The following is a 115,343-nucleotide window of genomic DNA, read 5'->3' as shown; positions in this document are numbered from 1 at the left end:
ATCGCAAATGGACAGGTTAAAAAAGTCATCGCCTCGCATATCGGCACCAACCCGGAAACCGGCAAAAAAATGATGGCCGGCGAGCTGGAGGTGCAATTGGTTCCACAAGGCACGCTGGCGGAACAAATCCGCGCCGGCGGCGCCGGCCTGGGCGGTTTTCTCACCCAAACAGGCGTGGGCACGATCGTGGCGGAGCATAAACACACCTTGGTTATCGAGGGTGAAACATGGCTGGTGGAGCGCCCGTTGCGGGCCGATTTAGCCATACTGCTGGCCAGTGGCGCCGACGTTATCGGCAATCTCGTTTACGACCTGACCGCCCGCAATTTCAACCCCATTATGGCGCTGGCCGCCGATGTCGTGGTGGCCGAAACGGCAAGTGTTGAATCCGCCGGCCATATCGCACCGGAGCATGTCGTCACGCCGGGGGCCCTGGTGGACTATTTGTTTATGGAGGCCGACTGATGAACGCAAAAGAACGTATCGCCCGCCGCGTGGCGCTGGAGCTGCATGACGGCGACATCGTCAACCTGGGCATTGGCTTGCCGACCCGGGTCGCCGATTATCTGGCTGATGATATTCAGGTGACATTCCAGTCGGAGAATGGGTTTCTGGGTCTCGGCCCGCTTGGCGACAGCCATGCGGCATTGGTGAATGCGGGAGGTCAGCCCTGTGGCATGGTGCCTGGCGCGGCAATGTTCGATAGCTGTTTTTCCTTCGCGCTCATTCGCGGCGGCCACGTCGATGTCTGCGTACTCGGCGGCCTGCAAGTTGATGAACAAGGCAATCTCGCCAACTGGGTAGTCCCGGGGAAAAGCGTCCCCGGCATGGGCGGCGCGATGGACCTGGTCGCCGGATCCAAAAAGGTCATTATCGCCATGGAGCATCGCGCGAAAAACGGTGAGCCTAAGCTATTGCACCGCTGTAGCTACCCTTTGACCGCCGTGGGCAAAGTCAGCAAAGTCATTACCGAATATGCCGTATTCAGTTTCATTAACGGTGAAATGCGCCTGGACGAAATCGATGAAACCCTCACCTTGGATGAGCTTCGCTCCTGGACCGAAGCGGATTTTCACCTCTCTGACAGCCTGCGCGCAATGCCAACACCGGAGGCCCGGCAATGAAAGATTCCGTTGTTATCGTTAGCGCGAAACGCACGCCGATCGGCAAATTCGCCGGCAGTTTATCGGAACTTCCGGCCGTGATGCTTGGCGCCGCCAGCGTGCGGGGGAATTTGTGTGATCTGCCCGATGAGATCGCTATTGACGAGGTGATTCTCGGTAATGTTTTACAGGCCGGCATGGGACAAAACCCGGCGCACCAGGTCACGCGCCATGCCGGTATGGCGCTGTCGGTCTCGTCCCTGACCGTTAATAAAGTGTGCGGTTCCGGGCTCAAAAGCGTTGTGCTCGGCGCGCAATCCATTCTCAGCGGCGATAACCGGGCCTGTATCGTCGGCGGAATGGAAAACATGAGCGCCGCCCCTTATGTGCTTCCCCGCGCCCGGCAAGGCTATCGCATGGGCAATGGCGAATTGATCGATGTCCTGATCAACGATGGGCTCTGGTGCGCTTTCAACCACTACCCTATGGGGATCACCGCGGAAAATATCGCTAAACGCTATCGGTTAAGCCGTGAAGAACAAGATCAGGTGGCGCTGGTATCGCAACAGAAAGCCGTTGCCGCCATCAAGGCCGGTTATTTCCGCGAGGAAATTGTCCCGATAACGTTGCAGAATAAAAAAGAAACGCGCTTATTCGACACGGACGAATTCCCCCGTGCAGACACGACCCAACAGTCATTGGCGAAACTGCGCCCGGCTTTCGATAGCGCGGGTACGGTAACGGCGGGCAACGCTTCCGGGATCAACGATGCCGCCGCGACACTGGTTTTGATGTCGGAAAGCGCGGCGCGCCAACAAGGGATTATGCCGCTGGCGCGGGTCAAAAGCTGGGCATCCGCCGGCGTGGACGCCAGTATGATGGGTCTGGGGCCCATTCCGGCAACCCGGATGGCGCTGGCGAAAGCCGGTATGTCGGTTGCGGATATAGACTTAATCGAAGCCAATGAGGCGTTTGCCGCCCAATATATTGCGGTCGCCCGCGAGTTGGATTTTCCACAGGAGAGGGTCAACGTGAATGGCGGGGCCATCGCCCTGGGACATCCCATCGGCGCAAGCGGCGCGCGCATTCTGGTGACGCTGGTTCATGCGCTGCGGCAACGGCGCAAAACCACGGGCCTGGCCACGTTGTGTATCGGCGGCGGCCAGGGTATCGCCATGATAATCGAGCGGTGTTGACACCCGGGGCGCCCCGCCGCGCCCGGCATGACGGAGGGCCGGGCGCGGGCGTCGGTTGATGACCGCCGCCGCGCGCATCCACATCGGCATGGACTTTGACATCAATGGGGATTTGCCTTGTGAACGCACCCAGCCGCACAGGGCAACACCCTCCATGGAAAACACTTCTTTCATCAATATTCACTAAACGAATTTTTCAAACGATTTTCGCTTGAATTTGTTTATGGCTTACCTTGACACCCGACAGTCTCAATCTTCAACGAGAACGAAACCACTTTGACAAGTCGCTCGGAACGCAATGGCCGACGCGCGCCTCTCACGACCACGTTGTTCCGGCGTTTTCACCGGCGTGATTAGGCGATATCCCGCCGACGCCCATTGACGAAACCGCGCCGCTTCACGTAAAACCCGGCGCGCCGCCGGGTCAGGCAGTGTTTTAGTGACGGAAAAACCGGCTCATGGTTATTTTATGCGCGAACTTGAACTATTTTCCGCCGTAAAGGCGAATGCGGGTTTGGATTTCAGTACCCCGCTGAACAAAATTTTGGCCAGCCAACGGTATGTGATGGGTACGGAGATGCTCTCTTTTGAAACCGAGTTCGCCAACTATCTTGGCGTCGGCCATTGTATTAGCGTCGCCAACGGGTCGGACGCATTGGAACTTGCCCTCAGGGGTCTGGCGGTGAAGGCGGGAGATCGCGTGGTCACGGCGGCCAACGCGGGATTTTATGCCAGCGGCGCGATTCATGCCGTGGGCGCCAGGCCGGTTTATATCGATGTCGATCCCACGACGCTAACCCTTTGCCCGAACGCACTGGCGGCGGTGCTTGATTCGCCGGTGGCCGCCATCGTCGTGACGCATCTCTATGGCCAGCTTGCCGATATCGAGGCCATTGTCCGTTTGGCGTCGCTGGCGGGTATACCGGTTCTCGAGGACTGCGCGCAAGCGCACGGCGCACGGCGCAACGGCAGACTGGCGGGCAGCTTTGGCGCCGTCGGCTGTTTTAGCTTTTACCCCACCAAAAATCTCGGCGCGTTGGGCGATGGCGGCGCGGTGGTCACCCATAGCCACGAAATGGCGGCGCGCATGCGCCAATTGCGGCAGTATGGCTGGGGGCGAAAATATCAGGTCACCCTGCCCGGCGGACGCAACAGCCGAATGGACGAGATACAAGCGGCGGTTTTACGCGTTAAGTTACCCTATCTGGACCGGTGGAATGCCCAACGGCGTTCGATCGCCAAACGCTATAACGCGGCGTTCGGCAGGTTTAATGTCCGTCTGCCATGTTCCACCGCAGCGGACTATGTCGCACATCTTTATGTCATCCGGCTGGCGGACCGGCAACAATTTATCCATGCCCTCAGGCGCAATGCGATCAAAACCGATATCCATTATCCGATACCCGATCATCGCCAGGCGGCCTATGCCGCCAAGCTGCCCTATCCGCTGACCGTTACCGAGCAGGCCTGTGAAACCGTGGTTTCCCTTCCGTGCTATCCCGGACTGACCCGCGATGAAATCGATCGCGTGATCGCCTCGGCCACAGCGTATTTCCAGCAGGAGGACCGCGTGTGCTGACGCTTGTCATCCCCGTCTATCGCAACGAAAGCAATCTTGCCGATTTGCTGGCGTCGCTCAATGACATGCGCCACCAGTTGGGAGAGGCGCTGGAGGTGGTTTTCGTGGTGGACGGCAGCCCCGACCGTTGCTATGAACAACTGCATGACCTGCTGCCAAAACAGTCTTTCCGGTCGACGCTGGTGCTGCTGTCGAAAAACTTCGGCTCGTTTATGGCCATCAGGGCGGGCCTGCATTATGGCAGCGGCGATCGTTTCGCGGTTATGGCCGCGGATTTACAGGAGCCGCCGGAACTGGTTCTGGCTATGAATCGGATTTTATTGCAGCAACATACCGATGTCGTCGTCGGTACGCGCGAAAACCGCCGTGATCCCTGGTTAAGCCGCCTGACCGCGAAACTCTTCTGGGGCCTGTACCGTCGTTACGTCATACCGGAAATGCCTGCCGGCGGCGTGGATGTTTTCGCCTGCAACCGGACATTCCGCGACACGCTGCTCGCCTTGGAAGAGCGCCACAGTTCGCTCATCGCCCAGATCTTCTGGCTTGGATATCGCCGCCAGGTCGTGACCTATTCCCGACGGGCCCGGCGTCATGGGCATTCCGCCTGGACATTGAGCAAGAAGGTCAACTATATGATGGACAGCATCTTTTCCTTCACCGACCTGCCCATCAAACTGTTGATAGGGGTCGGCGCGCTGGGCGCCGCCCTGGCCGCGGTATTGGGTATCCTGACCTTGTTCGTGAAATTTTCCGGCGCCGCCCCCATACCCGGCTATGCCATGATGATGTTGACCATCACATTTTTAGGTTGCCTGATCCTCCTGGGTCTCGGCACTGTCGGCTCTTATGCCTGGCGGACTTACGAAAACACCAAGCATCGGCCTCTCGCCATCCCGATGCGGGTAGACGTGTTTGGAGGCGGGGATGGTTAACAGCGACAACGTCTTTATCCATCCCTTGGCGATATGCGAGTCGAAAGCCATAGGCGCAAACACGCGTATCTGGGCGTTCGCCCATGTCTTGCCAGGCGCGAGCCTGGGCGGTGACTGTAATGTCTGCGATCATGTGTTTATTGAAAATGACGTGCGGATAGGGCATAGGGTGACCTTAAAGTGCGGCGTACAGGTATGGGACGGCATTCGTATCGAAGACGATGTCTTTGTCGGCCCCAATGTGACCTTTACCAATGATCCTTTCCCGCGCAGCAAAGCCTATCCGCCAACCTTCGCCCGGACGGTGATCCGCAAAGGCGCTTCATTGGGCGCCAACAGCACCATACTGCCTGGGCTGACAATCGGCGCCAACGCCATGATAGGCGCGGGCGCCGTGGTCACGCGCTCCATCCCGGCCAACGCCATCGTGGCCGGCAACCCCGCCAAGATTATCGGCTATGCCGACGCCCTGCCCCTTTGCCAGAATGGGGACCACGCCAGGGACAAGACGCCGGCGCGATTAAACACCTTGGTAAAAGACGTCACCGTGCATACCATGAACAACTTTACCGATATCCGCGGCAGTTTGTCCGTCGGTGATTTTGCCAGCGTGATTCCTTTTACACCGTTACGCTATTTCCTGGTCTATGGCGTTCCCACCGAACAAATCCGCGGGGAACACGCGCACCGCGTTTGCCATCAGTTCCTTGTCGCGGTTAAGGGGTCGGTGCATGTCGTGGCCGATGATGGAAGACATCGTCAGGAATTTATTCTGGATACCCCCGTCCAGGGGGTTTATCTACCGGCGATGACCTGGGGCATTCAATACCGCTACTCATCCGATGCCATTTTGATGGTATTTGCCTCCCATCGTTACGACGCGGCGGACTATATTCGCGACTATGACGAATTTAAGGCACTGACCGACAACCGCTATATCGGGCAACCGTGATATTGACGCGACTCGCATGGCGCAAGGGGGATTTTATCCGCTTCCTGCTGTCAGGGGGCCTGAATACCGCCCTGACCTATGCTATTTACCTGTTGCTGCTTAACGTTTGCGGCTACACCGCAGGATATACCGTCGCCTACGTGGCGGGGATAGTATTTGCCTATATCATGAACCGTTGTTACGTTTTCAAACATCATCGCGGATTGAAATCCATTATCTGGCTGCCCTTGGTTTATTTTTTCCAGTATTCGGCAAGCATCGCCATTGTCTGGTGCTGGGTTGAAATACTGGATTTCTCCACGCGTTCAGCCCCGCTGGTGGCGATTGCCATCACGCTGCCCATGACATACGGCCTTTCAAGGCGGCTTTTTCGACCAAGGGATATCACGTAACCGCACCGAGAACATATCGGCACGACAGTAGGGATAATCTGACATGGAAAAGATATCTAGCGTATTGGATAGAATTGACCTGTATTTAGCCGCAAGGGTGGCGCAGGCTCGTCATGAGGGCTTTAGACTGCGTGAGCTGGGGGTGTTGATATTTATTGGCGCCGTGTGCTATGGGTATTTTTTGACCACGTTCTCCTTATCAATCGATAATGAGGCCGCCGCCCTGCGGCACCATCCCGAAATATGGGTCGGTCAGGGAAGATGGTTCACTTTTCTGGTTGAGAAATATCTATTACAGCAACCCTCAGTCCCGTTTGCCCCTTATGTCATTCTCATCGTTGCCTTCGCGGTTTCCTATGCTGCGCTGCTGCGCGCCCATGGGTATCGCGAGAGTTGGCGCACATATCTTTGCTATCCGGTTTTCTGCGCCTTTCCCACCTGGTGGGCAATCGGGACATTTTACGCCAACATCCCCGCATTAGCCCTAGGCCTGATGCTTATCAGCCTGGGGGCATATCTGTATTTTGGCGAAGGATATTCCGGGAACATAACCGTCCACCATTCCATTGTCAAAAACAGTGTGATTATCGGCATGCTTTCATGTGCCATTGCCGCTTATCAATCCTTGATCCTGATGTTTGCCGCTTATGCGTGCGGTATTTTATTGACCCGGCGTTTGCATACCGACGGGAGGATGGACACCGCCCCCCTTAAAACACTGGCGATGGCTATTTGCCGATTGGCATGCCTGATTATATTATCCCTGGTTTTATATGAAGCCAGTAATAAATTGACGCAAAAGTTCATCATGACCGACAGCGGTTATATTGCTAAAGCCTTTTTCAATTATACCCGAACGCTTAAAGAGCCTGTAACCGTGCTGTTGGCCATATTACGCGAACAGGCGGCTATCTACGGCGGCGCGACACAACGTTATGGCGCGGCGTTGACCATCAATGGCCTGATCATCGCCCTGGCCAGCCTGGCGATATTACGGACCCGCATCGCCGCCTCATGGGTGAATTTCATATTATGGCTCGGCGTGCTCTTCTCGCCGTTCGCTCTGCATCTGGTCACCGGAGGCGAGCCGTTACCGATGCGCACCCTGATTCCCATCGCCTACGTAAGTTGGTTGTCATGTATCATCCTGCTTTCCGCCCGGCGGACCACATCCCTGTTGGCCGGCGTTATGCTCATCGGCTGGCTGCAAATCAAAATTATCGGCGTGACGTCGCAATACATCGCGTCGGCCACCCTCGTCCAGGCGCATGATCGAATACTGGCGGCGGATATTTATAGCAGGATCGGGGAATTAACGGCTGATTTCAACCCGGACGCGCCGCTGAAAATGGACTTTTACGGCCGTAAACACTTCAGTACGGTTTATGCCAACGCCTGGCAAGGGACTATGCAGGGTTCGTTTTTTTCCTGGAGCGAGGACAGTATCGATCGGATCACGAATTTTATGAAAGTGATGGGTTACCCCAATATCGTGATACCCAGCGCTGCCGAAAGGAAGTCCCTGAGTCTTGTGTTTGATAAAATGCCGGTCTACCCCGCCGCCGGCTCGGTCAAAAAAGAAGGCGATATCTATCTTATCCGGCTGAGCGCGGCGCCGGATCCTGTCCATGGGCCATGTCTTGTTGCCCCGATGCCATAACCCCCTATCCTTCCGCCGACTTGCGCCGTTGCAACAACCGTATCCGGCCCATGGCCTCCTGATCGCCGAGCGCCTGGCGATACATGGCGGCCAAGTCGGCTTTTAGCAAAGTTCGGGCGTCGCCGTTAAGGTAGATCATGTGTCCGGACGGATAATAAGTTACCGTCAGGTTTTGGCGAATCGACGCCGAGAGTAGCGGCATGGCCCGCAGGTCCAATTCCGTCTGGTAAAATGGCGTCACGAAGTCGTAATAGCCATTGGCCGACAGCACGCGTAAATCACTATTCAGGCTCATGACGGCGGCCAGGTCTCCCGCGGTATAGAGGACGGCATTGCCTTTGCCGTCAACGCCTTTCTCCGCGCCGGTGGGATCGATATGGTGGAAATCCCAGTACTGAAACGCCTGTTCGTTCAAATCAGTGAACGCGGACGTGGAGGTGTATTTCAACTGGTCATTGAGATAGCTGTTCCACATCGCGGTGTAAGCGCCGTTCACCGCCGTCATGGTGGGATCATTGCCCCCCGAGTTTGGATCGATATCGGCGGCGATACCGGTATTGACCGCGGTGACCCGACCGTCATAGGAGCCTAAGGCCAGCCCCTGCGCCTGTAACAGGGTCACCAGAAACAGCGGATTGCCGCGGCTGTTGACGGCGCCCACATCCAGGCCCCAGCCTGTCAAGGTTTTGCCATCAATGCCGGTCAAGCCGCTGAGTTTCGCCAAGAGCGCGTCGTCCACCTTCGGAAAAGCGGCCAGCGCGGCGGCGTAATCCCCGCTGGCGAACACCGTCGCCTGTTGCGCGACGGCGGCCGGATCCGCCGGCCTGGGCTTGCTCGTGAGCGTGTTATGATACCAGGCATCGCAAGCGCAAGTGGGTAGCAGTCCCACGGGGTCGCCGGCTTTGGCGTAATCCAGGATCGAGGATTGCAGGGTGATGCCGTTGAGATCAATGCCGTCTTCGTGCAAGACATAAGCCAGCACCGCGCTGCGCGCGGTGCCATAGGACTCGCCGAATAAAAACTTGGGCGAATTCCAGCGATCATTGGCGGTCAGATAGCGTTTGATAAACTGGGATAAAGAACGGGCATCCTGATCGACCCCCCAGAAATCACGGTTACGGCGCGGCGCAATGGCCGCCGAATAGCCGGTGCCCACCGGATTGATAAACACCAGATCGCTTACATCCAGCAAACTGTCGCTGTTATCTTCCAGTTGGTAGGGGGCGGGCGGCGTAAAGTCGGGCATGGCCGTTTTGATGCGTTTCGGCGCAAACGATCCCAATAAAACATAAACCGAAGACGACCCCGGGCCGCCATTATAAAAAAACGTAACCGGACGCGCCTGCGGCTGCCCATCATCCAGGGTAAAGGCAACATAGAATATTTTTGCCGCCGGTTTGGAACTGCTCGGGTCCACCGCGACCAGGTGACCGGCGGTGGCGGTATAAGGCAGGGTTTTACCGTCCAGCGTCAGGGTATGGTGCGTAATGGCGGCATTCTCGCCGCTATCGGCCACCCCGTCGTCCGGACCGTTGCCATAGGCCAGCCCATCGAAAAAAGGCCGATCATCCGGCACGGTCGCGGTAGCCTTGCCGCCGGCGTCGCGGCGGCCTTTATCACTGGGATCTTCTTTCTTTTCCGTCATAGCGTTTCCTCACCTCTTCTGGCCAAGACGCGCCGCGACTTTTGCGCCATCGGGCGACCCCAGGCCGGTGCAGGCGTCCCATCCGGACGCCGCAACGAAATCCCCATTATCGCCCCGCGTGATATCGCGGCAGACGCCGGCGGGATAAAGCCGGGGTTGCACATAGCCCAGGGGTTGACCCGCGGCGGCGTTAATCCGGGCAATAAGCCCGGCCCATAGCGGCGCCACCGCGCTGGTGCCCCCCACCACGGTATGTTGCCCCCGCACCAGAACCTGGTAGCCGGTTTGCGGATCGGCATTACCCGCCACATCGGGCACGCCCCGGTGGGTCAAAGGGGTTTTTTTACCGCCGGCGCGAGCCGCCGCAAGGGATTTTTGCCAGTCCGGCAAGGGAAAATGGCGACTAATCCCGCCCCCGCCCGCCCCACCCTGCCCGCCATCGTTCCAGACGGTCTCGGCCTTGATGACGTTATCGGCGGCCAGCAGGCGGGTACCGCCGCAAGCCAGGGCATAAGGGCTGGAGGCGGGGAAATCCACATGATCGCCGCCGTCGCCGACGCCATCGCCCGAGCCGCTGTCGCCGGACGCCACGCACACTGTTACGCCAAGGGCGGCGGCCGACTGCAAGGCATCATCGAAGGCATCAAGGGATTGCGCCGTCCAGCTGGATTCCGGGCCGCCCCAACTGACGGACACCACCGAGGGCCGATTGACCCTGTCATGAATGGCGCTATTGATGGCGTCGATAAATCCCTGGTCGCTGTTGCCGGCAAAATACACCGCCAGCGTGGCGTGCGGAGCAAGAGCGCCGATAATTTCGATATCCAGCATCACTTCGCCGTCCGCGCTGTCCGTGCCACCGGACGGACTGTTTTTGCCGCCGTCCACCGACACAGTCTTAAGGGAGGGTGTCGGCAAGCCCAGTGACGAAAAGTAGGCCTGCAAATCACTTTCGTCGTAGCCCCCGCCCAGCTCAATGATCGCCACGCATTGCCCTTCGCCGTCCCCGGCGGGGAAATCATACAGCGCCGCCAGGACCAACGGCGTATAGGACACGGATTCGGGGGCTTGGGCCGCAGGTCGGATGGGCGGTCGGAAACGGAAATGGGTCCGGGCCTGCGGCCGGTTATCCAGGCCCAATACCGCGGTAACGATCCCTTGTAGCTCCGCCGGTAGGTGGATAGCCCCGGTACGGCCGCGAAAATTTCCGGCCGCGTGAGTGTATCGCTGCAAACGAATACCGAAGGCATCGTTAAACTGACGTGCCGTCCCGGACAACACCACGGTACGGGTTACCGGATCGTCTTTTATCATCTGGAGCTGATAGCGCCGGGCGAAGCCGCGCACTTTTTCCCTATCCTCCGGGGAGGCGCTAAAACGTCTGGCGTACTCCTCGCGGCTCAAATACGCCGAATTCGACGGGGCATTGACGTGATCTCGGCATAAACCAACAAGATGCCGTTTAAATTCAGCCGCGTCAGGCCGGCGGATAATGAGACTGATGTCGAACCGTTCGTTATCCTCCAACGGTCCGGCGCAATGGGAGCCGGCGAGGGCTGTTCTCTCGCTGCCGGCTAAAGGATGTTTGCGCTGCGTCATATTCATGACTCCATTGCCAGGTGTAGGTGCCTTACAAACCCGTCATACCTCACAGCGCCTCTTCATCAACGGCGTCCGCCCGCTGACCGTCGCGAGGCAACGCGCGCGGTTTCGGGTAGGGACGTGTCAAACAACGCGCTTTATTCTCACGTTAGAACCTGGGTGGCTTCAATTCCAGGACGATTAATCTTAAATGTCGGATAACAGGGTCCGGCGCGATGATGAGCGACGCCGGCCCGGGATGGAAAGGGCCGGACGGCGGCCTGCTAGCTTGGCGCCGCATAACAGAGTATTCTCGTCTACTGGCTCGGGCGGGGCGGCGCTTTCCCCCCACTAACATGAGAGAAGTGACGATAATGATTGATCTTGACGCCTATTTGCAGCGTATCGACTGGCAAGGTACCGTCCGGACCGACCTTGACACCCTGACGGGGCTATTAGGGGCGCATATGCGGGCCATCCCCTTCGAGAACCTTGATGTGTTGCTCGGCCGGCGGATTGACCTCGGTCTGGCCAGCCTGCAACAGAAATTGGTCCAGGCGCGACGCGGCGGATATTGCTTTGAGCACGTCACCTTGTTTGCCGCGGCAATGGGCCAGATCGGGTTCCGGGTGTCCTGCCATCTGGCGCGGGTGGTGCTCGCGGCGCCGAAAACCGAGTCATCCCGCACGCATATGTTCGCCCTTGTTCACCTCCCGGAAGGACGCTTTGTCGCCGATCCCGGCTTTGGCGGCCCCGCATCGGTTATCCCCCTTCCCCTTATCGAAACCGAACAGCGATCAGCCCATAACAACGGCGACCACTGGTTCGCGCGTGAACAACAAGACTGGATTTTGCGTACCCGGAGCGACGGAATGGAAAGGGATCTTTGGGTATCGGAACTCGCCACTGACTACCCCATAGATTTTGAGCTGTCTAATTATTTTGTCGCAACGCACGATTCATCTATTTTCAAAACCAATATCATGCTGAACCTTTTTACCGAGAAGGGCCGTATTTCCGTAATAAACCGAGACGTGACCTTATGGGACGGCGAAGAGCGCAGTACCTGGCGGTTAGCCGACTATCCTGAACTGCGCCGGCTACTGCTTGACCGGTTTACTATCGCTTTACCGGCGGACGCCCTTTTGGATGCGCCCGCATTCGTTATTGCCTAAGCGAATATCCACCGCCGATAACACGGCGGCATGGAAAAGAAACAATGTGGCCTATGGCGCGTTTATTTCCGTATTTTTTTAAGGGTTATATCCTCGTCAAGATTAAACTGATTGCTTTTCCCTTTTGTAATGATAACTGCTATTGTCTTTTGACTTTGATATACTCTGCTCATTCACGTTGTCTCCATTAACCGCCGATGCCGATCCCAGTCATCATATTAGCGAATGCAGCCAACAAAGAGGCAACTTGAAGTATGGGGTATATATGAATCGATTCTGTATAAGAATAGGTTTCCATAATCCCTCGGCCCTGACATTTATTCGGCTACGGGAGCTTATGGCAAAAAACCATTTCACTTTACAGCGTCCTGGGGACGGGAGATTCCGCTGCTGGATTGATTACGAATATCATTGTGACAATACCTGTTGCGGCGAGGTCTGCCTATTGGCATACAATATTGCCGCCAGCGCCGGAAAAATACCCCTGGTATTAGTAGAGGAAAAAGCCCGCAATAACTGACTGTCTATTTGCCGCCATCCCACCGGCGAAATAGCCTTTATGCGTACCGCCCCACGCTATTTCACGTTATAGACTCTACATACTTCGAGTTGCATCGCGCGCCCGGCAAAGAGGCAGTACAGGTTCCAACGTGCTCGGGCGGGGGCCTTATTGCGTGTCTTTGCCCTGTCGGCGCAGCAGAAAAACAAAATAAGGCGCGCCGATAAACGTCGCCAGCAGACCCGCCGGGATCTGATTGGGGAACATCACGATTCGGCCGCACCAATCGGCCGCCAACATCAAGGCGGCGCCAATGATCGCCGCCGCGGCCAACTGCGGCATTGCGCGCCGGAAACCCAGCATGCGCGCCATATGGGGAGCCATTAGCCCAACGAAACTCAACGGCCCCACCGTCAAGGTGGCGCCGGCGGTCAGCACCGCCGCCAGCAGCAAAATGATCAGGCGGGACAGCGCCGGCGGCACGCCCAGCGAACGAACGGCGTCCAGGCCCAATGGCAACACGTTCAGCCAGCGGCGGCAAAGCGGCGTCAGCAGCAGTAATAACAGGGCGAGAACGGCGCCGGCCACCGCTTGCGGCGCCGACACGCCATACGTTGAGCCGGAAATCCAGTCCAGCAGGTCGCCGAGCCGCGGATCGCCGCTGGCCAGCAACAGCGAAATCACCGCGGAAAACAGCGTGCCCAGCGCAATGCCCGCCAACAGCAGACGCTGAGTGGAGAAATGCCGGCGTCCGCTTGCCGCTAGAATAGCGGCAAGGGTCGCCGCGGCTCCGACGCTCCCCGCCAGCAACTTTTCGCCGAATCCCTCGGCGGGCAGGAAAAACAGCGACAGTATGACCGCCGATGCCGCGCCGGCGCTGATCCCGAGCACCTCAGGGCTGCCCATGACATTGGCGGTCAGTTTTTGGGTCAGGGTGCCGGCGGCGGCCAGCATCAGACCGGCGCTAAGCGCCGCCAACGCGCGCGGCCAGCGCCAGGGCAACAGGCGCCCTATTTCCCCGCCCGCCCAGTTTACCCCATGGCCGTCGCGGCCGATCAGTAACGCTGCCGCCAGACCGCACAACAACAGCGCCACGCCGGCCGCGATCCACCATCCCGGCCGGCGGCGCTCGGCGCGCGCCTCGCCATGTTCCCCGGAGCCCGGCGGCGAGGCATGGCGCAAACGGGGCAGCAGCCAAAGCAAAAGCGGCGCGCCAAGCAGCGCGGTGGCGGCGCCGGTAGGCACGTCCCGCCACGCCCGCGCCAGCAGCACCATAGCCTGATCGGTAAGCCACAGCAGTAAGGCGCCCGCCAGCGGCGCCAACAACAAACGCTGGGATAAGCGGCGGGCGCCAAGCCACTTCGCCAGTTGCGGCGCGAACAGACCAATGAAACCCACCACGCCCACCGCATTGACCACCATGGCGCTCAATGTGATTGCCAGCGCCAGCGCCGCAAGCCGGGCGGCGGATAATCCCAGGCCGAGCTGACGCGCGACATTGTCGTCGACGCCCAACAGCGTCAACGGCCGGTTTAGCAATAACGCCAGTATTAACCCCAGGCCGAGACGCGGCAGCAAAAACTGAACCGATTGCCAATCCTGCTGATTCAATGCCCCGCTGCTCCATAAAAACACATCTTGTAAATCCTGATAATGAAACAGCGCCAGCAAGCTGTTGATGGCGCTGCAATACAGGCTGAATACCAATCCCGCCAAAATCAGGGTTACTGGCGACAACCGCTTTCCCCACGCGGTGCCGAATACCAGCGCGCCAACGGTCAATGCGCCCAGCAAGGCCGCCCATTGTTGCGCCGCCGCGCCGCCGGGAAGCCACCCCAGACCCGCTAAAACCACCCCCAGTTGCGCGCCGCTGGAAACACCCAGGGTGGCCGGTTCCGCCAGGGGATTACGCAAGACCTGCTGAAACAAGACACCGGCCAGCGCCAGGCCGGCGCCGGCCAGTAATGAAACGGCCAGGCGCGGCAATACGCTGTAATGAAACAGAACCTGTCGGATATCCGCGGCATCGGGCCGCACGATCGCCTCAGGCCAGAAACGCCAGGGCAGCGCCTGCCGGGCATTAATGACACTGAGCGTCAGGGCGGCTAAGAACATCAGTGCCGGCAGTGCGGCGGATAAAAAAAACGATCGTTTCAACATGGTGTCGCCATTCGCCCGAGAAGGTGATCGCCGGCCGGGTATCCCCGCGTTCGAACGAATGCGCCGGGGGTAAACGAACCGGTGGACGCGGGCTTTACCATTGGCTCTCCAGGGATTGCAGCATACGGCAAAATCGCAAAGCGGTCAGGGTGGCGCCAAAAAGCCAGATAGCGGGCACGGTGCGCAAACTATCCCGGCGGACAAACGGAATCGCCCGCCATAGCGGCGTTGCGGCCAGACGCGCCCTGACGGCGCCATCGCCGTGATCCAGGCATATGGCCCGCGCCGGCGGCAGCGACGCCAGACGCTCAATACCCACTTGCGCCGTGCCCCAAAAGCTGCTTTCCCCCTGCCAGGCATTATCAATATCAAGTTGCCGCATGACCCCGCCAAACAGACTATTGCCGCCAAGCACCACCGCATGGCGGTCGTCAAGCAACGTGAACACCAGCAACGGTTGTCGCCGATAGGAACCCAATCGCGCGCGGGCCTCCACCAGCCGGCGATCGAAATCGGCCAGATGCGCCCGGGCCGCCGCCACCTCCCCCAGACGTTCCGCCAGGGCCAACAGCCCGGCACGCACCGTTTGCAAGGGCTGACCGCGCCCATCGGTAAAATTGAACGCCATGGCGGGGGCGATGGCATGGAGTTGCGCGGCGCGCGGACCGTACCCCTGAGAGTACAGGAGCAGATCCGGATTCAGCGCGGCGATATACTCCAGGTTGGGTTCGGTGCGCAGACCGACGTCGAGAACCCCGGCCGGTAGCGCCGGCTTTCGCACCCATTGTCGGTAGCCATGGGTGTCGGCCACCGCCAGCGGCGTCACATTCAGCGCAAACAGCAATTCCAGTGGTAGCCATTCCAGGGCGATAATACGCGTAGCGACAGGCGGGGCGGCGTGGACCCGTCCGCCGGACAGCCATGGCGCCAACATCAGCGCGGTCAGCAGGCGACGCCGACTCGCATCCATGGCGGACATGCGGTCCGCCATTAACGGATCCGCCCCGATAGCAGGCCATTTTGCCCGTGTGGCGCGCCGGACGGCGCCAACGCCCCCTTCGCCCATCCGATACCGTACTGTCTCGACATCAATTGCCACCCTCAGAATGTATAGGTCAAACTGACGGAATAATTGCGGGGCTCGCCATAGACGGCATAATCGCTAAGCCAGGCATAATAGGCGCGATCGAACAGGTTGTTGATATTGGCCTGCACCGCTACCTGCTTGTTGATCTGGTAGCGGGCAAACAGATTGGCCAGCGGGTAGCTGCCCTGGTAAACGCGGTGGGTCTCGCCGTCCGGCCCCGTCGCATCCTGGAACGTGCGATTTTGCCAGTTGACACCGCCGCCCACGGTCAACGCCGGCAGCATCGGCACACGATAGCGGGTAAACAGTTTCAACGAGGTTTGCGGCATATTGCTGTTCAGGCGGCTTCCGGTATTATCTTTCGCCACATAGCGCGTCGCGCCGAAGGTCATTTGCAGGTTTTCCGTCACCGCGCCGTTGAGTTCGAATTCCACGCCCTTGCTGACCGTGCCTTGCGCGGCATAATAGGCCTGTTCGCTGGTATTATTGACAAAATTGTCGCCATCGGCCTGCGCGACATTGTCTTCTTCAATGCGGAACACCGAGAAGGACGTCGTCAGCCGGCCGTTCAGCCAGTCTGATTTCAGACCGGCTTCATAGTCCTTACCCGTGACCGGCGCAAGATAACGTCCGTTGCGATCGCGATTGGTCTGCGGCTGAAAAATGGAGGTATAGCTGGCGAAAGCCGACCAGGCGTCGTTAATGTCATAAACCAGACCGCCATAAGGCGCAATGCGATCTTTACTCACATTGCCGCTGCTGCCCACCGTACTCCACTGCGTGTAACGCGCGCCGAGGATAAGCGCCAAGGGATCGGCCAGCGAAAAACGGACAGCGCCATAAGCCGATTTTTGCCGCACCACATCATCGTTATCCAGATACCAGTCGCCCCAGTCCGGTTCGGCGACATCGCCATTCCAGCCGTTGAAACTGCCCATCTGCTCGGTATCCATTTCACCGTCCGCGCTGTAATAGACATTGTGTTGCCGGCTATAGCTCACGCCGGCCACCAGTTCGTGCCGACGGCCCAACAGCTCAAAAGGCCCGCTGGCGTAGGTATCCACCGAATCCAGTTTGCGCGTGCCCCTATCGAGGCTGCCGAAGCCGGAGATGCCTTCGCCGGTTATCGCGTCGGGAAAGTCCTCAATATAAAGCAGCTTGTCATCGAATTTTTCTTCCGCATGGGTGCCGTTCACCCGCAACGTCCAGCCATTGTCGAAATCATGCTTGATATTGGCGAAGACCTTGCGTGAATCAAGATTATAGTGTGTCCAGTTTGCCGATACGCTGGTACTGCGATCAAAATGGGTGCGCGTGCCGTCGCTATACCAGGTGGGTAAGCCCCCCCAGGTGGGGTTGGCGGTATGACTTTCCTGATAATCGTAGCCCAGGGATAGCGTGGTGTGGTCGGTAATATCGGCGTCCACAACCCCGTAGAGGAACTTTTTGTCTTTATGGTAGCGATCCAGCCAGCCGTCCTTGTCCTGGTAGCCGGCGATAATGCGGCCGCGCACGGTCCCCGATGCGTTTAACGGGCCGGCAAGATCCGCCACGTAACGCTGGTTGTTCCAACTGCCATAGCTGGCGCTGAGGTTGCCGGTGAATTCCCGACTGTCGGCATGCTTGCGCACCATATTCACCGCCGCCGCCGGATTACCGGCGCCGGTCATCAGGCCCGTGGCGCCGCGCACCACTTCGATCCGGTCATAAATGGCCGTATCTTCGCCGGCATCGCCAAAATTCCAGGTATCACTCACCGAAGTGGGAATACCATCATACAGATAATTATTGATGTAAAAACCACGGGAGTAATACGCGGCGCGCTCGCTGTCGATGATTTCCGTCTCGATGCCGGTGGTGTTATCCAATACCTCGCCCACCGTTTGCAGGTTTTGATCCAGCATGCGCTGCTTGGTGATAATACTCACCGACTGCGGCACATCGCGCGGCGTGAGCAGCATCTTTGTGCCGGCGCGCGTGGTTTTGGCGCTATAGTCCTGTTGCCCGTCGGTTGCGGCGTCGGTCTTGGCTTTAACGATAATCTGTTGTTGCGCGGCCCCCTTCGGGGATGCGGCGACAACCGTAGCCGGGTTGTTCTGTTGCCTGTCCGCGGCGGCTACGGCGTCATCGCCACCGCTATCGGCGGCTTGCGCCGGCGCCGGGCTAAGCAAAATAGGCGTCGCCAACGCCAGCAGGGAAAGGTGAAACAGCGTCTGATATCCGGCGTGTGTTCGCACGTGCCGTTTTTTGTGCCATCCAAACCAATAAGAAGCCATGAAGTCATCCCAAGAGAAGTTCTATAAATAACAATGAGAATTCAAATGAGAATCATTTTGTTTATAGTTCAAAAATGTTCTAGCAAAAAAATGTAATGATTTATAATTTATAGTGTTTTCATCAGGTTATTCGTATTGCATACGGAAGGCTGACCTCGCCACCCTTCCAGGATGGCGCATTAGGTAATCAGGACTGTCCGCCAGCCAGCGCTTCATAACCGGCTTGTGGGGCGGTATCGGCATCCGGTTGCGACATGCGCGCCAGCCTGGGCGCGAACACAATCATCAGCACCGCGATGACCGCGGTCACCAGACCGATTTGCAGGAAAACGTGGCTGTAAACCGCCAGGGAAACCTTGGGGTCGGCGACATCGCCGGGCACCGCCGTCAACCCGGCGACATTACCGGCAATCACCGCCGCCGCGGCCGTGGTCAGGAACCAGGCGCCCATAATGAATCCCATCAGGCGCTGGGGCACCAGTTGCGCCACCATCGCCAGGCCAAGACCGGAAATCATCAGCTCGCCGATACTTTGCAAGGCGTAGCTTATCACCAGCCATTTAATCGCGACGATGCCCTGTTGCGAGGCGAATTTCGCCCCCAAGGGCAGTACCAGAAAGGCCAGGGAACACAGCACCATGCCAATGGCGAACTTATGCGGCATGGGCAGTTTATCGCCCATCACGTTATACACCGCCGCCAATAACGGACTGGCCAGCATGATCCACATCGGATTAAGGGACTGGAACTGCTCCGGCTGAAAAGTATAACCGAGCACCACATGCCCGACATTATGAATGGCGAAGAAATTCAGCGACGTGGGCATCTGGCTGTAGAGGACGAAAAACACCACCGCCTCGATCATCAGCAGCAACGCCACAATCATCCGGCGGCGCGCGCTACCGGTCAGACGCAACGTCTCGCGGGCGAACACGAACAGGATGCAAAGGGAAACAGCCAGCAATGTCCAGCGCGCCACTGGCTGGTGATGCAACAGCCAGGCGGAGGCCGAGATCAGTAAAGCGACACCCGCCAGCACCATTGCCAGACATCCCAGCCGGATCGGCTTTCCGTCGGCCTGTGAGCCGTGGCCGCGTACCCAGTGCCGGAAAAAGAAAAAGTTGACCAGCGTCAGCAGCATACCGGCCACCGACAGCGAGAACGCCACATTCCAGCCAAAGCGATCCGCCAGATACGGCGTGGCGAGCTGCGACATAAACGATCCGATATTGATGGCCATGTAATACATGGTAAAAGCGCCATCCAATTTCGGGTCGCCCTTTTGATACAACGTGGATAGCAGCGACGAGGGATTGGCTTTGAACAAGCCGCTGCCGACCGCCACACAGGCCATGCCCACATACACCGCCGCGGTGTGCTGGCCGGACCCGGCGATAACGGCATAGCCGGCGGCCAGCACCAGCGCGCCCAGCACGATCACCCGCTTGGTGCCCAAAATCTTGTCGCCAAGCCAGCCGCCGATGGCGACAAAACCATAGACCAGCGCCGTAAATGACGAAAACAGGGTAATGGATTCCCGTTCCGACATGCCCAGCATATGAACTAAGTATACCGGCAGGATGGCCTGTAAACCGTAAAAGCCAAACCTTTCCCACAGTTCGATGGAGAAAATCAAATAGAACGATTTAGGCTGTCTGAACGCATTCAAACCCGCCTTTTCCGATGTGTTGTTTGCTATGGACACGAAAACCTCTTTTCTGTCGGATCATTTTCCCATGGGGAAATGACCGCCTTGATGCTGGAAAGCATTCTTGTAATGAGGGGGAAGAGCATTTCAGGCTAGGGAACCGAACGCGCGTTCGGGAAATTAGGCGCTGTAACATATTCCATATGAAATAATTATAATGGAATAAAAACCGCCATGTCCTGCGTTTTTTAAGACATTTCCGCTCGATAAAACAGCAAAAGCCTGTTTTTGATCGGTTATATTTCTAAAAATTAACATTTTCACCTGTTTTATAACGGGAAGGTAACGTTATGCCTGGCAAAACCAGGCCCTACCCGCCGCCGCCGTGTTCAGAGCCAGTGAACAGGGAAAGGCCAAATCGCGTTCATTGGACAAACGGACAAAAAAATTCTGTTGCATACCTAATGACTTTTGCCTTTTTCGACGTTACTCTTGCGCCGTGATTGCGAACCGGATCGCGCCAAAGAATCGCGGCCGGCTGCAGTAACTCAGTCATAGCGCTGGCGTCTAGCCGCACAGGACGTCTTCCAAGAGGTAGAAATCGCATGTACAGATCCGTCACAGCACAACCCCGTCGAATTCAAGAAGATCCTTCCGCCGCCACCCCGAACTGGCGCTTTTATACCAATCGCCAAGGCCAATGGGGCTGGTGCCAGGCCGAGCACAGCGGTTATATCGTTAGATGCTCAACCCGTTTTTTCCAGTTTCGTCGCGACTGCATCCACGACGCCGAGCAGCACGGTTATTAAATGCCCGGTCGCCGTCCGGGCAAACGACGGCGGCCGGGCTCCCATTGGCGCCGACAATGAATCAAGAGAGACCTGAGAGATAAGCGTAACTTATCCCTGACGGTGTTCAGGCCATGTGTCCACATCGGTTTGACGCCAGGGTATTCTCCGCCGGCGGGCTTTTTGTTTCTCTTTGCGCCGCTTCCTGGCGCATCGGCGCACTGTTTGCGTGCAAATTGCCGCTCACTCCCGTGCTTTTCATGCGCGACAAATCCTGCTGTTTTATATTTTCCCGAAAAAATAATAGCTTAAATCCTGGCATGGTTTTTGGATCATAAAATGGAATATGGTATACGATATATTGTTATAAATATGTTAATTTAACTATCGACTACCAAAACCGCCGAATACAGCGGAATCGAGGGGGAAGTATGACTGGAAAATTTAAAAAGCAGTTAACCCTGACAGATCTCACCTTTATCGGGTTAGGGGCAATTTTCGGATCCGGCTGGTTGTTCGCCGCAAGCCATGTATCATCCATTGCCGGGCCGGCGGGCATTATCTCATGGGTGATCGGCGGCGTCGCCGTGCTACTGCTCGGCATCGTATTCTGCGAGCTGGGCGCCGCCCTGCCCCGCGCTGGCGGCGTTATCAGTTATCCGGTAATTTCGCACGGCCCGCTACTAGGATATCTGATGGGATTCATCACGGTTATCGCCTTCACGAGCCTGGTGGCGATCGAGGTGGTGGCCGCCAGACAATATGCGGCGGCGTGGTTTCCCGCCCTGACCCAACCGGGCAACGGCAGCCCCACCATTATCGGCTGGCTGTTCCAGTTCGTGGTGCTGTGCGGTTTTTTTTACATCAACTACAACAGCGTCAAGACCTTCGCTAAAACCAATAATGTCATCAGCATGTTCAAATTCGTCGTACCGCTGCTGGTCATTATAACCCTTTACCGCTTTTTCAAACCCGCCAACCTGACATCGGCGGGATTCGCCCCCTTTGGCATGACCGGCGTGGAAATGGCGGTTTCCGCCGGCGGCGTGATTTTCGCCTATCTGGGTCTGACGCCCATCATCTCGGTGGCCAGCGAAGTCAAAAATCCCCAGCGCACCATCCCCATCGCCATGATCTTGTCCGTGCTGCTTTCGGCGTTGATCTATGTGCTGCTGCAACTGGCCTTCGTCGGCAGTATCCCCACTGAGACGCTGGCCCAGGGATGGCAAGGCATCAGCCATACCTTCAGCCTGCCGTATCGCGATATCGCCCTCACACTCGGTATTGTCTGGCTGGGCTATCTGGTGGTTGCCGATGCCATTATTTCACCCTCCGGTTGCGGCAATATCTATATGAACGCCACGCCGCGCATCGTGTACGCCTGGGCCAAGTCAGGCACATTATTCAACATATTCACCCGAATCGACGAACAATCCGGCATTCCGCGCCCCGCCCTGTGGCTGAGTTTTCTGCTGTCGGTGTTCTGGACGCTCCCCTTCCCCTCCTGGGAGGCATTGATCAATGTGGTATCCGCCGCCCTGGTGCTCAGCTACGCGCTGGCCCCGATTTCGGTGGCGGCGTTACGTCGAAACTGTCCGGAATTGCGGCGCCCCTTCAAGGTCACCGGCTTTGCCGTCATCGGGCCGCTATCCTTCATTATCGCCTCGCTCATCGTCTACTGGTCCGGGTGGAGCACCATTTCCTGGTTGCTGGGCCTGCAAATCCTGATGTTCGTGATTTACATCCTGTGCGGCCGTTTCGCTCCGACACAGCAGATCCCCCTGGTGCAACAGATAACGTCTTCCGCCTGGCTTATCGGCTACTACCTGGTCATGTTGCTGCTGTCCTGGGCGGGCGATTTCGGCGGCAAAGGCTATCTGGCGCGTCCAGCCGATACCGTGGTCGTGGCGGTGGCCGCCATCGTGATTTATTACTGGGGAGCGGCGACGGGGACGCCGCGCGCGCTTATTGATTTCGCCGGCGAAGACGACTTTTTACCAGAGCAGTATGCCCAAACGCAGCCAATCATGGTGAAAAATTCGTAACTTGCCGGTTATACAACGTTAGCAGAGGAATGGAAAATGGTGGAAAAAGTCAACTGGACCGGCGTATTCCCCGCCGTCACCACGCAATTTAACACCGACTTATCGGTCAATCTCGAAGCCACCCATAGCGTTATCGCCAACCTGGTGAGGGATGGCGTGTCCGGACTGGTGGTTTGCGGCAGTGTGGGTGAAAACACCTCCCTTAGCGCCGAGGAAAAAATCGCCGTGGCCGAGGTCGCCAAAGATGCGGCGGCCGGGCGGGTGCCGGTTATTTGCGGCGTCGCCGAATTTACCAGCCGCAATGCGGCGCAGGTGGCCCTGGGCGCGCAACGGGTGGGCGTCGATGGCATCATGCTGATGCCCGCCTTGGTGTATTCGTCCAAACCTTATGAAACCGAGCAGCATTTCCGCAGTGTGGCGCAAAGCGTCAGTCTGCCGGTGATGGTGTATAACAACCCGCCGATTTACAAAAACGATGTCACGCCGGACATTCTTATTTCCCTGGCCGATTGCGAGAATATCCTGTGTTTTAAAGACAGTTCCGGGGATACCCGCCGCTTTATCGATGTGAGAAACCGGGTGGGCGATCGGTTTACCTTGTTCGCCGGCCTGGACGATGTGGTGCTGGAAAGCATTGCCGTCGGCGCCGAGGGCTGGATTTCCGGTATGTCGAATGTTTTCCCCAAAGAGGGAGAAACCCTTTTCCGTCTGTGCAAGGCCGGACGTTTCGCCGACGCCATGCCGCTCTATGAATGGCTGATGCCAATCCTGCATCTTGATGCCCGTCCCGATTTGGTACAATGCATTAAGCTATGCGAAGAGATCGCCGGCCGCGGTTCGGCACTGACGCGACCGCCGCGCCTACCCCTTAAGGGGGATGAACGCGAGCATGTCCAAACCCTGATGAAAAATGCTCTGGCTACGCGCCCGACGCTGCCGGATGTCGGCCTTTGACGCTGCTTTCCCCGCCACGCGGGGGTCGGTCGAAGGCGTACCTTGTATCAAAGGAATCACCACAATGGAAAACCTGATCATTCCTGATCTTAGTAAGGCGCCTTCGACGTCGGATGTCATTACGCAATATTTGCGTAAAGCCATTCTTAACGAATATTTTTCGATGGACGAACCCATCCGCCAGGATGACATCGCCAAGAAATTCAATGTCAGCAAAATTCCCGTCAGGGAGGCGTTGAAAAAGCTCGAGTCGGAAGGATTGGTGATTTTCATCAAGAATCGCGGCGCGGTGGTGACCCGTATGACCGATAACGAACTCGCCCAACTCTTTGAAATGCGGATCCTGTTGGAACAGCGCCTGCTGGAGCTGGCCATTCCCAATATGGGCGAACAGGACTTTGCCGCCATTGAGCAAGCCTACCGGAATTATATCGCCGATCAGGACATCCTCAATTGGTCTTATCTCAACTGGCGGTTTCACGCGACATTATATCAGCCGGCCAACCGGCCGCTTATTCTGGACGCCGTGAGTTCCATTAATCAAAAGCTGGAACGGTATCTTCGTATGCAGATCAGTCTGTCCGACGGGAAACCCCGCGCCGATCGGGAACACGCCGAGATTATGCGGCTGTGCCGTCGCGGCGATGTGACCGCGGCGGTGGATTTGCTCAAAGCGCATATCTACGGCGTTTGCCAGTCATTACTGGATAATCTGAACGGCAAATAACGCTTTTTAAGGAGAGTGTTGATGCGCAAAATTTCCATTATCGACTCTCATACCGGCGGGGAACCCACCCGTCTTGTCACGGCCGGTTTTCCCGATCTGGGCCGCGGGCCGATCACCGCGCGCAAAGAGATCCTGGCCGCACGCTATGACGGCTATCGCCGGACCTGTATTCTCGAACCCAGGGGCGGCGATGTCCTGGTGGGCGCGCTGCTGTGCGAACCGGTGGACCCCGGGGCCTGCGCCGGCGTCATCTTCTTTAATAATGCCGGTTATCTGGGGATGTGCGGACACGGCACGATCGGACTGGTCCGCTCGCTCGCCTGGATGGGGCGCATTTCCGCCGGCAGGCACAAAATTGAAACGCCGGTGGGCGACGTGTATGCCACCTTGCATGATGATTTGTCGGTCAGCGTTGAAAATGTGCCCGCCTGGCGTTACCGGCGACAGGTCACGGTGGCGAGCGGCAGGCTTGGACTCGTGACCGGCGATATCGCCTGGGGCGGCAACTGGTTTTTTCTGATAAGCGACCACGGCCTGTCGGTCGTCGGCGATAATATTCCGGCATTGACCGCATACGCCCTGGACGTCAGGCGCGCTTTGCAGGAGCAAGGTATCAGCGGCGAAGACGGCGCGCCTATCGACCACATCGAATTATTCGGCCCGCATCCCAGCGCCGACAGCCGCAGCTTTGTGCTCTGTCCGGGCGGCGCCTATGACCGCTCGCCCTGCGGCACCGGCACCAGCGCCAAATTGGCTTGCCTGGCGGCGGACGGCAGGCTGGCCCCCGGCCAGGTCTGGCGGCAAGCCAGCATTATCGACAGCGTTTTTGAGGGGTACTATGCGCCGCACGAACACGGCGTGCTGCCGACTATACGGGGAACGGCGCATATCAGTGCGGAAACCACGCTGATCATCGAAGAACAAGACCCTTTTGCCTGGGGGATCGCACTGTGAAGCCCGTCGGTGCATCCGATGTGCTGATTATCGGCGGCGGGATTGTCGGCGCCTGTTGCGCCTGGACGCTGGCGCAACGGGGTTTGCGGGTCACCGTGATGGATGCCGGTCTGCGCGCCGCCACGGCGGCGGGCATGGGCCATCTGCTTATTCTCGACGGTAACCCGGCCGAGTTGGCCCTTACCCGCTATGCCCTGCGGCGCTGGAAGCACATCGCCGCGCACTTGCCCCCCACGGCGGCCTACCGTAAAAACGGAACGCTATGGCTGGCCGCCAACCAGGAAGAAATGGCCGAGGCCGAAAGGAAACACCATCTGTTGCGCGAGCAAGGCGAAACCTGCCGGTTGTTGACGGGCGCGCAGCTCACCGCCGCCGAGCCCTGGCTGCGCGAGGGCCTGACGGGCGGACTGCTTATTGAGGACGACGGTATAGTCTATGCGCCGGCAGTGGCGCGCTGGATGCTGGCAAGCGCCGGCGCGGCGCAGGTTTCCGGCACTGTGAGCGCCATCGACGGCACGCGGGTCATCCTGGAGGACGGCCGTTGTCTGGCGGCGGATCATCTTATTCTCGCCAACGGCATTCAGGCGCCGATGCTGTTTCCCGAGTTACCCATCGAGCCGAAAAAAGGGCATCTGGTGATCACCGAGCGTTGCCGCCATCCCATTAAACACACCCTGGTGGAGCTGGGTTATGTGACCAGCGCTCATCATACCGCCGGCCCCTCCGCGGCCTGCAACATTCAACCCCGGCCGACGGGGCAGATTTTTATCGGCGCGACGCGCCAGTTCGGCAATACGGATCCGGCGGTGGAAAGCTGGATGCTGAGCAAAATGCTCAGACGGGCCTGCGAGTATGTCCCCGCCCTGGCGCGATTAACCGTTATCCGGGCCTGGACCGGGTTTAGGGCGGCCACCCCCGACGGTTTGCCGATCATCGGGCGCCATCCGCGCCATTCCGCCGTCTGGCTTGCCGTGGGCCACGAGGGGTTGGGCGTTACCACGGCCACGGCCACGGCGGATCTGCTCTGTGCCGCGATTTGCGGCGAACGACCGCCGCTGGCCGACGCGCCCTATCGCGTGGAACGTTTCTTAAAGGGAGCCTGATCATGATCGAACTTGATGTCGATGGGCAAAAAATAACGGTACCCGAAGGGATTACCGTGGCGGCGGCGCTGGCGCTGCGCGGCGACGGTTGCAGCCGAACCTCGGTAACGGGACGGCGCCGGGCGCCGGTGTGCGGCATGGGCGTTTGCCAGGAATGCCGGGTCATTATCGACGGCGAACGGCGCCTGGCCTGCCAGACCCTGTGCCGGCCAGCCATGCGGGTGAATACCCATGAAACGGATTGAAACCGATATTCTGGTGATCGGCGCCGGGCCCGCGGGATTAGCGGCCGCGACCGCCTGCGCCCGAGGAGGCGCCGAAGTGCTTGTTATCGACGATAATCCCCGGGCCGGCGGCCAAATCTGGCGCCAAGGACCTGGCGGACAGCCGACGACGACGGCGGAAGGTTATTTCCGGCAACTGGCCGGGAACCGACGGATCCGGTTCGCGCCCGGTACCCGTCTGATTTTGAGAACCGCAGAACAGCGCTACTTGCTGGAAGACGATGCCTCGGCCTACGAGGCGACGGCCGGCAAAGTTATTATCTGTTGCGGCGCCCGGGAACGCTTTATCCCTTTCCCCGGTTGGACCTTGCCCGGCGTCACCGGGGCCGGAGGCCTGCAATCGCTGGTCAAATCCGGGACCGATATCGCCGGGCAGCGGATTGTTATTGCCGGTAGCGGGCCACTACTGCTGGCCTGCGCCGATACCGCGCGTCGGCATGGCGCGCGCGTCGCCGGCATTTTTGAGGCGCAGCGGCCGGGGGCCATGTGGTCTTTCGCCAACGGCCTGTGGCGCTGGCCGGGCAAACTATGGCAGGCCGCCACGCTGGCCCATCCACGCTATCGCCTCAACAGTAGTGTGATCGCCGCGCATGGCGAACACCGCCTGCAGCGGATCACCGTTGAACAAAACGGCAAACTCAGGGACATTCCCTGCGATCGTCTGGCCTGCGGTTATGGGCTTATCCCCAATACCGATATCGCCCGGATGCTGGGCGCCGATGTGGGCGAACAGGGCATTGTCGTCGACGCGTACCAGCGGACATCACAGCCGAATCTCTATGCCGCCGGCGAATGTACCGGAATCGGCGGCAGCGAGCTGTCGTTGGCGGAAGGCGCCATAGCGGGCGCCCATGCCGTGGGCCGACAGAATGAAGCCAATGGCCGCCTGGCGGAGAAACGCCACTGGCAACGCTTCGCGCAGGCCGTCGAACGGGCGTTCGTTCTGCCGGAGCGGTTGAAAAAAGGGGTGACGGCCGAGACGATTATCTGCCGCTGCGAAGACGTGACCTACGGCGAGTTGTGGGCATTCGACAATCCGGCGGCGGCCAAAATGGCCACCCGCTGCGGCATGGGCCCCTGCCAAGGTAAAATCTGCCTGTCTTCGCTGGGCTTTTTGCAAGGCTGGCAAGCCGTGGAGCCGCGTCCTCCCTTGTTGCCCGCGCGAATCGCATCCCTGTGCCGGCCAGACGAAGCGCCGCCTTTACCCCGTCAATACCCTCACCCGGAGTAACGATATGTCTCTTCTTGGAAAAAATTTTATCGGCGGACGACGGAGCGGGCAACAGGCCCGCACGCGGGTAAGCCACGACGCCCATACCGGCGAGGCGCTGCCTTATGCCTTCGCGCCGGCCACCGAGGAAGAAGCCGGACAAGCCTGTCTGGCGGCGCAACTCGCCTTTCCCGCTTACCAGGGGATTCCAGTTGCCGCCAGGGCCGGTTTCCTGCAAGCCATCGCCGATGAATTGGATGCGCTGGATGACGATTTCATCGCGCTGGCGATGCGCGAAACCGCCTTGGCCGAAGGACGACTGCGCGGTGAGCGCGCTAGGACCAGCGGCCAGATGCGGTTGTTCGCCGAAGTATTGCGCCGCGGTGATTATCTCGGCGCTCGCATTGATACGGCCCTGCCCGATCGTACGCCGTTGCCGCGTCCCGATATCAGGCAGGTCAAGCGCGGTATCGGTCCGGTGGCGGTTTTCGGCGCCAGCAACTTCCCGTTGGCCTTTTCCACCGCGGGCGGCGATACGGCCGCGGCCCTGGCGGCGGGTTGTCCGGTGGTCGTCAAGGCGCATCCGGGCCATATGGCGACGGCGGAGTGCGTCGCCAACGCGATTATCCGCGCCGCCGAAAAAACCGCCATGCCGGCCGGTGTCTTTAATATGATTTACGGCGATACCATTGGCCAGGCGCTGGTCCGTCATCCGGCCATCAAAGGCGTGGGTTTCACCGGCTCCCTGAAAGGCGGCCGCGCTTTATGCGACCTGGCGGCATCCCGCCCCGATCCCATCCCGGTTTTTGCCGAAATGAGCAGCATCAATCCGATGATTTTGCTGCCCGACGCGCTGGCGGAACGGGGCGAGGCCATCGCGCGGGAATTGGCCGATTCGGTGGTAATGGGCTGCGGTCAGTTTTGCACCAATCCGGGCCTGGTCATCGGTATCGCCTCCCCCGCCTTTAGCGCTTTTTTAACGGCGCTGCAGACCGAAATAACCCGTCGGCCGGCGCAAACCATGCTCAATGACGGCGTCCTTACCCAGTATAAACAGGGGATCGATCGGCTAAGCCGCCAGACGGGCGTGACCCATCTCGCCGGCCGGCGGCAGCAGAACAGACAGGCCTGTCCCCAGCTGTTCCAGGCCGAGGCGCGGTTGCTCAGCGACGGGGATCCGCTGCTACAGGAGGAAGTGTTCGGCCCGGTGACCGTCGTGGTCGCCGTGGCGGACGGGGCGGAGCTGGCGCGTGCCCTGCAAGCCTTGCAGGGGCAACTGACGGCGACATTAATCGCCGGGGACGGCGATCTTGCGCGTTTCGCCTGGCTGACGCCGCTGCTTGAACAGAAAGCCGGCCGTCTTTTGCTTAACGGCTACCCCACCGGCGTGGAGGTGTGCGACGCCATGGTACATGGCGGCCCGTATCCCGCCACCTCGGATGTCAGGGGGACATCGGTGGGCACGCTGGCCATTGAGCGCTTCCTGCGCCCGGTCTGTTATCAGAATTACCCACAGGCGATGTTGCCGGACGCGCTAAAAGACGACAATCCCCTAGGCATCCCCCGGCTGGTAAACGGGGTATTCACCCGTGCGCCCCTGTCAATCGGCGCGGGGCGGAAGGAGTGAATAATCCGTCATACTCCTCGTTGCCTTTTTGTTGATGGCAAGGCAACGTGGAATTGTCCGGGGTCTATACCGTGAGCGGCGGTCAGGGAGAGCGGCGCGGCGTCAGCGGCTCATGCTGGCGCCTTTGTTCATGACCGCGCGGATATCCGCTTCCTGCACCAGATTGAGATCGCCGGTAATGGTCAGCTTCAGCACGCTGGCGGCGATGGCGAAATCGATATTTTCCTGGGGTTCGAAATCATGCAGCAGGCCGTGCATCAGGCCGGCGCCAAACGCATCGCCGGCGGCCACGCCTTCCATGACATGCATATCATAGGCCCGTGATTCATAGAACCGGCCGTCACGGTACAACAGGCTCATCCAGCGGCTTTTTTCCACCGAATGGATATCGCGCAGCACGCTGGCCACCATCTTGCAGCCGGGATAGCGGCGGGTCACTTCCCGCATGCCTTCCTTAAAGGTCTCTGCCTGGGCGATCCCGCGGGTCATATCGCCATCGAATGCCTTGATGCCCAAGGTCGCTTCGAAATCCTCATCATGGGCGATGCACAGCGTGACATAATGCATTAACTCCGACATGACCCGCTGGGCTTTTTCCGGTTTCCACATTTTGCCGCGGTAGTTCATATCGCAAATAACCGGAATAGCGTGCGCACGGCAATACACGCAGGCCTCTTTGACCGCCTGCGCCAACTCCTCGGAAATGGACGGCGTGATGCCGGAAAAATAGAAATAACCGATATCCCGGAATATCGCATCCCAGTCGAACTCTGCTTTGCGGACTTCAGCGAAGGCGCTGCCGGCCCGATCGTAGACGACATTGGTGGAACGCACGCTGGCGCCTTTTTCAAAGAAGTAGATGCCCAAACGGCGCCCGCCGCGCAAAACGTGTCGGGTATCGACGGCATATTTGCGCAGGGTGCCCAGCGCGCTTTCGCCCAGCAGATTGTCCGGCAGTTTGGTCAGATAAGCGCTTTCATCCCCCAGCAGGGACAGCGAGACGGCGACATTCGCCTCGGCGCCGCCATAGGTGGCTTCAAAATTATCCGACTGGATGATGCGATTGTTGCCTTGCGGTTTCAAACGTAACATCATTTCGCCAAAGGTTAACACTTCCCGGTTGTTGCTCATTGTCACATAGCCTCAATGCTCGTCATACTTCAAGCCGCCGCGTTGTCGGCCGCGCTCGCATACCCCGGCCGCCTAGCGGTTATGCCGCCGGGGATCTCCTCGCCCGCCGTGGATGCGACTTGAATTCTCAGGCGTATTCACCTCATCCACATCAGGCGGAAGAACATGGCATTATGTGCCTTACCGTTAATAAAACAATAGATGAAATGCTATTTTAATTTTTTATAAGAATGATGGACATTTTTTCAGCGTCAGCCGCTGCCGACGGAATCCGCCCTGGAGCGGCGACGCCGGAGACCTGATCTGGTAGTCGCAGGCGCTCAGCGCGGCCTTGGCGCCCACGCCGGCCGGTAAGCCCGGTTCCGGACGCGGGCGCATCGCGATAGCGCGTGTTTAGCGCTGTTGCAGCGCGTCCAGCGCCATATTCAATCCCAGGACATTGACCACCGACTCGCCGAGGAAATACACCGGCGGACGCTGGATGTGGTCCGCCACCAGACGCCGGACTTCGGCTTCCGGTAAATGGCGGGCCTGCGCTACCCTCGGCACCTGCCATTCAGCGGCGGCCGGGGAGATCTGCGGGTCAAGACCGCTGGCGGACGCCGTGACCAAATCCGTCGGCACCGGTCCTTGGGCCTGGGGATTCGTCTTATGCAAATCCGCCACGCGCTGTTTGATGGCGGCGTCCTGGGCCGGATTACTCACCGCCAGGTTGCTGCCCGACGACGCCAGCGGGTTGTAAGGGGCATCCGAGGTGGCCGACGGCCGGCCCTGAAAATAATCCGGGCGGGTGAAATTCTGGCCGATAAGGACGGAGCCGCGCACATGGCCGCCTTGCGTCACCAGCGAGCCATTGGCGGTATCGGGAAACCACCACTGCCCCAGCCCCGTGGTCAGCAGCGGATATCCCGCGCCGGTAATCAGCGAAAGCACGATAAAAAGTGAAATCGCGGGTCGAAACACATTCATTGTCCGGCTCCTCATACCCAACCCAACAGGGTCAGAACGATATCGATCAGTTTGATGCCGACAAACGGCACAATGATGCCTCCCCCGCCATAAATCCACAGATTGCGGCGTAGCAGCGAGGCGGCGGGCATCGGGTGGTAACTTACCCCGCGCAGCGCCAGCGGGATCAATAACACGATAATCAAGGCATTGAAGATAACCGCCGACAATATGGCCGAGGTCGGCGAGTGCAGCCGCATCACATTGAGCATGTTGAGCTGCGGATAAGTCACCGCGAACGCCGCCGGGATAATGGCGAAATACTTGGCCACATCGTTGGCGATACTGAAGGTGGTCAGCGAACCGCGGGTCATCAGCATTTGTTTGCCGATATGCACCACTTCCAGCAGCTTGGTGGGATTGGAATCCAGATCCACCATATTGCCGGCTTCTTTGGCCGCCTGGGTACCGGAATTCATGGCCACGGCCACATCGGCCTGCGCCAGCGCCGGTGCGTCATTGGTGCCGTCGCCGGTCATCGCCACCATACGGCCCTCAGCCTGATACTGCCGTATCAGCGCCAGCTTGGCCTCCGGCGTCGCCTCCGACAGAAAATCGTCCACGCCGGCTTCCGCGGCGATGGCCGCCGCCGTCAGCGGGTTGTCGCCGGTTACCATCACCGTCCGGATGCCCATTTTGCGTAATTCGGCAAACCGCTCCTTAATGCCGCCTTTGACGATATCCTTAAGCTCGACAACGCCCATTACGGTATTGCCCTCGGCCACCACCAGCGGCGTACCGCCCCTGCGCGCCACGGCGTCCACCTGTTGTTCCACATCGGCGGGGAACCGGCCGCCATTGCTCTGCACATGGCGGCGGATGGCGTCGGCGGCGCCTTTGCGCAGCATTTTCTGGCCGATATTCACGCCGCTCATGCGCGTTTGGGCGGAAAACGGAATAAACGTGGCGTTCAGGCTTTGCAGATCCCGTTCCCGCAAATTGAACTTTTGTTTGGCCAGTACCACGATGCTGCGCCCTTCCGGGGTTTCGTCCGCCAGCGAGGCCAATTGCGCCGCATTGGCCAGCGCGTCTTCGCCAATCCCCCGCGCCGGCAGAAAACGGCTGGCCTGCCGATTCCCGAGCGTGATGGTGCCGGTTTTATCCAGCAGCAAAACATCCACATCGCCGGCGGCTTCCACCGCCCGACCGCTGGTGGCAATCACGTTGGCGCCAAGCATCCGGCTCATGCCGGCAATACCGATGGCCGACAACAACGCGCCGATGGTGGTGGGGATCAGGCAGACCAGCAACGCCACCAGCACCGTAACGCTCACCGGTACGCCGCCCCAGGCGGAGAAGGGATACAGCGTAGCGGTCGCCAAGAGAAAAACGATGGTAAGCGAGACCAGCAGGATGGTCAGCGCCACTTCGTTGGGCGTTTTGCGCCGCTGGGCGCCCTCGACCATGGCGATCATCCGATCGAGGAAGGTTTCCCCCGGGTTGACGCCGCACCGCACCACCAGCCAGTCGGATAAAATACGCGTTCCGCCGGTAACCGAGGCGAAATCGCCCCCCGCCTCGCGGATGACCGGCGCCGACTCGCCGGTAATGGCGCTCTCGTCCACCGACGCGCCGCCCTGAAGGACTTCGCCGTCGCAAGGAATGATGTCGCCCGCCTCCACCAGCACGACATCGCCCTTGCGCAGATTGTCGGCCGCCACCTTTTGCTGCGGGGCGTCGCGTTCCGCCGCATTCAGCTTCTTGGCCCAGCGGGTGCGCTTGATGCCCTTAAGGCTTTCCGCCTGCGCCTTGCTGCGTCCTTCGGCCAGCGCCTCGGCGAAATTGGCAAACAGCACCGTGAACCATAGCCAAATGCTGATGGCGGCGGTAAAGCCTATTTGACCGCCCTTGCCGGCCGTCATAAACACCGCCAGCAACGTGGTCAGGATACTGCCCAGATAGACCACGAACATAACCGGATTGCGGTACTGTATCCGTGGATCAAGTTTTCTGAATGAATCGACCAGCGCCGGGCGCCACAAGGCGTTACGCTGCTGGGCGGCAATTGAATGTCCCATAAGATAATTCTCCGGCAATTAATGACCCAACAACTGTAAATGTTCGACAATGGGCCCCAGGGCCAAAGCGGGAATAAAGGTGAGCGCGCCCACCAGTAATACCGTGCCGATGATCAGCGCGGTAAACAGCGCGCCATGGGTCGGTAACGTTCCGGCGCCGGCCGGCTGCGTTTTTCTGGCCGCCAGCGAGCCGGCGATAGCCATTAGCGGGAGAAATGGCGCAAAACGGCCAAGGAGCATGACCGCCGCCAGCAGCAGGTTCCAGAATGGCGTGCCGGCCGACAGACCGGCGAAAGCGCTGCCGTTGTTGTTGGCCGCCGAGGACACCGCGTACAGCACTTCGCTGAAACCATGCGCGCCCGGATTGAGCATGCCGGCGCGTCCGGCCGGCGTCATCATCGCCAGCGCAGTGCCGAGCAATACCAGCGAGGGCGTGATGAGGATATAAAACGCCGCCATCTTCATTTCCGGCACGCCGATTTTCTTGCCCAGGTATTCCGGCGTGCGGCCTATCATTAAACCGGCGATGAATACCGCCAGCACCACATTCATCAACATGCCGTACAAACCGGAGCCCACGCCGCCGAAAACCACTTCGCCCAATTGGATCAACCACAGTGGTATCATGCCGCCCAACGCGGTGAATGAATCATGCATGGCGTTAACCGCGCCGCAGGACGCGGCGGTGGTGATAACCGCGAATAGACTGGAATTAAGGATACCGAAACGGCTCTCCTTGCCCTCCCAGTTCATGGCGCTGTCCGCGCCAAACGCCGTCAGATGCGGATTACCCTTGACCTCCGCCGCCATCGCCAACCCCGCGGCCACCACAAATATCAGCGCCATGGCCCAGAGAATGGCGTTACCCTGTCGCCTGTCGCGCACCACCTCCCCAAATGTGAAGCACAAGGCGGCCGGAATAAGAAATATCGCCAGCATCTGGATGAAATTGGTCAGCGCGGTGGGGTTCTCAAACGGATGGGCGGAGTTGGCGTTAAACAAACCGCCGCCATTGGTGCCCAGCATCTTGATCGCTTCCTCAGACGCCACCGGTCCCATGGGCAAAGTCTGTCGCGCGCCCTCAAGCGTAGTCGCCGTCACATACGGGTGGAAATTTTGTATCGTCCCCTGGCTAATCAAAAACACCGCCATAACCAGCGATAGCGGCAGCAGTATGAACAGCGTCACACGGGCCAGATCCCGCCAGGCATTGCCGAGATTGTCGGTGTTGTGCCGGGCGAAACCGCGTATCAAGGCGAACAGCACGGAAATACCGGTGGCCGCCGAGAGGAAATTCTGCACGGCCAGTCCGGCCATTTCGCTAAAATAGCTCATGGTGGATTCGCCGGAATAGGCTTGCCAGTTGGTGTTGGTCACGAAACTGACCGCCGTGTTCAAGGCCAGATGCCAGGACAAACCGGGAAAGCCTTGTGGATTAAGCGGTAAAACGCCCTGCGACACTAATATCGCCAGCAGCGTCAGGAAACCGGCCAGATTGAACAGCAATAGGGCGCACAGGTACTGGCGCCAGTTCATCTCCTGCGCCGACACGCCGCATAACCGCCACAAACCGCTTTCAATGAATGCGGTTCCCGGCAACGGACGGTCGAGCACCATACCCGTCATCATACGCCCCAGCGGCTGGGCGAGGACCAGCAGCACCCCCAGAAAGCAGGCCAGCAATAAAAATGCTTCGGCGACCATCAGAAATCCTCCGCCCGAATAAGGGCATAGAACAAATAGCCCAATAACAGAAATACCAGCGCAATGCCGGCAATCATCGCGACGTTCACAATGTTTCTCCAGAAATTATTGTCTGCGGATAAACTGTAAAAAACGTTAAATAAAAAAGTTGTTAAGATTGCGACCGCCGGTATAAAAATAATATAAAAGTCTTTTATGGTGATTAAGTTACCGAAATAACCCTCCTGGTTAATCTCTCGCTGATTAACCTGATAATAGCGGTAAACACGCAAAATGATGCCGGTTACGGCGCGGCGGCCCCGACAACCCGGCCAGACAACTGGCAACGGGAATTCCCGCCGCCGTGCCGGCCAGAGGGGATATCGGCCTGGCAGGAACGCGGGCGAACGGCGTCAGTGCCATGCGGCGGGCACGGTTTTTCACCGATCCGCGCCAATATCTCGCGCAACATCGCCGGATGAGCAACGAAATATTGCCCGGCGATAATGCCGATGGCGTCTTTCTGTTCGGCGCTAAAACCGCCGTCGTCCGCCGCGGGAACCGGCGACACCGCATAACTCATGCCGGGAAGCGTTAGCAATGCGGTTAGGGCTAACGCGTCGGCTGTAAAACGGTTCATATACCCTCCAGACACCCCATTCGGTACTGTGGCGTTAAAGCAAAAATAACCGAGATATTCTGTCTCTCACCCGCCCCGGAAGTATGGATAATTCCGGGAATGGGATAAACCCACGCCGCCAATAAACAGGCAGCCTGGAATTTGCAAAAACTATCACCGTTTCTGTATTTATATTGTAAAATTCACGGGCGCGGATATAAAAAAAATGTCAAAGGGCCTCGCACAAACAACGGCGGTTATTATGCCGCTCGGGCCGTTTTCAGTTCCGCCATTTTGCAGACATACCATAGCCGGCAGAATTCGGCGCCCAGCGTGTAACGTAAGGGTTCATTGGCGTGGAATACGTCTAGCGCCTCACGCCGAGACAGCGGCAACGGCGCATTGTCTTTTTCCAGCGCCGCCGGCTGCTGCGTTGGGTCAAAGCCATACGCAATCCCGGCCAGAATCGCGCTTAGGGCCAGATAGGGATTGGCGCCGGCCCCGGCCAGGGCATAATTGATCCGCCGTGAGGCGCCGTCGGCGCACAGCAGGCGCCATGCCCCATCGCGCCAGCGATATTCACGGCGCGAAGAAAACGGCCGTTCCCCGCCCCCCCGCAAGCGCCGCAACACGCCCACGTCAGGGGCCAGCAACGCCAATGAAGCGGGCGTCAAGGCCAGCAGCCCCGCCAGCGCCCTGTGCATTGCGTCATTGGGACCGCCGCCGGGGGCGGCGAGCAGATTCTCGCCGGCAACATTGCTGAGACCGACGCGAAAGCGCAATCCGCATCCCCCCTCCCGTGGATAAAGCCCGGTCTTGAAATGGGCAGATCGGCCGTATTGTCCGGCAATATGCCCGATAAGCCGCTTCATGGCCTGTAGGTTATCGCAGACAGTGACGATATCCCCGTCCTGATACAGAGCAAGGGTGAATTTCCCTGCCCCATCCCGATACGTTACGCCCCTTAGCGGCAACCCCTGCCGTTTGGCCTGCGTTTCAATGGCCGCGAGAAGACGGACCGGCGCGGCGGCGTCGCTATGCGGAAATTGGGGAGATGGCGCGCAGGGTCGGGCGGCTGGCGCGGTCATCCCGTCCAGGCGAAATTCCAGTTCCGCCTCGGCGGCGGGGCAGATCCCCCGCGCATTGAGCGCCGCCAGCGCCCGTTGCAGGATGACGCGCGGCTCAATGCCGCAGGGCGATCCGTCGGTGTTTTTCATGGTCATCATCACCTGCGCGTATCGTTGCGGATTGTCGGCGCGCGGTTTTAGCGTACCGCTCACCGGCATGCACAATCGATTGAGTTCGTCGTCATCCTTCGCGGGCCCGCTGTTTTGCGTAACGGAGACGACACTTTCCCGGGCGTAAATGGACAGCGGGAAATAGCAACCGTGTTCCAGATCCCATAACGCCTCCACCGGAATGGACTTGAGATGCAAACCGCCATTGATATCGTTGAGGTAGATATCAATCTGTTCGGTAGACGGATACGTCAACAGGTAATCCTCCACCTCTTCATGAAAACTGCGTTTATTAAGATGCTTGAACTTGTTGGCCAATAATAAAAGCTGGGCATTATTCATGACATTATGAAACATAGCGTGATCCGGTTATCCATCCATACCCAGGTTATTTGCCGTCGCGGTATGGAGGCGGGCAAAGGCCTCCACGCGGGTATTGCAATCAACAAAGAGGGGACGCGAAGTATGACGCGTATATCAGGTTAATGGAAACCCCATACAGCCAATCGCCTCTTCGTTGGCCCCAATGCAATTTGAATTATTCGAAATATAATCTTAATCGGCTTTAACGATCTTTTGTGTAAAATACATATAAATCTAACGTGCCAACCTGTAAAAATAGCCGCTCTTTCCTTTGGCCATAGGATACTCAATGCGTGTTTCCTCCCGGCCGGGCCTTGAAAGTTCGAGACTACACGCCAAATACATCGGGTTGCCTCGCGGCCGGCAAAGGGGCGACGTGAAGTAGGGCGAGTATACTTTGGTATAGTCCGTTTATACCATTCCCCATTGGTCCTATGGCAAGAGACCGGTCATACTTTGCGTCACCCGGGCGACTTCGCTCACCGACAAACTTCCCCTGACTTGCCCTGCGGCGGATTGCGCGGGTATCGGCGTGGTGGATGAAATATCGCGAGGGAATATCCCGTCACTTTTCATCGGGCCGGGCAGCCCGTCGTAAAGGAGAAACGATGCGCCATCCATTGCAAACCGTGGTGTTGAACAAGCGCGGAGCGCCGGCCCGGCGGCCTGCATCGTCATACCGGGCGGATATCCTGTTTTTCGCCCTGCTGGCAGTGCTCGCCGTCCTGGTGGCCTACGGCGTGGCACAAATGGGCCTGCCGCTTTCCCAACTGCATGACAATCCGGTTCGGCTCAATCTCGCCCTGCTGCCGCAATATGCGCTGCGCACCACATTGCGGATGTTCGCGGCGTTGGGCGTTTCCCTGCTTTTTACGCTGGTTATCGGCACATTGGCCGCCAAAAGCCGTAAAGCCGAACTGTTTATCATCCCGGCGTTGGATATCCTGCAATCCGTGCCGGTACTGGGCTTTTTGACCTTTACGGTGACATTTTTCATGGGGTTGTTTCCCGGCCGGCAACTGGGTGTGGAATGCGCCGCCATTTTCGCTATTTTCACCAGTCAGGCATGGAATATGACGTTCAGTTTATATCAATCGCTGCGCGCCGTGCCGGACGATTTGGATGAAGTCAGCCGACAATTCGGTTTCTCCCCATGGCGACGATTTATTCGCCTGGAATTGCCGTTCGCCATCCCCGGACTGGTGTGGAATATGATGATGTCCATGTCCGGGGGCTGGTTCTTCGTCGTGGCCTCGGAGGCCATCGCCGTCGGCGACACCTCGGTGGATCTGCCGGGCATCGGTTCCTGGCTGGCGCTGGCCATCGCCCGGCAAAATCTGGGCGATATCGCTTGGGCGGTTCTCGCCATGACCCTGGTGATCGTGCTTTACGACCAGTTGCTGTTCCGTCCGGTGGTGGCCTGGGCGGATAAATTCCGCTTCGAGCAAACCGCCGCGCAAAAGCGGCCGCGCTCCTGGGTTTACGATCTCGTTCGCCGCAGCCATATCACAACGGCCATTGCGCGAACCGTCGGCGGGCCGCTGTATTTGCTGGCGGGACTGCGCTGGCCGCGGTGGCCGCGTTTTTTGCGCAATCCGCCCGGCCCGCTCTACGACAGGCTGACCGATAAGTATTGGATGATCCTGGTGCTGAGCGCCGTGCTGGCCGGCGCGGTTAAACTGGCGCATTACATCGGCTCGGCGCTGGGCCCCGCGGATATCGCCGCGGTGTTTGGCATGGGGCTGGCGACCTTGGCGCGGGTGGCGGTATTGATTGTTCTCGCCAGCGCGATATGGGTGCCGATCGGCGTCTGGATCGGCATACGTCCCGGCGCGTCGCAACGCTTTCAGCCGTTGGCGCAATTTCTGGCCGCTTTTCCGGCCAACGTGTTGTTTCCGTTCGCGGTGATCCTGATAGCCGGACACAATCTGAATCCCGATATCTGGCTGTCGCCGCTGATGGTGTTGGGTACCCAGTGGTATATCCTGTTTAATGTGATAGCCGGCGCCAGCGCCTTGCCCAACGATTTGCTGGAAGCGGCGCGGGTTTATGGCATCCGGCGCTGGCAATGGTGGCGACAAGTCGCATTGCCGGGCATCTTCCCCTATTACGTCACCGGCGCGCTCACCGCCACCGGCGGATCTTGGAACGCCAGCATCGTCGCCGAATCCATTTCCTGGGGCAGCCACCATCTGCAAGCCAGGGGGCTTGGCGCCTATATCGCCAATGCCACGGCCGCGGCTGATTTTCCCCGCGTGGCGCTGGGCATCGCGGCAATGTCGGTGTTTGTGATTGTCTTTAATCGCCTGCTCTGGCGTCCGCTGTATCAATTCGCCGAACGTCGTTTACGCCTGGGTTAAGGAGCGCAGTATGTTGAATCAACCGCAATGTCTGGTGAATGTCCGCCAAGTCCGGCATATCTACGGCAAACAGGGCAATGCCGAACGGCTGGTGCTGGACGACGTTAATTTGCGGCTCGACGATAACGAGTTCGTCGGTCTGCTTGGCCGCTCCGGCTCCGGCAAGTCCACCCTGCTGCGTTCGATAGCCGGCCTTATCACGCCGACCGCCGGCCAGGTGGAATTTCCGCCGGGGCCGGAGGGCAGGCCGAGTTCGGTGAGCATGGTATTTCAGAGCTTCGCGCTGTTTCCCTGGTTGACGGTACAGCAAAACGTCGAAGTCGGATTGGAGGCGCGCAAGACCCCCCTGGAAGAGCGCCGCAAACGGGCGCTGGCGGCTATCGACATGATTGGCCTGGACGGTTTCGAGAATGCCTATCCCAAAGAGTTGTCCGGCGGCATGCGGCAGCGGGTGGGACTGGCGCGCGCGCTGGTGGTGGACCCGGATATTCTGCTGATGGATGAACCCTTTTCGGCGCTGGATGTTCTGACCGCCGAGACGCTTCGCACCGACCTGCTGGATCTCTGGATAGAAGGCCGGATGCCGATCAAATCCATCCTGATGGTGACGCATAATATCGAAGAGGCCGTGCTGATGTGCGACAGGATCGTTTTATTCTCCATTAATCCAGGACGGATCGTCTGGGAGAGTAAAGTCGGCCTGCCTCAGCCGCGCAGCCGTCAAGATCCGGCATTTCGCGCGCTGGTGGAAGATATTTACGTTAGAATGACGTCGGACAGCGGCGCGGGCGCCGCCCGGCAAGGAATTTTTCCCGGCACCGGCCTGGGCATGGTGCTGCCGCCGGTTTCCACCAACGCGTTGGCCGGGCTGGTGGAGGCGGTACAGGGCGCGCCCTACCACGGCAAAGCCGATTTGCCGGAGCTGGCCAACGCCTTGCGCTATACCGCCGATGAACTGTTTCCGGTCGCGGAAGTGCTGCAGTTACTGCGCTTTACCGAGTTGAAGGGCGGCGACATCCGGCTCTTGCCGGCCGCCGCGCGGTATGCCGAGGCCAGTGTGGACGAACGCAAGCAGTTATTTGCCCAGCATCTGCTCAATTATGTGCCGTTGGTCGCCCACGTCCGGCGGATATTGGACGAACGTTCGGCGCATACGGCGCCGGCCCGGCGTTTTCGCGATGAGCTGGAGGATTTCATGTCCGAAATCGATGCGGCGCGCACGCTGGACTCCGCCACTCAATGGGGACGATATGCCGAATTGTTCGCCTATGATGAGACCAATGATATGTTCAGCCTGGAAAATCCGTCGTGACGCCTTGAACCGGCCGCGATGACGGATGGGGTCCAAAGGAAAGTAACACAATGAGCGACGATAGCCGCGCCGGCAATAACCGGATTCCGCTGCGGATAGTACCGCTAATGCTGCTGTCGGCGGCCATTGCGGTGGTGGATACCGTGACCAAGCTGGAAATTGCCGTGGGCGTATTTCAGATAGCCATCGTCCTGCTGGCGGTGCGTTTTCTCGCGCCGCGCGGCGTGACCGCCATGGCGCTGTTTTGCATGGGTCTGACGCTGCTCAGCTATAAACTCAGCCGGCCCGACGGCAGCGAAGCCGGTCTTATCAATTGCGGTATCAGTCTGGTGGCGATCATTTTGACGACCTACCTCGCGCTGAAAATGTCTTCGGCCATTAACGACTTTCACGAAGCGCGCGCCCAGTTGGCGCATATCTCCCGGGTTAACCTTATGGGTGAATTGACCGCCTCCATCGCCCATGAGGTCAATCAGCCGCTGGCGTCCATCGTCGCCAGCGGCCACGCCTGTTTGCGCTGGCTTGACGCCCAGCCCGCCAATGTGCCGAGGGCGGAAGCGGCGGTGCGGCGAATTGTCGACGACGCCGGCCGCGCCGGGGAAATCATCGCCCGCATCCGCGGATTCGCCAGTCGCACGCCACAGCGTAAAGCCTGGTTGAATATCCCCGACACCATTAATGAAATCCTGCTACTGATTCAAAGCGAGTTGCGGCAACAGCGTATCGATTTTACGCTGACCCTCGCCGAAGGTTTACCACCGGTGTTGGCGGATAAAATCCAGATTCAGCAGGTTCTGATGAACCTTATCCTTAACGCGGCGGACGCCATCGCCGCCGCGGATACCGAACGGCGGGCGCTATGGGTGGATGCGGATCGCAACGCCCGGGGAGATATCCGCTTTTCGGTGGGCGATCATGGCACCGGTTTTCGCCCGGAGGACGGTGAGCGGCTGTTTGATACCTTTTTCACGACCAAGGCCGGCGGCATGGGCATTGGCCTGACGATCAGCCGATCGATAATCGAGGCCCATGGCGGACGGATTTGGGCCGTCAACAACCCCGATGGCGGAGCGACGTTTTCTTTCACCCTGCCGGGCACGGAAGGAGCAGAGCATGTGCGGACATGAGCCCAAAGACGCCCCCCTCGTCTATATCATCGATGACGATGCGTCGATGCGCAGCGCGCTGGAGGATTTGCTGGCGTCGGTGGGGCTGGACAGCCGCGCTTTCGCGGCGCCGGAGCGGTTTATCGGCGCCGACCGTCCCGATCGGCCGGGCTGCCTGATCCTGGATGTGCGCATGCCTGGGATGGGCGGGCTGGAATTCCAGGAGACGATGCGGCGCCTGGGCATGACCTATCCGGTCATTTTCATCACCGCCCATGGCGATATCCCCATGTCGGTGCGCGCCATGAAGGCCGGCGCACTGGAATTTTTGACCAAGCCGTTTCGCGAGCAGGATCTGCTGGACGCCATCGGCAAGGGATTAGCGCGCGATCGGCAACAGCGCCAGGCGGCGGAGACCCGGTCCAGGCTGCAAGCCTGTTATGACAGTCTGACCCCGGGGGAACGCCAGGTTCTGGCGCAAGTGGTCACCGGACGGCTGAACAAGCAAATTGCCGGGCGACTGGGTGTTAGCGAAATTACCGTTAAAGTGCGGCGGGCGGCGGTGATGCGCAAGATGAACGCCGAATCGCTGGCCGATTTGGTGCGGTTGTACGACGCATTGCAAAACGGGCCGGAAGCGGACTAGCTCCCCCGGGCCTTCCGGCGCCGTTGCGGGATAAGCGCGGAGCCGCTAGTATATTCACAGGTGATGGCGTACCACCTATCCAACCGCGCCGGCCCCCGCCGGCGATAATGACGCCTGACGTTTCGTCGCCACCGAGCGGCGGGGGTCGGGCGTAGCCCGCGTTCGCCGCTCTTGTTTATGACAGGAGAGATCATGATCCCGGTTTTCGGCCACCTTAATCCCGACAGCGATGCCGTCTGTTCCGCCCTTGTGGCCGCGGACTGGCTGACGTTCACCGGCCGCGCGGCCCGCGCCTACCGATTGGGCGACATCAATGCCGAAACACGCTTCATTTTGCATGCCGCCGGCGTTGACGGCCCGCCGCCGCTGGATCGGGATATTGCGGGGCAGGATGTCTGGCTGGTGGATTTCAGCGAATTCGAACAAGGCCCGCCCTCGCTGCCGGCCGCCAATATCCTCGGCATCTTCGATCATCACCGGCTCGGCAGCGTGGTGAGCCGGCAGCCCCCCGAGGTCTGGATTAAACCGGTCGGCGCCAGCGCGACGCTCATCTGGCATATCATGCGGCGAGAGTACCCCATGCCGTTATCCGCCGCCCAAGCGATATTGCTGCTGGGGGCGATTTTCAGCGATACGGTCTGCCTGACGTCCTCCACCACTACGCCGACGGACCATGAGGCCGCCGACAGCTTGTGCGCCCTGGCCGGCCTGGATCGCCGGTCATTCAGCCGGGATTTGCTGGCCGCCAAAACCGATTTAACCGGCTATACGCCTCGCCAGTTACTGGAAAAAGACGTCAAGTTTTACCGTATCGGCGAGGCGGCCGTGAAAATCGCCCAGATCGAAGTCGCCGAAACCACCGACTGGCAGGCGATATTGCCCGGGCTGCAATCAGCCATGGGCGCCATGCTTGCCGAACAATCCGGGCTGGATAATATTGTGCTTATGCTGACGGATATCGACAGAAAAGACACGCGGCTGTATTTCGCCCGGGAGTTCCCCGGCCATCAGCAACCGGTCATGCTACGCAATGTGATGAGCCGCAAAAAGGAAGTACTGCCCTGGCTGACGGACGAGCTTGCCCGATTGAGCGCCGCGCGGCGTTAATCAGCGCGGTTTGGCGCGAGGGTCATGTCTTGTTTCGGCTCTCGCGCCGACAAACCGGCCATCAGGTATGAATGACCAGAAAATCCACCGGCAGTTCATTGATGAACTCGAATGAGAAAGACGAACACACGCCCCATGACCGGTTGTGATGTCCCAGCATGACCAGCTCGATATTATGCCGGACTACCAGCTCGGCGATATCCTTGAATCGGGATAACGTGACCAGTTCCTTGACCATAAAAGGGATGGTGGTTTTGCTGCACAGCCGGCTGAACATGGCGGCGATCACTTCCCGCGACTGCACATCGTTATACAGGGAATCGCCGACATAATTCATCGCTCGGTAGTTTTCCGTGATATGCGCCAGCAGGACATCCGCCTTTCGCCCCGCGGCAATGGATTCGGCGCGTTGCAACAATACCGCGCCATCGTTTTCATTCTGCACCAGGATAAGGATGTGCTTATAGGCGTTCATCATCACTCCCCTTACCGTCGACCTTGACGACGGTCTGCCGGACGCCGGATTATCGCTGCGCCGCCCTGAGCGCCGATGCTTCCCGGCGCCGGGTTTCCGTTCAGATGGAATATCGCTACCCCTTAAGTGTAGCCACCGGGGAAAACGCGTACTGCGACGGCAGGCCGATTTTTACCGCGCACAAGCAAATCTGTCCGGCGACCAGGGACGGCTGGAGAATATCCCATGGAATGGACCGCTGAACATAAAATCCGTCCGGCGGCCAGGGGCGGCTGGTTTAATTCCCTGTGGGGAAAAATGCCGTTGAACGCGCGGCAAAGCCCGGCTACACTGATTAGCAAAGGCGATGGTGTTCGCCTTACCCAACCGCGAATAGCCGCTGATGACACCTGATATGCACTGTTCCTTACCGTTAAGGGGGATGTATGTCAGGTCATGCCTGCGTTAGCACGTTTTGCCTTTTTACAACGCCTGTTCCACCACGGCGTTTATCCGTCGTTGGCTTATGGACCGCCTCCGGCATTGCCGAACCCGCCAGAGTTACACCGTCGCCCGTCGTCCGTTGTCCGGCATTAAGGAATCGCCATGTCCTTCAATAGCATTCTTTACCCCGATGATTATCCCGCAGAACCCCTGGCGGATAACGGCCCCCCCGGCTATTTTCACGACCTCAATCTGGATCAGTTGATTGCGGTCCTTACCGAAGGCCGGGAAGAATATCACCTTGCGCCGGTATTTTATCACCGGGAAACCTCGGCCGACGTGGTGCGTTACCGCCAGGCAATCATGGACGATGTGCGGGAACCGGCCGTCAATGCGCTTATCAAAACCTTCGCGCGCGACATGCAAGGCCTGCGCGACATTCTCGCCAAAAACGCAAAACGCGGGTACCTGCATAATCAAACCCGCTGGCATCTCACGGCGGTCACCCGTTACAGCGCCGCCATCGACGCTCTGGGCGAGGGATTGTCCGCCGTGGTTCCGCGCTCGGCGGGGCTAAGGCATTTTTCCGATTATGTGCGGGCGTATCGGCAAAGCACCGCTTACCGCGAGCTTTGCCGCCGGGCATCGGCGTTGACGGCGACATTGTCCCGACTCCGTTATAGCCTGCTTATCCGGGGCAACACGATAGACATCGATCGGGACGATGACCCGGTGAATTACAGCGAAGAGATTTTGCATCTGTTCCAGGCGTTCGTGGCCACATCCGCGCAGGATCGCTTGAAAGTGCCGCCGGTGCCGGCGGAAATGAATCACATTGAGGGGGAGATTCTCGACTGTCTGGCGCGGTTATACCACGACGAATTCACGGAACTGGCGGCATTTTATCATGACTATGCCGAGTTCATTCCAAAGACCTTTGCGCGCTTTGATAAAGAGATCCAGTTTTACGTCTGTTATGCGGATTTTATGGACAGGCTGATTAAAACGGGCTTGCCCTTTTGTCGCCCCGAGATAGCCACCGATTCCAAGGCAATCTTTTGCCATGATGGGTTTGATGCGATGTTGGCCTGGAATCTCATCGCCAAGGACATGGCGGTGGTCGGTAACGATTTTTCCCTGAATGGCAATGAGCGCATAGGGGTTATCACCGGCCCCAACCAGGGGGGCAAGACGACCTTTGCCAGAATGGTGGGCCAGTTGCACCATCTGACGGCCATCGGCTGCCCCGTGCCTGGCCGCCAGGCGCGGCTTTTGCTGTGCGACAACATTTTCACCCAGTTTGAGAAATCGGAACGGGTGGTCAATCTGCACGGCAAACTGGAAGAGGACTTGCTCGGCATTCAGCGGATCCTGGCCGACAGCACCGCGTCCTCCCTGATCATCCTTAACGAAGTTTTCAACTCCACCACTGCCAAGGATGCCGTTTTCCTTGGCGGCAAGGTTATCGAAGGCATCCTTGCCCGCGGCGCGCTGGCGGTGTATGTGACCTTCATTGATGAATTGACCGCCATCAGCGACAAGGTGGTGAGTATGATGAGCCTGATGGCCGACAGCGAACGACGGTCCTTCAAGATATGCCGTAAAGCGGCGGACGGCCGGGCCTTTTCCCGGACGCTGGTGGAAAAATACGGGCTGACCTATGAAATACTCAGCCAGAGGTTGGCATCATGCAATCCCATCTGATGTTCAAAGACCGCGATTTCACCGTCGTTCGGCAATTCACTCCCCGGCAGAAAACGCTGATGGCGGATTTGTCCCTGGATACGTTGTTCGACCGACTGGCGGACGGCGATACATTTACCCGCGAAGTCGTGGCGGCGGCGGTAATGGACAGTCTTACGGAGCGGGACGCCATACTTTATCGTCAAGCGGCGCTGGCCGACAGTATCCGCAACCAGGCCGCCATCGCCAGGTTATACGCCATCGTGACCGACTGTATCGAGATGGAAAAAAAAGCGCTGCATGTGGGGATTTTCAGCAATTACCCTTCCGCTGTCCTGTACGGCTCCATCAATGTGCTGTTTTTCTTTTTCGATAAACTGGCGGAACTTAGGCGAGTGGCCGAAAGCGAAACCGGCAATTTCAGCTCCGCCGGTTTTAATGGGCTGTTCGCCACGCTGATGGCCGAGGTTGGCGATGATTATCTCCGCACCGCCGGGCGGCATATCGCGCTGTTGAAAAAATACCGCGCGATAAAGGTCGGCGCCCGTCTTGGCGCCGGCAACATCGGCGAGCGCTATGTGTTGAGAAAACCTCCCGAGCCGGTCTCCTTTTGGCGATTTTGCCGCCATCCCGCCGCGGTTCTCGCTGCCTGGCGCACGGCGCTGTTTTCACGCCGCCGGGCCGCGTTTACCGTCCGCCTGGCGGATCGCGACGAAGCCGGGGCCCGGATATTCAGCGAGTTGGGCGATCGGGGAATTGTCCTCATCGCCAATGCCTTATCCCAATCAGTGGAGCACATACTGGTTTTTTTGCAGACCTTGCGCCGGGAACTGGCGTTTTACCTGGCCGGCGCGCGCCTTTACGCCGCGTTACAGGAACAAGGCATCGCCGTGTGCTTCCCCACCCCGCATCCCGCCGGACAATCCCTGCTGGAATTTGACGATTTGTATGAGGCCGTCCTGGCGATCACGTTGCCGGGCAGCGCGTTGCCCAATTCGCTGGCGGCATGCCGGCATGGCGTCTATATTGTCACCGGCGCCAACCAGGGCGGCAAAACCACCTGGCTGAGGAGCGTGGCCACCGCCCATCTCATGATGCAATGCGGCTTGTTCGTTTGCGCCCGCCGTTTTAGCGCCGGGGTCGCCAGCGGGCTTTTTTCCCACTTCAAAAAGGAGGAAGACGCCGCCATGAAAAGCGGCAAGCTTGATGAGGAATTGGATCGGATGAACGGCATCATCGATGCCGTCACGCCTCATGCCGCCGTATTTTTCAACGAATCGTTCGCCGCCACCAACAGCCGGGAGGGGTCGCTGATTTGCGGGGAAATTACCCGCGCGCTGGCCGAAAACCATATCAAAATCTTTATGGTCACGCATTTATCGGAATTCGCCGGCGAACTCTATCAGGCCGGTCATCCCGCCGCGGAATTCCTGGTGGCCGAGCGTAAACGCGACGGTGAACGCACGTTTCGCATCCGTCCAGGTGAGCCGGAGGACAGCAGTTATGGCGAGGATGTGTATGCCAGGATTTTTTCGACCGCCGCCCGCTCGCCAAGGCCGGCGCCGGCCTTGGCGGTTAACCGCGATCCCGACGCGGCCGGCGGCGATTTTTCTTCACAACCTGAAAGGTGATTATTATGTATTACCACCACGCCCTGGTATTGGCCCATGATGAGCAGGACGGCGCGATATTGCTTGCCGCGGCTGTTGAACTGGCCGCCGATTCGGACATGAAAATTACGCTGGGTCATATCCAGTCGGACTGGCGCCTTATGAACTATGTTTCTGACAGCCTGATGGATGATCGCGAGGCCCAGGATGTCATTGCCGCCAAAAACATGCTAAGCCGGGTGGCCGGGGCCGTCGCCTATCCGGTCGATACCCTGGAGCTGGTGTCCATGCGCCGGTTCGATGAACTGCGGGCGCTGGTTGCCGACAAGTCCATCGACCTGGTGATTACCGGTCATCACAATCGTTTTATGGGTGTATTGACATCCGGCTCGATGGATTACATCAATCACCTGTCCGTGGATATTCTTATCAAACATCTCAAAATGGAATAACGGTAGTAAATTCATGTAATATCTTCCCATAAAAATCACATTGCTTTATTGACTGTTCTATTCGAGGCATCAATGTTGTATTCGCTTATAGCCGTAATGATTGGGGGGGGCGTCGGTTGCGCGGCCCGTTTTCTGATATCAATGTGGATCAATCCCCTGTTTCCCACCCTGCCCCCCGGCACGCTAATGGTGAACCTGCTGGGCGGCTTCATCATCGGATCGGCCCTGGCCTTTTTCGTGAAATACCCAGGACTGGATCCGGCCTGGAAAGTGATGATCACCACCGGTTTTTGCGGAGGTTTGACCACTTTTTCCACCTTTTCGGCCGAAATCATTACGCTGTTGCAAAACGGTAATTATCTTTGGGCAATCACCTCGGTCTTTACCCATTTGCTGGGTTCGTTGCTGATGACCTTTGCCGGCTTCGCCCTGATCTCCTTTATTTTCTGATACGCTATCCGGCGCCATGGGTTCCCGCCTGGCGGCGCGCCACGGCCGGGGGCGCCCGCCCATGACGGCACCCGCCGCATTTCCCACAGGTCCGCCATGGCGGGCCTTTAGCGGCCGATGCGTTTTCTTCCCGCACAAACCGTCGCGATCCGGGTACAATGCCTACGGGAGATAAAGGCGAGGGGGTCAGTCTCAATTTGACGCAAAGGTGCCCGAGTGACAGTAAAACTTATCGCCGTCGATATGGACGGTACGTTTCTTGATGATGAAAAAAACTACAACCAGGCGCGATTTGCCGCGCAATACCGAGCCTTGCGGTCACGGGGGATACGCTTCGTCGTCGCCAGCGGCAACCAATATTATCAGCTGAGGCGTTTTTTCCCGGCAATCGCCGACGATATTGCCTTCGTGGCGGAGAACGGCGCTTATGTGTTGGACGGCAAGGAACAGGTCTTCTGCGGCCATCTTCCCCTGTCCACGGTTTTCGCGGTGCTGGATGAACTGGAACAGGCGGGCGATGTGCATACCGTGGTGTGTGGTAAGGAAAACGCCTGGATGCGCCGGCAAACGCCGGAACCCATCGTCGAATTGATGTCCCGGCATTATTATCGCCTCAAGCGCTATCAGGACCGGCGGGAAATTGAGGATAATATTTTCAAGTTTGCCCTGACGTTATCAGATCGGCGTATTCCCGATCTCAAGTCCCATCTGGAACGGGTGCTCAACGGCACGGTCACGCCGGTCACCAGCGGGTTTGGCTTTGTCGATTTGATCATTCCCGGCACCCATAAAGGCCATGGCTTGCAATTATTGCAGGCGCGCTGGCACATCCGGGACGACGAGGTCGTGGCGGTGGGCGATAGCGGAAACGATCGGGAAATGCTGGCCCGCGCCGGTTATAGCTTCGCCATGGCCAACGCCGGGTCGGATATAAAACGCATCGCCCGTTACCCGGCGGGCGACAATAATAGCGAAGCGGTGCTGGATATTATCGACCAGGTGCTGGCCGGCGCCCCGCCGTTCGACCGCTAACCGCTGCCCCGGATGTCATAACACTGGTGGTAACGACAGGCCGCAATCAGTAGTGCGTCGGCCTAAATGCGTACACCCATCGGTGTTCTTCCGTAATACGCCGTGACCAGAAATCGTCTGGCTTGCTTTTTACCCGCAGGGGGCGTCAGCCGATGACAGGAAGGATCCCGCATTTGCCATGGGTAAGACAATGGCGATGGCCGGGGTCAGACATCACGCCGGCGCAACAGATGCGGGCCAAGCTCCGACAGGCTACGGCATCCCAACTGCGCCAGCGTGCGATCGATCTCCTGCTTGAGCATTGCGATGGCCCGGTCCGCGCCGGCCTCGCCCGCCACGGCCACCGCATACAGCAACGGCCGGCCAATCAGGACCGCGTCGGCGCCCAGCGCCAGTGCCTTGATGATATCCGTGCCGCGGCGGATGCCGCTATCAATGAGAATCCGCGCTGCGGGCCCGCAGGCCCGCCGGACATCCGGCAATACCGCCAGCGGACTGACGCTGCCGTCCAACTGGCGTCCGCCATGATTGGAAAGCATCAGGCCGTCCGCGCCGGCCGCCACGGCCGCCAGCGCATCTTCCACCGTTGAAATGCCTTTGACATAACACCGGCCCCGCCACAAGGACCGGATCCAGCGCAACGTTTCCCAATCCAGCGTATCGTCCATTTGCCGGGCAAAATAGGTCGCGCCGCCGACCCCGCGCTGGTATTGCGGCGGTAAATAAGGCCGCAGGTTACCGAAGCCCGGCACGCCGCCGGGCACCAGCGTGCGCCAGACCCAACCGGGATGGCAGGCGATATTCAGATAACTGCCCACGGACAGCTTCATCGGCCGACGGTAATGGCGGATATCCCGTTCGCGGTTGCCGAAATGCACGGCATCCACCGAAACCACCAGATTGGCGCAGCCGGCCTGTTCGGCCCGCCGCAATAAATCCCTCGTCACGTTACGGTCCTTGAGCACATATAGCTGGAACCAGTGCGCGCCGGCCGGGCCGCCGGCCGCTTCTTCCAGCGAGACGGTGGAGACCGTGCTCTGAATCCAGGGGATGCCGGCGCGGCCGGCGGCGCGCGCCAGCATCAGATCCGCGCCGCGGCGCAGCATTCCGTTATAGCCGGTGGGCGCTATCAAAAATGGCGCCGCCAGGACGGTATCGCCCAATTGCGTCGTCAAACTGCGGACACTGGCGTTTTTCAGCACCGGCGCCAAAAACTGCCAGCGGGCGAACGCGGCGCGATTATCCCGCAGGGTCCGCTCGTCGTCCGCGCCGCCGTCCACATAGTTAAAAACGAATGACGGCAGGATTTTCCGGGCGCGTCGACGGTAATCCTCAAGATTGACCATCATGCCAATACCCCGGCCAACGCCGTCAGGAACTGCCGTTGATCGGCCTCGTCGCCAATGGATACCCGCAGCCAGTCCCGGTAGCCGTTTTCCAGCCAGGGTTTGATGATAACGCCGTAAGCCAGCAGTTTTTCGGCAATGGCGGCGGCGTCCTCCGGCACGCGGCAAAACAGGAAATTAGCCTGGGAAGGGGCCGTGACCAGTCCCATGGCGGCCAGGGCGCTTTGCAATGCCCGCCGTTGCGCGCGCACATGCGCCACGCTCTTGCGCACGTGCGCCTGATCGCCGAGCGCCGCCAGCGCCGCAGCCTGGGCGCCGCGATTGATATTAAACGGCGTGCGTACCCGATTGAGCAAATCCGTGATGGCCGGGTCGCCGGCCAGGCCGTAGCCCACCCGCAATCCCGCCAGTCCATAGGCCTTGGAAAACGTGCGCAGGACAATCCACGGGCGGGGCTGTCGCCGCAAAATCGCCAGGCTATCCGGATAATCGGCCAGGTCGGCGCAATATTCGTAATAAGCTTCGTCCACCACCAGCAGGCAATCGGCGGGCGCCGCGTCAATCAGCCGCCGGAATTCACCGTTATCAAGCATGCAGCCCACCGGATTGGAAGGATTGCTGAAAATCATCATCTTAACCGGCGAACGCAGCGCCTGCTCCCAGGCGGGCAAATCATAACGCATCCGCGCATCCACGGGCACCAGCGTCACATCGGCGCCCATCATCTGCGGGTAGAGCACATGCAGGCCGAATGAGGGCAGTAAAGTGACCACCCGATCGCCGGGTTTGATAAAAGCCAGGCAAAGCAGCTTCAAAATATCTTCCGAACCATTGCCCATGATGATCCGGTCCGGCGTCATGGCCAGGCGGTGGGCGATGGCCTGGCGCAACGTTTGACTGGCCGCGTCGGGGTAGACGGCGCAGAGGGAGGCGCTGTCGCTTAACGCCTTTTGCGCCAGCAAACCGGCGCCCAGGGGGTTTTCATTACTGGCCAGTCGCGCGATGCGCGGGACGTTGAACCGCCGGCGGACGGCCTCATCGGACAATCCCGCGTTATACGCGCCCAGTTGCAGCGCCTCGCCTCGGGCCATCGCCCTGATCAACTCTGCGGACATGCTATTTCCTTTATTGCTGTATACTCTTGTATATACAACTAATGCAAGGTCTATGCCATGGCACATGTCTTTCGGATGGCCGAATTCCGGCCGCCTGCGCACGGCGGGCGCACGGCCGAATACCCGCCAATCCCCACGGCGGAGCAATGGCGCACCGCATTTGTGCAGGCCTGACAGTACTGTAATTTGCTTGTATATACATCCGCTAAGGTTATCAGTACACTGACGGTTGTCGGGGATAAATCAGGGGAAACGGGATATGGCCGAACCGTCAAAAGCCACACAACTCGCCGGGTCGATGAGTACGCAGCCCGCGCCCATGTATCAGCGGGTCAAGCAGGCCATTATCAGCCAGATAAGCAGCGGTGCCTGGAAACCCAATCAGCGCATCCCCTCCGAGCACGCCCTGGTGGCCGAACTGGGCGTCAGCCGGATGACCATTAACCGCGCGCTGCGGGAACTGGCCAGCGAAGGCTACCTGTTGCGGATGCAAGGCGTGGGGACGTATATGGCGGAACTGAAAGTCCATACCACCATTATGGAAGTGCATAATATTTCCGATGAAATCGCCGGCCGGGGACACCGTCACGCCAGCAAGGTCATCGCCCTGGATAAGGTGCCCGCCAGCGGCCAACTGGCGGTGGTATTCGCCATACATCCCGGTGAGAACCTCTTTCATTCGCTTATCGTGCATTACGAAAACGCCATTCCCGTCCAGTTGGAGGAACGCTGGGTCAACCCGGCCATGGCCCCGGATTATCTGGCGCAGGATTACCAACGGCAAACGCCCTATATTTACCTGAACCAGGCGGCGCCGCTCACTTCCGGCGAGCATGTCATCGAGGCGGTTTCGCCCACCGCCGAGCAATGCAAACTGCTTTGCGTGCGCAAACACGACCCGTGTCTGCTTATCAGCCGCCATACCCGCCATCAGGGCATATTGGTCACCTTCACCCAACTGCTTTACCCTGGCGCGCGCCACCAACTGCACGGCAGTTTTATCCGCCATGGCTAGCGCCATCCAGGCCGGCGACGGCTAACCGGCGATATTGTTATTCGATGCGAAAAGCCTGCTCGATCAGGCTTTGGCGCTGTTCGGGGGAATAGGTCAGCACAGCATTCTTGCTGTTGGACTTCTCTTTGGCGGTGTCCAGTTCCTGCCGGCTCAGCGGCAGGTCGTCTTGCCAGAACGGCGCGACGGCCCGCGCGGTGATAAACTCGCTGAGATAACGCGCCGGCGCGGATGGCGCCCCTGGCAGCAAACGGGCGGACAACGCCGCCATCAGCGCCCGCTGCTCAGGATGTTCGCTGTCCGCCAGCAGCGCCAGGAAGGGCAGCAGCAACCGTCCGCACACCTGGCCGTGGTGATAGGGCCGCAATGCGCCCACTTCGCCGGCGATGCCGTGAATCACGCCCAGACCCGCCATGCTTAGCGTCAGCCCCCCCAGATAGGAAGCCTGCATTATGGCTTCGCGGGCTTCGGCGCCGCGATTAAGCGCCGGCCAGGCTTCAAGAAACAAGCCGAGTCCGCACAGGGACATTTCCCGGGAAAAACGGCTGGCGGCGCCGGACAGGTATGACTCGAACAAATGGGTGAACGCATCAATGGCGCAGTGGGCGAGCACGGTATCCGGCGCGCCCGCCAGCAGATCCGGATCCAGAATGGCCGTCGCCGGAACAAAAGCGGGATGGCGCAGCGAGGCTTTGACCTTGTGCGGGCCGGTATCGGTTATCACGGCGTTTTGCGTCGCTTCGCTGCCGGTGCCCGCGGTGGTGGGGATGGCGATAACCGGAAGGGTGGCCCCGGTGACGTTGCTGTCGCCCACTTTTTCCATATAGCGCAGCGTCGGCAACGGGTGCTCAACCATGGCGGCGAAGGCTTTGGCGGCGTCCAGCACGCTGCCGCCGCCGATGGCCACCACCCGCCGTACCTTGCCGCGCCAGCGCGCCGTCCACTGGTCGATATCCCCGGGCGATGCCTCGTGACCGACGATTTCAACGCCGGTCAGCAAGGGCGCCAGCCTGTCCGCCAGGCCGGCATAGGCGGTCCCCTGCATAAACGAACGGCAACTGAACAACAAGGTCGGTAACCGTTCGGCTTGCAGCAAGGGAAGCAATTGCCCGATACTCCCGGCGCCGAACCAGGTTTGGCGGTTGGCGATCATCAGACTGGCGGTCATATCCTCTCTCCGGCAAAGGAAAGCCACCAGCATAATCCAGCCTCGCCGGGCATACCAGGGCTTTCGCCGGTACAATCCGCGTCAAGCCGCCGCCCAAGATCGGTCATCCCCCGGTATTCTCCCGGCGCGGGCGCTACCACTGGGCGCGTTTTCCCGGTTTATGCGCGGATAAACGCCAGCACATCGGCATTGAATTGTTCGGCTTGCAATTGCGCCAATCCGTGACTGCCGCCCGGATAAATCTTCAGTTGCGCGCCCTTGACCTCTTTCGCGGTTTTCAACCCCGAGGCGGCAATCGGCACGATCTGATCGTCGTCGCCGTGAATCACCAGCGTGGGCTTATCGATTTTCCGCAGATCCCCGGTGTAATCCACCTCGGAGAACGCATAGATGCAATCATATTCCCCTTTGATCCCTCCCTGCATACCCATCAGCCAGAAGGATTCCTGCAAGCCGGTATTGATCTCCGCGCCCGCTCGGTTGAAACCGTAAAACGGCAAGGCCAAATCGCGAAAAAATTGCGAACGATTGAGCGCCGTGCCTTGCCGAATGCCGTCGAATACCGCAAGGGGCGTGCCTTCCGGATTATCCGCTGTTTGCAGCATCAACGGCGGAACGGCGCCGACCAGCACGACCTTGGCGACCCGGGCGGTGCCGTGCCTGCCGATATAATGGGCCACTTCGCCGCCGCCGGTGGAATGCCCCACCAAGATGACATCCCGAAGATCCCGCTGCTCGATGAGTTCCGCCAGATCGTCGGCATACTGATCCATGTTGTTCCCGTCCCAGGGTTTATCGGAGGCGCCGTGCCCACGGCGATCGTGGGCTATGACCCGAAAACCCCGCTGGCCGAAATACAGCATCTGCGCGTCCCAGGCGTTTCCCGACAGCGGCCAGCCATGGCTAAAGAGAATGGGTTGGCCGTCGCCCCCATCCTGGTATGCGATACGTGTGCCGTCTTTTGTGGTGATAGTATTCATCAGTTTCTCCGCAGGTGTGTGGTTTATACTCGTCATACTTCACGTTGCCGCTTTGTTGGCCGCGTTCGCTCACCCCAGTCACAGCGTTGGCCATGCGCCTGGGCAGGCATGAGCGACATCCTGTCTCTCGCCGGAGGCCCGCCGTTGGCGGTTCACATTCGTTCCCGACCCGTTTGTCGCTCCCTTGCCGCCGCGATGCGACTCAACGTATCGGGAGTCTCGATGTTGATAATGCGCGGGCGCAAAGGGTCAGCCTGGCGCCAGCAGGTGACGGACCGCGGGCGGCGCGTCGCCGCGGTGAAAAGCCAGCGCCCGCGCCTGAATCAAGCGATCGTTCACCGTATGGCGTTCGTGCTGGCGCAAATGCTCTATCCAGGAGCCGATCACAAAAACTTCCATAAACGCGCCCGGCGACTGGACATCCTCGTACACCGCCCAGCTCAGAGCGCCGCCGCGGCGCCGTACCCGGCGCATATCCCGGACAGCCGCCAGAAAGGCGCGCCGTTGCGCCGGATCTATCCGGTATTCGATGCTCACCATCACCGGCCCTTGTTCATGGGCGACGACGACCTCCGGCGGCGCGGGATGTTCGCCGGCCTCCAGGTTCAGGTCGGCGTCTTTATCCAGCCGCCAGCGCAGGGCGACGACGGCGGCCACCATCATGGCGATGGCCGCCGAACAGAGGGATGCGGATATGCCGACCTTTGATGCCAATTGTCCCCAAACCGCGCTGCCCAGGGTCATGGAGCCAAAAAATACCGTCAGATATACCGCCAGGGCGCGGGCTTTGACCCAGCGTGCCGCGCTGCGCTGCGCGCCGATATTCAGTGTGGAGAGGACGGCAATCCAGGCAAAGCCCGTGAAAAACTCGCTGGCGGTCAACAACCAGAAATGACGTAAGTACGCCAGCGCCAGCATGGTCAGGGCGAAGAGCAGGCTGGCCAGCGCCGTCAACCGATCAGGATCCAGCCGGGCGCGCAGTCTGGGCAGCAACATTGCTCCGCTTATTGCGCCGATGCCGATGGACGCCAGTAAAATACCATAGCCGCCGGGACCCAGCCCCAGCTCGCGCCGCGCCACCAACGGCAATAATGCCCAGCCGGCGCTGGCGAACAGGAAAAAGGCCGCCGCGCGGGCCAGCACATTCCTCAATACCGGCGCCGCGTGGACATACCGCAGTCCCGCGCGCACGGCGGAAAAGAAATGCTCGGGCGGCAACCGCCGGGCATCGGGTTCGGTCCGCCAGCGATACAGCACATACCCCACCCCCATCACTGAAAGCGCGTTGAGCATAAACACCGCCCAAGGCCCGGCAAGGGACAAAATCCCCCCGCCCAGGGCCGGACCGATGGCGCGGCTGATATTAACGCCCAGCGAATTCAACGCGACGGCCGCGGGCAGTTCGGATTTGTCCACCAAATCCGGCACAATGGCCTGAAAAGGCGGAGAACTCATGGCGGCGCCGGTACTCAGCAAAAAAGCCGCCGCCAACAGTATCTCCGGCGTCACCTGTCCGGCGGCGGCCAACAGGCTTAATCCGGCGGCGACGGCAAACACCCAGCACTGGGAAAACAACAGGTAACGGCGACGATCGATAATGTCGGCCATCACCCCCGAGGGCAAGGCGAACAGACACATCGGCAAACTGCCGGCGGCCTGGACCAGCGCGACCCACAGCGGGTCGGCATTCAGCATCAGCATGGTCCAACTGGTACCCACATCGCTCATCCATGAACCCACATTCGACACCACGGTGGCTATCCAAAGCAGGCGAAATACCGGCTGGCGCAGCGGACGCCAGGCTGAACGGCCACCGGTATCCGCTGCGACGCCGCCATCGACCACCTCAGCGAGTCCGGCGCGCGCCTCCGTCATAGGGCCGCCTGCGCCTTTACCGCGCCGATGCGCCACCGTCCCGGACCGCATAGCGCCAAGGTGACGAAAATAATCAATAGCAGCCAGCCGAATTGCCCTTGCGCCACCGTCCAATCGGGATGAACCGCCAGCATGGCCACCAGCAGTACCGCAATGATGGGCAGGCAAGCCAGCCGCGCCGCGATGCCCAGCAGGATAAACACCGGGCAGATCACCTCGGCGAAAACGGCCGCCAGCAGGCTGAAGCCGGGTCCCAGGCCGAAAGGGTCCTCAATCTGCGTCAATTGCGCCTGGAAATGCAATACTTTGGGGATACCATGCACATACAGCAGCATAAAACACCCCGTTAGCCTGAGAAACAACAGGCCCATATCGATCATTGGCGGCAGCGATCTCATCATTTCCCTCCGTTAAAAAGCGAAGCAACTGCATCCCAGGGCGCCCCAGAAGCCCTGATGATCGGCCGCCGGTACCGAGGGCAGCCTGGCCCGGTCGTGAGCGTGGCCATGGACGCCGCAAGGCCCGTGGCAGACATGCGGCGCGGCGTGAGCGGCGTCGGCGAGCGGGCGGTAATGTCCCGGCACGCGGGCGACCGGCGACCAGTCCGGCAAAACCGGGATCGGCGCCGGCCCGTGGGGGGTGAATTCGCCGGCGGCATAAACAATTTTGCCGTCCACCAACGTCAGCAAAGACGTAATGGATTTGATATCCTCTTGCGGCACCGAAAAATAATCCGCCGTCACTACCGCCAAATCTGCCAATTGCCCCGCCTTGATGCGGCCTTTCTTTTCCTGCTCGCCGGAAAACCAGGCACTGCCCGCCGTCCACAGCTCAAGCGCGGTTTCGCGGGATAGGCGATTATCGTCCCGGTATAAACGCATACCGCCCACCGTCCGGCCGGAAACCAGCCAGTAAAGCGCGGTCCAGGGATTATAACTGGCCACCCGGGTGGCATCGGTACCGCCGCCCACCGGGATATCCATTTCCAGCATCCGCGCCACCGGCGGCGTGTGACTGGCGGCCTGCGCGCCGTAACGCTCGGCGAAATACTCCCCCTGAAACGCCATCCGGTGCTGAATGGCGATGCCGCCGCCCAGCGCCTTGACCCTCTCGATATTCCTATCGGTGATGGTTTCGGCGTGATCGAATAGCCAATGCAGCCCGTCAAAGGGGATGTCCCGGTTGACCTTTTCGAAAACATCCAGCATCCGACTGATGGATTCGTTATAGGTGGCGTGCAGGCGAAACGGCCAGCGCTCGGTCACCAGGTGGCGGACCACCGCCTCCAGCTCATCTTCCATACCGGCAGCCAGATCAGGGCGCGGTTCAAGAAAATCCTCGAAATCAGCGGCGGAGAACACCAGCATTTCCCCGGCGCCGTTATGGCGGTAAAAATCATCGCCCTGGCCAAGGGCGACGGTACGGGTCCAACGCCGGAAGTCATCCAGTTCCCCACCCTTGCGCTGGGTAAACAAATTATAGGCGATACGCAGGGTAAGCTGGCCGTCTTTGGCCAATTGTTCCACCACCCGATAATCATCCGGGTAATTCTGAAAGCCGCCGCCAGCGTCGATAACGCTGGTCAGTCCCAGCCGGTTGAGCTCACGCATAAATTGCCGGGTGGAATTGATTTGATATTCCAGCGGTAATGCCGGCCCTTTGGCCAAAGTGGCGTAAAGGATCATGGCATTGGGCCTGGCTATCAGCATGCCGGTGGGATTGCCGGACTTGTCCCGCACAATTTCGCCGCCGGGGGGATTGGGCGTTTCCCGGGTATAACCCACCGCCCGCAATGCCGCCTGATTAAGCAAGGCGCGATCGTAGAGATGCAAAACGAAAACCGGCGTGTCCGGCGCCGCCGCGTTTAATTCCTCAAGGGTCGGCATCCGTCGTTCCGCGAACTGGAATTCGGTCCAGCCGCCCACCACCCTCACCCACTGCGGATGCGGCGTGCGCTCGGCCTGGGTTTTCAGCATCCCCAGGGCATCGGCAAGGGAAGGCACGCCCTCCCAGCGCAACTCCAGGTTGTAGTTCAATCCGCCGCGGATAAGATGCAGGTGTGAATCGTTCAGACCGGGAATCACCGTACGGCCGCGCAAATCGATAATCAGCGTCTGTTCGTCCCGATGGCGCAGGACATTAGCGGCGGTACCGACCGCCAGAAATTTGCCGCCGCTGACGGCCACGGCGTCCGCCAGCGGGTTCTGCTTATCGAGGGTATGAAATTTGCCATTGACCAGGATTAATTCTGCTTGAGTATGCGAAACCATAAAACCTCCGGAGCAATGAGGATCTCGGCGGCAATAGCCCGGTACGCCGGACCGACGCCAGGCGCCGCCATCAGGCCGCCAGCCCGTCCCGGCGCGTCCGGGCCGGGACGGGCTGGGCGGCGGGCGGCATGGATACGTCCGGATTATGGTAGGCCGGTCGGCTTGGCGTCTAGTTATACAAAGAGATAATGGTTTCATCAGGCAAGCCGCCCTACCATGCCGGAAGAATGTGACGACGGACCGCGCAATCGCGGGCTTTTTTGTTCTTTCACCTCAAAGGAAAACCTGATGATTGATCCCAAACTCGACGTACTGACCCCGGCCAACTGCCACATCATCTTTATCGATCAGCAGCCGCAAATGGCGTTCGGCGTGCAATCAATGGACCGCCAGGCGCTGAAGAACAACACGGTGGCACTGGCCAAGGCGGCCAAGGTATTTGATATCCCGGCCATTATTACCACGGTGGAAACGGAAAGCTTTTCCGGTCACACCTATCCGGAACTGCTGGACGTCTTCCCCGGTAAAGACATTCTTGAACGTTCGTCCATGAACTCCTGGGACGATGGCAAAGTCCGCGAAGCGCTGGCCGCCAACGGCCGGAAAAAAGTGGTCGTCTCTGGCTTGTGGACCGAAGTGTGCAATAACAGTTTCGCCCTGTGCGCCATGGCCGAGGGACACTATGAGATCTACATGGTGGCGGACGCCTCGGGGGGAACGTCCAAAGAAGCCCATGACTACGCCATGCAGAGGATGATTCAGGCCGGAGTCATTCCGGTCACCTGGCAGCAGGTCATGCTGGAGTGGCAGCGGGACTGGGCGCGGCGCAGCACCTACGACGCCGTCATGGCCATCGTCCGGGAACATTCCGGCGCCTATGGGATGGGCGTCGATTATGCCTATACCATGGTGCATAAAGCCCCGCAGCGCATTCATGGTGAGCACCGCACGCTGGCGCCCTCCCCGGCCGCCTGAATAGGGTGGGTAACCACGACAGCGGGAGTCTGACCATGCCGGTTTATTTGCTCTCCCTGGGCGCCGGAGTCCTTATCGGCGCGGTTTACGCGCTGCTTAAGGTCCGTTCGCCGGCGCCCCCGGCCATTGCGTTGTTCGGCTTGCTGGGGATGCTGGCGGGCGAACATCTCGTCACGCTGGTGATTGAACGTCTGTAGCGAGGGTCGCGATGAAGTCTTTTCTGATCTCCTTCATTGTCGGCGCGTTGGCCGGCTGCCTTTATGCGGTCATGCAGGTGCGTTCGCCCGCGCCGCCGGCAATAGCCTTACTGGGATTGCTCGGGATGCTGGTAGGCGAGCAACTGGTGCCGACGGTCAAGCGGCTTATGCGCAGGCAGCCGCTGACGCGGGTCTGGTTTCGTCGCGAATGCGTGCCGAAAATCAGTGGCGTGCCTTCGCCACGGCAAGAAGATTGTCCAAATAAAGAGTAGCCAAATTCCGATTCATCGAACGGCCGCGGCTCGCCAAGGCCGGTAAGACGCGCTTTGCGCCGAAACGCCCTTTCCTATCCTCCCCAATAGGCTGTCAAGCGGTTTACTGTTAATGGAATGATGCTTATTGTGACATTAATGGTAAATCGGTGGATACCCGACGGGGAGGATAAAAGTGATGCTGTTGCCCCAACGGATGTCGATGATATCCGACGGCGCTCGCCTGTCGGTTATTCGGCAGCGCAATGAACGGCCGGATGCGTCCGTCCCGATTATCCCTATTCCCTGTGCGGATGCTTTCGCGGTCATCGTCCAGTTGGCGGATTTCCGGCGGCATAAGCTGTGGCGCGGCAACCGGCTGGTCTATGCGGGCGGCCATGCCAGGCAGGGGGTGGCCATCACCGATCTCACCGAAGACTGGCGCTGCCAGCATCTAAGTCCGTTTGACAACGTCCGCCTGCTGATTCCCCGCCCCGCGCTGGACGAATTTACCTTTAACAGTGGGGGAACGCCCATTAAACGCTTCGAGTGTCCGCGGGATACCCGCGATCCGGTGATATACCATTTGGCCCAGGCATTGGTACCCCTTATGACCACGGGCAATGATCCCGATCCTTTTGTGCTGGATCATATCTCTCTGGCGCTGTTGTCCCATATTACCGGCACCTATGGCGCGGACCGCCGGGAGTGGCGTGGCGACAAAGGCCGGCTCGCACCCTGGCAGGAACAGCGGGCGAAGGACTTTATGCTGGAACATCTCGCCGGGAGCGTCTCCTTGGAGCAAATCGCCAGGGAATGCCGGTTATCGCGGGCGCATTTCGCCCGTTATTTTAAAAACGCCACCGGCATGCCGGCCTATACCTGGCTGCAAAAAATGCGGGTGCGAAAAGCGCTCGAACTTTTGCGACACGCTGATTACAGCCTGACGCAGATTGCCTTGGAATGCGGATTTACCGACCAAAGCCATTTCTCCAGGGTGTTCAAGCAGTTTACCATGACCTCTCCGGGCCAGTGGCGGCGCCGGCAAAAGGCGTGACATCGCGCGCCGGCGGCGATGAGGGCCGGCACGGCGTACCCGCGCCAGCCATGCCTAACGGCTTTGCGATTTGACGATGTTCAAACGTTCGGCCGCCCGCACCAGATCCGCCAGGGAACGGGTTTGCATCTTCTCCATCACCCGCCGTTTATGGACTTTGGCGGTGATTTCGCTGACACCCAGCGCCATGGCGATTTGTTTGTTGAGCAATCCGCCGATGGCCAGCTCCATCACTTCGCGTTCCCGCGGCGTCAGGGTTTGGTGCCGCTGCGCCAGGCGCGATTGTTCATGCAGGAAAGCCAGATTTTTTTCAGCGGTCGCCAGTCCTTCCCGTACCGCGCGCAGTAAAGGCATCGACTCCAGCGGTTTGGTCAAAAACTCGTGAGCACCGGATTTTATCGCTTTCACGGAAAAGGGAATGGTGCCGAAACCGGTAATGATAATAACCGGTAGCGTCCGGCCAATCTTCGCCAGAATCGTCATTATTTCAAAACCCAGATAGGCCGGCCTGTTCATCGCGAGAATGACGCAACCGGGATGTGGCTCGGCCCGTCGGGCAAAAAAGGCCGAAAGAGAGGGAAAATCGGCCACATGATAGTGTTCCGATCGCAGCAGTCCCACAATAGACTGCCTTACTGCAAAATCGTCATCGACAACATAGACAATATGGTTCATGGATATGCCCTATCATTGATGCGAAAAGAAAACGCGGCCTGATTCAGGCCGCTGTCGCTTTTGACAATGGGTACGGCGGCATTCCATCATCCCTGCATGCGGCGGGACTTTCTTGTACGATAGTCGGGTTTTAGTACGATAAGGCTATCCGCCCATGATGGCCATGATGGCCATGATCATCAATATCCCACCAGCGCGGTAGCCGGCGTTGCGTCCCGCGCAAAAAAATTTCCCATCAGGCCAACCGGGCATTTCCCGCGGTTTCCCCTCGACAATGGCGCGACGCGGCGTCAGGCATCGGTCATCGTTTTTTCCTTTCGTACCGGCCGGCGCGCTGCACCGGCGAAGGGCGGCGCAGCGCGCCGACGGCGTCACTATACCGCTTGAATGTGAACAAATTTTCACCGGACGGACCGGCCGGCTCCCCCATGATCATCTTGCGCGATAATGGGTAATGGGGATTTTTACGCCTTGTCCCGGTGCAACCATAAACAAACCATATCACAAAAAAAAGACAACCAATTTCGACCAAAATAAATGCCTTGATGTTTTTTTGAGTCGAAATGTTTTTTATAAAAATCAATTTTATCAGTATGTTATAAATTTATCTTTACAGACATCGCCTGTTTTTAGCGCATTTTTCACTCACGCCAGCATGAAATGGCTATTAAAAGCAGTTGCTCAATGGGTGGTATTTTTTAACCATACTCAACCTATTGCGCATTATGGTTAATTATGGTTAAAAATTGGTTGTTCGTTTTACCGAGCCGCAACCAGGAGCCCAGCATGTCCGATATGACGCAATCCGCCACTGGCGCATCAGGGCGCAAGCAAGCCCTTGATCGCATGTATGACGAAATCAACCGCAAACATATGTTCCCGTTCTGGGCCAAACGCTCGGACGTGGCGCACGACGAAATCGCTTCGCTGATGGAAGGCCGTAAAGCGGTGCCGTTTCACTGGAGCTACAAGCGCGATCTGGAACCGCTGCTCTATCAGTCCGCCAGCCTTATTTCCACCGAGGATTCCGACCGGCGATCGCTTATCCTGCTCAATCCGGGCCTGAAACCACAGCGCGCCACCGTCTCGACGCTCTATACCGCCTACCGCCTCAATGACCCCAACGAGATCATGCCGCCGCACCGTCATACCGCCAGCGCCATCCGGTTAGGCTTGACCGGCACGCAAAATTTCACTGGCGTGGAAGGCGAAGATATTCAATTCGGGCCAGGGGATATGGTGCTGACGCCCAGGGATACCTGGCATAACCACGGCAACCACGGCGATGAACCGGCCATTAATCTCTCGGTACTGGATTATCCGCTGGTGGAGACCCTCAACGCCTTGCAGTTCGAGCATGACTATCAAGAAAACGGCATTGCGAAGAAACAGCAAAGCGCCCGTTTCGATCCGCATTATTCCGCGCGCATCTACGGCACCGGCGGCATGACGCCGCGGTTTGTCGACCACTACCGCGGCGTTGGCGGTTCCTCGCCGATGTTCGTTTATCGCTACGACGCCATGCGCGAGCTCTTAGAGCGTAACCGGCACGCGCCAGCCGACCCTTACGAAGGACTGATGGTGGAATATACCGACCCGCTTAGCGGCGGTCCCGTTTATAAGACCATGACCTTTTTCATGTTGATGCTGCGTCCGGGCGAGCGCACGCTGCCGATGAAGCAAACCGCCAGTCTGCTCGTCTCGCCGCTGGAAGGATCGGCCCAGTGCGTTATCGACGATGAAACATTCTCCTGCGACCCCTTCGATACCCTGGCGGCGCCGGGCAACCATTGGCTGTATTGGGTCAATCCGAGCGCCACGCAAACCGCCTTTTTATTTATCGCCAGCGATGAACCGGCGTTAAAAGCCTTCGGCCTGCTACAGCGCTTCGGCAAGAACGAAAGCGGCGATATTCTTCGACTGGCGTAGGAAAGCATTCATGGCTACAGCGTTCAATACCCGTTTGATCAGTCATATTGATTGCCCCGGCGGCGGGCAGGTCTGGGTGGACAACCAGATTCTTTATATCTCACATATGCGCCCGCCGCACGGCACGTCCATCTACGATATCGCCGACCCCACAAGGCCCAGGCTGCTGCACAAAATGGATATTCCCATGGGCTGGCACTCGCATAAAGTCCGGGTGCAGGACGGCATCATGATCGTGAACTACGAAAAATTCCGCGACGGGGCTGACGAATTCGGCGGCGGTCTGGGCATCTTTGATATCGCCGATCCATCCCGGCCCCGCTTGCTGAACAAATGGCGGGTGACAGGCCGGCACGGCGGCGTACACCGTTTCAGTTACGACGGTCGCTATGCCTATATCTCTCCCACCGAGGAAGGCTATATCGGCAATATCGTTAAAATTCTCGACCTCGCCGATCCCGCCCGGCCGGAGGAAGTGGCCAACTGGTGGATTCCGGGTCAGCATGTGGCCGGCGGCGAAACCTATCCCTGGGATGACTACGTCAAACCACGCTGCCACCACCCGCTACGACTAGGCGATCGGTTGTACGTCTCTTACTGGCACCACGGTTTTTTTATCCTGGATATCTCGGATATCCGCAAGCCGACGCTGATATCCGGCGTCAATAGCAGTCCGGCCCACCCGCACCCCACCCATACCGCCTTACCGATTGCCGATCTGTTGCGCGGCCGGCGGATCATGGTGGTGGCGGACGAGGATGTGGCCAAGCTTTACCCTTCGCCACCGTCCTTTTGCTGGTTTTATGATATTTCCGACGAACGCCAGCCCATGCCCATCGCCACGTTCCAGGTGGAAGGACTGGACCTGGACGGGCGCGCGCAGGAACCCATGACCGGCTGTCATCAACCGGCGGAAAAATATTTTGGCCATGTGCTGCCGTTCGCTTGGTTCGCCCAGGGGTTGCGTCTGGTGGATATCGCCAACCCCTTCGCGCCGAAAGAAGTGGGCTTCTATATGCCCGATCCGCCCGCCGGCTGCCAACGGGTATCGTCCAATGACGTCACGATGGACGAACGCGGCCTGATCTACCTGCTCGACCGACAGCAGGGTTTGGACATCATCGAAAGCAATATTCTATGAGGAGACGCCATGAGTGACGGCGAAATCGAGGTATTCGGCGCGAAAAATCCCAATCTGCCGTTTTATCCCGCGGTACGCGCGGGCGATTATCTGTTTGTGTCCGGACAGGTCGCTAAAGACGTCGACGGCAACATGATAGGCGGCACGATAGAGGAAGAAACCCGCGGCACGCTGTTGGCCATTGAGCGGATTTTGACGCTGGCGGGCTGCGCCCTGAACGACGTGATCAAGGCCACGGTTTACTTGGCGGACGCCCGGGATTTTGGCCGCTACAACGGCGTATTCAAAAGCTTTTTCCCCGATGGCCGTTTGTCGCGCACCACCGTTGAAGCGCGCGCGGTCATCACCACCCGTATCGAAATCGATTGCATCGTTTATGCCCCATTGGAGAAAACCGCCCATGTATAAGCTGCTTGGCCGGGCCACGTCCGGCAACGTCCAGAAGGTTGTATTTCTCTTGCAGGAACTGGGCGCCGACTACCGGCGCGAAGACTATGGCCGCCAGTTCGGCAACACCGCGACGCCGGAATACGCCGCGCTCAATCCCACCGGCAAAGTGCCGACGCTGATTGACGGTTCCCTGGTCATTTGGGAATCCAATACCATCCTGCGTTATTTGGCCGCGACGGCCGGATCGCCGCTTTATCCCGCCGATCCCGGCCAGCGGACGTTGATTGAACGCTGGATGGACTGGCTGCTGGCATCCTTGAATCCGGCCTACCTCGGCGGTTTTCGCGATGCCAAGAAAACGCCGGATCAATGGGACGCCAATACCCGCCCCGCGCTCATCAGCGAATTGAACATCCTGGAGGGACATTTATCCGCGCAGCCCTGGCTGGCGGGGGAAGCGTTCTCGCTGGCGGATATCGCCCTGGGCCCCATCGTCGGCCGTTGCGTCAAATTTCCGTTTGATTTGCCGCCCTTCCCGGCGCTGGCCGGCTGGATCGGCAAGCTAGAACAGCGGCCGGCTTTCCAAATCGCCACCCGCGCCTGATTCGCTGACCTTCGCGAGGCTTGATATGACTTCGACCTATTCAGATAGTCAGGCCGCCGAGCGGCCGCATTTGTGGGCCAACGGCGTGGCGGTGGATTTTATCCACGAAGGCGCCCGCCATCGGGTGCTGCACAATATCGCCCTGGAGATCGCCCGCGGCAGTTTTGTTTCCTTTATCGGCCCGTCGGGTTGCGGTAAAAGCACTCTGCTCAAAGTACTGGCCGGCCTGTTGACGCCCTCCGAGGGGCAAGTCCGGGTGGCGGACGTGGATCCCGGCGAGGCCGCGCGTCAACAACGCATCGGCCTGGTGTTCCAGGAAGCGACGCTCATGCCCTGGAAGAGCGCCCTGGATAACGTCAAATTGCTGATGGAAATTGCCCGCAAGGACCTTAACCGGGCGCAGATCGATGCGCGCGCCATGGAGATGTTGCGGATGGTCGGCCTGGAAAAATCCGCCGGCAAACTGCCATCGCAATTGTCGGGCGGCATGCGCCAGCGTGTTTCCATCGCGCGGGCGCTGGCCCTGGACCCGGAGGTGTTGATGATGGACGAACCTTTCGGCGCGCTGGACGCCATCACCCGCGAGGACATGTGTGAGTTTTTGCTGGAAATCTGGTCCCGTACCGGTAAAACCGTGGTGCTGGTGACTCACTCCATTGAGGAGGCGGTTTTCTTGTCACAGCGGGTTTATGTCATGGCCACCAATCCCGCCCGCATCATCGAGACCCTGTCCGTCGACCTGCCCCAGCCTCGCGGCGAGAGCACTTACGCTCTGCCGGATTTCGGCCGTACCGCCGGGCGACTCCGGGGGCTGCTCAAGCATGGCCATAGCGCGGGGGCGGCGGCATGAACAATCCCCTTCGCGCCGCGTTGGCGGTCAAACCGACGCCGGCCAGGGAACGGCGGACGTCCCGCTGGCGGTATGTTTTGCGGGAAATCTCCCCGGCGGTGACGTTGATTGTCGCCATTTTGGGCCTTTGGCAGGCCATTGCCAGTCTCTGGCGCCTGCCCGAATATGTGCTGCCCGCGCCGGCGGGTATCTACCACATTCTGATAAGCCGGCAGGATATGCTGGCACAGGCCGCGTGGGTCACGGCGCAGGAAATCATCTACGGTATCCTGTTATCCGGCCTGGTGGGAGTGGCGGCGGCGCTGTTTATCGCCCGTTTCGCGCTGGCCGGCAAAGCGGTTTATCCCTTAATGGTCCTGTTTCAAAACGTGCCGAAAATCGCCCTCGCCCCACTGTTTATCCTGTGGTTTGGCTATGACCTGGCGCCCAAGCTGCTGCTGATTGTGGTCATGGCTTTCTTTCCGGTGGCGCTGAACATGCTGCTTGGCCTGCGTGCCGCCGATCCCAATCTGATGGCGCTATTGCGTTCGGTCGGCGCCGGCCGAGGGGAAATTTTGTGGCGGGTGCAGATCCCCCATTCCTTACCCTATCTGATGTCCGGCTTGAAAATCGCCGTCACGTTAAGCGTCATCGGCGCCATTGTGGGCGAATTCGCCGGCGCTTCCGCCGGACTGGGCTACCTGATCCAGTTCGCCTCCACCCAGATGGAAACCAACCTGGTGTTTGCCGCGCTGGTGGAGATTTCGTTGTTAGGCATGGTGTTTTATTACGCCGTCGAGCTTATTGAATGGCGGTATTTATCCTGGGCGACCCGAACGTAAAAAATCGCGGCGCTCTTGTTTCATGACGTTATCGAGGCAATGGAGGACAACATGGCATTGTTTGACACATCAAGGCGGTTCGCCGTCGGTGCGGGTTTGGCCGTCACGCTGTTGGGCGCCTTTGGCGAAGCGCGGGCGGCGGACGATGTCGCCATCCAGCTCGACTGGGTGGTGCGCGGCGATCACGCGCCCTTTTTCGTGGCGCGGGACAAGGGATTTTTCACACAAAACGGTATCCATATCACCGCCATCCGCAAAGGTTCCGGCACCACGGATGCCCTGCGCCTGGTCGCCAACGGCAATGCCGATTTCGGTTTCGGCGATTTGCCGACGCTTATCACCAGCCGGGCCCAGGGCGTGGACGATAAAGCCTTGATTGCGGTAAATCAAAAGACGCCCCTGGCAATGATAAGCCTCAAGGCAAAACATCCCCTGACCAAACCCGCCGATCTCAAGGGCCTGAATATCGGCGTACATCCTTCCGGGTCAACCTTCGTGTTTCTCAAGGCATTCCTGGCCGCCAACGGCATGAGTCTGAATGATATCAAACAAAGTACCGTTTCACCGCCCTATGAAAGTTTTCTGCTGATGGGCCGTGTGGACAGCGTGCCGGGCTACGTGGACGCGGAAGTGCCCGAACTGGAAGCAAAGGCCGGCGGCCCCGGAACGTTGTCCATTCTGTACGGCGCGGATTACGGCTATGACGCCTATGGTTCCGGGGTGTTCGCCGCGGATAAAACCCTCGCCGAACACCCCGATCTGGTCAAACGCTTCGTGAAAGCCTATATGCAGGGATTCGTCTATACCCTCGATCATCCCAAGGAAGCCGTCGCCCTGCTGGTGAAAGACAATCCCGAGTACCGCGGTAAAGAACAGGTGCTCGCGCAGGAACTGGCGCAGGACATTCAGCACACCATGCTAAGCCCCGCCACCAAGAGCCAGGGGCTGGGGATCATTACCGCGGACCAGTGGCAAAAGACCGCCGATATCCTGATGACCCAGGGCGTGCTCGCCAAAGACGCCGATTACCGGTCGGCGTTCGATGCCTCGTATCTGCTGGCGGCCAATCCGGTCAAACGCTAACCCCTATGGGAGAACCCAGATGAATGCCAATCAGCCTGACGCGCCAGGGGAGACGCAGCCCTGGCGATTGCCGGAACACCGGGAACTGTTTTATGGCGGCGGCTGGCACGCGCCGCTGGCGGGCGGCTATGAAACGCTGATTAACCCCGGTACCGGCGCGCCGTTGGCCCGGGTGGCGACGGCGGACGCCGACGACGCCGAACCGGCGATAGGCGCGGCGAAAGCCGGGTTTCAGCAATGGCGGGATACGCCGCCGCTGGAGCGCGCCGCCATCTTGCGGGGGATCGCCGACGTACTGCGCCGGCACGCTGAAGAACTGGCGATGCTGGACGCCGCCGACTGTGGTAACCCGGTACGGGAAATGGGGCGCGATGGTCTGGCCGCCGCCGCGCTATTTTCGTTTTTCGCCGGTCTGGTCACCGAGCTGAAAGGCGCGTCCATCCCCATGGGGCCGGATGCGGTGAATTTTTCAGTCCGTCAACCGTTGGGGGTGGTGGCGCGTATCGTCGCGTTTAATCACCCGTTGCTGTTCGCCGCGGGTAAAAGCGCCGCGCCGTTGGCGGCGGGCAATGCGGTGATTATCAAACCCCCGCGGCAGGCGCCTTTATCGGCGCTGCGCCTGGCGGAAATCATTGGCGGTCTACTGCCCGCGGGGGTGTTTTCGGTTTTGCCCGGCGGCGCCGAAATCGGCCAGGCGCTGACCAGCCACAAAGATATCGCCATGGTGGGCCTGGTGGGCAGCATCCCCACCGGCCGCGGCGTCATGGCGTCGGGGGCCGCCAGTCTGAAGCCGGTGTTGTTGGAGCTGGGCGGGAAGAATGCGCTGATCGCCTATGACGATGCGGACCCGGCCCTGGTGGCCCAAGGGATCGTGGACGGCATGAATTTCACCTGGTGCGGCCAGTCCTGCGGCTCTACCAGCCGGGCATTTGTCCATCAGGCCATCTACCCGGATGTGCTGCGCCATGTCCGGCGGCTGACGGAGGCTTTCGTGCCCGGAATTCCCACCGATCCGGCCACCACCATGGGCGCCATCATTAACGAGCGACAGCATCGGCGCATTCTGGAACATATCGCCGAGGCCAAACGGCAAGGCGCCCGGTTGGTGTGCGGCGGCGGCGTGCCCGACGACCCGCGGCTCGCCGGCGGTTTTTATATCGAACCCACGGTTTTCGCCGATGTCGATGCCAGTATGCGCGTCGCCCGGGAGGAAATCTTCGGACCGGTATTGGCCGTGCTCCCCTGGCAGGACGAAGCCGCGATGCTGCGTCAGGTAAATGAACTGGATTACGGCCTGACCTGCGCTATCTGGAGTAACGATCTGGAAAAGGCGCATCGGGCGGCGCAACGGGTGGATGCCGGTTTTGTGTGGATCAACGACGTCGGCAAGCATTTTATCGGCGCGCCGTTCGGCGGCGTCAAACAATCCGGTATCGGCCGCGAGGAGTGCCTGGGCGAGTTGCTGTCGTTTACCACCGAGAAAAATATCCACATCAATTTACGCCGCGTCGCCAGGAAATAAGCCATGGATAATCACTACGACTACATTATTATCGGCGCCGGTTCGGCGGGTTGTACGCTAGCCAATCGCCTGAGCGCCGACCCGGATGTTCGGGTGCTGCTGCTGGAAGCCGGTGGCTGGGATCGCGATCCCTGGCTACGGATCCCTTTGGGTTGGGGACGCATTTTACAAAAACGCCTGCATGACTGGATGTATTTTTGCGAGGCCCAGGAAAATGTGGGGGGACGGCGGGTGGAATGCGCGCGCGGCAAAGTGGTGGGCGGGTCGTCATCCACCAACGCCATGGCCTGGGTGCGCGGCCACCCGGCCGACTATGATCGCTGGGCGCGGGATTACCATTTGCCGCTATGGCGCTGGGAGCAGGTACTGCCCTATTTCATCCGCCAGGAAACCTGGACGGAGCAGCCGGCGGCGCGGCGCGGCCGGTCCGGTCCGGTGAGCGTCCAGTTCTGCCGCTATCGCGATCCATTGGTGGACGCCTATGCCGACGCCGCCAGAACCGCCGGCTTTCGTTGGCTTGACGATTATAATGACGACGGCGCCGGTCAAGGGTTCGGCCGGCTACAAATGAGCATCCGCGACGGCAGGCGTTGCAGCGCGGCCACCGCTTATCTTCATCCGGTACTGGACCGCCCCAACCTGACCGTCCGCGTCGGAGTGCACGTCAATCGCTTGGTGCTAAACGGCGCGCGCGCCGAGGGCGTCGAATATGTCGAGCGCGGGCAGGTCCGCAAAGCGACGGCGGCAGCGGAGATTTTGTTGTGCGCCGGCGTTATCAATACGCCGCAAATACTGATGCTTTCGGGGATCGGTTGTCCGGAGCAAATGCGGCGGCATGGCATCACGCCCAGGGTGGCGCTCGCCGGCGTCGGCAAAAACCTTCAGGATCATGTCTCGGTGATCGTAATGTACCGCCGTAAGGAAGCCGGCCCCTTCCATCGGGCCATGCGCCTGGATCGCATCGCGCCGTCCCTGTTGCAGGCCTGGATGACCGGCACCGGCTTTGCCGCGGACGTTCCCGGCGGCTTGGTGGGCTTTATGCACAGCGGCGCCGGGCAATCGGTACCCGACCTGCAAATGTTGCTGACCGCGGCGCCGCTGGGCGCCTGGCCCTATTTCGCGCCTTTTCGCAAAAGCTTCGTCGACGGGTTCGCCTGCCGTGCCGTGTTATTGCATCCGGAAAGTCGCGGCGACGTCACCCTGGCATCCGCCGATCCACGCGAGGCACCCCGTATTTTCCAGAATTTTCTCGCCGCCGACAGTGAATGGCGAACGCTGCGCGCCGCTATCCGGCGCATCCGGGAAGTAGGCCGCCAGCCCGCCCTGGCGCCGTTTATCGCCGAGGAAACCGCCCCCGGACCACATTGCGACAGCGATGATGCCCTGAACGCATTCATTGGCCGGACCGCCATTACCGTACATCACCCGGCGGGCACGTGCCGGATGGGCGCCGACGGCGATACCGGGGCGGTGGTGGATGAACAGTTACGCGTCATGGGCGTTGAGCGGCTCCGGGTGGTGGATGCCTCGGTTATGCCGGATCTTCCGTCGGGAAACATCAACGCGCCGGTTATCATGATAGCCGAGCGCGCCGCCGACCTGATCCTACAGACCGCCCGGCAGACGCACGCGGTCGCGGCGGCGGTCTGAAACCACCTTGCATTGAGGTATAAAATGCGTTTTAGTCTACCTAAACATCCGATACTGCTTTGCGCGCCGCTGACGGACGCCGCGACGGAACGCCTGCAATGTTTTTTCCAGGTCGCGTGGCGGCACTCCGGCGCGGCGCGGTCCCGGGAGGGCCTGGCGGACGCGCTCAGCGACAAGGCGGCGGTGCTGCTCACCGAGCGGGATTACCTTGACGCCGACATGCTGGGCCGGTTGCCTATGTTGCGGGCGGTTTGCGTGCTGGGCCGGCTTCATCCCGACCTGGACGTGCCGGCGCTGACGCGCCAAGGCATACCGCTGACCCTGGTACCGCTGGAAGACGGCGCGTCGGGACAGGACTCCCTGCCGGCGCAAGACGCGGCCGCGCAGTTGATAGCGTCGCTGGGGTTTGGACGCGATGGCTGGCACCCCACCCGGCTGGTGAATCCGGACGTGTCCTGTTGCTCATGCTGCTAGCGGATGTTCCCATTGACTTTTGACGGTAATACCCTTAACTATGCCTGCAAAACATTATGAAAGTTCGAAAGACCTGATTGACCATATTGTGGCGCTGCTCTCTCCGCGGCTGGCGGCGGGCGAAACACTGCCTTCCGAGCGGGCGCTGGTGGAGGAATTGGGCGTCAAGCGCTATGCCCTGCGCAAGGCGCTGGAGCAGTTGCGGGGGGCGGGTCTGCTGTCGGCGGCCGCCACCGGCCGCGCCAAAACGTCCCTTAAAGCCAGCCAGAAGAATCTGGCGCAAATCACCAATCCGCTGGAAGTCATCGAGCTTCGCCTGCTGATTGAACCGATGCTGGTCCGCCTGGCCGCGGTGCGCGCCTCGCAGCAGGATATTGATCGCATCCTGCGCACGGCGGCCATGGCCGGCAGCCATGACAACGGCAAAGTGGATCTGGCTTTTCACAAGCAAATCGCCGCGGCGTCCAGCAACCGGTTGGCGGCGGAGCTTTACGGTCTGCTACGGCAAATCGGCTCCGATGTGCGCCTGCGCATCCAGAAAAACGATGAACCGCTTTCCCCGGATCGCCTGACTACCCGTAATCATGAACACGGCGAGATCGCCCGCGCCATCGCGCAACGCAATCCGGATGCGGCCGAAAAGGCCATGCGCCATCATTTGTTCAATGTGCAGCGGCAAATACTCAATCATCTGGTTCCGCAACCGCAGGAAGCCCCGATGGCCGAACTCCAGGATGAAAACGCGCGCACCTGAGCGGCGGACAAAAAAGGGGTGACGGGATGGGAGGGCTTGAACCCCCGGTCATGGAATCAGAATCCATTGCCTTAACCAACTTGGCTACATCCCGATGCTGGTCATAGTAGCGTACTCCGCCGGAGGTGTTAAGCCAGTCTTGGCGAAAATCGGACGTAACCGACGCGCAGCGGCGTCCGGCCAGGCCGAAACGCCGCCCGACGGCGCCTTTGATCATGCCAACGGATAGATGGCGGTCCTGGCGCCGTTAATATGGATCTCGCGCCGATCGCCTGCGGGCAACGAAACGGTCAATTCGCGCCAGGCCGGGCGATAATCGCCACGCTGGCGAATAAGCAGCGTAACCCGACTGGCATCGCAAATCATTTCCCACGTCAGCCAGAGCGCATGGCCGTCCCGCCACCCCTGGCTTTCGCCATCATCCTCATACAGCATACCCGTTCCGCGGCCCGCGCCCAGGTAGGGGAAAAGCGCCAGGTGCCGCCGATCGTCCCGAGCGCTGTCCTGGCACTGATCGCTTTCGCCGAGAGGGATGGCCGCGCCGGCGCGCACCAGCAAAGGCAGGCGCTCCAGAGGAGCATCCAGTTCGATTTCCCGGCCGCCGGCATACCATTGCCCGCTGTACCAGTCATACCAGCCAGTGGAATTGTCCGGAAGATACACCCGCCGCCGGCGCATGCCGGGTTCCACGACGCTTGCCACCAACAGATCCCCGCCGAGCATAAAATCGTCGGTGTCCTCAAAGGTGCGCGCATCCTGTTCATGATCAAGAAAGGTCGGGCGCAGCATGGGCTCGTCTTCGTCGCAGGCCCGCCAGAACAGCGTGTATAAATAGGGCATCAGACGATAACGCAGGCGGATCGCGTCGCGAATGACGGGCGTAACCGCCGGGTACATCCAGGGTTCATTCACCGTGTCATCGTCGTTCCAGGAATGGATAGTAAACCGTGGATGCATGACGCCGTTTTGCACCCAACGGACAAAAAGCTCCTCATCCGGTTTATCGCCGGCGAAACCGCCGACGTCATGGCCGACGTTATACAGGCCGGACAGACTCATGCCCAGCCCCATGCGGATGTTGTAACGCAGTGTCCGCCAACTGGTACGATTATCACCGCTCCAGGTCTGGACATAACGTTGCATTCCCGGACAACCGGAACGCGAAATCAAGTAGGGACGTTTATCCGGGGCGAAGCGCGATTGCGCCTCCCAGGATGCCCGCATCATCAGGAGCGCCATGACCGGCCGGATGTGCTTGACGGCGATTTCCCGACCGAAACCGCAGCAACGCGCTTCCCCGTCCCACAGTTCATATTCATTGTTGTCGTTCCATGTCGCGTCTATGCCCATTGCCAACAGTTGCCCGGTAACGTTTTCCTGCCACCAGGCAACGGTTTCCGGGTTGGTAAAATCCAGATGGGCGCCTTCGTCATCCCAGAATACCGAGCGCGCCGGCTCCGCGTCCTGCGAGTCACGAATAAACAGCGCGCGGGACGCCGCTTCGGCAAAACGCGGATGATCCTGTAGCAGGCAAGGCTTGATATTGGCGGCCAGTTTCAGCCCGGCCTCATGGAACGCCCGCGTCATCGCCTGCGGTTGGGGAAATTTGTCCCGATTCCAGTTAAAAACATAACGCTTGTCGTTAATTGAGGTATAGCCGGAGGAAAGCTGAAAAGAATCGCAAGGAATGGCGTGTTCCCGACACAAGGCGATAAATTGCATCAGTTGCCGCTGGGCGTCCGGCGCATCGGTGTAATGCATGGTTGAGCCGCTGTACCCCAGGCTCCATTTCGGGCCGAACAGGGTTTTTCCCGTCAGGCGCACATAGCTTTTGGTCACCTCCGCCACGCGATCGGCGGGAAAGAGATAATAATCCAGATCGCCGGCCTCGGCGCGATAGCGACGGTAAGGCGAGTGATAATTGTCCAGTTCATTGCCCAAGTCAAACCCGCTTTGGCTGAGATTGTCGTGAAACAACCCGAAACTGGCATCGCTAGGATGTGTCGGTCATGAGTATGGACGGGTTTAATCTGGCCGAGATTCACGATATTCCACTTACCGCGGTGCATGTTCCCCGCGATGAACTGGGGATGGAGGCGGTGCGGATATTGCAGCAACGGTTGCGATTGCCCGAAAGCCCGATAGGCAACCTGCTGCTGAACGGCACGCTGATGATTCGGGATTCCGTGCGGCGAATCCGCGGCAATAAAAGCCGCTTCGCCGTGCAAAACGACGGCCTTTATGATTAACGCCGGCACAAGTCCTGTCACGCCCAGGACAAGGCGGCGGCGCCGCGTCAGCGGTTGCGGCGGCGAATCAAGATCGCCAAGCCATCCTGCGAGGGAATAACGCACATAGATCAGACCGTGACTGGGGGTGTAGTCTTTGGCTTGCTGAATATCGACGCCGGCGCCCAGGAACCAGTGCGCCGAGAGCCGCCGCTCTATGAGAGCCTGTAGGGTATAGCCGACCCCGGTGCTGGAACCACCGGCCTCAATGGCATTGCGATCGCTTGTACCGGGCGGAATCAGATCAGGCAACGGATAGCGGGGATGATCGTCGGTTCTCGCCGCCGACCAGCCCAGCGTGCCGCCCAGTTGCCACGACCAGTTATCCCGTCGTTGGCGGTAATTGATCGGCACGGCGAGCGATACATAGCGTTGCGGACTGTAATACCCTCCCTGGCCGAGAGCGTAGCCGCTCAGATCTTTTTGGTAATGCCACCACATCCCGTTCAAACCCACCGTTAAACGGCGATCATCGTCATTGATCATTTTATGGTAATAGCCCGTCATCACACGAACACGCTGATTATCGGCGACATTCCGCCCGGTTAATCGCTGTGCGCCGACATTGCTCCAGACGCCGTCGGCGCCGCCCCGATCGTAGCTCAAGGCCGCATTGACGCCGCTGGCCCGAACGCCGCCCCAGGTGATGCCGGTAACGGGATCACGCGCGCCGCCGAACGCCAGCAGCGAATTCGACAGGGGCCGCCGCGATGCCGTCAGCGTCCAGCCGATATGGCGCCAATCATCGCTGTAGCTCAAACCGCCGACCCAGTCCTCCACGGCGAACCCCAAGGGGGTACTCCCCACATCCCCTTGCCAGCGACTATCGCCCCAACCGGCGGCCAAACTGGTGCCGGCGGCGTTTTGCCGGGTGTCGGCGCGGCAACCGACATCGGCGCAGGCACCGAAAACCTCATGATAAACGCCGTTTGAAGCGGCGAACGTTCCGGCGGACACCTGAACCCGGTCGGCGCGCAAAAACGCCCGCCCCGCGCCGAAGGGCATATCCGCCTGCAATTGAGTGGTACGGGCAGTGTAATCCGACGTGCCGCCACTGCCGTTGGAGGTGGAGTTATCCTGATCGAGCGTCACAACCCCATCCTGTTGCCGCGCGAGTTCGGCCGCGTCGCGACGAATGCCGCGCTTTAGCCAATCGTCGCTCGCCTGGGTGCGGGTCAGAAAGGTAAAGTCGCCATAGTCCGCGGGAGGGGCGGCGGTTATCCCGCTGGCCGTCATCGCCCGCGCCGCGTCTTGCCAGGCGTCCCGCGGCTTACCCTGCTGCCGCTCGAGTCGCTCGCTGTCGCGAAATGTCAAAGCGGCGTCCATAGACACGCCCTGTCGCAAGGCTTCCGGTCGCAGCTCACGCAGCAAAGCCAGACCTTTCGCCGGCTCGCCGGCGTCACGCCATTGCCCGGCGATACGTCGGCGGGTAGATAAACTGTCGGCGCCGGACAACGCCGCGGTAACGGCGGCCAGGCGATGACGGGCTTCGTCAGTGCGTCCCAGGGCCAGCAAGGCGTCTATTTCACCCAATTGCCCGTCGCGCTCGGCCGGATCGAGCCGGGCGGCATACCGGTAGTCCGCCAGCGCCGTGACGTAATCGGCTCTCGCCATCGCCCAGTCGGCCAGCAATACCTGATTACCGGCCAAGACGGGAGGGCGGGACAGCAAGGCGACGGCGGCGGTTTCATGGCCATCCCCACGCAAACGCACCGCGTCGTCGCGACGGATTTGCGCCTGCAAATGGTTAGCCAGTTCACGCATTCCCTGGCTCCAGCCCGTGACCGGCACGCGGTGCAAGGCCAATAGCGCTTGCCGGGGTCTGCCGGTCGAGGACAAATACAGTCCATAGGCGTAAACCGCATCGGTATCAATGGGGGATTTTATAAACAACGGGGGGAAAAGCGCATCCGCCTGCGCCAGGCGGCCATCATTGCGCAGGGCTTGCGCCAGCGAATATACCAGCCATGCCTGGCCGGGGGACAAGTCCAGCGCCCGCCGATAAGTCTCCTCCGCTTGCGGCCATTGTTTCAAATCCGCATACCGCCGGCCTTGCCGGCTCAGCAATTCAACACGCGCCGCGATCATTTCATCATGCATCAGGGCGCGCTGCGCCGGACCAAGCCCCTCCAAAAAGGCCAGTTCCCTGGCCGGCGATTGCCGCCGGTAGATATCCGCCAATCCCCGCAAAGCGCCGCCATTATCCGGTTCAATCCGCAAGGCCCGCTGGAAAGCGTCACGCGCTTGAACGTTATCGCCCTGCGCTTGCGCAACCTGCCCCAATCCCACCCAGGACTGTCCGTCACTGTCGTCAAGCGTGCGCGCCAGGGCGTAGTGGCGGCGCGCCGACCCATAATCACGGGCCTTGAGGGCGCGATCGCCCTGGTCAATTTGTAGCCAGTAACGGTTGGCGGCGATAAGGCTGCGCCACTTATTGCCACGAAAACCATTTCGATCAACCCGCTGCGCCTGTTCGAACAGGGCTATCGCTCCCTGCCGCCGGCCGGCGCGCGCATAGGCCAGACCCAGCGCACCCAGCACATCCGCGTCATTTGGCGACTGCATCCGGGCGACTTGTAAAGGGGCTATCGCCCGCCGACCCTCGCCGCGCGCCACCATCGCCATTCCGCGCAATCGCGCCTGATAGCGGGGATCGGCCAGTAGCGCCCGGCGACGCGCCAATTCTCGCTTGGCGTCCGCGACCGGCGGCCCGTCTTCGAAGCGGTCGATGAAGCGTTGCAATTCAGCCAGACTTGCCGCCGATACCGGCCTATCGCGAATGTCGTTCAACCACAATTCGGCGGCCGCGCCGCGTCCGGCGGGATCGCCGGCCAGCGCGCCCAATAGCTGATATCCCTCGGCGTTCCGGTGTTCGGCCAGCAACAGTTTCGCCGCCAGCAAGCGCAGCTCGGCATTGCCGGGATAACGCGCATCCCATTGCAGCAACCGGCGCAGGGCCTCGTCCTGTCGGCCGGGCAGGCGGGATACCAGCCGCCAGTACTCCACCGCCATATCAAGCGTCGGCAAGTCGCCCTGAAACAACGCGTCGTAACGGTTTTTCGCCTCCGCCAGGCGGCCGGCGGCGGCCAGCAAACGCGCCTGTTGCAATTGCTGCCGGCCCGCGGGTTCAGTGAGGGCCAGACTGTTTTGCGCCCGCCGGGTCAGCGGTGAATCGGGAGCCAGTTGCCGCAAGCGCGCCAGCCGCCGCCGGGCCTCTTGCAGGTTTCCCTGGCGAAGGGCCAGGCGCAATGCGGCGGCCACCACCTCGGGATTCTCCGGCGCAATCAGCTCCAGCCGGTACAGGGATTGTCGCACCAGGACATCGTTGTGGTCGGCTTCCCCTACCCTGACCTGCGTCAGCAGCCATTGTTGCGGCGCCTCATCCGCCGCGGCGACCGGCGCTAACAGAAAGACGGCAAGCAACGCGAGGCGAATCGGATACCGGTCCGCGCCGTTCAATCCCGTTCATCCCGCGACAACCGGCGGCGGCTGATAATCAACAGCCCCCGCCATAACAGTAACGCCGCCAGGATCACCGTCAGCATGGCCATAAACGCCATCAGCACCGGATGCGTCGCCAGAGCGTTCCAGATACGCTCCCACCAAGGCAAATGCCCGACATAATAGGTCTCCCCCACTCGCAGGCTGTTGACGCCGGCGTCGCGGATGACCGCCACCGAGCCATACACCGCCGCGCGCTCGCTACTGTTCGCCAGCGCCCGGTTTAACAAGGCGAAACCGGCCTGGCTGTCGGCCAACAACGCCACAATGCTGCGCTGATCATGCGTGGGCGACTGGACGCCGATAATGGCGGCCAGGGGACCGCGGGCATCGATAACCGTGCGGCTGTCCGGTCTGGTATCACTGTACGGCGGCGCATCGCCCGACGCCAGAGCGTGATTGGCCGGCGCCTCTGGACGGTTCGGCTGTTTTATCCAACCGCGCGTGGCGTCCACCAGGAGATTAAGCCGGCGATCGTCGCGCAGCGACGGCGGCAGCGCGCCTATTATCAGTATATCGGCATCAAGGGCGCCGGCTTGGCGCCAGTCGTCGCCAAGCCGCAGACCCAAGGCCGGATATCCCGTCAGCGCGCCGATATTGCCCAGGGCATCGAGCAAGGTGGCGACTTCATCCGGCTGCGGTCGCGGGTTCACCAGCGTCAGGGTTTCGGACAGATCGGCCATTCGGCTGAAAGGAAAGCCGGCATTCACGAAGGCGTGCAAATCGGGCATGGGCATAAAGTGGCGGTAGCCGGAAAAATCCAGGGTCGAGCTGTCGTCGATCACCACATGGTTACCGGCGATGGAGTAGGTTTCGCAACGTCCCTCGGTGCCGCTGGCCAGAAGCTGGGTATAATCGAACTCAAACTTGAACTGATTGGTCTCGCCGAGCTTTAACGCCGGGATCGTCAGCGATTTGGCCGAATCGAACAAGCCCTGCAATAGCGGCAAATGCACGATTGCGCTGCCTTGATCCTGATCGGGGCCTAAGGTATAACCCTGCACAAACTGATTATTCAAGCTGATGTTCAGCCGCGAGTCGTTGTTACGCTGCGGGGCGGTATAGCGGTACTTAAGCCGCATATCAATGCCGGCGTTGTGGATCAGGAACAGATCCGGCGGCAGATTCACCCTCATGGTCAGCGGAGCGGGCTGAACGCCGCTGGCCTCCAGTTGTTCAGGGTATTGCTTCAGTTCGCCGAACGTCATCGGCCGATCGGTCCGCACCCAGTTGGGCGCGTCGTAAGGCCGCCGAGGCGCCAGTTGGCGGACCTGCTCCACCGTCAGGCGCTGGCCGCGAAACAGGATATTGCCTTGCGCGATGCCTTTTACCGCCGTGACCAGATCGTCATCATTCCGTCCCATGATCAATAGCAGCTTGACATAAGGATCCCCGGGACTGTCAATCATTTCAATGGTCGGCGCCCTGACCGGCGGATAATCCCGCAGAAAGCCGGGACGCCGATCGTTGGTGGCGAAGACCACGGCATGACGGTCCGGTACCTGGTCGAACAGCACCGGAAACGTCTGGCCCCGCCATTGTGCCCGCATACCGAACCAGGACGCGAGGATCGCGGCGGCCCGCTGCTGACCGGTATCCGGCGCGCCGGCGAAAACCATTGGCAACACCAGCGGCCGCGTATCCCGGCTGTCGAAAAACGGCTCGGGGAAATGGGACAGTTCGTTGACAAGCGGCAGGCGCTGGAGACGCAGGTTCAGCGAACTGGTCTTGCCGATATCCAGCCACAACGCGGTGTTGGCCGGATTTTCACAGATATCTTGGTAATGGCCGACGAATTCCAGCCGTAACCGGTTAAAATCAGTGATATACAATGGATCGATATCCAGGGTCGTCCGATTGCTTTTCCCCAATTGGTCTTTGGTAATGGGCACGACCCCGACCAATTGATCATTGAGATACACTTTGAGATGCGATTCCTGCGGGATAAGCGATGGCGACGGCGTGAATTCCAGCGCCAGCCGGGCCTGCGTCACCACTTCGTCGCTGCGCACGCCGAATTCGATTTGCCCTTCGGGACTGATGCCGCGCAGAGTGAATGTCCCCGGCGCCGGGGCGGTGTCGGCGAAACGCAATCGCACTTCCCGCACTGGCGCCGGGGACAGGGCGGTATCGGGCGTTCCCGCCCCGACGGACGCCGATGTTTCGCCGGCATCCGTCGGCTGCGCGAACGCGGCGGCCGGAACGGCGCATAACGAACCGATAAACAGACTCAGACAACCAAGGGGTTTTAGCATGATGTTTTCACCGGATTGGGCGAATTGTCGGGCGCCGCGGCCAGCGGCGATTTGACGCTTTGCGGCAGCAATGACGCCAGGGTGGCCAGCAGCGCGGTCAAGCCCATCAACACGTGCCGGAGCAAGGGCGGCGCATGGCCCGCCATCTGCTGATAACCGCTGAACCCCAGCGCGATAACCTCGCGCAGGCTGCCGATAGGCCTGTCTTCAGGAAAACTGTTCTGCCACAGCGCCCAGGTATCGGCCCGGGCGAAAGTGCATTGAATGAATTCCACATGCTGAGCGGGCGTCAACTTATCCAGTTTCATCCCCAGCCGGTCGGCGAAAATCCGCGTGATATCGCAGGGAAAGGCGTATTCTTGCCGGCCACGGCGCAAAATCAGCGTCACGGGATCGCCGATGGCGAACGTGGCGCCGCGGGAGACCTGAATCCCGACGCCGGAATCGGAATAATCGTGCAGCGTGCAGGCGAAAACATGCCCCGCGCCATCCATCAACGTCGCCGGCAGCGCCATCTCCACCCTGTGCGCCTGACGCAGTTGTCTGGCCTCGAAAGCCACGGCGATGGCGCCCCCCAAAATGACCATGTTATAAAGCACCCACAGCAGGCTGATGAGAATGGTAGTGATTTCGTTGAAATTGACGGTGGTGCACAAGCGCCAGGCGCCGGCCGCCAGACCGGCCAGATTGAGCAGCATCAGAAGCCGGTATGACCGGGTTACCGGCCAATCAATATAGGGTTTTTCAACCAGCCCGCCTTTGGCCGTGACGTCAAAACCTCCGGCGCGGGGATTGATCAGTGCCATAACCGCCGGACGGGCGATATGCCACGCCAGTACCGTTTCATAAATTTCGCTCCAAAACGAATAGCGGTATTTGCCCTGAACCCGGGAGGTAGTCATGCTGGCATGAACCATATGCGGCAGAACGTAGACGAGAATGGCCAGGGCCGGCGCGTAAATGATATAGGCGTGCAGCAGCAAAAAAGCCAGCGGCGCGGTCAGGAAAATCAGGCGCGGCACGCCGGAAAGGAAGTGCAGCATGGCATTGGCGTAACACAGACGCTGGCCCAGCGTCAACCCACGGCCCCATAAGGGATTGTCCAGGCGAAAAATCTGCACCATGCCCCTGGCCCAGCGGATACGCTGGCGAATATGCGCCGACAGACTTTCGGTGGCCAATCCGGCCGCCTGGGGGATGCGGATATAGGCGGAAGAATAGCCCTGGCGATGCATTTTCAGCGAGGTATGCGCGTCCTCGGTGACCGTTTCCACCGCCAGACCGCCCACCGATTCCAGCGCCGTGCGCCGCAATACCGCGCAGGATCCGCAGAAAAAGGCGGCGTTCCATAAATCGTTGCCGTCCTGCACCAATCCATAGAATAACGCGCCCTCGTTCGGCGCGCGGCGGAAACGGCCCAGATTGCGCTCGAACGGATCGGGAGAGAAAAAATGGTGCGGAGTCTGCAACATGCCAAGTCGGGCATCTTTCAGAAACCAGCCCATGCACAGTTGTAAAAACGAACGGGTGGGCACGTGGTCGCAATCGAAGATGGCGATATATTCCCCTGAGGAGCGTGGCAGCGCATAGTTCACATTGCCCGCCTTGGCGGATTTGTGCGGCGGCGTACCGATGTAATGAATGCCCAGCTCGGCGGCGAAAGCCCTGAACTCCGGCCGGTTGCCATCGTCCAACAGGTAAACCGCCAGTCTGTCCCTTGGCCAGTCCAGGCCCATAGCCGCGTACAGGGTCGGCTTCACCACCGACAACGCTTCGTTGTAGGTCGGGATCATGACATCCACGGAAGGCCAGGACGATACCTCATCGGGCATCGCCACCGGTTTGCGATGCAACGGCCACAAAGTTTGGAAGTACCCCAGCGCCAACACCAGCCAGGAATAGGTTTCCGCGCCCAGCAGCAGCAGACCGCATACCAGGCTGACCGGATCATCCCAGTTCAGGGTGGCGGTATAGCGCCACCACAAATAACGGCAGGAGATAATCATCGACAGGGCAATCAGCACCAGAGCCGGCAGCCGTCCGGGAATGCGCCGGACGGCCATGGCGATGCACCACAGCAACAACACAAAAACAAACTGGCCCCAGAGGCTGAACGGCTGTGAAATACAAAACAGCGCCATCACCGACGTTAATACCACCAGCAGCGCAAGCATCAGCCGCCACGCGCCGCGGCTTAGCCGGCCGAGCCGCCGCAGGGTCCCCGCCTCCAGCCCGGCCCGCGCCAACCGACGCGGCAGACGCTGCAATTCACGGTGGTAACGCCGGCGCCATCTGACCACCGCTTTGTCTGACCACCGCCGCGAACCGCCCCCGTTGCTGGGCAGCGTGGTCAGCAGCCACAATCCCTGGATAAGATAGCGCAACCCGTCCAGCGGCCGCGGCTGGGCGGCGCACAGATGCGGAAACCAATTTTTGCGCTGCCGCCTTACGCTTCGCCAGGCGGGCGATTCCAGGCGCAACACCAGCCAGCACAAAAGAACTTGCGCCGTCATCAGCCGGGCGGTGAACGACGAGGCGCCCCGGCCGCGATAACGCCGGCAGCGTCGCCCGAGGGCGGCGGCCAGCGGCGGCGCCAGCAGCCACTTCACCGGCAGGTTCATGGCGCGTCATCCGCGTAGTGGATAAGACACCAACCGGCCAGGGTGGCGAATTCAGCGGCGGCGGCGCTTTCCGGTCGATACGCCCCCAGCGGCTGTTTCGCCGCCAACGCCTCCGCCACGGCCTCGTCGCGGTGAATCACGACAGGCGCCAGACCGGTCAACGTCAGCGACCACAATTGATGAATATCCTGTTGCAATCGGCTGAGGGGGGAATAATCATTGATAAGTATCTGGCAGCCAGCCGGCAAGGGTTGTTGGTGCAGTCGCACATGGCAATTGGCGTCCGGCCTGACCACCACCAGCCGATAATCCCCGGCGGCGGCAAGTCCCCCGCCGTCGCTGTTTTCCCATGGCGCATCCAGTAAAATCCAACGATAGCGCCCGCCGGCGGCCAGCCTCTCCGCCTGGCGGCGCCAATGTCCGGCGCCAAGCAGGTCTCGCGCCCGCAGTTGCCGACGCTCGCCGGCGGTGGTTCGGCCGAAGGGCAAAAACGCCAATCGGTCGTCGTAAGCCATCGCTCCCTGTACCCACACCTCGCCGTCAAGCTCCGCCCTCGCCCATCCCCGCGCCTGTTCCCACGGCATGTTGAAATGCAGCCGTAAAAGATTATCCACGGACAAATCGATGGCCAGCACGGATTCGCCGGCCTGATGCAGCGCCCAGGCCAACCCGGCCGTCACCGTCGTGGCGCCTGTCCCCCCGTGCAATCCCGACAAGGCAACAATTGGCATGGGCTACTCGTTTGGCATCGCCGCGGCGCCGGGGGATCCGGCGGACATGTCCCTTTCGGCGAACTCCGCCAGCAACGGCCAGCGCGCCAGGATTCCCGGCAACTGTTCCTGCAAACGAATGTCGGCATAGCCGATATCCGCCAACTCGAAAATCTGTCTTAGGGCCATGACATCATCCTGGCTATCGGCCAACGGCTGGTAGCGTACAGTAAATAACCTATTTCCCATATCAGCGCCTTTTAATAACGCATAGCCGGCAATGCGGACGGGGTAAGCGAACCCCGCCAACAAAGAGGCGACTTGAAGTATTTAGAGTATGAATGAAATCAATTTAGTTATTGCTAATAACGATGTGACAATCTAGCATAAAATTAAATTCATTTTACTCCTTAATTTGAATATACTCCAGTGCATGAATGCAGCCAATAAAGGGGCGACGTGAAACATGACGAGTGCGGCATAATAATCCATGACGCTAACCTTTCCGTTCGGTGTCGCACATACCCATGAAGAATTATCGGCGCTTCAGGCCGGTGGATGCTATTGGGTCAATATCGCGCGCTGGGAGGACGCCCGGCGCCTGTGCCGGCAAACCCTTGTCGCACAAAGCGTTGCGTCACGCGCCGCCCTGGTTTGCGGCAAAGGAATTTCCGACGGGCCGCTGGAGGGGTTACCCCTATCTTGGGACAAGGCGGCCGGGCCGCCCGCCCGAATACGTCTTTTCACTTTACCGGAAAAAAAATCTGCGCTCCGTCACATCCTGCCGGATATAATGCGATCTTTCAATGCCAAAAAATATCTCATTATTTTCTTATTGCCTGCCAGTGCATGGAAAGATTTTTCGACGGACGAAATGGCAGATTGGCTGGCGGCGACCCGACAGTGGCTTATTAAACGCAAAACAGTTTTCCTCATTCTCAATTATGGCAGCGGGATCTCGTTTTTAAAAAATACCCTGGCAACGCATTTTGCCTTACTCGGCGGGTTATCCAGTCTGACTTTTTTACAGGATTGCGCGCGCTATCAAGTCGCATGGTGGTATACCGACCGCGGCTTGACGGCCAATCAGGCCATAACCTGGGATATCGACGGCAACGATCGCTTTTGCCAGAGTGTGCTGTTACCAACCTATTCGCCGTCGATCAGCGACGAACTGCTGTATCTGGCGGAAAAGAGCGTATTGGAGGGCGCGCCGCCCCTCTCGGCCAACTGGCGATTACTGGAGGATAACCATCATGTGGCCGATCAAGGCGCGCTGCGGCACGCCGCCACGCTGATCTTCGCGCTGGGCAAGAACGCGCAGGTGGCGGTTTTGGCCCGGCAAATTCACGCCCTACGCCGGCAACGCGGCATCATGCTGAAAATCGTGGTCAGAGAAATGGAAGCCGGCCTGCGTTATACCGATGAACGGTTGCTGCTCATGTGCGGCGCGAATCTGGTCGTGCCCCATCCGGCTTCGCTGTCGCGTTTTCTGACCCTGCTCGAAAGCGTGCAGGGCCAAAGACTGACCCGCCTTGTGCCGGCGGATATCGACCAACTGCTGGCGGCGATGGCGCCTTCGCGCATCAAAGGGCCGGTGAAGATCGACGACTTCCGTCGCTGGGTGCCGGTCCTCATCGCCAATTCCCTGATGCCGGAAGACGATAAGGGCATTCTGGTGGCCTTGCGGCCTGTGCCCGGCTGGTCCCCTCGGCAGGCCATATCCCTGTGCCGGTTGCGGCGCGACGGCGATCTGGCTACCGCCACCTCCCTGTGCTTATACCTCTTTTTATCCAATTGCCGTGTATCCGACCTGGATGGGGTGTTGAGCCATATTTTCCGGCTGCCCGTCGGCGAGGCGTTTGTCAATCAGCGGAGCTGGACCCACGATGTGCAAATTCTCGCCGAGGTCAAACGTATCGGCAATGGCGACGGCCCCGCCGTCGCCGAAAGCCGGCCGCTACCCTCCCCGCCGGCCGCCGTGCCCGGCGTCGTTGAACGGCGGCCATTGCCGTTGTCCTTAACCCTGCCGTCCGACGAAAAGGGGGAGTCATGAACCTTGATGATATCTGGCAATTGACGCTATTGTGCGCCGCCGTGTTTTTCCCGTTGGGCTATCTTTTTCATCGCCGGTTCCCTTTTTGGTTTACCGCCTTGCAATCTTGGCTGTTGTCGCCCCGCTATCTAAAATCGGCGGGAATCTGGATCCGCGACGAACACCGCACGGACAAAGACACGAAATGAATAACGCCGCACATCCGCGACCCTGGCGCCACTGGCGCGGCCTGGGCGTCTGGAACTACTACTTTCTGCTGAAGTTCACGCTGCTGTGGCTGGGTTACCTCAATTTCCACTTGCTGGATAACCTGGTTTTTACCGCCTTTCTGCTCTTTCCGCTGCCTTCGCCGCGCCTGCACCGCTGGCGGCAGATCCTTGGCATTCCGCTGGGTTTCATGGTTTTTTATAACGATACCTGGCTGCCCGGTGTTCATTCCATCCTGGCCGCCCGCTCGCAAGTCAGCGGTTTTAGCGCCGCCTATCTGCTGGAACTGCTTAATCGTTTTATTGATTGGCAATGGGTCGGTGCGGCCTTCGTGCTGCTGGTGGCTTATCTGTTTATCGCCCAATGGCTCAGAGTGACGGTATTCACCCTGGCCGTTCTACTTGGCCTGACGATCGTGAACCTCGGCGGACCACGTTTTCAATGGCGCATGCTCAGCCCGACGCCGGTCGCCGCCCGTCCGGCCGACACGCCAGACGACATGGCCCAACCGTCGACGTCCGCGCCGCCCACCAGCGGCAACCTGACCGCCTGGCTGGATGCGTTTTATCAGCGGGAGAGCCGGCGGGTCACAGCGTTTCCGCAGACGTTGCCCGCCGACGCGCAGCCTTTTGACCTGTTGATCATCCAGATTTGCTCGCTGTCCTGGTCCGATTTACAAGCGGTGAATTTGCAAAACGCGCCATTCTGGAACACATTCGACATCGTTTTCGATGATTTCAATTCCGCCACCGCCTACAGCGGTCCGGCCTCCATCCGGCTGCTGCGTGCCAGTTGCGGCCAGGAAAGCCATAAAAACCTGTACTCGCCGGCCAATCGGCAATGCTACTTATTCGATAATCTGGCCAAACTGGGTTTTAAGCCGCAATTGATGCTGGATCACTCCGGTCAGTTCGACAATTTTCTCAAAGACCTGCGCGATGACGCGGATCTGCAGGCGCCGCTAATGTCCCAGGCCGGGATCCGCCATCCATTGGTGGCCTTTGACGGCGAACCCATCTACGATGACCTGCAACTCTTGCAACGCTGGCTGGCGCAACGGGTCGATAATGGCGACACCCGCTCCGCCACCTTTTTTAATCTGATCACCCTGCATGACGGCAACCGTTATCCCGGCGCCCATGCCGCCGCCGGGTACGCCGTCCGCGCCAGTACCCTGTTTCGCCAACTTGACGAATTTTTCCGGCAACTACAACAATCCGGTCGCAGAGTGGCGGTGGTGGTCGTGCCGGAACACGGCGCCGCGTTGGTAGGCGATAAATTGCAAATGCCCGGTTTACGGGATATTCCCAGCCCGTCGATTACCCACGTCCCTGTCGGCATCAAGCTTATCGGTATCGAGGCGCCCCATGCGCGGCCCCCGCTGCACATCACCGGACCGACCAGTTATCTGGCGCTGTCCGAGCTGGTGGCCCGGTTGGCGGACGGCAAGCTGTTTGCCGCGCCGCAAATCGATTGGACCGCCTTGACCCGGGATTTGCCCCACACCGCCGCCGTGTCGGAAAACGCAGGCGCAATCGTCATGGAATACCAGGGCCATCCTTATATCCAGCTTGATGGCGGCGATTGGGTACCGTATCCCCAGTAGTCCACGAACCTGCCGTCGCGGCACTACCGGTGCGCTGAGCGCATCGCCGTCTTGCCGCGATACACGTTGTAATATCCGTCACGCATATGAATATATTTTTTTGGAATATACAGCGGCTTGGTCAGGGGTTTACCGGCTCAATTTATTCCCCGCCGATCTAATGTCGAAGGATGCGGCGCAAATGACTTTCGTATCGCATTGTTTTACAGGTAAATATTTTTAGTTACCCCTAATTGCTCCGATTTTGCGCCGGCCGGCGATATGTCCAGATAATCTTAATGCCCGGTGCGCCATTCAGTACACTTTGCTCACGTCCTGGTACAGGACGGTAGCCGGACACTTATCGCGCCCTTTGTCATGACGCGACCGGACGCCGGAAGGAATGCGCCGGCGTCCGCGGCCAACAGCGCCGGGGACGGTCATGGCGTTACGCCTTCTGCCCTAAAGGCGCGAAGCCCCGCTTTGGCATGCCTCCCGACGGCAATTCATATAAGGGAGCCGAGCGGCCGCGCGTCAAACCCGCCCATCGGAACCCGCAAACCGTAAGGATGTCTTTCATGCTGACAGAAACGACAGACAGAACCTCGCCCCGGAGCGCCGTCGCCCCGGCCGATTCGTGGTCGCTGGCCGCGTTCATTTTGTTGGGATTGCGCTTCGCGCAGGGGTTTATCTATTGGGGCGGCGGATCCCGCCGTTTCATCTATGCGCCGGCCAAACTCGATCCCCACGCGGCCAATTGGATGGCCAACAAATTCCAGGGGGCCATGCCGGGCGCCATATTGGGCACCGGTTATATCGTCGACTTTTTATTGCGCCATTTCACCCTGCTGTATATCAGCATTATCGTTTTTAGCCTGATTGAACTGGTGGCCGGCGTATTTCTCATGTTCGGCTTTTTCACCCGTCTGGCCGCGCTGGGCACGCTGGGGCTCAGCGCGGTATTGATGATGTTGTACGGCTGGCAAGGCGCCACCTGTATCGACGAATGGACCATGGCCGCCTGCAATTTCGCCATGGGCACCGCCCTGCTCTTGGGCGGCAGCAGCGCCTTTTCCCTGGATGCCCGCTGGATGCGCCGCAATCCGGCCATCACGCATAAGCCATGGTTTCGCTGGCTGGCCAGCGGTCCTTTTCCCGAGGCCGCTTTCCGAAAATTCAGTCTTTGCTTGGCAGCCGTCACCGTGGTGTTTATCGTGGCGACCTATAACTACTATCGCGGCTCGGTATTGACGCCTTATCATGCGGGCCCCACCAGTCCGTCCATCCACCATCTGTCCATTAGCGACGCCGGCATCGGCGACAATGGAAACCTGAGCTTTACCGTTTACCTGGACGGCGGTACCCCGGACGTACCGGCGCATATCGTCCGCATCCGGTTGCTCGGCGCGAACGGCTCGGTACTGGAAACCTGGAGCGCCGCCGATTTGGCCAAATTGCCCGCCAGCGCCATTGTCAATGACTATGCCTACAATAAATTCAAGCCGGCGCTGCTGAGTCTTGCCGCCGGCATGGGCGCCAGGGCGCACATCACGCTGCCCCCCACCGCAGGGGCGACAGTGCGGCCGCCTTCCGGCGCGGTCATCGAATTGCAGACGATCGATAACCGGATTTTCACCGCGCCGCTGGGCTAATCCCTCCCCCCGCACGGCCGGCGGCGGCCGGCCGTATTCCCCGCCCGCCGTCGCGCCGCCGCCAAGGAATTTCATTGCCAAAAAACCCATCGGCATGATAGAAACGTTGGCTTGTTATCTTCGGTCCCGCCATGGAAATTTCCGTCATGCCGCCATCCGCCGTCAATCGGTTAGTGCCTTTTTTGATGATATTGGGTTCCATCACGTCATTGTGCATTGGCACGTCGCTGGCGAAGGCGTTTTTATTTCCCCTGGCCGGCCCCGCCGGCACCACGGCGCTGCGCACCGGCTTTTCCGCCATGCTGCTGCTGGCGTTGTGGCGTCCGTGGCAAAGAACCGTCCGCCGGCGGGATATGACTTTTATCGTCCTGTACGGCTTAACGCTCGGTACCATGAACCTGCTGTTTTACATGGCCTTGAACAAGATTCCGTTTGGCCTGGCGGTAGCCATTGAGTTTATCGGGCCGTTGACCGTGACGCTGCTGTATTCCCGCCGGGGAATCGATTTTATCTGGATAGCCCTGGCCGCCGCCGGTATTTTGCTGATACTGCCGCTGCACGGCAATCGCAGCGGATTGAGCCTGTCCGGGGTAGTGTTCGCCCTGGGCGCCGCGTTCTGCTGGGCGCTTTACATCGTATTCGGCAAGCGGGTCAGTCATCTGCATTCAGGACAGACCGTATCCATCGGCCTGGCGTTCGCCTCGCTTATCACCATACCGGCGGGCATCCGCGAGGCCGGCGCATTGCTGGTGCATCCCTCCTTGTTGGCCATGGGGTTGCTTATCGCCCTGATCTCCAGTTCCCTGCCCATGTCCCTCGAGATGGCGGCCTTGCGCCGATTGCCGCAAAAGTCCTTCGGCATCCTGGTCAGCATGGAACCCGCCGTCGCCGCCATTATCGGTTTTTTCATGCTGGCGGAAACCCTTACCCCCGTGCAGTCGATGGCCATTGTCTTATCCATCGCCGCCGGCGTGGGCAGCGCCATAACGGCGCGCGGACGGCATAGCGAAGCCGATAGCCTCATCACCTGAGAGCCGGGCGGTAGGGGTTTCAGGATTTCAAAAACCGCTCAAATGCCTTAAGCGTCGCTTCCGACACATGGTGCTCGATGCCTTCGCTGTCCAATTCGGCCGCATCGGCGGGCACGCCCAGTTTCAACAGGAGATTCACGATCAGCCGGTGCCGTTCGCGGGATTTTTTCGCCAGTTTCTCGCCTTCGGCGGTCAGGAAAATTCCCCGGTAGGGCTGAGATTCCACCAGCCCCAGCCCTTTGAGGCGCGCGATATTTTTGATTACCGTCGGATGGGAAACGCCAAACCGTTTCGCGATGACCGTGGTGCGCGCTTCCCGGGTGGCCAGCAATAAATCGGCAATCAACTCAACATAATCTTCTATCAGCGCGTTGGATTGCGCTTCCCGCGCATGGCTAAAACGCAATGCGTGCTCGGCCTCGTTGGGAATGCCCCGCGGGGCCGCGTCCGGGGGGGGTATGTATTCAGACTCAGTCATAGGTCATTTTTCCTTTAGTCGATGCGGCAAACCCAACCGCGCCGCAACGGAGGACGGACGCCATTATTCCATCGTTCGACCACTAAAGTCTTTCACAAGACAAGCGGCGTGAATAAAAATAGGAATGTTACGCCTTGAACGAAATGTAGCATCAGCTACATTATCAGCATAGAATAGAACAAAATTAAACCGGTTTGCAAAAAGGCAATCTAAAGGGATCAGCATGCATCAACCGGCCGCACGGCCCACTTTGACAGAACGCACCAATGCCGCCATCGGCCGGGTGTTATCAGGCGGCAAGCGCGGCCTGCTGACGCCTTTTTTATTCGCCGGCCCGGCGGTGGTGTCTTCCATCGCCTATATGGACCCGGGAAACTACGCCACCAATATCCAGGCAGGCGCGCGCTATGGCTATACCTTGCTGTGGGTGGTGGTCATGGCCAATCTGATCGCCATTCTGTTTCAGGCCCTGTCGGCCAAACTGGGCATCGTGACACGGCGCAATCTGGCGGAAATGTGCCGCGATCAGTTCCCGGCGCCGGTGGTATGGCTAATGTGGATTGTCAGCGAAATCGCCGCCATGGCCACTGATCTGGCGGAATTCCTTGGCGGCGCCATTGCGCTGTCCTTGTTGATGCACTTACCCCTGTTATGGGGCATGGCAATCACCGCCGTTGTCACTTATCTGCTGTTATTGCTGCAAAACAAGGGGTTTCGTCCCATCGAACTCATCATCGGCGGTCTGGTGGGCATTATCGCCCTGTGCTATCTGCTGGAGATGTTCATCGTGCCCATCGACTGGTCCGCCGCCGGTATGGGCATGGTGATCCCCCGGCTGCCGGATGGCGGCGCGCTGACCCTGGCGGTGGGTATTATCGGCGCCACCGTCATGCCCCACGCCATCTTCCTGCATTCGGGGCTGAGCCAGGGGCGCAGCCTGGCGCAGAAAACCGGCGAACGTCGCATTCTACTGCGTTTTTCCAATATCGAGGTGATCGTCGCCCTGACGCTGGCCGGCCTGGTCAACCTGTCGATGGTGGTGATGGCCTCGAGCGCTTTCCATGCCGGGCACCCGGATGTGGCGGAAATTGAAAGCGCCTACCACACCTTGACCCCGTTGCTCGGTTCGGCCGCCGGCATTTTTCTGGTATCGCTTATCGCCTCCGGCGTCTCCAGTTCCGTGGTGGGCACTATGGCGGGCCAGATTATCATGCAAGGCTTCGTCGGTTTCCGCATTCCCGTCTGGCTGCGCCGGCTGGTCACCATGCTGCCGGCGTTCGCGGTGGTGGCGATGGGCATTAATGCGACCACGGCCCTGGTTTACAGCCAGGTGGTGCTGAGCCTGGCCCTGCCGGCGCCGATGATAGCCCTGGTGTTGTTCACCCGCCGCCGGGACATCATGGGATCGTTCGCCAACTCGCGGTTGACCGGCCTGGTCGCCACGGCGGCAACCGTGATTATTTTATTGCTCAACCTGGTACTGGTATTGCAGTTTTTCGGCGTGCCCCTGCCGGGAATGGGGTAAGACGCCCGCTCGCCCGGCGGCAAGTCAGAAATACAGCTCAAGGGGCGGAACCGCCAGGGGACATTCCGCCCGCCAGGCCGTAAGCGTCAACCGGGTCAGGGCGGCCGTGCCCTGATAGAGCGGTTGCGCGGCATGTGTTTCCAGCAATGCCAGGAAGCGAAACACCCAGGGAAAGAGATGCTCCGCCAGCAGCACATCCCCCTCGCGGGTCCGTCCCTGCTCCGCCAGCCAGGCCGCAAGCAACAGTAGCGTACCGATATGATCCTCCGGTTCGTTGCCCTGTCGCTCCAGGCTGACGCTGTTTTCACGCAGCCAGCGCCTGAGCGCCAGGGTCGATTCGCCGAACAGAACGCTTTCTTTGTCCAGATACACCGAGCCCCAGGGCGGCGCCGGTAAAGCATAAGGGCCGATAAATAACCGCTGATAAGCCTCCTGGGGCGTTTCAGCGACATTGTCGGCCAATCCGGCGGTAAACAAGCCGGCTATTTCCTGGAGATCATCAGGCTCGCCATACGGCCACTCGTCAATCCAACTCTCATCCAGCATGTTTGCCAATAGCGACTGGCAGGCCGGCGCATCGGGCGGCGCCGATAACAACTGGCCCAACACCCGGCCGCTCAGGGCCACGCGCTGCCAGCGCATCTCTGTAAGTTCGGACATATGCCTTCCTTTTTTTGCGGGCATCATGGCGGGTCGCCCACCTGTGAAACGATTTTATGCGTTACCCAGTATACCATCGGATATCAATGTTCATGCTTTGCAAAGATTTTCCCGGTCTCAGCCGTCCCTGGCCTCTCGCCCCCTCCCCGCGCGCCGCCGTCTTCCGTCATCCGTTAAAACCTTGAGGCGGCATTATCCATAAACGGCCCTTAAAGTTTACCCACCTCCACCAGGTTGGTATGGGAAGGGTTGCCTTTGGCCAGCGGCGACGGCCGCTGAGTGGTCAGGACATTGATGCTGCCGCCGTGATCGATACGGTCGGCGTCCGGCGCATACCAGGCGCCTTCCCCCAGAGCAACCACGCCGGGCATGATACGCGGCGTGACCTTGGCGTTGATGCGCACTTCGCCGCGATCGTTGTAGACCCGGATAAGATCGCCGTTGGCGATGCCGCGGCGGCTCGCGTCAAGGGGGTTTACCCATATTTCCTGCCGACAGGCCGCCTGGAGAACGGCGACATTGCCGTAGGTGGAGTGGGTGCGCGACTTGTAATGAAAGCCGATAAGCTGCAAGGGGTATTTCGCCGCCAGCGGATCATCGTAATTTTCGAAACCGGCGCTGTATATCGGCAGCGGATGAATCACATCCCCCTTCGCCAATTGCCATTGAGCCGCCACTTTCGCCAAGGCGTCGGAGTAAATCTCGATTTTCCCCGACGGGGTGGTGAGCGGGTGCCCCTGCGGATCGGCCCGGAAATCCCGGTAAGCCACGAAATGCCCGGCGGGATCGCGCTGTTTGTAAATACCCTGCGCGCGAAATTGCTCATAGGCCGGCAATCCCGGCACCGCCGCCTTGGACTGCTGGTAAAGATAGCGTAGCCATTCCTCCTGGCTGCGGCCCTCGGTAAATTGTTGCCCGACCCCCATCCGACGGGCGATTTCCGATGTCATCTGGTAGACGGTTTTGCATTCGAATCGCGGCGCGATGGCCTGGCTGGCGAAGATCACATAGCCCATATTGCCACTGGACGCATCCATGCAAAAATCGCTCTGTTCAGACGCGGTGCAATCCGGCAGCAACAGATCGGCATATTTGGCCGACGCGGTCATGTGATTATCAATGACCACGATCATTTCGCACTGTTTATCGTCACGCAAGATGTCGTGGGTGCGATTAATTTCCGAATGCTGGTTTACCAGGCAATTGCCGGCGTAGTTCCAGATAAATTTAATCGGCGCCACCAACCGATCACGGCCCCGAACGCCGTCCGCCAGCGCGGTCATGTCCGGGCCGCGCGCAATGGCATCGGTCCAGGTAAACATGGATATCGTGGTCTTTACCGGGTTATCCAATGTCGGCATCCGCACGAAGGGAATTTCATAACCGCTCTCCCGGGCGCCGCTGTTGCCGCCCGAAATACCGACATTGCCGGTCAGGATGGCCAGCATCGGAATAGCCCGGCTGGTAAGCTCGCCGTTGGCGTGGCGCTGCGGTCCCCACCCCTGACAGATGTAGGCCGGCTTGGTCGAGCCGATCTCCCGGGCCAGCCCGATGATGCGCGCGGCGGGTACGCCGGTGATGGCGGCGGCCCAGGCTGGCGTTTTGGCGACGCCATCCTCGCCCTGGCCCAATATATAGGCTTTATAATGGCTGTTGGCGGGCGCGCCGGCAGGCAGGGTTTTTTCATCATAACCGACGCAGTATGTGTCCAGAAACGGCTTGTCGATCAAGTTTTCGGTGATAAGCACATAGGCCAGACCGGCCACCAGCGCCGCGTCGGTGCCCGGACGCAGGGGAATCCATTCGTCTTCCCGTCCGGCGGCGGTATCGGTATAGCGGGGGTCTATCACGATCATCCGCGCATGGCTTTGCGCCCTGGCCTGCTCCAGCAGATAGGTGACCCCGCCGCCGCTCATACGGGTTTCGCAGGGATTGTTGCCGAACATGACCACCAGCTTGCTATTGACGATATCGGTAGGACTGTTGCCGTCCGCCCAGCCGCCATAGGTATAGTTCAGACCGGCTTCAATCTGGGCCGCGCTATAATCGCCATACTGGTTCAGGTAGCCGCCGCAGCAGTTCATGAGCCGGGCGATAAGCGTTTTGCCCGGCGGCCAGGACCGGGTCAGGGTTCCCCCCAGGGTTCCTGTGCCGTAATTAAGATAAACCGCCTCGTTGCCGTAGGTCTTGATGATGCGCTGCAAATTGCCGGCGATCAGATCAAACGCCTCGTCCCAACTGATACGTTCAAATTTGCCTTCGCCGCGTTCGCCCACCCGCCGCATGGGATATTTAAGCCGGTCGGGGTGATAAACCCGGCGGCGCATGGAGCGGCCGCGCAAGCAGGCACGCACTTGATGCAGCCCTTCATAGGCGTCATCGCCGGTATTATCGGTTTCAACATAGACGATTTCACCGTCCCGCACATGCATGCGCAAGGGACAACGGCTGCCGCAGTTGACAGTACAGGCGCTCCAGACCACATCGGTTGCGGGTAAGCTCGAATCGGCCTTCGACGCCGCCCGGGCTTCGCCGGCGAATGGCAATGCGATGCCGCCGGCCGCCAGCGCCAGGCCGCAACACGACATGTTTTTTAATAGGCGTCGTCTGGATAGCCGCCACGCGGCCGGAGAATCGAATACGGAGATGTCCATGATAGGCTCGCTTAGAAGTATCGCCGTGAAATATCCGCGAACGCCCTATCGCCGTGAATAACTCCGAGAGCCGGTCATATTTCCCATGATTTGCGCGCTTAACGCCTCGGCGCATTTCACCTGACGCGGCCTATACCTGACGCAAGGCGTTGACCTCACCACTGCTTTCCACTGTATGCTTTGTCGGCAAAGGAAATCCTGTGCCATGTCAAACAAATCGTCGTCTTCGCGCGCCACGCCGCGGCCTATCGCCGGCGCCGGTCGGCCTGACGGAACGTCCGGCGCCGCGTTTTACCGTCTTACTTTCCCCCGGCCATTCACCCGGCCAAGTCGTCAGTCATTTTTTTCATTATCCCGTTGATATCCCGCGCCTGGTCCAGCGCCCAGCACTGCTCCACCAATCCGGTTGCCGTATCGCTATCCCCCAGGCCGCCCACGGCGGCGATCAGCTTGTCCGAGAGATCTGGATCCGATAACGGCGCATCCGGCGTTCCCCGGTTGCGCAAAATAGCATAATCGGCATGTCTGCCATCGGCCCAGTGGATGACCAACTTGCAGCCACGTTTGTCCATGGACGAATCCCCATGGATGCGTACCCGTGAGCGCAAACGGACAATGGCGGAATCGTTTAGGGTGGCATCGTCGAAATCCCCCAACCCCAGCCTCCCCCTCGCCAGCGCCACCGCGAGGCAATGCGGCGTGCTGAAACGGGCCTCGGAACCGGTAGTCGGATGCGCCAGCGCCGTTACCGCGGCGGAAAACGGATGTAGCCGCAATTCAATGGCATCGGGTTCGCCTTTGACGGCCAAATCTGCGGAGGCCGCGATCCCGGCCTCAATGGGCGCATGGGTAAGCGATGCCGTGGGATACAGCTTGTGTCCGTTGTTTGGCAAATGCCAAAGATGATTGAGTCCCGCCACCAGCAAAGCGTAGTCCGGATCCTGACTGACCGCGTTTAATAGCCCGCGTTGGCCCTCTATGGCCGTATCCATGGATGTGAACCCCACTTCGGCCAGCAGACCGGCCATGACGCCATCCATCGCGGCTTTTCCCGGATGAATGGCCTTGGCGTCGCTGCCATAGATTTCCCGGATGCCGGCCGCCTGGGTGGCGCTGCAACCCAGCGCGTGGGTCGCCGCCTCGGCGGACAGTTTCAAGGCATTGGCGGCAGCGGCGGCGGCGGCGATATGCCCCATGGTGCCGGTGACGTGCCAGGCGCTTTGGTAATGACTATTGCCGGCGGCTTGCGCCACTCGCGCCCCCGTCTCGAAACCGGCGACATAGGCGGCGATCATTTCCCGGCCGTTCAAGGCGCGCAACTGACCAATCGCCACCACCGTCGGCCAGACGCAGGAGCTGAGATGGATAGTGGTTTCGATGGGATTAAAGACATCGTCGTAATCAAGCAAATGCGATGCATAAGCATTGCACAGCGCGGCATACGGCGCATTGGTACGCAACCGCGTGCCGACCACGCTCGCCGTCCCGCCCTGGGTCAGCGATGAGATCACGTTTTGCAGTTTACGCGCGCCGGGCTGGCCGGCGCCGGCGATAGCCGCCGCGCTCCAGTCCACGAAGGCCCGTTTGCCATAGTGGATCACTTCCGGCGGAAGCGACTCATAGGTCATCGAGGCCGCGAATATGCCGAGTTGCCGCGTTTTGGTGACCGGCCCCGATACATCGGTCGTTTCAACAGACATATTATTTATTCCTCTTCAACAACGTGATTAACTGTTTGATATCCGTGGTGTATTGACCCATTTTCTGCTGCAAGTCATCGCCGGTGATGAACTGCGTTCTCTCGCCCTCTTCTTGCATGTACTTTTCCCAATCCGGCGTTTTGACCATTTTGGCGAAAATATCCCGGTAATAAGCGACGGTTTCCGGTTTTATACCCGCTGGCGCCGCGATGCCGCGAAATTGCAACTGATCGGGTATGCCTTGCGTCGGTATGCCCTGTTCGGCCAGCGTCGGCACATCGGGATACTGTTTATTGCGCGCATCCCCCAGCACCCCGATCAACCGCAGATTGCCGGCCGCCACCTGTTCGGAAAAATCGGTTTGCGCGCCAATCATGATTTGCGCGTCGCCGCGCAGCAGCGCGGTGATGCGCGGTCCGCCGTCGGCGAAGGACAGATATTTCCATCGGGTACCGGTGTTGGCCTGGATCTGCAACGCCGCCAGATTATCAACCGATTGATAGGCGCCGCCGACCTGCACCAACTGGCCTGGATTCTGTTTCGCCGCGTCGAGGAAATCCTTAAAGGTCTTGTATGGGGAGCTGGCGGGGACCGCCACCAGTTGCTGTTCATCCGCCAGCATAGCGATTACGGTCAAATCCTTGAGGGTGGTGGTGGCGTTAGGCTCGGTCAATCCACTGGAAATCCATTTGGAGGTGAAGGCCGCGATGTAATTCGGCTGGCCCTTTTTTTCGCCCATAAAATTCATGGCGCCCAGTCCGCCGCCCTGCGGACGGGACAGTACCGGCCAGTTTTCATCCATTATTTTGTTCTGGCGGGCGATCTTGACGATTTGCCGGGCGAACAGATCGCTGCCGCCGCCCGGACCGGTGTCCACCACGAACTGGACATTGGTGGGTTTGGCCGCATCATCGCTGTCATTACAGGCCGTCATGGCGGTCAGCATTACCCCCATGGCGGCCAAAAATGCCGCTTGGCAGAGTTTCTTCATTATAGTGATCTCCTGTTATGCGGACGGCGGCGGGAAGCGCGCCCGTTTTAGGTCAAAATGAAATCTCAGCGCGCGATGACGACCTTGCGACGCTGTTTGATGCGGCTGCGTACCGACAGCAGCACCACAAGCACGATCGCCCCGAGGATCCCCGCGGATATCGGTCGATCGATAAAGATGGACAGGTGGTTATTGGACAGCATCAGCGATTGGCGGAAGGCCAGTTCCGCCTCCGGCCCCAGCACGAACGCCATCAGCATGGGCGCGGCGGGCACGCCCAGCCGGCGGAATAAATAACCGAAAGCGCTAAACCCCATCAACAGGTACACATCGAAAATCGAACCGCGCACGCTGTAGGCGCCGACCACCGCCAGCAGCAAAATGACCGGATACAAGAACCAGTAGGGTATGCGCAATATCTGCACCCACAGCGGGATCATGGGCAGGTTAAGCACCAGCAAGGCAAGGGTCCCGAGATAAAGACTGGCAATCACCGGCCAGACGATTTCGGGATGAACGGTGAATAACTGCGGACCCGGCTGAATGCCGTATAGCAACAATGCGGCCAGCATGACCGTGGTGCTGGCGCTACCGGGCAAACCCAGGCTGAGCAGGGGGATCATGGTGCCGCCGCATTCGGAGTTATTGGCCGCTTCGGGGCCCGCCACGCCTTCGATGACGCCGGTGCCGAATTTTTCCGGTTCCTTGGCGGTGTTTTTCACCATGGCGTATGACACGAACGACGCGATAGTCGAGCCGCCGCCCGGAATGGCACCGATAAAAAAACCGACCAGGGTGCCGATGGCGATGGCCAGACGCGATTGTTTAATGTCGTTCCAGTTGGGCAGGTATTCGCGCAGTTTTTTCGGCGTGCTGACCGATTGGGCCTTTTTCAAGGTTTTGCCGGTATTGATGAGAACTTCGCCCACCGCGAATAATCCCAGGGTCACGACCAGGAATTCGATGCCGTCGTACAGGTTGACGCTGCCAAAGGTAAAGCGTTGGGCGCCGGAAAAAATATCCGCGCCGACGGTAGATACCAGCAGCCCGCAGCACATCGAGATCAGGCCTTTGACAGGGGACTTGCCGGCCATCGAGATCACCAGCAGCAGGCCGAACAGCATCAACATGGCGAATTCCGGCGGTCCGAATTCCACCGCCAGGCGCGCGGCCAGCGGCGCGGCGAAGGTCAGACCGATGACGCCGATGGTACTGGCGATAAACCCGGAAATCGCCGACATGCCCATCGCCGCGCCCGCCCGTCCCTGCTTGGCCATCGCATGGCCGTCGTAGCACAAAACCACTGAAGAGGTTTCGGTGGGAATATTCAATAAAATTGCCGTGGTCGCGCCGGCGAATTTTGAGCCGTGATAGATTCCAGCCATCATGATCAGGCCGGTGGTGGGCGGCAAGCGCAATGTCAGCGGCAGTAAAATGGCCAGCGTCGCCGCCGGATTGCCCAGGCCGGGCAAAATACCGATAAGCGTTCCCAGCAGCGCGCCAAGGATTATCCACATCAGATTGATGACAGATAACGCCGTCGCGAAGCCATCGAACATATTGTAGAGTAGGGACATGATGATTTTCTCTTTTAATCGTCAGATACCCAAAATCCCGGTATTGAACAACCCCGTGGGCAACTCGATGTCGAGTATCTGGACGAACAGGATATAGATGACGATAGGTGCGGCGATGATGGCGGCGTAGGCGAACATGTGGCGCCGCTTTTCTACCCAAAGCAGCAAGTAGGCCATGAGCAGCATACCCGTCACGACAAATCCCAACAGTGCAAAAAGCGGAACAGACACCACATATCCCAGAAAAACCGCCAGGGTGCGTTTAGGAAAAAAACGTGGGGACATTTCCGCGGGATCCGGTTTCCCGTGCGTTTTTGTTTCGATGGGGTTGACCGCCCCCACCGCGCGAACTTCCGGCGTGGTCGGTCTCAGGCTTTGCCAGACCTGTATCAGGCCAAGAACCAATAAAATAATGGCGACGATGCGCGGCACGAATCCCGGACCGGGAACATTGTTCAGATAAAACGGCAATTGCCAGGCCATGATCAACACGGCGGCCGCCACTGCGGTGACTACGCTTCCAAAAGCAACATCAGTACGATGCATTCCATACCTCCGTATACCAGACATAGTTTCTTTTCTATCGACATCACCTCGCGAGATATAAGAGATATTCCATTCTGCGTCAAGAACCGTCGCCGGAATCGTTGCGACAATGTGATACAACAAGCCTTTTTGGCGTAAACGGTATCCGAGACCGGCAACGCGCCCCCGATCCCCGCCGCGAAAAAAAACGGCGCCGACGGGAAAACCCGACGCGCCGCGCGCAAAGACTCGATCCCCCGCCGAACATAGCGGCGGGGGCCTTGTTCAGGTGGACAGATCGCGAAACTGCTGGCGCACCTCTTTGAGGGCCTTAACGATGTTGGCCTGCATTTCCGGCACCAGCCGGGTTACCGGGACGGCCACGGCGATGGAGGCGATGGGACGATTGGCGCCATTAATCAGTGCGATGGCCACCGACCCGACCCCTTCCTCGCTCTCTTCATAGTTGGTGGCATAGCCCAGATTACGCACGTCTTCCAGGGCGCTTTCCAGCGCCTGGAGGGATTTGATGGAACTGGCGGTCTGCGGCGGTAATTTTTTGTCGGCGTAGAGTGTTCGCACCTGCTGCGGCGTCAGTTCTCCCAACATTGCCTTGCCCGCCGACGTGCAATGGGCATAGAGCACCTGACCGGTCCTGGCGATAACCCGTAGGGTGCGATCGCTTTCCACCGCGTCGATATAGCGGACCTTATCGCTTTCGAGCGTCACCAGATGAACGGTTTCGCCGAATCGGGACGCCAGTTTTTCCAGAAACGGACGCGCCTGCATACGCACATCCATTTTCTGCACCACCGCCAGTCCGATTTCCACCAGCATCGGGCCTGGCCGGTAGGCCCTCGTGTCGTCCTGTCGGACAAATCCCCTATGTATCAGCATCGCCAGCAGGCGATGCGCGGTGGAATGCGCCACCCCGAGATAAGTGCAGGCCTCGGTCAGACGCATGCTTTGCTGTTCTCTGAACAGCAATAGCAGGCGCAGTGCATTGTCCACCGATGAAATGGGGTAGCTCGGCTCGCCGCCGCCAGTGGTATTTGGAACATCACGCACATATCACCCCTTGATTTGTATTCTGTATACCAGACAATATTGTCAATTTTGTGATCCCTTGTCCACAAGAAGAACATAGTACTATTGACTTTGTAAAATGTACGTTGCAATATCCGATTCGTCCTTAATGAGGACATAATTTCCTTATAGAAGACATTATCATCATAGAGGAGAGTTGGGATGCGTATTCGCCATATAGGTGTCGTCACAAAAGATCTTGAGAAAGCCGCGACCTTCTATGAAAAGGTGCTCGGTTTTAAGCGCCTGGGTCCGGTCCGTACCCCAGGCCACTACCCGGGAAAAGCCATCGACATGAGCGACGGGGAAGTCAATTATTCACTCCTGTGCCCCGATGAGCGCGTGGCGTTCGCGCCCTGGGCCCAGGGTACCCTGGGCCCGAACCATATCGGCGTGGAAACCGACAATATCGTCGCCGTTATCGAAGGTTTGAAAGAATACGGGATCGCGTACTACGGCGAGGATAAAGCGCAGGTCCCCCCCCGTTTTTTCAAATTCCTGGATCCGGACGGCGTTGAAATCGATATCGCCACGATCGATCGCAGTTGGACGTTCTGATGACGCGTGGCCGCGCCAGCCGCGATATCGCCATGCTTTCCCGTCCGGCGGCGTTTCAAGGACGCTGGGCGAGAATGGCTTCCAGCAGCCCGGGGAAGCGTTCTTGCATTTCGCTGCGGCGCAGCCGGTTAATATGGGTGGTGCCTATGCTGTGGGTGAAGACCAAGCCGGCGTCGCGCAATACCCGGAAATGATGGGAAACGCTGGATTTGGGGCGGCCGCCGTCCAGTTCGCCGCAGCTGGCCTCTCCCAGTTGATCCAACCGCCGGACGATTTCCAGGCGTAAGGGGTCGCTTAAGGCGTACAGCACGCGCTCAAGGGCGAATTCACTGCTGGCGGGGTGTTTGAAAGGTCGCATGGACGAATGATAGCAAACCGGTTGCCCGATATCTATAATTCGAATATTATCGAATTACAAAAATATCCTCCAACCAACCGGGAAAATATCCATGTCAGCTCTTTTTCAGCCTTTCAAACTCAAGGATGTCACACTGCGCAACCGCATCGCGGTACCGCCCATGTGTCAATATTCCGCCGTCGACGGCGTTATCAACGACTGGCATCTGGTACATCTGGCTTCCATGGCCCGCGGCGGCGCCGGTCTGGTGATCGTTGAGGCCACTGGGGTGTCTCCCGAGGGCCGCATCACCCCGGCGTGCGCCGGTATCTGGAATGACGCCCAGGCAGAAGCCTTCGTGCCGGCGGTAAAAGCCATCAAAGCGGCCGGCGCGGTGCCCGGCATCCAAATCGGCCATGCCGGCCGCAAGGCCAGCGCCAATCGTCCTTGGGAAGGCGATGATCATATCCCCGCCGACGATCCGCGCGGTTGGCAGACCATCGCGCCATCAGCCATCCCGTTCGGCGCTCAATTACCCAGAGTGCCCCGCGCAATGACCTTAGACGATATTCGCCGGGTAAGGGATGATTTCACGGCGGCGGCGCGACGGGCGCGCGATGCCGGCTTCGAATGGCTTGAACTGCACTTCGCCCACGGCTATCTGGGACAAAGCTTTTTCTCTGCGCATTCCAATCAGCGGGACGACCAGTACGGCGGCAGCCTGGAAAACCGCGGCCGTTTTCTGTTGGAAACGCTGGCGGCCGTCCGGCAAGTCTGGCCGGAGCATTTACCCTTGACCGCCCGGTTCGGCGTTATCGAATTCGACGGCCGTGACGAACAGACCCTTACCGAATCCATCGAACTGGCCCGGCGTTTCAAACAAGCCGGATTGGACATGCTCAGCGTCAGCATCGGTTTCTCCATACCGGACGCCAATATTCCCTGGGGGCCGGCGTTCATGGGTCCCATTGCCCAGCGCGTCAGGAAGGAGGCGGATATCCCCGTGTCGTCCGCCTGGGGTTTCGGCACGCCCGCGCTGGCGGAACAGGCCGTCGCCGAGGGCCAGTTGGATCTGGTGATGGTCGGCAGGGCGCATTTGGCCGATCCGCACTGGAGCTACGCCGCCGCCCGGGAATTGGGCATAGACCGCCCTTCCTGGACCCTTCCCGCGCCTTACGCCCACTGGCTGGAACGCTATTGATGCAGGGGCGGCCCGCTCCGGGCCGCCCGAGACCCTCACGCCTTCCCAGGGCGAAATCAGATCTCGACGCCCGCCGGCCAGGAATAATACCGCGATACGATCTACAGTAGTGGTAGCATGTACGCTAACGGCTTCGTATTGTCTCGCGACGACCGGCGCGCTCACTCGGGCGCATCGGCCGTTGCTATCCAGGGGGCCGAACGCCGCCCGCGAAGAAGCGACTCAAAGTTTTCAGGGTATACAAGGAGAAAGCGTGAACAACACTGCGTCCGGCACCAGCCTTACGGCTCTTCAGGCCATTGAAAAACTGCATACGTTGTATGACCACTCGGTATCGGCGCTACGTAACGCCATTGAGGAATTCGTCCGTCACAATCGGCTCCCCAACGCCGAGGCGCGGGCGGCGGGGCTGTTTGCCTACCCCGAATTGCGCGTCACCTGGGATGGCGTAACGACAGGCCAGCCCAAAAATCGCGCCTGGGGACGTTTCACCCATCCTGGTTGTTACGCCACCACCATCACCCGTCCCGAACTGTTTCGGCCTTATTTGTCCGATCAACTGCTCATGCTGGAAAGGGAATACGCCGCCGTTATCGAAGTGGCGCCATCCCGGCACGAGATTCCGTTTCCCTATGTTATCGACGGCGCCGATCTGGCCCTTGACCGCTCCCTGAGCGCTGTTCTCGCCCAGCATTTTCCCACGACCGAGCTCTCCCAGATAGGGGATGAAACCGCGGACGGCGTGTTCTCCTCTTCCACGCATTTTCCCTTAACGCACTTCGATGCCTTGCGCACCGATTTTTCCCTGGCCAGGCTCAAACACTATACCGGCACGCCGGCGGAGCATTTTCAGCCCTTTGTCCTGTTTACCAATTACACCCGCTATGTGGACGAGTTTGTTGATTGGGCATGCCGGCAAATCGCCGATCCCGCCAGTCCCTATCAGGCCTTATCCTGCGCCGGCGGCAAATATGTGACATCCCAGACCGCCGACCCCGCGCAGGCGGTGTCGGATCTGGCCTGGAAAAAGCACCAGATGCCGGCTTACCATCTGATACCCCGGCACGGCCGGGGTATCACCATGGTCAATATCGGCGTCGGTCCCTCCAATGCCAAAACCATCTGCGATCATCTTGCGGTTCTTCGCCCGCACGCCTGGCTAATGATCGGCCATTGCGGCGGTCTGCGCGAAAGCCAGTCCATCGGCGATTATGTGCTGGCGCACGCTTACCTGCGCGACGACCATGTGCTGGACGCGGTGTTGCCGCCGGACATTCCCATTCCCAGTATCGCCGAAGTGCAGCGGGCCTTATACGATGCCACCAAAACAGTGAGCGGCATGCCGGGCGAAGAGGTTAAGCAACGGCTGCGCACCGGCACGGTCGTGACCACCGACGATCGTAACTGGGAGCTGCGCTATTCCGCCTCGGCGTTGCGTTTCAATCTCAGCCGCGCGGTGGCGGTGGATATGGAAAGCGCCACCATCGCCGCGCAGGGCTACCGTTTCCGGGTACCCTACGGTACGTTGTTATGCGTATCGGATAAGCCATTGCATGGCGAAATCAAATTGCCCGGCCAGGCCAACCGGTTTTACGAAGGCGCCATTTCCGAGCATTTGCAAATCGGCATTACCGCCATTGATTTACTCCGCGCCGAGGGCGATCGCCTGCATTCGCGCAAACTGCGCACCTTCAACGAACCCCCCTTCCGTTAAATTTCCCGTCGGTCATGCCATGGGGCCTGACCGGAGGCTAACCACGCAGCGCGCAACTTGAAGAGGCCATGACCTTTTTTGAAAAGGATCCGCGGCACTGCTGCAAGGTGATATTAACCCTCGACCGGTAGGCCTATCGTTTGTTAACCGCCTCGGTCGCCCTACACACCATTATGCTGAACTGGAGTTGCCATGTTTCGTCATCTACGCTGGATAATCGTTTTTTTGTTGGTCGTTGCTGGTTCTGCGCATTCTGTTCGGCATGGCCGAAGGACCGATTTGCGCCTCGGCCAATAAAATGATTAACGGTTGGCTCCCCAAAAACAGGCGGCCACCGCCATGGGATTTCTCAGCGCCGGCTCACCGCTGGGCGGCGCGGTCAGCGGGCCAATCGTGGGCTATCTGGCATTGGCGTTCGGCTGGCGCCCGGCGACCCGATCACCTCAGGGGAGGTTAAAGAACTGGCGTTGAACGGCCCCCTTCTTTAGACTTACCGAATTCCTTTTTGTCTTTTTAAAATTGAATTCTTATGCCCTTGACCCGAGAGATCACACCCTACGAATCAGTCAGCAAACAGATATACCGCTTTTTACGTCTGGACATTGTGTCCTGCACTATTCATCCCGGCTCCACCCTGTCGGAAAATGAAATCTCCACCCGCTATAAAATTTCCCGGCAGCCGGTGCGCGAAGCTTTCATTAAATTGGCGGAAACCGGCCTGGTACAAATTCTTCCCCAACGGGGCACCTTTGTGCGCAAGATTTCCGCCCGTCATGTGGCCGATGGACGCTTTATCCGCGAGGCCATTGAAATCGCCGTGGTACGGCGGGTAGCCCAGGAGGCCGGAGCGGAGGATATCGCCCGGCTTGGCGCGATGATCGAGCAGCAAAAACGGGCGGCGGACAGAAACGATCCTTACGAATTTCTGCTGCTGGACGATGAGTTTCATCTTGGTCTGGCCAAGAGTGTGCATTGTGAACTGGCTTGGGAAACCATTGAAAACATCAAGGCGGGCATGGACCGGGTGCGCTATCTTACCCTGAGCAAGGAATCGCCGCCGGCGGACCTGATAGCACAACACAGCCGGATCCTTGAGACGATCATCGCCGGTGATGCCGATGCCGCCGAGCAGGCCATGCGCCATCATCTCAAAGAAATGATCTTCTCCCTGACCCAGGTGGAAGAGCGTTATCGCAATTGGTTTGAGGAAGACAGCCTGTAGAAGACCGTTCGACCGCGATTCGCCCCGGGCGCCGAATCTTCGCCGCGAGGGCGGGGCCGGACCGCCCGTCCCTTTGCGCGACGCAAAGGGATATTCCGCCCGTTAGCGTGAGGACGCCGCTTTGCCGTTATCCGTCGGCCCCAAGGGCTCATCGAAACGCAGCAGCCGGCCGGCATTGCCCAGCACCAGCAGCGTACTGAGATTATGCAGCACCGCTGCGATCATCGCGCCGGCGGCGCCCAGCAGACCGAAAGCCGCCGCCGCCACGATAAGCACCGTCCAGCCCAGGCCGATGAAAATATTGATTTGCAGGGTGCGCCGGCATTGACGGCTCAAACGCACGCAGGTGCCGAGGCGGCGCAAGTCGCTGCCGATCAGCACCACGTCCGCCGAGGCCAGCGCGATATCAGCGCCGCCGGCGCCCATGGCCACCCCCACCACGCCGGCCTTAAGCGCCAGCGAATCGTTAATGCCGTCACCCACCACCAGCGGACGGAACCCCTGACGAATTTCCGCGCCGACCCGCACGAGTTTGTCTTCCGGCAATGCCTGGGCAATGACTTCGCCAATGCCCACCGCCCCGGCGATATCCTCCGCCACCGCGCGGCGATCGCCGGTGAGCAAAACCTGCCGCCCCAGGCCGAGGCGCCGTAGATCCGCCAGCGCGTCGCCGGCCTCCGGCCGTACCTTATCCGCCAATAATAACCAGGCGCAGAATACGCCGTTCAGCGCCAGGCCGACCAAGGGCCCGTCGTGCTCGGGAGGGCGCGAGGCGGCGATACCCCGTCCGGCGAACAGTTCCGGCCGTCCCAGTAACGCTTCACCCAGCGCGGTGTCGGCGCTAACGCCAAACCCCTGCTGTTCACCGACGGCGCGCAGGGGAATGAAGTCCGCCGCCGGCGCCAGACCGGCCAGCGCCCGGCTGACCGGATGGTTGCTGGTCGCGCCCAGGCTGGCCGCCAGACGTCGGACGGTGTCGACGGGCATTCCCGGTTCGGCGCGGATCTCTTGTAGCCGCAAAGCGCCATGGGTCAGCGTGCCGGTCTTATCAATAATCAGCGATGTCAGCGAGGACAGTTCCTCCAGAAACGCCGAGCCGCGGATAAGAATGCCGTGACGCGCGGCCACGGCCAGGCCGGCAATGGCGGTGGCCGGCGCCGAGAGCACCAGCGCGCAGGGACACGCGGCCACCAGTACGGCCAGTACCGCCTGGGCATTGTTGGACACAAACCAGGTGGACGCGGCAATCAGCAACACCAGCAGCAGGTATTGGCCGGCATGACGCTCCAAGAGCCGGGTGATAGGCGGCTTCGCACCTTCCGCCTGTTGCATAAGGGCGATGACCTTGCCAAGGGTGGAATCGTCGCCAATTCGCGTGACTTCGATACGCAGCAATCCGTCCAGATTGATGGAACCGCCGTAGACCGCCATGCCGACGGCGGCCTCCAACGGCACCGACTCGCCGGTGATGGGCGCGGTATCCAGGCTGGCCGCCCCCTCCAGCACCACCCCGTCCGCCGGTACGCGATCGCCGGCGCGCACCTCCACCCGATCGCCGGGGCGCAATTGATCGTTATCGATAGACTGAACCTCGCCGTCGACGCCGATTTTTCTGGCCTGACTGCGCGTCAGACGCCCCAAGGATTCGATGGCTTCCTGCGAGCCGATAACGCTGCGCTCTTCCAGCACATGGCCGAAGATCATGATGATCGGCAACAATGCGGCGGTCAGTAAATCGCCGGTCGCCCAGGCGCCGATCATCGCCAGGGCGATCAGTTGGTCGGTAATGCCGTGCAGCGTGGGATGCAGCAGGCTATGCCAACCGGAGCGAAATACCGGCACCGCCACCAACAACGAAGCGATACCCAGCAACAACTGCCCCACCCCGTCTTGTTGCGGCGCCAGCCAGCGCCAAAGCAACCCCAGCGCCAGCAAGCCGAAAGCGCCCATGGCCAGGCCGAGCTGGCGGGCAATGATCCGTTGTTCTCCACGGGTCAGCGCCGCGCCGGTCAGCGGGGCGTGATGATGGCCGTGATGATCGTGATGGGCGTGATGGTGGGAAGACGCGGCCGGTTCGCTCATTTTTTCGCTCCATCGTTTACGTCGACGCCTTGTAGAATCAAATGATCATCCTCATGGGGATCGACAGCGGTCACCGAGCCGGCCTGGGCGAAAATCGCCGCAATCCGATCGCGATACAAGCGCCAGAGGATACCGGGATCCGCGCCGGTGGCCAACGTATGCGCCAGGCTGCTGATGCTGGCGGTATCCGCCCGGGCCTTGGCCAAACGTTCACTGGCCGCGGCCTGGGCGATTCGCAGCGTCCGGTCGGCGGCCTGGTTGGCGGTTTGCAACTGGCGCGTGGCGTCATTTTGCGCGCTGGCGATAGCTTGTTCGGCCAACTGGCTGGAAGTGAGCACGGCATTGAAAGCGCTGACCGCTTTCTCCGGCAGCGAGGATTGCACGTCCACCCGTTCAATTTCGATCCCCAGGCCCAGGCCATCGGCCTCCAGCGTTCGCAGGCTCTGGTTGATATTTTGCCGTAAATCCCCACGCAGCCGCTCGCGGCTTTGCACCGCGGCGCTGTCGTTGCTTACCAGCTCAGGGCGGGCCACCAGGATAGCGTCCAGATCGCGGGACGCGCAAATCACCACGGCCGCCCGTTCCACCAGTCGATCCAGCGCCGGTCCGACATGCGTCTTTTGCACCACGTATTCATAGGGCCGATTGATCTTATAAAACACCCGCACATCCAATTGCACCACGCCGGCATCGCCGGTCAGCAAATAGCCGGACCCGGCCAGCGTGTCGTTGGGCAAACCGCCGCTGTAATCCGCCTGTTGCGCCTCGGTCGAACGCAACAGCCCGACCACCCGCCGTTCAAGTATCCGATCGGCCGCGGGCAGCACCACCACGTCTTCAAACGGCCGCGGCCAGGCCAGCAGCAGTCCGGCGTGCCGCAACCGGTTCAATGCGCCGAAACGCAACACCACGGCTTGGCTGTCGGGACCGATTTGCCGTACGTTGGTCAGCAGCCAGTCGCCGGCGGTGAGCAGCGTCACGACGCACAATGCCCAAAACGCCAGGCGACCGGCCTGTAGCCAGGGGCCGTCCCGGCCCGGCTCCCGCATCGTCGGGCCTGTCATGGCCGCGCGCATCCCGAAGCGGGCGGCGTCGGCGTCGTCGTCGGCGGCGGTAATTGCGGCGGACCATTAACCAACACGCTGAACGGTGCGGCATCGGTGCGCAACACCAGTCGGGTACGGCCATTGACGATGGTGCCCAGCGTGTCCAGCGAGCGCAGCAGATTATACAGTGTCGGCGAACTGGCGTAGGCCTTGCCGTAGATTTCCGCGGCCTGCACCTGGGACTGGGCTTCAATATCGGCGGCTTTCACCGAGGCGTCGGCCTGGATGATGCGGGCGTCCCGCTCGGCGGCGGAACGGACCTCCGCCGCCCGGCGTTTGCCTTCGGCGGTACGTTCGGTAGCGATGGTTTCCCGCTCGGCGCGCATACGATCGACCGTGGCGCCCAACGTCACCGACGGCAAGGTCAGACGCTCGATGCCCACTTGCACCAAACGCACGCCGTAAGTCTGCCCCAGCGTTTGGGCGATTTGTCCGCGCACCCGCTGTTCAAAATCGGCCAGCCGCACCCGCGACGGATCGGTATTCACCAGATCCGCCAGGGGGTAACCGCTGGCGGCGGTTTCCAACGCCGAACCGACAAAGGTACGGATCTGGCGCGCCGCCTCATCAGGTTGATTCTGCACCGCCCGCATGAAACGCTGCACATGGACAGGATCGGCCTGCACCTGCCATACCGCATAGGCCTGCACGATGATGCGCAGGCCATCCCGGGTACCCACATCCTGTAAGCCGCTGGACGTGGTGCGCACCCGCAGATCCACCGGAACGGCCGACTCGAACGGCGCCGGCAGCCGCCAGGCCAGGCCGGGCTTCATCAATACCCGCACCGGATTGCCAAAACGGGTAATGACCGTGGCCTCGCCGGAACGGACCTGCACCAGGCAAGCCGCCGCGACGACAAAAATCAATAACAGTAATGCCAGGCCGATTCGGCGCCAAAGTCCGGATCGGATAACGGGAGCATCATGATCGTGATGATGTGACGGGCTCAAAGGTGTTCTCCGGCAATAATTCAGTGTCCGGTCCCAGGCGCGGGGGCGTCGACAAGGGGCTCGGGGAAACGGCGTAAATCCAGGGTTGACGGTTGCCCGCCGGCGATACGGTGATCAAGTACCAGCAAAGGCGTTTTATCGAGGGCCGTCCCCAGTTGCGTAAAATACCTTTCAGTCAGAAAGGCCTGGCCGGCCTTGCGCCAGGCGGTACGCTCGGCGGCGAAACGCAAATCGGCGGCCTGCGCCTGCGCCAGGTTTTCATGAGCGGCGGCGGTGGCCCGATCGGCGGCCAGGCTGGCGGCCAATTGGGCGGCATTCAACTGTTCCGCCGCCCGGCCCCGTTCCCGGGCAATCAGGGCCTGGGCCGCAATCTGCGCGGCCTGCACGCCGTGATAAGCATTGGCCGCGCCGGCCGGCGGATGAATGGCTTCGATGACGATGGCCATGATTTCCACGCCGCTGCGCATCTGATCGAGCCGGGCCTGCACCACTTTGCCGACATCCCGCGCCAACACGGCCCGCTGATCCCCTAATACGCCATCCAGGGTGCGAGAGGCGAAATCATGGACCAGCACCTGGTTGGCGGTGCTGCGAATCAATCCCGGCACGTCGGCGGTGTGATACGTGGCGTCCAGCGCCGCCTCGTCGCTCAGGCCGATACGATAGATAATTCGTACATCCATGTTCACAATCTGGAAGCTCTGCCGATCGCCGGCCACGCTTGCGATGACCTGTGACTTTTCGCTGGGGTGATAAGCGTCCCACAGCCGATTGGCGCTCTCCGGCGCCGGGCCTTCGGCCGGGGCCGGTTCATCGCCGGGCCCGCCGCCGTCGGATCCGGTGGCCAGTTCATGCACCACGCCGTTTTCCACCATGCGCACCCGGCCGAACGGCCAGGGCAGGCCGATATTCAGTCCCGGCGCGAGCACATTCACCGGTTTGCCGAAGCGCTCATAGATACCACGGGCGTCCAGCGGCACCTGAGTCACACCGGTCAGTAGCCAGCCAATGAGCGCCAGCGCGGCCACTATTGGCAGAAATGCCCGGCGCATAAAGGTAAACGCCCAGATCTGTCGCAGATCGATGCCAAATCGTTGTTGCAATTCCCGATGGAGCAGGCCAAACGGCCGCGGCGGCCAGCAAAACTGCGCTGCAATCAGACTCTCGGCCGTCATCCTGGGTTCTTGCCGCGCGCGCAGAGGAATGAAGAACGTGAACAAACCGCGCGCCAGCAATTCCAGCGCGGCCAGCGCCGGCAACAGACCTGCGGCCAGCGCCAGATAATGCGGCCAGGGCACCGCCGCGCCGGCAAAGAGCAAGCAGGGAATTCCCAGCAGTTGAACGCCCATCACCAGGCGCGCCATGGCGGCCAGCGTAGCGCTTTCCGGCCATTCCCCCGCCGTGCAGGCCGCCAGATGCCGCTCCAGCACCAATAGCGCGAAAACGGCCACGGCCAGTAAGGCGACACCGACATACGCGCCCTGATCGGGATTTTGCGGCGCGCCGACGGCATTCCAGCCGGCGCGGACAATGAGCAGCGTGAGCAACGACCCGCCGCAGAGCCACACCGCGCCGATATCCACCCGCCGCAACCCGTCGCGCAGCCAACGGCCGAACGGGCCCGCGGCCCACGCGGCGTTACCTACCTTGCCCAGGGACACCTCGGCCGACGGCTTGGTATCGTCCGGCGCCGTTTCCCCGCCCGATGGCGGCGCAACCGCGGAACCTGTCGCGTTTAGCGCGGCGGATCGCCACAAAGTCACCCCACGCGCCGATTGGACGGTGGTCGCCAGCGCCAGCAAGGCTGCAAGATTATTACAAACCAGCGGCAACCAAAGCGAATCAGGGGCAATCCAATCGAAAAGCAGCGCCGGCAGCAACAGGGCGGCGGCGATCACGGCAAGCACGCGCGTAAGCCGGCGCAATATCACTGATTGATGGGCGGCGCGCTGGAAACGCGGCAACGCGGCGATATCCCCATCGGGATTATCCAGATCAACGCGCATGACTACTCGAATAATGGCTGCATGGAAAAGAGGATCCTTGTTCCGCCGCATAGCGCTTTACCGCGCGGCTTGGCACTCCGGCGCCCGCCAGATATCGCGGGAACGGTGTAACGCGTCGGCGGCGAGTGAAGCGGCATGCTTCAATCTCGCTTGACTATATAACATTGCGTCGGCAGAAAGGCGAACAACTTTGTATTGCAACGGTAACAATTAAGACCGGGCGGTGGGCGCCAGGGTCGGCCCGCCTGCTATCGGACGGGCGCCGGCATTTAACCTTCCCCCGTTCCGCCTACGGTTTTGAGGCAGGAGAACCCCGCCGCCATGGTGGCGACAATAACGCGGGTTAAGCGAGCGCGTCCCCTCTATGTCAATGCGACCCGTTAGTAACCCTTGAATAACATCACAAACAATCAACTATCATAAATGCAATAATTAAAATTTATATCTTTATTCTCTCAAGACCATCATTAAAAGCCGGAATAATAAACCGCTATTGGCGTATTACTGACACCAAACGCCTTTCCCAGCCTAAACACGAAAACGGCCGCCGGGTGAAGGGGCCGCGAAATAATCCCCGGTATGGCCCATCGCCGTTTCGCACGAATTGATAAAATCGCCCGCTTTTATCCT

At 59.8% G+C, this 115,343-nt stretch carries 97 protein-coding genes, 1 tRNA gene and 2 riboswitches (1 of these 100 cut by a window edge); of the genes, 55 read left to right on the top strand and 43 right to left on the bottom strand.

From position 1 onward, the window contains the following. From atoD to FCN80_RS05395, 8 genes are all read left to right on the top strand, one after another. A protein-coding gene (gene atoD / locus FCN80_RS05430) for an acetate CoA-transferase subunit alpha (protein ID WP_136988873.1) crosses the window boundary here: on the top strand, nt 1–465 show its 3' portion. 192 nt of this gene lie to the left of the window's left edge; the window shows 465 of its 657 coding nt (coding positions 193–657); its start codon lies off the left edge, out of view; the stop codon is at nt 463–465. After that, the gene (locus tag FCN80_RS05425) at nt 465–1,124 is read left to right on the top strand and encodes a 3-oxoacid CoA-transferase subunit B (RefSeq protein WP_136988872.1); all 660 of its coding nucleotides are present in this window, start codon (nt 465–467) and stop codon (nt 1,122–1,124) included. The genes atoD and FCN80_RS05425 overlap by 1 nt, the downstream gene beginning before the upstream one ends. Beyond that, nucleotides 1,121–2,299, top strand: a complete 1,179-nt coding sequence (locus tag FCN80_RS05420) for an acetyl-CoA C-acetyltransferase (RefSeq protein ID WP_136988871.1) — start codon at nt 1,121–1,123, stop codon at nt 2,297–2,299. Before FCN80_RS05425 ends, FCN80_RS05420 begins: the two co-directional genes overlap by 4 nt. 469 nt (nt 2,300–2,768) lie before the next feature. Further along, nucleotides 2,769–3,878, top strand: coding sequence for a DegT/DnrJ/EryC1/StrS family aminotransferase (locus FCN80_RS05415; protein WP_136988870.1), 1,110 nt, complete (start codon nt 2,769–2,771; stop codon nt 3,876–3,878). Next, nucleotides 3,872–4,810, top strand: a complete 939-nt coding sequence (locus FCN80_RS05410) for a glycosyltransferase family 2 protein (RefSeq protein ID WP_136988869.1) — start codon at nt 3,872–3,874, stop codon at nt 4,808–4,810. The genes FCN80_RS05415 and FCN80_RS05410 overlap by 7 nt, the downstream gene beginning before the upstream one ends. Further along, a complete protein-coding gene (locus FCN80_RS05405) occupies nt 4,803–5,762 on the top strand; it encodes a WxcM-like domain-containing protein (RefSeq protein WP_136988868.1) in 960 nt (319 codons plus the stop codon). Before FCN80_RS05410 ends, FCN80_RS05405 begins: the two co-directional genes overlap by 8 nt. A 2-nt stretch (nt 5,763–5,764) precedes the next feature. Next, nucleotides 5,765–6,154, top strand: a complete 390-nt coding sequence (locus tag FCN80_RS05400; RefSeq protein WP_230492498.1) for a GtrA family protein — start codon at nt 5,765–5,767, stop codon at nt 6,152–6,154. A 43-nt stretch (nt 6,155–6,197) separates the two neighbouring features. Continuing rightward, a complete protein-coding gene (locus FCN80_RS05395) occupies nt 6,198–7,814 on the top strand; it encodes a glucosyltransferase domain-containing protein (protein ID WP_136988867.1) in 1,617 nt (538 codons plus the stop codon). Nucleotides 7,815–7,818: 4 nt separating this feature from the next. Here the strand turns inward: FCN80_RS05395 and FCN80_RS05390 are convergent, their stop codons facing one another. Together FCN80_RS05390 and FCN80_RS05385 are read right to left on the bottom strand one after the other, a co-directional pair. Then, on the bottom strand, nt 7,819–9,459 hold the full coding sequence (locus tag FCN80_RS05390) for a S10 family peptidase (RefSeq protein WP_136988866.1): 1,641 nt from the start codon (nt 9,457–9,459) through the stop codon (nt 7,819–7,821). Between the two features lie 9 nt (nt 9,460–9,468). Then, nucleotides 9,469–11,058, bottom strand: a complete 1,590-nt coding sequence (locus tag FCN80_RS05385) for a S53 family peptidase (RefSeq protein ID WP_136988865.1) — start codon at nt 11,056–11,058, stop codon at nt 9,469–9,471. A 356-nt stretch (nt 11,059–11,414) separates the two neighbouring features. Here FCN80_RS05385 and FCN80_RS05380 point away from each other — a divergent pair, with 356 nt between their 5' ends. Then, the gene (locus tag FCN80_RS05380) at nt 11,415–12,215 is read left to right on the top strand and encodes an arylamine N-acetyltransferase family protein (RefSeq protein ID WP_170975322.1); all 801 of its coding nucleotides are present in this window, start codon (nt 11,415–11,417) and stop codon (nt 12,213–12,215) included. Between the two features lie 667 nt (nt 12,216–12,882). Here the strand turns inward: FCN80_RS05380 and fhuB are convergent. The 4 genes from fhuB to dtpA all read right to left on the bottom strand — a co-directional run bounded on the left by fhuB (nt 12,883) and on the right by dtpA (nt 19,942). Further along, a complete protein-coding gene (gene fhuB / locus FCN80_RS05375) occupies nt 12,883–14,874 on the bottom strand; it encodes a Fe(3+)-hydroxamate ABC transporter permease FhuB (protein WP_136988863.1) in 1,992 nt (663 codons plus the stop codon). Between the two features lie 94 nt (nt 14,875–14,968). Then, the gene (gene fhuD, locus FCN80_RS05370; protein ID WP_136988862.1) at nt 14,969–15,865 is read right to left on the bottom strand and encodes a Fe(3+)-hydroxamate ABC transporter substrate-binding protein FhuD; all 897 of its coding nucleotides are present in this window, start codon (nt 15,863–15,865) and stop codon (nt 14,969–14,971) included. Nucleotides 15,866–15,975: 110 nt separating this feature from the next. Continuing rightward, on the bottom strand, nt 15,976–18,198 hold the full coding sequence (gene fhuE, locus FCN80_RS05365) for a ferric-rhodotorulic acid/ferric-coprogen receptor FhuE (protein WP_230492497.1): 2,223 nt from the start codon (nt 18,196–18,198) through the stop codon (nt 15,976–15,978). Nucleotides 18,199–18,424: 226 nt separating this feature from the next. Continuing rightward, nucleotides 18,425–19,942 (bottom strand): dipeptide/tripeptide permease DtpA, encoded by a 1,518-nt coding sequence (gene dtpA / locus FCN80_RS05360; RefSeq protein WP_136988860.1) that lies wholly within the window; start codon nt 19,940–19,942, stop codon nt 18,425–18,427. A gap of 548 nt (nt 19,943–20,490) precedes the next feature. Between dtpA and FCN80_RS05355 the strand changes: the two genes are divergently transcribed. From FCN80_RS05355 to FCN80_RS05315, 9 genes are all read left to right on the top strand, one after another. Next, nucleotides 20,491–20,694, top strand: coding sequence for a hypothetical protein (locus FCN80_RS05355; RefSeq protein WP_136988859.1), 204 nt, complete (start codon nt 20,491–20,493; stop codon nt 20,692–20,694). Nucleotides 20,695–21,104: 410 nt separating this feature from the next. Then, nucleotides 21,105–22,718: an APC family permease gene (locus FCN80_RS05350; RefSeq protein WP_136988858.1), complete on the top strand. Its 1,614-nt coding sequence runs from the start codon at nt 21,105–21,107 to the stop codon at nt 22,716–22,718. Nucleotides 22,719–22,754: 36 nt separating this feature from the next. Next, complete coding sequence (locus tag FCN80_RS05345; RefSeq protein ID WP_136988857.1) at nt 22,755–23,672, top strand: dihydrodipicolinate synthase family protein; 918 nt, start codon at nt 22,755–22,757, stop codon at nt 23,670–23,672. A gap of 64 nt (nt 23,673–23,736) precedes the next feature. After that, nucleotides 23,737–24,399 (top strand): GntR family transcriptional regulator, encoded by a 663-nt coding sequence (locus FCN80_RS05340; protein WP_136988856.1) that lies wholly within the window; start codon nt 23,737–23,739, stop codon nt 24,397–24,399. 21 nt (nt 24,400–24,420) lie between these two features. Continuing rightward, the gene (locus tag FCN80_RS05335) at nt 24,421–25,353 is read left to right on the top strand and encodes a 4-hydroxyproline epimerase (protein WP_136988855.1); all 933 of its coding nucleotides are present in this window, start codon (nt 24,421–24,423) and stop codon (nt 25,351–25,353) included. Continuing rightward, on the top strand, nt 25,350–26,456 hold the full coding sequence (locus tag FCN80_RS05330; RefSeq protein WP_136988854.1) for an NAD(P)/FAD-dependent oxidoreductase: 1,107 nt from the start codon (nt 25,350–25,352) through the stop codon (nt 26,454–26,456). The genes FCN80_RS05335 and FCN80_RS05330 overlap by 4 nt, the downstream gene beginning before the upstream one ends. Before the next feature lie 2 nt (nt 26,457–26,458). Further along, nucleotides 26,459–26,701, top strand: a complete 243-nt coding sequence (locus tag FCN80_RS05325) for a (2Fe-2S)-binding protein (RefSeq protein WP_136988853.1) — start codon at nt 26,459–26,461, stop codon at nt 26,699–26,701. Then, nucleotides 26,688–27,971, top strand: a complete 1,284-nt coding sequence (locus FCN80_RS05320; protein WP_136988852.1) for an NAD(P)/FAD-dependent oxidoreductase — start codon at nt 26,688–26,690, stop codon at nt 27,969–27,971. The genes FCN80_RS05325 and FCN80_RS05320 overlap by 14 nt, the downstream gene beginning before the upstream one ends. A gap of 4 nt (nt 27,972–27,975) precedes the next feature. Next, nucleotides 27,976–29,577: an aldehyde dehydrogenase (NADP(+)) gene (locus FCN80_RS05315; RefSeq protein ID WP_136988851.1), complete on the top strand. Its 1,602-nt coding sequence runs from the start codon at nt 27,976–27,978 to the stop codon at nt 29,575–29,577. 102 nt (nt 29,578–29,679) lie between these two features. On the opposite strand, the gene FCN80_RS05310 is transcribed toward FCN80_RS05315, so the two are convergent. From FCN80_RS05310 to FCN80_RS05280, 7 genes are all read right to left on the bottom strand, one after another. Further along, the gene (locus FCN80_RS05310; RefSeq protein WP_136988850.1) at nt 29,680–30,708 is read right to left on the bottom strand and encodes a sugar kinase; all 1,029 of its coding nucleotides are present in this window, start codon (nt 30,706–30,708) and stop codon (nt 29,680–29,682) included. 393 nt (nt 30,709–31,101) lie between these two features. Beyond that, on the bottom strand, nt 31,102–31,677 hold the full coding sequence (gene kdpC / locus FCN80_RS05305) for a potassium-transporting ATPase subunit KdpC (RefSeq protein WP_136988849.1): 576 nt from the start codon (nt 31,675–31,677) through the stop codon (nt 31,102–31,104). 11 nt (nt 31,678–31,688) lie between these two features. Continuing rightward, nucleotides 31,689–33,734, bottom strand: a complete 2,046-nt coding sequence (kdpB, locus tag FCN80_RS05300) for a potassium-transporting ATPase subunit KdpB (RefSeq protein WP_136988848.1) — start codon at nt 33,732–33,734, stop codon at nt 31,689–31,691. 18 nt (nt 33,735–33,752) lie between these two features. Further along, on the bottom strand, nt 33,753–35,438 hold the full coding sequence (kdpA, locus tag FCN80_RS05295) for a potassium-transporting ATPase subunit KdpA (RefSeq protein WP_136988847.1): 1,686 nt from the start codon (nt 35,436–35,438) through the stop codon (nt 33,753–33,755). Then, nucleotides 35,438–35,527, bottom strand: coding sequence for a K(+)-transporting ATPase subunit F (gene kdpF / locus FCN80_RS05290; RefSeq protein WP_136988846.1), 90 nt, complete (start codon nt 35,525–35,527; stop codon nt 35,438–35,440). The genes kdpA and kdpF overlap by 1 nt, the downstream gene beginning before the upstream one ends. Before the next feature lie 194 nt (nt 35,528–35,721). After that, nucleotides 35,722–36,057 carry a hypothetical protein gene (locus FCN80_RS05285; protein WP_136988845.1) on the bottom strand — a complete coding sequence of 112 codons (336 nt, stop codon included), beginning with the start codon at nt 36,055–36,057 and terminating at the stop codon, nt 35,722–35,724. 239 nt (nt 36,058–36,296) lie between these two features. Next, nucleotides 36,297–37,631: a type I glutamate--ammonia ligase gene (locus FCN80_RS05280; protein ID WP_136988844.1), complete on the bottom strand. Its 1,335-nt coding sequence runs from the start codon at nt 37,629–37,631 to the stop codon at nt 36,297–36,299. A 614-nt stretch (nt 37,632–38,245) separates the two neighbouring features. On the opposite strand from FCN80_RS05280, the gene FCN80_RS05275 reads away from it, so the two are divergent. The 5 genes from FCN80_RS05275 to FCN80_RS05255 all read left to right on the top strand — a co-directional run bounded on the left by FCN80_RS05275 (nt 38,246) and on the right by FCN80_RS05255 (nt 44,168). Further along, nucleotides 38,246–39,997 (top strand): ABC transporter permease, encoded by a 1,752-nt coding sequence (locus FCN80_RS05275; RefSeq protein WP_136988843.1) that lies wholly within the window; start codon nt 38,246–38,248, stop codon nt 39,995–39,997. A 10-nt stretch (nt 39,998–40,007) separates the two neighbouring features. Then, entirely contained in the window at nt 40,008–41,309 is a 1,302-nt protein-coding gene (locus tag FCN80_RS05270) for an ABC transporter ATP-binding protein (protein ID WP_136988842.1), read from the top strand. Between the two features lie 50 nt (nt 41,310–41,359). After that, entirely contained in the window at nt 41,360–42,436 is a 1,077-nt protein-coding gene (locus FCN80_RS05265; protein WP_136988841.1) for a sensor histidine kinase, read from the top strand. After that, nucleotides 42,423–43,061, top strand: coding sequence for a response regulator transcription factor (locus tag FCN80_RS05260; RefSeq protein WP_136988840.1), 639 nt, complete (start codon nt 42,423–42,425; stop codon nt 43,059–43,061). The genes FCN80_RS05265 and FCN80_RS05260 overlap by 14 nt, the downstream gene beginning before the upstream one ends. Nucleotides 43,062–43,111: 50 nt before the next feature. Further along, nucleotides 43,112–43,185, top strand: a riboswitch (Fluoride riboswitch). Nucleotides 43,186–43,253: 68 nt separating this feature from the next. After that, nucleotides 43,254–44,168, top strand: coding sequence for a DHHA2 domain-containing protein (locus tag FCN80_RS05255; RefSeq protein WP_136988839.1), 915 nt, complete (start codon nt 43,254–43,256; stop codon nt 44,166–44,168). Between the two features lie 61 nt (nt 44,169–44,229). Here FCN80_RS05255 and FCN80_RS05250 read toward each other — a convergent pair whose 3' ends face one another. Then, entirely contained in the window at nt 44,230–44,646 is a 417-nt protein-coding gene (locus FCN80_RS05250; RefSeq protein WP_136988838.1) for a universal stress protein, read from the bottom strand. 330 nt (nt 44,647–44,976) lie between these two features. Then, a riboswitch (Fluoride riboswitch) is annotated at nt 44,977–45,042 on the top strand. A 186-nt stretch (nt 45,043–45,228) separates the two neighbouring features. On the opposite strand from FCN80_RS05250, the gene FCN80_RS05245 reads away from it, so the two are divergent. The 5 genes from FCN80_RS05245 to FCN80_RS05225 all read left to right on the top strand — a co-directional run bounded on the left by FCN80_RS05245 (nt 45,229) and on the right by FCN80_RS05225 (nt 50,293). Beyond that, nucleotides 45,229–46,770, top strand: a complete 1,542-nt coding sequence (locus FCN80_RS05245) for a MutS-related protein (protein ID WP_136988837.1) — start codon at nt 45,229–45,231, stop codon at nt 46,768–46,770. Next, nucleotides 46,755–48,380 (top strand): MutS-related protein, encoded by a 1,626-nt coding sequence (locus FCN80_RS05240; protein WP_136988836.1) that lies wholly within the window; start codon nt 46,755–46,757, stop codon nt 48,378–48,380. The genes FCN80_RS05245 and FCN80_RS05240 overlap by 16 nt, the downstream gene beginning before the upstream one ends. A 5-nt stretch (nt 48,381–48,385) precedes the next feature. Continuing rightward, the gene (locus FCN80_RS05235; protein ID WP_230492496.1) at nt 48,386–48,811 is read left to right on the top strand and encodes a universal stress protein; all 426 of its coding nucleotides are present in this window, start codon (nt 48,386–48,388) and stop codon (nt 48,809–48,811) included. A 72-nt stretch (nt 48,812–48,883) separates the two neighbouring features. After that, nucleotides 48,884–49,261 (top strand): fluoride efflux transporter CrcB, encoded by a 378-nt coding sequence (crcB, locus tag FCN80_RS05230; RefSeq protein WP_136988835.1) that lies wholly within the window; start codon nt 48,884–48,886, stop codon nt 49,259–49,261. A 216-nt stretch (nt 49,262–49,477) separates the two neighbouring features. After that, nucleotides 49,478–50,293 carry a Cof-type HAD-IIB family hydrolase gene (locus FCN80_RS05225; RefSeq protein WP_136988834.1) on the top strand — a complete coding sequence of 272 codons (816 nt, stop codon included), beginning with the start codon at nt 49,478–49,480 and terminating at the stop codon, nt 50,291–50,293. A 46-nt stretch (nt 50,294–50,339) separates the two neighbouring features. Here the strand turns inward: FCN80_RS05225 and FCN80_RS27370 are convergent, their stop codons facing one another. From FCN80_RS27370 to hisC, 3 genes are all read right to left on the bottom strand, one after another. Continuing rightward, nucleotides 50,340–50,432 (bottom strand): type II toxin-antitoxin system YoeB family toxin, encoded by a 93-nt coding sequence (locus FCN80_RS27370; protein ID WP_373880321.1) that lies wholly within the window; start codon nt 50,430–50,432, stop codon nt 50,340–50,342. A gap of 67 nt (nt 50,433–50,499) precedes the next feature. Continuing rightward, nucleotides 50,500–51,642 (bottom strand): alpha-hydroxy acid oxidase, encoded by a 1,143-nt coding sequence (locus tag FCN80_RS05215; RefSeq protein WP_136988833.1) that lies wholly within the window; start codon nt 51,640–51,642, stop codon nt 50,500–50,502. Beyond that, nucleotides 51,639–52,754 (bottom strand): histidinol-phosphate transaminase, encoded by a 1,116-nt coding sequence (hisC, locus tag FCN80_RS05210; RefSeq protein WP_230492495.1) that lies wholly within the window; start codon nt 52,752–52,754, stop codon nt 51,639–51,641. Before hisC ends, FCN80_RS05215 begins: the two co-directional genes overlap by 4 nt. Nucleotides 52,755–53,013: 259 nt before the next feature. On the opposite strand from hisC, the gene hutC reads away from it, so the two are divergent. Next, on the top strand, nt 53,014–53,769 hold the full coding sequence (gene hutC / locus FCN80_RS05205) for a histidine utilization repressor (protein WP_136988832.1): 756 nt from the start codon (nt 53,014–53,016) through the stop codon (nt 53,767–53,769). 37 nt (nt 53,770–53,806) lie between these two features. Here the strand turns inward: hutC and FCN80_RS05200 are convergent, their stop codons facing one another. From FCN80_RS05200 to FCN80_RS05180, 5 genes are all read right to left on the bottom strand, one after another. Continuing rightward, entirely contained in the window at nt 53,807–54,934 is a 1,128-nt protein-coding gene (locus FCN80_RS05200; protein ID WP_136988831.1) for an iron-containing alcohol dehydrogenase, read from the bottom strand. A 158-nt stretch (nt 54,935–55,092) separates the two neighbouring features. Further along, nucleotides 55,093–55,914 (bottom strand): alpha/beta fold hydrolase, encoded by an 822-nt coding sequence (locus FCN80_RS05195; protein WP_136988830.1) that lies wholly within the window; start codon nt 55,912–55,914, stop codon nt 55,093–55,095. A 249-nt stretch (nt 55,915–56,163) separates the two neighbouring features. Next, on the bottom strand, nt 56,164–57,789 hold the full coding sequence (locus FCN80_RS05190; RefSeq protein WP_136988829.1) for an MFS transporter: 1,626 nt from the start codon (nt 57,787–57,789) through the stop codon (nt 56,164–56,166). Then, complete coding sequence (locus FCN80_RS05185) at nt 57,786–58,190, bottom strand: DoxX family protein (RefSeq protein ID WP_136988828.1); 405 nt, start codon at nt 58,188–58,190, stop codon at nt 57,786–57,788. Before FCN80_RS05185 ends, FCN80_RS05190 begins: the two co-directional genes overlap by 4 nt. Nucleotides 58,191–58,199: 9 nt before the next feature. Beyond that, nucleotides 58,200–60,059, bottom strand: a complete 1,860-nt coding sequence (locus FCN80_RS05180) for an amidohydrolase (RefSeq protein WP_136988827.1) — start codon at nt 60,057–60,059, stop codon at nt 58,200–58,202. A gap of 288 nt (nt 60,060–60,347) precedes the next feature. On the opposite strand from FCN80_RS05180, the gene FCN80_RS05175 reads away from it, so the two are divergent. The 4 genes from FCN80_RS05175 (at nt 60,348) to FCN80_RS05160 (ending at nt 62,539) form a co-directional block, all read left to right on the top strand. After that, on the top strand, nt 60,348–61,034 hold the full coding sequence (locus FCN80_RS05175; protein ID WP_136988826.1) for a hydrolase: 687 nt from the start codon (nt 60,348–60,350) through the stop codon (nt 61,032–61,034). Between the two features lie 35 nt (nt 61,035–61,069). Further along, entirely contained in the window at nt 61,070–61,231 is a 162-nt protein-coding gene (locus FCN80_RS05170; protein ID WP_136988825.1) for a DUF1427 family protein, read from the top strand. A gap of 11 nt (nt 61,232–61,242) precedes the next feature. Beyond that, nucleotides 61,243–61,503 (top strand): DUF1427 family protein, encoded by a 261-nt coding sequence (locus tag FCN80_RS05165; protein WP_136988824.1) that lies wholly within the window; start codon nt 61,243–61,245, stop codon nt 61,501–61,503. Nucleotides 61,504–61,681: 178 nt separating this feature from the next. Continuing rightward, complete coding sequence (locus tag FCN80_RS05160; RefSeq protein ID WP_230492513.1) at nt 61,682–62,539, top strand: AraC family transcriptional regulator; 858 nt, start codon at nt 61,682–61,684, stop codon at nt 62,537–62,539. A 54-nt stretch (nt 62,540–62,593) separates the two neighbouring features. Here the strand turns inward: FCN80_RS05160 and FCN80_RS05155 are convergent, their stop codons facing one another. Next, entirely contained in the window at nt 62,594–63,214 is a 621-nt protein-coding gene (locus tag FCN80_RS05155; protein ID WP_136988822.1) for a response regulator transcription factor, read from the bottom strand. A gap of 786 nt (nt 63,215–64,000) precedes the next feature. On the opposite strand from FCN80_RS05155, the gene FCN80_RS05150 reads away from it, so the two are divergent. From FCN80_RS05150 to FCN80_RS05100, 11 genes are read left to right on the top strand one after another with little or no spacing between them, the layout of a single operon-like run. Continuing rightward, nucleotides 64,001–65,143 carry a cupin domain-containing protein gene (locus FCN80_RS05150; protein WP_230492494.1) on the top strand — a complete coding sequence of 381 codons (1,143 nt, stop codon included), beginning with the start codon at nt 64,001–64,003 and terminating at the stop codon, nt 65,141–65,143. 10 nt (nt 65,144–65,153) lie between these two features. Then, entirely contained in the window at nt 65,154–66,284 is a 1,131-nt protein-coding gene (locus FCN80_RS05145) for an LVIVD repeat-containing protein (protein ID WP_136988821.1), read from the top strand. A gap of 9 nt (nt 66,285–66,293) precedes the next feature. Continuing rightward, nucleotides 66,294–66,692, top strand: a complete 399-nt coding sequence (locus FCN80_RS05140) for a RidA family protein (RefSeq protein WP_136988820.1) — start codon at nt 66,294–66,296, stop codon at nt 66,690–66,692. Continuing rightward, nucleotides 66,685–67,278, top strand: coding sequence for a glutathione S-transferase family protein (locus FCN80_RS05135; protein WP_136988819.1), 594 nt, complete (start codon nt 66,685–66,687; stop codon nt 67,276–67,278). The genes FCN80_RS05140 and FCN80_RS05135 overlap by 8 nt, the downstream gene beginning before the upstream one ends. Nucleotides 67,279–67,303: 25 nt before the next feature. Further along, nucleotides 67,304–68,128 carry an ABC transporter ATP-binding protein gene (locus FCN80_RS05130; RefSeq protein ID WP_136988818.1) on the top strand — a complete coding sequence of 275 codons (825 nt, stop codon included), beginning with the start codon at nt 67,304–67,306 and terminating at the stop codon, nt 68,126–68,128. Further along, nucleotides 68,125–68,949, top strand: a complete 825-nt coding sequence (locus FCN80_RS05125) for an ABC transporter permease (protein WP_136988817.1) — start codon at nt 68,125–68,127, stop codon at nt 68,947–68,949. Before FCN80_RS05130 ends, FCN80_RS05125 begins: the two co-directional genes overlap by 4 nt. A gap of 51 nt (nt 68,950–69,000) precedes the next feature. Beyond that, nucleotides 69,001–70,032, top strand: a complete 1,032-nt coding sequence (locus FCN80_RS05120) for an ABC transporter substrate-binding protein (RefSeq protein WP_136988816.1) — start codon at nt 69,001–69,003, stop codon at nt 70,030–70,032. Between the two features lie 19 nt (nt 70,033–70,051). Continuing rightward, nucleotides 70,052–71,554, top strand: coding sequence for an aldehyde dehydrogenase family protein (locus FCN80_RS05115; RefSeq protein WP_136988815.1), 1,503 nt, complete (start codon nt 70,052–70,054; stop codon nt 71,552–71,554). A 3-nt stretch (nt 71,555–71,557) separates the two neighbouring features. Next, nucleotides 71,558–73,204, top strand: a complete 1,647-nt coding sequence (locus FCN80_RS05110; RefSeq protein ID WP_136988814.1) for a GMC family oxidoreductase — start codon at nt 71,558–71,560, stop codon at nt 73,202–73,204. Between the two features lie 24 nt (nt 73,205–73,228). Continuing rightward, nucleotides 73,229–73,678: a Rossmann-fold NAD(P)-binding domain-containing protein gene (locus tag FCN80_RS05105; RefSeq protein ID WP_136988813.1), complete on the top strand. Its 450-nt coding sequence runs from the start codon at nt 73,229–73,231 to the stop codon at nt 73,676–73,678. 40 nt (nt 73,679–73,718) lie between these two features. Then, the gene (locus tag FCN80_RS05100; protein ID WP_136988812.1) at nt 73,719–74,432 is read left to right on the top strand and encodes a FadR/GntR family transcriptional regulator; all 714 of its coding nucleotides are present in this window, start codon (nt 73,719–73,721) and stop codon (nt 74,430–74,432) included. A 21-nt stretch (nt 74,433–74,453) separates the two neighbouring features. Here the strand turns inward: FCN80_RS05100 and FCN80_RS05095 are convergent. From FCN80_RS05095 to bcsR, 7 genes are all read right to left on the bottom strand, one after another. Beyond that, a tRNA-Gln gene (locus tag FCN80_RS05095) sits at nt 74,454–74,526 on the bottom strand. A gap of 119 nt (nt 74,527–74,645) precedes the next feature. Beyond that, the gene (locus tag FCN80_RS05090; protein WP_230492493.1) at nt 74,646–76,373 is read right to left on the bottom strand and encodes a glycoside hydrolase family 31 protein; all 1,728 of its coding nucleotides are present in this window, start codon (nt 76,371–76,373) and stop codon (nt 74,646–74,648) included. Beyond that, entirely contained in the window at nt 76,268–80,179 is a 3,912-nt protein-coding gene (gene bcsC, locus FCN80_RS05080; RefSeq protein WP_230492492.1) for a cellulose synthase complex outer membrane protein BcsC, read from the bottom strand. Before bcsC ends, FCN80_RS05090 begins: the two co-directional genes overlap by 106 nt. Next, nucleotides 80,176–82,476 carry a cellulose biosynthesis cyclic di-GMP-binding regulatory protein BcsB gene (bcsB, locus tag FCN80_RS05075; protein ID WP_136988810.1) on the bottom strand — a complete coding sequence of 767 codons (2,301 nt, stop codon included), beginning with the start codon at nt 82,474–82,476 and terminating at the stop codon, nt 80,176–80,178. The genes bcsC and bcsB overlap by 4 nt, the downstream gene beginning before the upstream one ends. Next, a complete protein-coding gene (gene bcsA, locus FCN80_RS05070) occupies nt 82,470–85,097 on the bottom strand; it encodes a UDP-forming cellulose synthase catalytic subunit (RefSeq protein WP_136988809.1) in 2,628 nt (875 codons plus the stop codon). The genes bcsB and bcsA overlap by 7 nt, the downstream gene beginning before the upstream one ends. Then, on the bottom strand, nt 85,094–85,828 hold the full coding sequence (bcsQ, locus tag FCN80_RS05065; RefSeq protein ID WP_136988808.1) for a cellulose biosynthesis protein BcsQ: 735 nt from the start codon (nt 85,826–85,828) through the stop codon (nt 85,094–85,096). Before bcsQ ends, bcsA begins: the two co-directional genes overlap by 4 nt. Before the next feature lie 3 nt (nt 85,829–85,831). Then, a complete protein-coding gene (gene bcsR / locus FCN80_RS05060) occupies nt 85,832–86,056 on the bottom strand; it encodes a cellulose biosynthesis protein BcsR (protein ID WP_136988807.1) in 225 nt (74 codons plus the stop codon). Between the two features lie 241 nt (nt 86,057–86,297). Between bcsR and bcsE the strand changes: the two genes are divergently transcribed. From bcsE to FCN80_RS05035, 5 genes are all read left to right on the top strand, one after another. After that, on the top strand, nt 86,298–87,863 hold the full coding sequence (gene bcsE, locus FCN80_RS05055) for a cellulose biosynthesis protein BcsE (RefSeq protein ID WP_136988806.1): 1,566 nt from the start codon (nt 86,298–86,300) through the stop codon (nt 87,861–87,863). Then, a complete protein-coding gene (gene bcsF / locus FCN80_RS05050) occupies nt 87,860–88,051 on the top strand; it encodes a cellulose biosynthesis protein BcsF (RefSeq protein ID WP_136988805.1) in 192 nt (63 codons plus the stop codon). The genes bcsE and bcsF overlap by 4 nt, the downstream gene beginning before the upstream one ends. After that, entirely contained in the window at nt 88,048–89,676 is a 1,629-nt protein-coding gene (gene bcsG / locus FCN80_RS05045) for a cellulose biosynthesis protein BcsG (protein WP_136988804.1), read from the top strand. Before bcsF ends, bcsG begins: the two co-directional genes overlap by 4 nt. A 557-nt stretch (nt 89,677–90,233) precedes the next feature. Next, on the top strand, nt 90,234–91,307 hold the full coding sequence (locus FCN80_RS05040) for a TQO small subunit DoxD (protein ID WP_136988803.1): 1,074 nt from the start codon (nt 90,234–90,236) through the stop codon (nt 91,305–91,307). A gap of 146 nt (nt 91,308–91,453) precedes the next feature. Next, the gene (locus tag FCN80_RS05035; protein WP_136988924.1) at nt 91,454–92,338 is read left to right on the top strand and encodes an EamA family transporter; all 885 of its coding nucleotides are present in this window, start codon (nt 91,454–91,456) and stop codon (nt 92,336–92,338) included. Between the two features lie 19 nt (nt 92,339–92,357). Here the strand turns inward: FCN80_RS05035 and mntR are convergent, their stop codons facing one another. Continuing rightward, nucleotides 92,358–92,816 (bottom strand): manganese-binding transcriptional regulator MntR, encoded by a 459-nt coding sequence (gene mntR, locus FCN80_RS05030; protein WP_136988802.1) that lies wholly within the window; start codon nt 92,814–92,816, stop codon nt 92,358–92,360. A gap of 223 nt (nt 92,817–93,039) precedes the next feature. Here mntR and FCN80_RS05025 point away from each other — a divergent pair, with 223 nt between their 5' ends. Further along, on the top strand, nt 93,040–94,341 hold the full coding sequence (locus tag FCN80_RS05025) for an Nramp family divalent metal transporter (protein WP_136988801.1): 1,302 nt from the start codon (nt 93,040–93,042) through the stop codon (nt 94,339–94,341). Between the two features lie 24 nt (nt 94,342–94,365). Here FCN80_RS05025 and dmsD read toward each other — a convergent pair whose 3' ends face one another. The 7 genes from dmsD to FCN80_RS04990 form a co-directional block, all read right to left on the bottom strand. Then, the gene (gene dmsD, locus FCN80_RS05020) at nt 94,366–95,001 is read right to left on the bottom strand and encodes a Tat proofreading chaperone DmsD (RefSeq protein WP_230492491.1); all 636 of its coding nucleotides are present in this window, start codon (nt 94,999–95,001) and stop codon (nt 94,366–94,368) included. Nucleotides 95,002–95,210: 209 nt separating this feature from the next. Continuing rightward, entirely contained in the window at nt 95,211–97,655 is a 2,445-nt protein-coding gene (locus tag FCN80_RS05015; protein ID WP_136988800.1) for a DMSO/selenate family reductase complex A subunit, read from the bottom strand. A gap of 317 nt (nt 97,656–97,972) precedes the next feature. Beyond that, a complete protein-coding gene (locus FCN80_RS05010; RefSeq protein WP_136988799.1) occupies nt 97,973–99,355 on the bottom strand; it encodes an MmgE/PrpD family protein in 1,383 nt (460 codons plus the stop codon). A gap of 1 nt (nt 99,356) precedes the next feature. Then, nucleotides 99,357–100,346 (bottom strand): Bug family tripartite tricarboxylate transporter substrate binding protein, encoded by a 990-nt coding sequence (locus tag FCN80_RS05005; protein ID WP_136988798.1) that lies wholly within the window; start codon nt 100,344–100,346, stop codon nt 99,357–99,359. A 65-nt stretch (nt 100,347–100,411) separates the two neighbouring features. Then, the gene (locus FCN80_RS05000; RefSeq protein WP_136988797.1) at nt 100,412–101,923 is read right to left on the bottom strand and encodes a tripartite tricarboxylate transporter permease; all 1,512 of its coding nucleotides are present in this window, start codon (nt 101,921–101,923) and stop codon (nt 100,412–100,414) included. A gap of 21 nt (nt 101,924–101,944) precedes the next feature. Next, complete coding sequence (locus FCN80_RS04995; protein WP_170975320.1) at nt 101,945–102,469, bottom strand: tripartite tricarboxylate transporter TctB family protein; 525 nt, start codon at nt 102,467–102,469, stop codon at nt 101,945–101,947. A 264-nt stretch (nt 102,470–102,733) separates the two neighbouring features. Then, nucleotides 102,734–103,516 carry an IclR family transcriptional regulator gene (locus FCN80_RS04990; protein ID WP_230492490.1) on the bottom strand — a complete coding sequence of 261 codons (783 nt, stop codon included), beginning with the start codon at nt 103,514–103,516 and terminating at the stop codon, nt 102,734–102,736. 180 nt (nt 103,517–103,696) lie between these two features. Here FCN80_RS04990 and FCN80_RS04985 point away from each other — a divergent pair, with 180 nt between their 5' ends. After that, nucleotides 103,697–104,092 carry a VOC family protein gene (locus FCN80_RS04985; RefSeq protein WP_136988795.1) on the top strand — a complete coding sequence of 132 codons (396 nt, stop codon included), beginning with the start codon at nt 103,697–103,699 and terminating at the stop codon, nt 104,090–104,092. 55 nt (nt 104,093–104,147) lie between these two features. Here the strand turns inward: FCN80_RS04985 and FCN80_RS04980 are convergent, their stop codons facing one another. Continuing rightward, on the bottom strand, nt 104,148–104,450 hold the full coding sequence (locus FCN80_RS04980) for an ArsR/SmtB family transcription factor (RefSeq protein ID WP_136988794.1): 303 nt from the start codon (nt 104,448–104,450) through the stop codon (nt 104,148–104,150). A gap of 91 nt (nt 104,451–104,541) precedes the next feature. Between FCN80_RS04980 and FCN80_RS04975 the strand changes: the two genes are divergently transcribed. The 4 genes from FCN80_RS04975 to FCN80_RS04960 all read left to right on the top strand — a co-directional run bounded on the left by FCN80_RS04975 (nt 104,542) and on the right by FCN80_RS04960 (nt 108,566). Next, nucleotides 104,542–105,630 carry an NADH:flavin oxidoreductase/NADH oxidase gene (locus FCN80_RS04975; RefSeq protein ID WP_136988793.1) on the top strand — a complete coding sequence of 363 codons (1,089 nt, stop codon included), beginning with the start codon at nt 104,542–104,544 and terminating at the stop codon, nt 105,628–105,630. Between the two features lie 253 nt (nt 105,631–105,883). Then, the gene (locus tag FCN80_RS04970; RefSeq protein ID WP_136988792.1) at nt 105,884–107,344 is read left to right on the top strand and encodes an AMP nucleosidase; all 1,461 of its coding nucleotides are present in this window, start codon (nt 105,884–105,886) and stop codon (nt 107,342–107,344) included. Nucleotides 107,345–107,653: 309 nt separating this feature from the next. After that, on the top strand, nt 107,654–107,815 hold the full coding sequence (locus FCN80_RS26700; protein WP_230492489.1) for a hypothetical protein: 162 nt from the start codon (nt 107,654–107,656) through the stop codon (nt 107,813–107,815). Nucleotides 107,816–107,873: 58 nt separating this feature from the next. Then, nucleotides 107,874–108,566 carry a GntR family transcriptional regulator gene (locus FCN80_RS04960; RefSeq protein ID WP_136988791.1) on the top strand — a complete coding sequence of 231 codons (693 nt, stop codon included), beginning with the start codon at nt 107,874–107,876 and terminating at the stop codon, nt 108,564–108,566. A 102-nt stretch (nt 108,567–108,668) separates the two neighbouring features. Here FCN80_RS04960 and FCN80_RS04955 read toward each other — a convergent pair whose 3' ends face one another. Genes FCN80_RS04955 through FCN80_RS04940 form a run of 4 tightly spaced genes read right to left on the bottom strand, consistent with a single transcriptional unit; the run spans nt 108,669 to nt 114,713 of the window. Beyond that, on the bottom strand, nt 108,669–110,648 hold the full coding sequence (locus FCN80_RS04955; RefSeq protein ID WP_136988790.1) for a heavy metal translocating P-type ATPase: 1,980 nt from the start codon (nt 110,646–110,648) through the stop codon (nt 108,669–108,671). Beyond that, nucleotides 110,645–111,712 carry a protease modulator HflK gene (hflK, locus tag FCN80_RS04950; protein WP_136988789.1) on the bottom strand — a complete coding sequence of 356 codons (1,068 nt, stop codon included), beginning with the start codon at nt 111,710–111,712 and terminating at the stop codon, nt 110,645–110,647. The genes FCN80_RS04955 and hflK overlap by 4 nt, the downstream gene beginning before the upstream one ends. After that, complete coding sequence (gene hflC / locus FCN80_RS04945; RefSeq protein WP_230492488.1) at nt 111,709–112,707, bottom strand: protease modulator HflC; 999 nt, start codon at nt 112,705–112,707, stop codon at nt 111,709–111,711. The genes hflK and hflC overlap by 4 nt, the downstream gene beginning before the upstream one ends. A 20-nt stretch (nt 112,708–112,727) precedes the next feature. Next, entirely contained in the window at nt 112,728–114,713 is a 1,986-nt protein-coding gene (locus tag FCN80_RS04940) for an SPFH domain-containing protein (protein WP_136988787.1), read from the bottom strand. Nucleotides 114,714–115,343: the final 630 nt, after the last annotated feature.

The organism is Martelella alba, assembly GCF_005217455.1.
Lineage (GTDB): Bacteria > Pseudomonadota > Gammaproteobacteria > Enterobacterales > Enterobacteriaceae > Acerihabitans.
This window is presented reverse-complemented; position numbering and strand designations above follow the sequence as displayed.

What these genes read in the sequence shown, in the direction of transcription:
- FCN80_RS05425 (WP_136988872.1), top strand. Translation starts at nt 465, where the DNA reads ATGAACGCAAAAGAACGTATCGCCCGCCGCGTGGCGCTGGAGCTGCAT.
- FCN80_RS05420 (WP_136988871.1), top strand. Translation starts at nt 1,121, where the DNA reads ATGAAAGATTCCGTTGTTATCGTTAGCGCGAAACGCACGCCGATCGGC.
- FCN80_RS05415 (WP_136988870.1), top strand. Translation starts at nt 2,769, where the DNA reads ATGCGCGAACTTGAACTATTTTCCGCCGTAAAGGCGAATGCGGGTTTG.
- FCN80_RS05405 (WP_136988868.1), top strand. Translation starts at nt 4,803, where the DNA reads ATGGTTAACAGCGACAACGTCTTTATCCATCCCTTGGCGATATGCGAG.
- FCN80_RS05395 (WP_136988867.1), top strand. Translation starts at nt 6,198, where the DNA reads ATGGAAAAGATATCTAGCGTATTGGATAGAATTGACCTGTATTTAGCC.
- FCN80_RS05390 (WP_136988866.1), bottom strand. Translation starts at nt 9,459, where the DNA reads ATGACGGAAAAGAAAGAAGATCCCAGTGATAAAGGCCGCCGCGACGCC.
- FCN80_RS05385 (WP_136988865.1), bottom strand. Translation starts at nt 11,058, where the DNA reads ATGACGCAGCGCAAACATCCTTTAGCCGGCAGCGAGAGAACAGCCCTC.
- FCN80_RS05380 (WP_170975322.1), top strand. Translation starts at nt 11,415, where the DNA reads ATGATTGATCTTGACGCCTATTTGCAGCGTATCGACTGGCAAGGTACC.
- fhuB (WP_136988863.1), bottom strand. Translation starts at nt 14,874, where the DNA reads ATGTTGAAACGATCGTTTTTTTTATCCGCCGCACTGCCGGCACTGATG.
- fhuD (WP_136988862.1), bottom strand. Translation starts at nt 15,865, where the DNA reads ATGGCGGACCGCATGTCCGCCATGGATGCGAGTCGGCGTCGCCTGCTG.
- FCN80_RS05355 (WP_136988859.1), top strand. Translation starts at nt 20,491, where the DNA reads ATGTACAGATCCGTCACAGCACAACCCCGTCGAATTCAAGAAGATCCT.
- FCN80_RS05350 (WP_136988858.1), top strand. Translation starts at nt 21,105, where the DNA reads ATGACTGGAAAATTTAAAAAGCAGTTAACCCTGACAGATCTCACCTTT.
- FCN80_RS05345 (WP_136988857.1), top strand. Translation starts at nt 22,755, where the DNA reads ATGGTGGAAAAAGTCAACTGGACCGGCGTATTCCCCGCCGTCACCACG.
- FCN80_RS05340 (WP_136988856.1), top strand. Translation starts at nt 23,737, where the DNA reads ATGGAAAACCTGATCATTCCTGATCTTAGTAAGGCGCCTTCGACGTCG.
- FCN80_RS05335 (WP_136988855.1), top strand. Translation starts at nt 24,421, where the DNA reads ATGCGCAAAATTTCCATTATCGACTCTCATACCGGCGGGGAACCCACC.
- FCN80_RS05325 (WP_136988853.1), top strand. Translation starts at nt 26,459, where the DNA reads ATGATCGAACTTGATGTCGATGGGCAAAAAATAACGGTACCCGAAGGG.
- FCN80_RS05320 (WP_136988852.1), top strand. Translation starts at nt 26,688, where the DNA reads ATGAAACGGATTGAAACCGATATTCTGGTGATCGGCGCCGGGCCCGCG.
- FCN80_RS05315 (WP_136988851.1), top strand. Translation starts at nt 27,976, where the DNA reads ATGTCTCTTCTTGGAAAAAATTTTATCGGCGGACGACGGAGCGGGCAA.
- FCN80_RS05310 (WP_136988850.1), bottom strand. Translation starts at nt 30,708, where the DNA reads ATGAGCAACAACCGGGAAGTGTTAACCTTTGGCGAAATGATGTTACGT.
- kdpC (WP_136988849.1), bottom strand. Translation starts at nt 31,677, where the DNA reads ATGAATGTGTTTCGACCCGCGATTTCACTTTTTATCGTGCTTTCGCTG.
- kdpB (WP_136988848.1), bottom strand. Translation starts at nt 33,734, where the DNA reads ATGGGACATTCAATTGCCGCCCAGCAGCGTAACGCCTTGTGGCGCCCG.
- kdpA (WP_136988847.1), bottom strand. Translation starts at nt 35,438, where the DNA reads ATGGTCGCCGAAGCATTTTTATTGCTGGCCTGCTTTCTGGGGGTGCTG.
- FCN80_RS05285 (WP_136988845.1), bottom strand. Translation starts at nt 36,057, where the DNA reads ATGAACCGTTTTACAGCCGACGCGTTAGCCCTAACCGCATTGCTAACG.
- FCN80_RS05280 (WP_136988844.1), bottom strand. Translation starts at nt 37,631, where the DNA reads ATGTTTCATAATGTCATGAATAATGCCCAGCTTTTATTATTGGCCAAC.
- FCN80_RS05275 (WP_136988843.1), top strand. Translation starts at nt 38,246, where the DNA reads ATGCGCCATCCATTGCAAACCGTGGTGTTGAACAAGCGCGGAGCGCCG.
- FCN80_RS05270 (WP_136988842.1), top strand. Translation starts at nt 40,008, where the DNA reads ATGTTGAATCAACCGCAATGTCTGGTGAATGTCCGCCAAGTCCGGCAT.
- FCN80_RS05265 (WP_136988841.1), top strand. Translation starts at nt 41,360, where the DNA reads ATGAGCGACGATAGCCGCGCCGGCAATAACCGGATTCCGCTGCGGATA.
- FCN80_RS05260 (WP_136988840.1), top strand. Translation starts at nt 42,423, where the DNA reads ATGTGCGGACATGAGCCCAAAGACGCCCCCCTCGTCTATATCATCGAT.
- FCN80_RS05255 (WP_136988839.1), top strand. Translation starts at nt 43,254, where the DNA reads ATGATCCCGGTTTTCGGCCACCTTAATCCCGACAGCGATGCCGTCTGT.
- FCN80_RS05250 (WP_136988838.1), bottom strand. Translation starts at nt 44,646, where the DNA reads ATGATGAACGCCTATAAGCACATCCTTATCCTGGTGCAGAATGAAAAC.
- FCN80_RS05245 (WP_136988837.1), top strand. Translation starts at nt 45,229, where the DNA reads ATGTCCTTCAATAGCATTCTTTACCCCGATGATTATCCCGCAGAACCC.
- FCN80_RS05240 (WP_136988836.1), top strand. Translation starts at nt 46,755, where the DNA reads ATGCAATCCCATCTGATGTTCAAAGACCGCGATTTCACCGTCGTTCGG.
- FCN80_RS05235 (WP_230492496.1), top strand. Translation starts at nt 48,386, where the DNA reads ATGTATTACCACCACGCCCTGGTATTGGCCCATGATGAGCAGGACGGC.
- crcB (WP_136988835.1), top strand. Translation starts at nt 48,884, where the DNA reads ATGTTGTATTCGCTTATAGCCGTAATGATTGGGGGGGGCGTCGGTTGC.
- FCN80_RS05215 (WP_136988833.1), bottom strand. Translation starts at nt 51,642, where the DNA reads ATGATGGTCAATCTTGAGGATTACCGTCGACGCGCCCGGAAAATCCTG.
- hisC (WP_230492495.1), bottom strand. Translation starts at nt 52,754, where the DNA reads ATGTCCGCAGAGTTGATCAGGGCGATGGCCCGAGGCGAGGCGCTGCAA.
- hutC (WP_136988832.1), top strand. Translation starts at nt 53,014, where the DNA reads ATGGCCGAACCGTCAAAAGCCACACAACTCGCCGGGTCGATGAGTACG.
- FCN80_RS05200 (WP_136988831.1), bottom strand. Translation starts at nt 54,934, where the DNA reads ATGACCGCCAGTCTGATGATCGCCAACCGCCAAACCTGGTTCGGCGCC.
- FCN80_RS05195 (WP_136988830.1), bottom strand. Translation starts at nt 55,914, where the DNA reads ATGAATACTATCACCACAAAAGACGGCACACGTATCGCATACCAGGAT.
- FCN80_RS05190 (WP_136988829.1), bottom strand. Translation starts at nt 57,789, where the DNA reads ATGACGGAGGCGCGCGCCGGACTCGCTGAGGTGGTCGATGGCGGCGTC.
- FCN80_RS05185 (WP_136988828.1), bottom strand. Translation starts at nt 58,190, where the DNA reads ATGATGAGATCGCTGCCGCCAATGATCGATATGGGCCTGTTGTTTCTC.
- FCN80_RS05180 (WP_136988827.1), bottom strand. Translation starts at nt 60,059, where the DNA reads ATGGTTTCGCATACTCAAGCAGAATTAATCCTGGTCAATGGCAAATTT.
- FCN80_RS05175 (WP_136988826.1), top strand. Translation starts at nt 60,348, where the DNA reads ATGATTGATCCCAAACTCGACGTACTGACCCCGGCCAACTGCCACATC.
- FCN80_RS05170 (WP_136988825.1), top strand. Translation starts at nt 61,070, where the DNA reads ATGCCGGTTTATTTGCTCTCCCTGGGCGCCGGAGTCCTTATCGGCGCG.
- FCN80_RS05165 (WP_136988824.1), top strand. Translation starts at nt 61,243, where the DNA reads ATGAAGTCTTTTCTGATCTCCTTCATTGTCGGCGCGTTGGCCGGCTGC.
- FCN80_RS05160 (WP_230492513.1), top strand. Translation starts at nt 61,682, where the DNA reads ATGCTGTTGCCCCAACGGATGTCGATGATATCCGACGGCGCTCGCCTG.
- FCN80_RS05155 (WP_136988822.1), bottom strand. Translation starts at nt 63,214, where the DNA reads ATGAACCATATTGTCTATGTTGTCGATGACGATTTTGCAGTAAGGCAG.
- FCN80_RS05150 (WP_230492494.1), top strand. Translation starts at nt 64,001, where the DNA reads ATGTCCGATATGACGCAATCCGCCACTGGCGCATCAGGGCGCAAGCAA.
- FCN80_RS05145 (WP_136988821.1), top strand. Translation starts at nt 65,154, where the DNA reads ATGGCTACAGCGTTCAATACCCGTTTGATCAGTCATATTGATTGCCCC.
- FCN80_RS05140 (WP_136988820.1), top strand. Translation starts at nt 66,294, where the DNA reads ATGAGTGACGGCGAAATCGAGGTATTCGGCGCGAAAAATCCCAATCTG.
- FCN80_RS05135 (WP_136988819.1), top strand. Translation starts at nt 66,685, where the DNA reads ATGTATAAGCTGCTTGGCCGGGCCACGTCCGGCAACGTCCAGAAGGTT.
- FCN80_RS05130 (WP_136988818.1), top strand. Translation starts at nt 67,304, where the DNA reads ATGACTTCGACCTATTCAGATAGTCAGGCCGCCGAGCGGCCGCATTTG.
- FCN80_RS05125 (WP_136988817.1), top strand. Translation starts at nt 68,125, where the DNA reads ATGAACAATCCCCTTCGCGCCGCGTTGGCGGTCAAACCGACGCCGGCC.
- FCN80_RS05120 (WP_136988816.1), top strand. Translation starts at nt 69,001, where the DNA reads ATGGCATTGTTTGACACATCAAGGCGGTTCGCCGTCGGTGCGGGTTTG.
- FCN80_RS05115 (WP_136988815.1), top strand. Translation starts at nt 70,052, where the DNA reads ATGAATGCCAATCAGCCTGACGCGCCAGGGGAGACGCAGCCCTGGCGA.
- FCN80_RS05110 (WP_136988814.1), top strand. Translation starts at nt 71,558, where the DNA reads ATGGATAATCACTACGACTACATTATTATCGGCGCCGGTTCGGCGGGT.
- FCN80_RS05105 (WP_136988813.1), top strand. Translation starts at nt 73,229, where the DNA reads ATGCGTTTTAGTCTACCTAAACATCCGATACTGCTTTGCGCGCCGCTG.
- FCN80_RS05100 (WP_136988812.1), top strand. Translation starts at nt 73,719, where the DNA reads ATGCCTGCAAAACATTATGAAAGTTCGAAAGACCTGATTGACCATATT.
- bcsB (WP_136988810.1), bottom strand. Translation starts at nt 82,476, where the DNA reads ATGCTAAAACCCCTTGGTTGTCTGAGTCTGTTTATCGGTTCGTTATGC.
- bcsA (WP_136988809.1), bottom strand. Translation starts at nt 85,097, where the DNA reads ATGAACCTGCCGGTGAAGTGGCTGCTGGCGCCGCCGCTGGCCGCCGCC.
- bcsQ (WP_136988808.1), bottom strand. Translation starts at nt 85,828, where the DNA reads ATGCCAATTGTTGCCTTGTCGGGATTGCACGGGGGGACAGGCGCCACG.
- bcsR (WP_136988807.1), bottom strand. Translation starts at nt 86,056, where the DNA reads ATGGGAAATAGGTTATTTACTGTACGCTACCAGCCGTTGGCCGATAGC.
- bcsE (WP_136988806.1), top strand. Translation starts at nt 86,298, where the DNA reads ATGACGCTAACCTTTCCGTTCGGTGTCGCACATACCCATGAAGAATTA.
- bcsF (WP_136988805.1), top strand. Translation starts at nt 87,860, where the DNA reads ATGAACCTTGATGATATCTGGCAATTGACGCTATTGTGCGCCGCCGTG.
- bcsG (WP_136988804.1), top strand. Translation starts at nt 88,048, where the DNA reads ATGAATAACGCCGCACATCCGCGACCCTGGCGCCACTGGCGCGGCCTG.
- FCN80_RS05040 (WP_136988803.1), top strand. Translation starts at nt 90,234, where the DNA reads ATGCTGACAGAAACGACAGACAGAACCTCGCCCCGGAGCGCCGTCGCC.
- FCN80_RS05035 (WP_136988924.1), top strand. Translation starts at nt 91,454, where the DNA reads ATGCCGCCATCCGCCGTCAATCGGTTAGTGCCTTTTTTGATGATATTG.
- mntR (WP_136988802.1), bottom strand. Translation starts at nt 92,816, where the DNA reads ATGACTGAGTCTGAATACATACCCCCCCCGGACGCGGCCCCGCGGGGC.
- FCN80_RS05025 (WP_136988801.1), top strand. Translation starts at nt 93,040, where the DNA reads ATGCATCAACCGGCCGCACGGCCCACTTTGACAGAACGCACCAATGCC.
- dmsD (WP_230492491.1), bottom strand. Translation starts at nt 95,001, where the DNA reads ATGTCCGAACTTACAGAGATGCGCTGGCAGCGCGTGGCCCTGAGCGGC.
- FCN80_RS05015 (WP_136988800.1), bottom strand. Translation starts at nt 97,655, where the DNA reads ATGGACATCTCCGTATTCGATTCTCCGGCCGCGTGGCGGCTATCCAGA.
- FCN80_RS05010 (WP_136988799.1), bottom strand. Translation starts at nt 99,355, where the DNA reads ATGTCTGTTGAAACGACCGATGTATCGGGGCCGGTCACCAAAACGCGG.
- FCN80_RS05005 (WP_136988798.1), bottom strand. Translation starts at nt 100,346, where the DNA reads ATGAAGAAACTCTGCCAAGCGGCATTTTTGGCCGCCATGGGGGTAATG.
- FCN80_RS05000 (WP_136988797.1), bottom strand. Translation starts at nt 101,923, where the DNA reads ATGTCCCTACTCTACAATATGTTCGATGGCTTCGCGACGGCGTTATCT.
- FCN80_RS04995 (WP_170975320.1), bottom strand. Translation starts at nt 102,469, where the DNA reads ATGCATCGTACTGATGTTGCTTTTGGAAGCGTAGTCACCGCAGTGGCG.
- FCN80_RS04985 (WP_136988795.1), top strand. Translation starts at nt 103,697, where the DNA reads ATGCGTATTCGCCATATAGGTGTCGTCACAAAAGATCTTGAGAAAGCC.
- FCN80_RS04980 (WP_136988794.1), bottom strand. Translation starts at nt 104,450, where the DNA reads ATGCGACCTTTCAAACACCCCGCCAGCAGTGAATTCGCCCTTGAGCGC.
- FCN80_RS04975 (WP_136988793.1), top strand. Translation starts at nt 104,542, where the DNA reads ATGTCAGCTCTTTTTCAGCCTTTCAAACTCAAGGATGTCACACTGCGC.
- FCN80_RS04960 (WP_136988791.1), top strand. Translation starts at nt 107,874, where the DNA reads ATGCCCTTGACCCGAGAGATCACACCCTACGAATCAGTCAGCAAACAG.
- FCN80_RS04955 (WP_136988790.1), bottom strand. Translation starts at nt 110,648, where the DNA reads ATGAGCGAACCGGCCGCGTCTTCCCACCATCACGCCCATCACGATCAT.
- hflK (WP_136988789.1), bottom strand. Translation starts at nt 111,712, where the DNA reads ATGACAGGCCCGACGATGCGGGAGCCGGGCCGGGACGGCCCCTGGCTA.
- FCN80_RS04940 (WP_136988787.1), bottom strand. Translation starts at nt 114,713, where the DNA reads ATGCGCGTTGATCTGGATAATCCCGATGGGGATATCGCCGCGTTGCCG.